The sequence below is a fragment of the Neobacillus sp. NPDC097160 genome, from assembly GCF_044762155.1.
In the GTDB taxonomy this organism is placed as follows: domain Bacteria; phylum Bacillota; class Bacilli; order Bacillales; family Cytobacillaceae; genus Neobacillus.
Genome location: NZ_JBIWDU010000006.1, coordinates 115344 through 230686, shown reverse-complemented (window position 1 = coordinate 230686; position 115343 = coordinate 115344). Strand labels below are relative to the sequence as shown.

The following is a 115343-nucleotide window of genomic DNA, read 5'->3' as shown; positions in this document are numbered from 1 at the left end:
AGAAGTAAACTGTATATAGTCAACTTAGTTAACAATATGATTTAAAAGGAGTTTTTACTATGTATAAGATTGGTGATTTAATTGTCTATTCAGGACATGGTATATGCCGTGTAGATGAAATCTGTGATAAGACATATGCCGGGATTACTAAGGCTTACTACGTATTGCATCCCATAGAAAATAATCATGAATTGACAATCAGTACTCCGGTAGATAATAACAAAACTCTAATCCTGAAATTAATGAATAAAGAGGAAGCAGAAATAATACTAGATTCGTTTCATTCGGCAGGAATTAATTGGATTGAAAAGCCGCAATTGCGAGGCCAAGTATATACAGAGATTATGAAATCCGGTAATCGTATCGAAATTGCTAAAGTAGCCAACACCCTTCTGCGGAAAAAGGATGAAATTGAAATGGCTGGGAAGAAGTTTTTTGAACACGATAGCAAAATTTTAACTACTATTCTAAATATCTTGTTCAAAGAATTAGCTATTGCACTCAATACGAGCTATGAAGAAATATTCGAAAAAGTTCATCGTCTGGTAGTGGGAGAGAAATGCTATAAATTAGAATAGATATGATCAAAATGGTAGTGGGAGATGTTTTTAATGGAAAGTATGAAAAAAAAACATATGGATTTTCTGGGATCAAAAGGAACAACGAATATTAATCATAACCTTACTATGACTAACTTCGAGGTTGGGGAAAAGGTGAAGATAAAAAGAGTAAACAAAGAATCTATGGAACTAGAAGATTATTTTTACCTAAAAGAATTTGAAAATAGAATAGGGACAATTTGTGAGCGAAATGCGTGTATATCAGAGACATATGCTTATAAAGTGAAATTCGATGAAAATGAATTCGGATATTTTTATAACGAAGATATCATTTTAATGAATGTTTAAGGTCACTTACATAAAAAATATAGCAGATTACTTATATATATTAGTAATGGGAAAGATGGCTAGACCCCCAACGAGCTAATGCTTTAGCACAACGGGGATCTGACCTTCAGTTGAAAAAAACTGTTATTAACAACATTATTTACGAAAACAGCCTTCTTGAAGAAGATATATAGTATCGGAAAGGTTTAAAACTCTTCATATGTAGCAGGATCTTGATTGTTAATTCTGCCATCAGGGCGTGTTAACCCTGAAATCATGCTCATTTCTGTATCATCTAGGGAAAAGTCAAAAATAGATAGATTTTCATGTTGTCGTTCAGGAGAAGCAGATTTAGGAATCGCAATAGCCCCCAGTTGATAATGCCACCGTAAAATAACTTGTGAAATAGTCTTGTTGTGATGTTCGGCGATTGTTTGAATCGTGTCGATATTTATGTCTTTCATTCCTCGTGTAAATGGACTCCACGATTCTGTCGCAATATTATTCTCATCATGCCATCTTCTTTGTTCAGCTTGATTGAAAAAAGGATGTAATTCGATTTGGTTAATACTTGGCTTAACACCAGTTTCTTTTTCTAAACGTTCAATATGTTCAGGTAAGAAATTACAAACACCAATCGAACGAATCAGACCCGATTTTTTGGCGTCAATTAATGCTTGCCACGCTTCCACATATGTGTCCTGTTTAGGATTAGGCCAATGAATCAGATATAAATCATAATAATCCAAATTTGCACGATACAACGATTCTTGAATCGTCGTAACCGCTTTGTCATACGACTGATAGCGACCTGGTAACTTAGATGTAATTCTTAATTCTTCTCTTGGAACAGAACTGCGTCTAACGGCTTCCCCTACCGTTCCCTCGTTTTCATAATTATAAGCAGAATCGATGAGTCGGTAGCCGATATCAATGGCACTTTGGATGGAATTGGCCCCTTCATTCCCTTTCAGTTTATATGTACCCAAACCGATTACTGGCAATGTTATCCCATCATTTAGTGTGATTTCCGGAATTGATTTGCCCATCACGAATCACTCCTTTCAGTAATATCACAAGATTAGCATAATTTTGAATCAATTTCAGCGATGGTGATTTTGGGAAATCAAAATATGCTTTCATTTTTATAAAAGGCTCTGTTAAAATTCATTGTTGATTTTATGGTAAAAATAAATTGGAACTCAATTTTCAGAGTTCCAATTTATTTATTCTTTTAAAATCTTTATTCAGAGAGGATTTCTTCAATTTTCTACTTTTTAACAAATTTTTAATGTCAGAGACATTATCGTATGAGAGTTGAATGTAAAAGTAGTTAATAAACTCTAAAATTGCAAAGATAAAAATGAAGAATGCAATTGATAATCCACCCAATGGAAAAGATGGATACCATTTAATGAAATCAAAAGCAAATGCAACAATTGCGGTAATAATCATAACTATATTAAGCGATTTTGAACAATGTAACAGTCGAACAATCTTAATCGGAGTTATAGCCGACTTCTCATTTCTTAGTCTTTTAAGTTTTGCATACCAATAAATCGTTCCTTGTAATAAAAGAAACTCTAAAAGGATAAAGGATACCCAAAATGAATATAGAGAATATAATTGTAGATTAGGGAATGCATAATTTAATAGATAACTAACAGGGACAAAAACGATTATAGAAGATAATTCCCCAGAATATAAATAAGCTAATCTTTTTTCTAACATTTCCTTCAAATTTACTACTCACCTCCTGATATACATTATGTGGGTTAAACTGGTTGTAAAACTACATATTGAATTTTGACAGTCTCAAACTGTCATATGTATCAGTCACTTCAAATACAAATGACGTTAATAGAAATTCTTTTATATGCTGTTTAGTGCTTTCGTTACTACGACTATCGACAAATAAGAACCAAGCAAGGTAATTATCAAGATATTTCGTAGCCACACCTTTAAAAGCGGTCTATCCATTGTTTCATACGGGAATGAAGACCGTTTACATTTTGGATGTGGAATAAGCCTTTTATAACGTGTTTGCCATCATTTGATTTAATCCTATAATGTTCTAATCCTTTTTCTCTTGCATAGGTTTTATAGGCTCTCCAAGCATCTGTAACGAGTATATTATTAGATGTCAGTTTAGAACCAATCAAGTTGTCAACCTTAGTTTTCACAACACGACCCATACAAGCAACTTTGGATACAGTAGATTTTGTGCGGTCTCTAGCGACAAGAACACAGACCTGTTCGTGGCTAATGCCTCTGTATTTAGACTTCCCTCCACGTTTTCGAGGTTTACGGTCAGTAATGCCAAGTTGTCCCTTTTGAGAGTACAGGAAATAGGTCTCGTCAATTTCAACGATACCATCAAAATGTTCAAAATCCATTTGTTTCAAAGCACTCAACAATTTGTGTCTCCAATAAAAAAGCTTAACCCAAGTAACCCCTACGATTTCAGCCGATTTTCGCAGTGAATATCCTTTGAACATACAATCAACAAATGTAATCCACTCGTTGCCTTTTCGGGTACGGTACAAAACGGTATTAGTAGTGTCAGTAAAGGTTTTGCTACAACATTTACACCGATACCGTTGCCTACCATTATATTTTCCGAATCGAACAACGAGTTCTGATGAACAATGAGGACACACGAATCCTTCCTTGAATCTTGTTTCTCTCATTTCATCAATTAAACGACCACCAGCAGAGGAAGAAGGCTCAACATAGCGTTTAACCCATTGGTAAACTTGTTCTTTTTTTGTATGTGGTAATTTGTCGATATACTTTAACAAGTTGCTAAACGCTTTGCTCACCTTGATAACCCCCGAACTCTTGTTCTTATGCTAATTATATCAAGATTTCGGACAAGTATCAAATATCAACATTTACCTTTAACAGAGCCTTACAAAAAACCAACCTCCCAACATTGGTAAACAATTAAATATTTTACTTTTTTCAGTAACTGTATTATGATATAAATGTGATATCACTTTTATATCACTTTTTATTATAAGGAGGGGTCCTGATGAAAGAAAAATCAATTTTTAAAATGAATGGTTTTGCCGCACTAATAATTGCGCTTTTGTGTATTGGTTTTGGAATCTATTTCATCGTAACCGGAGAAATCCCGGTCAAAATAACCGGAATCGTCGTCATACTCATTGGATTAATTGTTGCTACAAGTTTAACGATTGTTCAGCCTAACGAAGCAAAAGTATTAACGTTCTTTGGAACCTATCTCGGTGTCATCCGGGATCAAGGATTATGGGCTACCATTCCCTTTACTTTCAAACGTAGCGTTTCCTTACGCGTGACAAACTTTAACAGCGAGAGATTAAAAGTAAATGATTTAGAAGGAAATCCGATTGAAATTGCAGCTGTTGTTGTGTATAAAGTAAGGGATGCAGCAAAAGCTTTATATGATGTGGAAAACTATGAAAAATTTATTCAAATACAAAGTGAAACCGGTATTCGTCATATTGCCAGCAGATATGCTTATGATTCGTTTGGCAATACGGAAAACACCTTAACACTTCGCCAAAATAGCGATGAAGTCGCAGATGTATTAATGTCAGATTTACAAAAGAGATTAGATGTTGCTGGTGTGGATGTCATCGAAGCCCGAATTATGCATCTCGCCTATTCTTCCGAGATTGCTTCTGCAATGCTGCAAAGACAACAAGCACAGGCTGTTTTATCTGCTCGCAAAGTGATTGTCGACGGTGCCGTTGGGCTTGTAAAAGCTGCGATTGATCAGCTTGCGGAACAGGAAATTGTCGAGCTTGATGAAGAGAAAAAGGCGCAGATGGTCAATAACCTCATGGTCGCCATTGTTTCCGAGAAAGGAACGCAGCCCATCATAAATACAGGAAGCATTTATTAAGGTTGTGTCATAAATGACAAAAAGAAAATCATTTCCGCTGCGCATTGATCCCAAATTATATGAAGTACTGGAAAAATGGGCGGAAGATGAAATTAGAAGTGTTAACGCCCAAATCGAAGTCATCTTAAAAGAAGCGGCCAAGAAGGCCGGAAGATTAAAAAAATAACCATTCGTACCAAAAGAGAAAGCCTGTATCTTAAGTAAACCAAGATACAGGCTTTCTCTTTATTGTCTTAAGAATCTATTTTTAACTCCCCCATTTCATCTCGAAGGTGTTATTTGGATTAAGCTACCTTTTATCATTCCTTAAGTCGAGGTTTAGTAGGGTCACAGTTTGGTGAATCAAGATTCGCAGATTCTGCTAACTTCATAAGATAATAACATTCCTCACGTGACATATGGTCCGCCATTAATGGTGCAAATGTTCCTAATGCTTGATTACTTAACCCTAGTTCTTCAATTTCATGTAAAAAATTTTGAAATAGCTTTATTTCTAACTGAGTGTCGGAATTCATTTTTGCCAATGCGGGGAATGTTGTCAAATTGGTTCTTAGATAGCCAGCTAGTTCTACTGCTTTTAGGTAAAAATCTTCAAACTCCTTCTTAAAGGCATTACTTTTCTCCCTTAATTTCTTTTCAACACCATCTAGATTACTGGTAATTGCCTCTGAATGGCCTGCAGCATCGGATAGCCATAATAGATGATGGTGTAGTTCATGGTAAACTGGTGGTACCTGCCCTGCTTTAAGGTGCTTCAAAATCCTTACATATTCCTCTAATTCATTTACCATGTGATTAAGAAACGTAGGTGAAAGATGAATTTTGATTTTTCCGATAAGGTGTTTTTTTATCAATTCTAATTTAAATTCTCGTAATTTTATTACTTCTGATTCTGATTCGTTTGTTAATGACACCAATTCAGAAGATTTTGTCCGTTCTAAAAGTGTGTCAAATACTTGGATAAACGTTGCGGCCTTTTCAATTTCCTCTACCTGAACGGGTGCAAGCGCTTCATAAATAAACCTTGAATGATCACCTAATATTTGGAGCCAAAAACGATGTTCAAATCTCGCTGTCTTCTCAAAGACATCATTCATGTTTTTTCCTCCCAGTAAAAATTAGCCACACTATTTTGATGTTTATTCTCCTTATTTACCTCTTATGTTCAAAAGAATAAAATTTCACTTGAGCTTGTCTAAGTCTTTTTATGCATTAAGGATGATTCTGTCATCTTATTTGTATAAGTACATAGATGAAATTTGTCTCCTTTTGATATCCTTTGTCAAATCTATTGTTTCTTTATAAAGAATCTATTATTCTTGTTAAAAATATACTAATGAGGAGTCGAGGCAATGAAGAAGAAAATAACGATATCGTTTATTGCTATGATGTTTAGCCTTTTGACAATTGTTGGGGGTGCAACTGCTCAAACCGTTTCTTACCATCCATCTCTTGTACATAAAAACGGGGCCATGGCCTATGAACATATGAAATATTTAGCCTATGAAATAGGACCACGGGTGGCTGGATCGGTCAATGAGCGAAAAGCAGAGGAATATATTGAAAGCCAATTTAAACGAATCGGATTTGAGACGGCCGTACAGGATTTTACCTATTCAAGACGAGGAACAACTACCCAATCTTCAAACGTGATTGCCTATAAACCTGGGAAATCTAGTAAGCAGATCATCGTTGGCGCCCATTATGATTCGGTTTCCGTAGGACGCGGTTTCGATGATAATGCATCGGGTGTGGGAATCCTATTGGAAGTTGCCGAGGTGTTAAAAAATATCCCTACTCCCTACTCCATTGTGTTTATTGCTTTTGGAGCTGAAGAAACTGGTCTAAGGGGATCAAACCACTATGCTGCCAATATGACGCAAAAAGAAATAGAAAATACTATTGGCATGATTAATATGGATAGTCTTGCCGTCGGAGACAAAATGTATGTTTATGGCAGTGCCAGGGAAGCTGGCTTCATTCGTGACCAAGCTTTGGAAATCGTGAAAAAGAAAAAGTTAAATGTCGGAACCAATCCGGGCTTGAATCCGGAATATCCAGCAGGTACTACAGGTGACTGGAGCGATCATGCACCATTTAAAGATCTTGGAATCCCTTACGGATACCTAGAGGCAACCAACTGGGAAATAGGCGAACTTGATGGGTATGACCAAACTGTTAAATATGGTGGAGTTTGGCATACTAAAAATGATACCCTTGAGTTTATCGAGTCTGAATATCCGGGTCGAGTCCAAGAACATCTATCCACTTTTAGTACATTGCTTACCGATTTATTGAAGTTTATGAACAAGACCAGTACATCCAAATAAAAGCTGCTTTTCTTAACAAATAATTAGCTAAAATAACAGGGGTGACGACTGAAAATAAGCTTTCGGTTGGATCAGATTAAACGTGTCAGACCCCCAGTGCGATAAAGCGTTAACGCACCGGGGGTCTGACATTTTTTTTATGTTTGAATTTCTATTATTCTATAATTTTCCCCCTTACGCCAAATAGGCCTCCCGAACTTCATCATTTGTTATCAGATCATGGCCGTACCCTTTAAGCTTAATTTCGCCTGTTTGGATGACGTAACCGCGATCGGCAACTTGTAAGGCCTGATAGGCGTTTTGTTCAACGAGCAGGATCGTAATGCCTTCTTCGTTCAACTCTTTTATGATTTCAAAGATTTGTTCGACAATAATGGGGGCAAGGCCCATGGAAGGCTCGTCTAACATGAGTAAATCCGGCGACATCATTAGGGCTCTTCCGATCGCTAGCATTTGCTGTTCCCCGCCGCTCATTGTGCCTCCCTTTTGCTCCAGTCGATCCTTTAGCTTAGGGAAATAGTGGAAGACCCGCTCCATTCTTTCCTCAATCAACTGCTTACTTTTTACTGAGAAAGCTCCCATTAATAAGTTTTCTTTGACTGAAAGTCTTGGAAAAATCCTCCTGCCTTCGGGAACATGGGCAATTCCTAATAGGGTTGTTTCATGAGCTGGTTTATTGGTAATATCCGTTCCATTATAAACAATGTTTCCTGTTTTTACTTTTGCAAGACCACTAATGGATTTTAATGTCGTTGATTTACCGGCACCATTACTGCCAATCAGTGTAACAATTTCTCCTTTTTCAACGGAAACGTCAATTCCTTTTAAAGCCTGTATACCGCCATAAAAGGTTTCTACGTTGTTTAATTGAAGCATCGATTTTCCTCCTATCCAGCATGAACAGCCCCTGATCCTAGATATGCCTCAATCACTTTTGGATTATTACGGATGGCCTCAGGCCTTCCTTCTGCAATTTTTTCACCATGATCGAGTACGAAGATTTGTTCAGAGATTTCCATGACAAGCTTCATATCATGTTCAATTAATATGACAGTTAAATTGAATTCATCTCTCATCCTTTTAATCAGCTTGGTAAGTTCTTTCGTCTCCTTTGGATTCATCCCTGCTGCCGGCTCATCTAATAATAATATCTTTGGACCTACTGCCAGCGCCCTCGCAATCTCTAATCTTCTTTGGGCCCCGTAGCTTAAATTGCACGCTTTTTCATTTACAAAGGAATCAAGCCCTACATATTCTAATAATTGATACGCCTTTATTTCTGAAGCTATCTCTTCATTCCGTATGGTGGGAAGATTGAATAAAATTCCAATAAGTCCTGCTTTTAACCGTGTATGCATTCCAACCATCACATTTTCAAGCACGGACATTTCATTAAATAAACGGATATTCTGAAAGGTTCTAGCGATTCCTTTTTGACTCACAACATGCGCCTTTAAACCATTTACTTTTTCATTTTCAAGTAAGATCGTCCCCGAAGTAGGCTGATAAACACCCGTAATCATATTAAAAAAGGTTGTTTTCCCAGCCCCGTTTGGCCCAATAACTGCGGTGATCGAATTTTTCTCCACTGTCATGGATATGTCCTGATTCGCTATTAGACCGCCAAATCTTTTCGATAGGTTTTTCACCTCTAAAATGGCCATTTGCTATACCTCCTGAGCTTTCTCGATTGGTGATTGGTCTGATATCGTTTCCCCGGCAGCCTCCTTGCTCCCCTTTTGTAATGCTTTTACATTATATTTCCGATTCTTGGCCGGCAGGAGACCTTGTGGCCGATAGAGTGCAAACAGGATTAAGAGCAATCCGAAGATCATCCTTTGCATTTTTGAAGGTGACAGTGCATCTGGAATTGATAAAGCTCCTGACGTACTTAGTTGATTCAACCAATTTGTTATCTCTGTTAATACTTGAAGATTTAGAATTGTCATAACCGCAGCTCCGAGGATCACACCTGGGACACTGCCCATTCCACCCAAGATAACCATGACAAGAATCGTAATGGATTCAAGCAATGTAAAACTAGTCGGATCCACAAAGGCTTGTTTTGCAGCAAAGACAACCCCCATCATTCCAGAGAAGGAAGCGCCAATCGCAAATGCCATTAATTTTGTTTTTACTAAAGGGACCCCCATTGCCTGGGCAGCTATTTCATTTTCCCTTACCGCTTTCCAAGAGCGGCCTATTTTTGAATGTTCAAAACGGCGGACAGTAAAAATGGTAAATACCAGTATAATCAGGACAACGTAATAGAATTGACTTGGATAGAGAAAGTCTATTCCAAACAGGCGGGGCGGCGTAACAGAAGCGAGTCCCATTGCTCCGTTCGTTATATTAAGTGGGCGGTCCAGGTTATTAAAGATAATTCGGATGATCTCACCAAAGCCCAGTGTAACGATGGCCAAATAATCTCCTTTTACCCGAAGGACCGGTATTCCAAGCAGCACCCCGAATAAGGCGGCAATAAAACACCCGACTAAAATAAAGATCCAAAAACTTTCTCCTGAAAGTGGAAAATGACCAAATGGCATAAAATTATTTGCTTGCGCTGTAGCAAAAATTCCATAGGTATAGGCACCGACGGCAAAAAATGCGATAAAACCTAAATCAAGAAGCCCGGCCATCCCTACGACAATATTCAACCCCAGTGCCATAGATATATAGATTCCAACAAGTGTCGCCACTTCCATATAGGATTGATAGCCATCACCATTACTTGCTGTGAAAGGGAGTAAAAATACGAGCACCACACCAGCAATGACCCATTTGGTAAGATTCTTGAAGTTGGTAAAATATAAAAGTAAAAGTGATGCTAATAGGAGAAGAAATGCAGTTACGGATTTTTGCGCTAAAAATAAACCAAGAGATGTGACTCCAATGTAAATAAGAAGAAAAACCCCTTGTGCTAATCTATTTTGTTTATAGTGATTCCAAAGTGCTTTCACTCTTCTCACCTACACTTTCTCGGTTACCGGTTTGCCAAATAAGCCCTCCGGTTTAAAAAGTAGTACAAGAATTAAGATGATAAACGCAAATACATCTTTATACTCGGCACCAAACACTCCGTGGGATAAAAGGGTTAAATTGGCCGAGGCAAACATTTCTAATAATCCAAGCAGTAACCCTCCGAACATCGCTCCACGAATATTTCCAATCCCTCCTAATACAGCAGCAGTAAACGCCTTCAATCCAAGAATAAAGCCAATATATGGGTCAATCGTTCCATATTGTACAGCAAAAAGCACCCCAGTTGCTCCACCTAGGGCTGAACCAATAAAGAAGGTCATCGAGATTACTTTATTTACATTTATCGTCATTAATGAAGCTGTTTCACGATCCTGCGCGACAGCTCTTAGCGCCATTCCCCACTTTGTACGATTAACAAAAAGGTCAAGACCAGTCATCATGATCACCGCAGCAACAAGAACAATCACAAACGAGGTTTTAATCGTTGCATCATTAAACATGGAACTCAGCGATGAGGCTTTAATGGAAATCTGGTTGGTAAATAAACTCGGGCCAGTCACAATGTAATTTCCTTTTTTTAATTCTGCAATGAATCGAACAATATCCTGTAATAAGAATGAAATACCAATTGCCGTAATCAGCGGGATTAACCGAGGCGCATTTCGCAATGGCCGATATGCCACCCTTTCGATTCCCATTCCCAACAAGCCTGTTAGAATAGCTGTAAATAAGAGTACCGCTATCAGCATCAAAATCGCCGGTACGGATGAAACCCACCCTACTCCTGTTAAAACGATTAAAATGGCTGTTCCTATAAATGCACCTGACATAAAAATTTCTCCATGTGCAAAGTTAATTAATTCCAAAATCCCGTATACCATGGTGTATCCTATGGCAATAACGGCGTACACCGCCCCCAAGGTAAGACCATCAATCAAAACCTGCGGGATTGTTTGGAGTATTTCGTTAAACAAAAGCTTTCACCCCTTGTCCCCATTTTTCATAGAAGAAAAGGGTATTCTCACTCAGAAAAAATGAGGTATACCCTTTTCAATCTTGTTTATTTACTAACTTCACCCACTAATTCAGCTGGGTATTTCGCTTCTTTAAAACTATAAATAAACACTTTTGCATAATTATTGTCGCCGATGTCATCAAAGCTGACTTTTGTTAAAACACCTTGATAGTCCTTCACACCTCGAACGGCATCCCGTACTTGTTCACGAGTAGGCATTTTGTTGTTATTTGCTTTAATGGCATCTTCAATGCCCTTTAAAACAACGCCCATCGTATCATAGCCGTAAACTGAATATGATTCAGTATTTTTGTTGAATTTTGCTTTATAGCTCTCTGTAAACTTCTTCCCTTCTTCTGATTTCGTTGAATCCCCGGCCAACGAGGTAATATACGTATCTTTGATCGCACCGCCAGCTATTTCAACCAATGTAGAAGCATCTAAACCATCCCCGCCAAGGAATGGAGCATTAATGCCCTTTTCACGGGCTTGTTTAATAATGAGACCGCCCTCAGCGTAGATTCCTCCAAAATAGACTAAATCAGGCTTTTTCGAAACGACCTGGTTGAGAACTCCATTAAAATCTTTTTCTCCAACGGTAATCCCTTCAAAGCCGAGAATTTCAGCTCCTTTTTCCTCTGCTGCTTTCTTGAAAGCTTCCGCAAGACCTGTCCCGTAGGCAGTTTTGTCCTGGATGATAAAGATTTTCTTTGCTTTTAATGTATTCACGGCAAATTCAGCACCTGCAGGGCCTTGGAAGTCATCACGAGCGACAATACGGTTGACGGTTTTTAATCCCCTTGATGTTACTTCTACCGCAGAGTTAGCAGGTGAAACCATTGGGATCGCATATTTTTCATAAACCTCGGATGACGGGATGGCGACTCCTGAATTAAAGTGGCCGACCACTGCCATAATGGATTTATCGGCCCCGATTAATTGAGCATTGGCCACCCCTTTCTTTGGATCCCCCTGATCATCATAAGGAACCAGCTGCAGATCAAATCCTAAATCTTTAAACTTTTTCTTTTCATCATCTAATTTCATTTGTGCGCCTAGCTTAATGGCTTCCCCAATCGTCGCACTTCCACCTGAAAGCGGAGTCTGTGTAGCAATCTTAATTATGTTTGAACCACTTTTCCCATTATCCCCGCTCTTAGAGCCGCAGCCAGCTAAAAAAATACTCGCAGCCAAGCCCCCTGATAACAATAATGCGAATGATTTTTTCAACTTCATATTGCCCCCCCTTTTTTCTTTGTAAGAAAACACTCGTCCTTTTATATGTATATTTAGCCAAAGAATGAAATAGGACAATTTATTCATTCCAATATTAGACAATTGGCGACTAACGCGTTAGCATATATAGCCTATGAAATTAAAAAATCAGTAAAAATAAAAAAAAACTATCTTTCTATGTATGATTACAAAAAGATAGTTTTTCTTTTAAATCTTATTGCTTTTTAATAGGGGTGACGACTGAAAATAAGCTTTCTGTTGGATCAGATAGATTCATTTTAATAATCTTATATCCATTCTCTCCCTCTTTGACCTCGTTTTTGCTTAATATAATGATTTGATTGTTCTTCATTATTTTTTGTTCCTCCCTCATAACATTTCTCACACAGAAGTTACTATATGACGGATATTCAAAAATGTGCATTGTTTTTTTGAAATTTTTCATTTTATTGGATTTTAAAATTAAAATCTAAAAAACATAATACATATTTCCCGAATTCCCGAAAATAGTTTATACTTGATTATTCTACTATTGATAATTGGAGGGAATTTCTTTGACTGAAAGTAACCAAGCAGGAGAATCAAAAAAGAAAATCAGCCTGCAGGAGGCGATGAAGCAGCAGCTGGAAAACAAAAAGAACGCGGCCTCGGCTGGTAAAGGATTGACGAATGGCGACCTTTCCACCAAAAAGATGAAAAGCCAGCAATCCAAAAAGCCTAGCAATACACGCAGAAAAATGGGTGTTTAAATGAACGGTCAAAATCGGAAGGATGTATTACCAGGAATAACGGTTGATATTGTGTTAAAAGCAGATCAAAAAACCGGAAAACTCACCCGGGGTATTGTGAAAGATATTCTCACCAAATCGAGCGCCCATCCCCATGGGATCAAAGTCAGGCTAACGGATGGACAGATTGGACGCGTTCAAAAAATTCATGCTGAATAAGAGAAGTGCAAAGCATTCAAGAACAAATTCTTGAATGCTTTGCATTTTAAAAAAAGGAGAAAAGCAATCCACAGGGGTTATGACTCCAATAATCGTCTCAATATGGTAGTGATTCAAGAATGATTATACAGTTTGATCGGCTCTGTTTTTTCCATCGTTGCTTTGTATAGACTAATTTCACCAGTTGGCGGGATGGTAGCTGCAGAATGAACCTCAAAGTTCTCATTTAATGAAATCGTCCAAACAGCCTGATCATTGGCCGTTAGAACAACTGCAAGTGTACCGAATTGAACGACATGATCCCAATCGAATTTTTCGATCTTTCCATTGGAGATTATCGAAATTCCCTCTTTATTACTAATTACTTCTCCTTGATCACCCTTCCAATGGCCATAAATGGATGGTCCGACATAGTAATACCCGCTCCCGCCTCCTCTATCACCATAGGTTGAGATGTATTGGTGGATCGAATAATCTTTAGCTTTATATGTAACCGCTGCTATATCCTTTGCTAACCAATCTACTTTAAATTCTTGTGTGGTTGAATAAGGTAGTTTTTCCTTTGGAAGAGCCAGAATCCCAAAGTATGTGCGATAAACGATCGCCTCCCCCGTTTCCGTCGTTTCTTTGACGGACAAGACATGTTTCAAACCCGGTGAAAAGCTGACAATATTTTTTATTTGCTGATTGCTATATAATAATAAACCTACATTAAAAAATGTAAATAGAAGCAAAACTCCTGCTCCCATCAATTTCGGTTTTTTCGCTATGACAAGCAGAAAATGGATTGCCAGTCCTGCACAAAGTACACAAAGGATGTTGACAACATAAAATATCCGATTATCGATATATTCAACTTGAAATCTACTGTGCACGAACAGGTGCACCATTTGCAGACAGAAAAAGCCTATGGATAAAAGGAAAAGGACCCAGCCGCAAATTTTTCTACTCTTATTCTGTTTCATTTGGCTTTACCTCCATAGAAAACTCCCATGTCTTGCCATTATTATTCGATAGAAACTTCCCTTTTACTTTTCCGCCTTCATAATCGCCATTTGGCCCTTGATTAATAAGGACGGCTAAATGGTCTTCTTCTTTAAAAGGCATTTCCGCTGTAACGAAAATTTGACGATATTGATCGGGAATATTTATTGTTGCTTTTACCCAGGAATTTCCTCCATCTTCTGTTACATAAAGGTCAGGTTCTTCAGGATTAATATATCCATAGGATAAAAAACCTGTATTCTCATTAACAAAGCCGCCATCTTTTATTAACATTGTCACATTTGATGGATTCGTTTCCCTCCAAGACCGGCCGCCATCATGGGTGACATAGACATTGGACATTTCTTGTGACACGGTTCGATCACCAGAAAGAATCACATAGCCAAAATTTTCATTTAAAAAGTTTATTTTTCGAAACCTTAGTGCTGGATATTGCTCTGTCACAACGGCATCCTGCCAATACTTACCTTGGTCAAGGGAATACTTCAAGATAATTTTTTTGCTGGACAAGTCAGGGCCATCTGAATATAAAAATGCAGCACGATTTTTTGAAAGGATAAAACTATTTTCAATTAACTCTCCTTTATTGCCGCTATACTCGCCTTCAAATAATTGCTCTCTTACAATTGGAACGGTCGTCCAGGTGTTACCTTTATCGAAGGTAATCTTGAGTTCGTCGTTTTGAAAAGAGTAATCAATGGTGTTATTAGCCTTCAGGACTTGTTGGCTTTGATCAGGAGGATTGTCTTGCCCTTTGCTAATTTGATCGATCTTTAGTTGGGCCGTTTTAGATGAAGTTTGGTAATAGGTTAATGCGATGATTAAGCACATCAACATGGCGCCTGATATTCCAAGAATGGTCTTTTTCATTTTTCAATACTCCCTACTTATTTCATCATATATGATTATAGCAGAAAAATGTAAATATTTGTCGATAGGTTTTATTTTACTATTACTTTCTTGCTTCAGAGTGATACATATCACCACTTCATACTATCAGATTAGAAATCTACTTCCCTTAACTTCGAGGGAAAATGAAATTCAAAAAACCCCGTATCTTAAATAACAGTAGGATCGGGGAATTTAATATATTGAAATAGGTACAGTAGAGGAGTCTTCTTGGAGAGTTTTAGTTATTTTTTAACTTGTAAATTTCCCTGGAGTGTTCGGAAATCATCTGATCATAATATTCAAGATCATGTTTAGTCGCCATTGAATTTTTGATTTCTTTAACATCTTCTATGACAGTGTCTACCTTCGTTTCAATAGCATCCATTCTTTCGTTTGTTTCGGAAATCTTTACATTTGTGACTGCAACTGTATTAATTAATTGCTGTAATAAATCCCCTTGTCTTTTTTGTTCAGAAGTTAATCTTTCATCCATGCCAGTTATTCTTTGGTCCATGCCAGCTAATCTTTCATCCATGCCAGTTAATCTTTGGTCCATGCCAGCTAATCTTTCATCCATGCCAGTTAATCTTTGGTCCATGCCAGCTATTTTTTGGTCCAAAGTGTTTACCTTTTGGTCTAAGGCATCAATTTTGTCCAATATCAACTTTAGTATTTTTTCCATCTTTTCTCACCTCCTACATATATTGCTTTTATTATATCAGGTTTATGTAGATTTTTGTCGATGGAATTTAAATATAGAAATCGATGCCTGCCCCCCGCACTGCTACTTTTAAGCAACCTGGGATTCAGGCACCAAATTCCCTAATCTTTGATGACCAATCCCATTAGTGCTGCAAATTGAACCGCCTGAAAGGATGAAACCTTGCATCCTTTTAATTCATCCATTGATACTGTAAGTGTATCAAAGGTAGAGGTACTAATATCTATTCCTTTTAGTGATGTTTGTTCGAAGTTTGCCCCATTGAGATTGCAAACCTGAAATTCAACACTTTTCAGTTTACATTCAAAAAAATCGGTGCTTTTTAATGCAGTTTCCTGAAATTTTACTTTTTCAAGCTTAGAATTTCCGAATGCCGTCAAGTTTAAAACGGAATTGTCAAACTGAACATTGCCAAACCGTGATTCGGTAAAATCCACTCCTAATAATTTACTATTTTTAAATACGACCCTGTGGATGGAAGACTTGCTCAAATTGGCATTAGATAAATCGCAGTTTTCAAACCATACATCTGTTATATCAATATTTTTAAAATCTGTATGGTTAAACCGACAATTCTTAATCACCATATTTGATAAGCGCCCTCTGCTAACAACTTCATTTTCAAAAACGGAGTCAATGATCTGACACATTTCTAATTCTGGATCTTCTTCATAAAAAATATCTTGGAAATTCTTTATAGGTAATTCAGCTGAAATTTTTGGTAAATCAATTTTCATACACATGCCTCTTTCATAAAAAATTTAGTAGAATAACGGTATTGTACAGATTATCATAGAAAAAACGGAGAATAGTATAGTAAGCAATATAAAAGGTACCCTATTGTAGAAATTAAAACAAGAAAAACAATCAAATTAAAACTTCGAAATGAACCCAGGTAAAACATACTTAACTGAAGAAGAATATATCGAAATCATTGGGGAAATTAAAAAGCAGCTGAATATCAACTAAACTAATTTCTTAAAAGGCGAACAGTAACGTCACTGTTCGCCTAACAAAAAATCGAATTTTTTAAAAGAAATACACGATTAACATTGTTATGATTAATGATTGAGCAGATGTAATCATAAAATCATTTTTCCAGAATGTTTTTGAAAAAGGGCTTATTAGCCTAGCAATCAAAAAACTACAGATCCATACACTGAAAAATGAAAGAATAAACCCCATTTTACTTCCTCCGTTATTTTTTTATTTCTTCAATAAAAGCCACTACCGCTTCCTCTTTCGTTGCCCAAGACGTGACCAAGCGAATGGCAGAGTGATCGTCATCGACCTTTTCCCAAATATGAAAAGAATACTTACTTTGTAATTCAGTAATGAGCGCATTTGAAAGAATCGGGAAAATTTGATTGGATGGAGATTCTGTCAAAAACCTTATGTTTGCTTTGCTTAGTTCAGTTCTTAGCAATGTAGCCAGCTTATTCGCATGCATAGCTAGGTCAAAGAACAAATTGTCCCGGAATAGTTCAAGAAACTGAATGCCCAAGAGTCTTCCTTTTGCAAGCATGGCCCCTTTTTGCTTCATATGGAAGCGAAAATCCTCTTTAAGAGAGTTGCGGCAAATGACCAATGCTTCACCTATGAGCGCTCCATTCTTGGTTCCGCCAATATAAAAGGCATCAACAAGGTCTGGGAGATCAGTAAACTGTAGGTCATTTTCTTCAGAACACAACGCTGACCCTAATCTCGCCCCATCCATAAACAAAATAAGATGGTTTTCATGACAGAAATCACGTAACTGCTGCAGTTCCCGCTTATTATAAATGGAACCAATTTCAGTAGAATTCGATATGTAAACGAGCTTCGGCTTGACCATATGCTCATCAGTGTGTGCGTCGAGCGCTGATTTCACGTGTGTCGGGGTAAGTTTCCCGTCTTCCGTTTCAATTGATAGTATTTTATGTCCTGTCGCTTCAATTGCACCTGTTTCATGGGTTAAAATATGACCAGTATTAGCGGCAATTGCGGCTTCATGGGGCCGTAAAAAAGCTGAAATAGCAGTAAGATTCGTTTGCGTTCCCCCTGTTAATAGATGAATATCAATGTCAGTTCGTCCAATTCTCTGTTTTAACAGTTCAATAGCTTTTAGGCTAAAGCGATCTTCGCCATAACCCTCTTCTTGCTCATAATTGGATTCCATTAATGCATTCAAAATTCTAGGATGTGCACCTTCGCTGTAATCATTTTTAAAGCTGTACATGTGATTGCCTCCGTCTAATTTTATTCCACAGTATCTTCCTTTTTATCGTATCATATCTTTCGTTCAAACTGGTGATATGTTTTCCCATCTGCATTGAGCGAAAGTAACTGAAAACATTGTTGAAAAATGGAAAACAAAGTTACCAATTAAAAAATAAAGGCAGATGATATGAATTATCTCTTATCGTCTGCCTCCCCTTTTCAATTGATAAATATTTCGCTTTAGTAAAACATTGTTAGACCAAGAAAGCGCCTAACGCTACCATTGCCTTTTTTAATGCTTGCTCATATGCTTTGTCCTTGCCAATTACGGTACGGAAGTCAGCAACATCTCTTACAGTCGAACGACCCTCTATTTCATAACCATTATTAAATATTAGAAGACAGATAGTAGATTTATCACTCATCCGGTGAAACTTTTTCTCGACAATCATTTCTTCTAATTTTATGCGTCTCTCATCCTTAATCATTTGTGTTCGAGAATATGGGATAACGATATGATCATACATGTGGTGATTCTTACATGTTACAAACAGAATTTTTTCCCCTTTATGCTCTACTTGATTAATCTCTCCACATTTTGGACAAATACTATCTATGAACATCATTTTCGCACTCCCTTTAATTGATTTGTTTACAGAAAAAAATGAAGGTTTTGTACTTTTATATAATTCAATTTCGAAAAAAAAATACCTTCTCCTAAACGATGGTACTTAAAATTTAATCAAATTTTCATTTTTCTAAATTTTTGATGGTTGATTGAGTTTTTTGCTATACTCATATTAAAAATAGAGTTTCTAAGAATAGCAAGGTGAGTGAATGATGAAGAGATATGCTAATTTAGATAATGTAACAAGCAACAAATCATTTAAGGACATGAGGAAGTGGCAGAAGGAAAGAAGAACGAAAGTAAAGGATTTATCGGTAAATATTGAACAGTGTCAGGCTAAAAAAGTGACCGAAATAAATGAAAACAGAAGCCGGACTTCTTATACCTGGATTGGGCATTCTACCTTTTTGTTTCAGTTAAATGGCGTGAATATTTTAACGGACCCAGTATGGGCGAAACGGATGGGATTTCAATCGAGGTTGACGGAACCAGGTATTTCTTTGGCAGATCTGCCGGAGATCGACCTGGTTGTGATCTCTCATGGCCATTACGACCATTTGGACTTCCCCACCCTGAAAAAATTAAAAGGAAATCCTCACTTCTTGGTTCCGGTAGGTTTGAAGTCCCTTTTTATCCGAAAAGGCTATCAGAAAGTGACCGAAATGACCTGGTGGGAAAGTACTGAACACAAAGGAATGACCGTTCATTTCGTCCCTGCCCAGCATTGGACGAGGCGATCGCTAACGGATATGAATACGTCCCATTGGGGAGGCTGGATTTTTCAAACACCCAAGGAAACCTTTTATTTTGTCGGTGATACCGGCTATTTCAGTGGCTTTAAACAGATTGCTGAGCGATTAACAATTGATACGGTATTTATGCCGATTGGCGCCTATGAACCGGAATGGTTTATGGCGGATGCGCATATTTCTCCTGAAGACAGTGTGAAAGCCTTTATTGATTTGGGCGCAAAGTTCTTCGTGCCAATGCATTATGGTGCCTATCGTTTGGCAGACGACACAGGACCGGAGGCATTAGACCGCTTGTATCGGGAATGGGAAAAACGGCAGCTTCCTCGGGAACAATTAAAGGTGCTTTTAATCGGGGAAACAGTTATGGGGGATGTTTAGGCCTCACTTTTTCATTAACCCCCTCCACATCCCACTTATTTAAAATAATTTTGGGATGTGGAGGTATTTTCCAACGGTGGAAAAACTCTTATACTATTTTTTGTTTAAAAAGCAGGTTTATTAACTTAAATATTTACTACCTCTTCCTTCGCACTTGCTAGCTTTGCTAAATACTCGATGGTGGTCAAATACACCATCCCATTCCCTTCTAACTTTGGAGAATTTCCTAGCGGTATGGTCCTTCTTATAAGCTGAGAATACAGCTCTGGCTCTGTTAAATTTCTCTCAAACGTTTGATTTGAGATCGCTTTAATTAATGCAAGTGCCCCCGATACATGTGGGGTTGCCATTGACGTTCCACTAAGCTTTGCATATTTTCCGTTTAGAAATGTTGATACGATATTTTCACCGGGAGCGACAACGTCTACTTCCTTATTCGAATTGCTAAAATCCGATATTCGACGATTCAGATCGATTGCACCGACACTGATTACCTCATTATAGGCCGCAGGATAGGACAGCTCTTCTGTTGAATCTCGTCCGTCCCCTTCATTTCCGGCTGCACAAACGACGAGGATTCCATTGGCTACAGCCTTTTTAATGGCCTCATGTAATTCTGGCACATCCTCAGAACCGCCTAGGCTCATGGAGATAATATCCACCTTTTGTTCAATTGCATAATAGATTCCATTGATAATCCATTCATATTGTCCGGATCCATGTTTATCAAGAACCTTGATTATGAATAGATTTGCTTCCGGAGCAACACCGACCACTCCCGTTTCATTGGCGGTTGCTGCCATGGTACCGGCAACATGCGTGCCATGACCGTTGTAATCTCTAAAGATCGTTTGGTCACCGCGATCATCTTTCGTGAAGTTTCGTCCGCCAATTATTCGATCCTTTAAGTCGATATGGGATACTTCACAGCCAGTATCTAAAATGGCGATGGTAATCCCCTTTCCTCTTGCCCTTCCCCACACTTCAGGGGCCTGAATCATTTCCACCCCTCTTGGCACCTCGGCTACTTCTTCAAACTCTGCAATCACTTGGTACGGAATCAAGCGTACTTTTCGTTCCAACGCATTCCCTCCTAACAGATTTAGTTGAAGTCACCCCATGATGTTAGTAATAGTTTAACAATTCTGAATCTATAAAAAAAAGATTCTTTTGGAGTGTTTTTGTTCTTTTTTACGCCTATTTTAGAAAATTGAACTTGAAGAATATCCAAGTTCATTTTCTTGTTAATTTAAAAATTCTCTAAATTCCTCTGTCACTTGTTCCACTAATTCAAGCGTCTCTTTATAATACAAATTCCCTATTCTTTTGTTTCAGCCGGCCCATTTTTTAATTTTGCTTAAGCAAATCGAATTAGAGAGAAGAAGACGAATTGAAATTGAAATCGAGATTGAAAGAAGAATACGGTTTGAATTCGAACGCAGTCGCAGATTCTTTTAAGCGTTTGAAATAAAGTGTGTTTTTAGGGCCTCCGGGCTCTTTTTTTTTGAACTAATGGCCCCGACATCAAATCCGGGGCCACTAAATTAAATTCTAATTGATATTATTTAAAAGAATCTCGTGTTTAAGGCGTCTTCTTTTAAGTCTATTCGTTTTTTCTTTCTCGTAAAGATAATGAACAATAAAGTAAGAAGTAACGCTAAGAACAATCCCAAAAATCGTCATTCCAATTAAGGCGTGGACCCCACCATGAAGAAGGCCGACTAAACTATGGAAATCACCGTGCAATAAATTTTGAACAGAAAAATGTGTATGATGACCTATTCTGACCTTCATTGGAAGGATGGTTCTCCCCAGCTGTCTAGCAAATGGTAAAAGAATGACAGGGAGAAGCGTAAGTTTACCAATAATATTTCCTATGATTGATGCGGGTAATGAGCCTTTAGCCAATCGGACAATTGGTATAAACAATATATAAATGAGAGAAGCAGTTGAAATAACTAGCATCTCCAGGCCAAAGCCAAGGGAAAATCCCAATGCAACCTTTTTGGCTCCCCCAGGAGAACGCAGGAGTTTCGTGAAATTCAACTTAAAAGCACGTCCAAGCCGTTGAAAAAAATTATATTTTTTTTGTTTTATGCTCATAAGATGCAACCCCCTAGCAGAAACGGATAAGATTATTATATTCTATTTTTGCTTACATTTTCTAACTTTAAAAAAGGTAATTCACATTGCCCTACTCAATATCTATTTTACACGTTAATCCTTAAAAATGAATAAATATTCTATTAATTATTCATGATTGTTATTGGAAAAAAATCTATATATTAAGAGTATAAAACTTCATAGGTAGAACCGATCGGTTAATAGTAAAAAAACTCGCCAATTGGCGAGCTGAAAAATGTGCCTTTCGTTTTCATTAATCCTCTAAACCGATGATTGAAGGCAGCGGCCCTATCCCTTGGATTCGTTCCTGATGGGTGTAAACATTAAATCCATTTCCCCGAATAAAGCCGACAGTTGTAATTCCAAGTTCTTCCGCTATGCTTAAGGCAAGATTGGTTGGAGCTGATTTCGATAGGATTATTCCAACCCCAATCTTGGCTGCTTTCAGCAAAACCTCTGATGATATTCGGCCGCTAAAAACAATTATTTTATCCTTTAGTGGAATTCGATGTATGATGCAGTAGCCAAAAAGTTTATCTAAGGCATTGTGTCGGCCGATATCTGTTCTTGACACCACTATTCCATCCTTCGTGCATAAAGCGGCATTATGAACACCGCCTGTTTGTTGAAAATGCGAAGAACTTTCCTGCATTTTCTTCATTAACCTGCGGCATTGTTCTGGAGTGATGATCAACTTTGTCGTCACCGTTTTAGCTGTTTTCACATCATTATGAAAGTAAAACTGCCGCCCTTTTCCACAGCAAGAACCAATAAAACGCTTCGAATGAAACTCTTTTTGAATAGAGTGTTTGTTTATAAGATCCACATAAGCGAATCCCCTGTCTTCATCGATTTGAAGGGATTTGATATCGTGATAGGCCCGAATGACACCTTCTGAAGCTAAAAATCCAACCACCAATTCTTGCATTTCAGAAGGAGTACAGACCATGGTGGCAAACTCGGTTCCATCCACTATAATCGTTAACGCTGATTCAACAGCAATATCATCTTCTTCCTCGACAAAGTCATGGCCGTTATACCTGACAATATTTTGTGAAGTAATGATGTCATTTAACACCTGCTTCACCCCTTTCTTAACCTACTTCTGTTTCGAGATCAGGAATTGGTTTTTCAAGATAGTCGGTATCTTTCCTTGCGTTATATCGTTCAGCTTTTTCTACATGAACGGTAATGTTGTAATCAGGGATACCGGCAAATTTCTCATAACGGCCGCGCGGCAACAAAAAATTCCCCTCTGGGAAGTGAACTTCGATATTCCCTGGTGCTATCTCAACAAATTTTGCTGTGCCTTGGAATACGCCGAAACCATTATATACGACGATCCCTTCCCCCTCGGCAATACTTAGTTTTTGCCCATCGACAGCACTCATTAGCACGTCATAACGACCTGCACCGTTTAACGGATCCACCTCATTGTAAACCATCGAATTAAACTGCTTTCCTCGTCGGGAGGTGACAATAAATTGTTCAGGCTTTTTATTCAAATCAGGAATATCAACAGGTATGACGTTTCCTTTCCCATCTGGAGTTGGACAAATTCCATCTTCACATAACCAAGCGCCGCCCCACTGAAAGACGTCTCCCTGTTTTTTCAAGTGTTGAATACCTTCATAATCGGGATTTGCTTTTGCAATTTCCTCACGTATGGCAAAACCGTCAGCAAAATCAACCAACTGTGCTGTTTCCGGTTTCACACGCTTAGCAAGATCGATAAAAATCTTCCATTCTGTTCGTGCTTCTTTTAGTCTATTTTTGTTACCAGGAATCTCAGGTGAGAAATAAACCATCCGTTCTGTTGATGTACTTGTTCCGCCATCCTCCTGCTCATAACGTGTTTTCGCCGGTAATACAATAACTGCTTCTTTTGCATCGACTAATGTTGAGGTGTTTAAAATAATGTCTTGGTGAACACGAATCTCCAATTCAGATAAAGCCTTCTTAATAAAATCAGGGTCCGGCATTGTTTCTAGGAAGTTTCCTCCAGATAAATAATAGAGCTTGACTTTACGCTCGTGTTTCTCGGGCAGAACGATGTTTTCCAGTGTAACCCCAACAATATCTCCCTGCCACTTTGGAAGTTCAAATCCCCAAAGCTGTTCCATTCTCTCGACAGTGTGTACATCCCAGCCGCCGCCAGGTAATACGAAGGGATCTGCTCCCATTTCACCGCTTCCTTGAACACTTGAATGTCCCCGGAACGGCATAAGCCCTGCATGCTTTCGTCCCAGATGTCCCCGAAGAAGTGCTAGGTTAGCCACTTGCGAGATATTATCAGTGGCAAATGAATGCATCGTTAGACCCAGCGCCCACGCATAAACGGCATTTTTGGCGTTAGCTAACAATTCAGCTAGTTCAATGATGCGTTCTTTGGTAACACCGGAAGATTCAATGATCGCTTCCCACGATTGTTCTTGTACTTTTTTCATTAGTTCTTCATAGCCATTTACATGTGTCTCTACAAACTCGTGATTTATTGCTGATCCGTATAGATTCTCCTCCATATCAAACCAATGCTTCATAATCCCATGCATAAAGGCGATATCGCCGCCAATGTTGACCTGATAGAAATCGTCGGCGATTTTTGTTCCGAATAAGGCGGATTCAGGGTTTGAAGGAATCCAATATTGATCCATCGCTGGTTCCCGGTACGGGTTCACAACAATAATTTTTGTTCCCTTTTTCTTAGCCTCAAGCATATATTTGGACGATACAGGTGACGAGTTGGATGCTACACTGCCCCAAAACAATAAAACATCTGTTCCAATCCAGTCTAAATAGTTTGATGTAGAAGCCCCGACACCAATTGAACGCTTTAATGCTGTTTTACTTGGTGCATGACAAATACGCGAGGCATTATCAATGTGATTAGTGCCAAGAAAACGAGCTACTTTACCTGCCACGTAATAGCTTTCATTTGTGATACCGCGCGCAGTCAGATAAAAAGCATATTGTTTCGGATCCAGCTTTCTCATTTTTAGTGCAATCATATCTAAGGCATGATCCCATGTGATCCGAGAAAATTTCCGCTCCCCTTTTCGGCGAATTATAGGATAAGGGATACGCCCGAGCTTACGAAGCTCAGTGCTGTCATATTTCCTTAATTCCTCAATATCAGCATGCAGAATTTCAGGCTTAACCGCAGGCATGGTATTGAGCCTTAGGACATTTAATCGGGTTGTACAGACATGTGGGCCTGTTAACGTCTGGTCATATAAACCGGATACACCAAGTGCACAGCCATCACAAACCCCTTTTGTTAAAATATTGGCTGCATAGCCTAGATTATCTTTATTTTCCCAAGCGACCTTCATCGTATCGCGAATATGCTTTGGTTTAATTTTTCCCAGTCCAAAAGGAATTGGACTTACCCAGTGTTCGGGTGCAGGTACTATTGATTTTTTCTGTGGTCCTGGATGTACTGTTTTTCCCATTTTTCGTTCCTCCCCAAAATTCCAAATTCTAAAAACCAAATAAAAAACCACCTAGGAAAGCATTCATCTTTAAAAAAGGATGAATACCCCAAGGTGGTTAGTCTTCAACAGGTTCGCTGCCAAGTACCAACTATTGGCTATTCGGTAGTAGTCATTTATTTTTAAACTTCTCTTCGATATCTCGATCAAAAACAAAGATGGACATCCCTTTGTCCTCTTCAATATTGATATCCACAAATACCTTAACGAATTCTACTCCCAATAGTTCCTCCATTTCAGCAGGGTGATTTTTCTTATAAATCTCCTTTACCATTTCGGTCCGAGCAGCTCGCAGCATTTGTTTTCCATCTTCAGCAGTGGCAATAAATTTTTCTATCGGAGATAAATTCCCCTCCAACTCACATATTGCCCAGTTCTTACAAAAGGTTGTTCGCACTTGACTAGGGCCTTTACCCATATGACGTTTTCGATATGCACGAACAATATTACTAAATTCCGCTTCATATTTATTCAACAAACTCATCTCACTTGCTATTACTTCAGTTTAATACACTGTTAATGTTGTTAATATTGTATAAGTTTACTAGAAGATTTGCAACTTTCTTAACTTACTTGATTTTCCAATGGTGTATTTTTTCCCATATTGCTTCGTTTTAGCTTATTAATATCAACGCGAATGAGTAATGAAATGAAAAACGCAATGACAAACAATCCCGAGAAGAACGTTAAGCTGCCTGAATAGCTGCCTGTTGTATCTTTAATCCAGGCCGCAAATAATGGACCTGCAAGGCCTGCTGCTGCCCAAGCGGTTAGGATATACCCATGAATCGCTCCAAGCTGCTTTGTTCCAAATAAGTCACCGATATAGGCCGGAATCGAAGAAAAGCCGCCGCCATAGCAAGTATAGACAATAATTAACATACCCATGAACAACCATTTAATGGATACCTCTGGTAAGAAAAAGAAAATCACAATTTGCAGGACAAAGAATGATGTATAGGTAGCTGGTCGTCCGATTATATCAGAAAAACTAGCCCAGCCAATTCTTCCTAAGCCGTTAAAGATTCCAATCGCACCCACAAGTGCTGCAGCTGCAGTCATATCAATTCCGATACTTTCCATCGCAAGTGGCTTTGCAACCGCTAAAATCGCTATTCCACATGTTACATTAATAAATAGCATCAGCCATAGGTACCAGAAACGTTTTGTTTTTACCGCCTCATTTGCCATCAATTGTGATAAATCCATATTCGGTTTCGCTTTTCCACTAGTGATTTTTTGTTTATATCCGTCAGGGAGCCATCCTTCTTCAGGCTTTTCAAGATAAAGTGAAGAAAGCATCATAATGAGAAAGTATGAAATACCAAGTATGTAAAACGTATTTGCTACACCAACAGATTCAATGAGCATATTCATAATGGGACTAGCAATGGCGGCCGCGAATCCAAACCCCATGATGGCAAGTCCGGTTGCCAGCCCTCTTCTGTCAGGAAACCATTTTACAAGTGTTGAAACAGGCGCAATATAACCCACCCCTAATCCAATTCCGCCAAGTGCTCCATAGAAAAAATATAATAAGTATTTTGAACCTAAATGTACAGCCAGACCTGATCCCATAATTCCCACGCCAAAAAAGATTGCAGCTAGTAACCCTGCTTTTCTAGGACCATATTTTTCAACAAAGTGACCAAGAAAGGCGGCTGACAATCCTAGAAATAATATTGCAATACTAAATGTCAAGGCCACTTCTGAATCAGTCCAACCGAATAAGTCCTTTAACGGGGTCGTAAAATTACTCCATGCATACACAGAACCAATTGAAATGTGAATCCCAACTGCTGATAAAGCAATCAGCCATCGATTTTTTGTCTTTTTCATACCTTACCTATCCTCTCCAATTTAATATCCGTTTGTTTTAAAGCTTGTGAACAAATAAAAAACCGTTGAAAAAATTCGCGGCAGATTCCTAAACGAAGGAATCTCCATGAATTTTTTCAACGGTTTGCCTTAAACAGGGACGCTGTTAAGTACCAACAGTTATAGATTAATAGAGTCAAATGCACTTTTAAACGTTCAACAGGAGCGCTATTTCGTATTAAAAGTGACGCATCATTTTTTAAAGTTCACAATTTGTTCACAATTGATGTTTTTAATAATAACATGGAAGCGAATTCAATTCAAGAGACAAAATGGGAATTCGAGTGTACCAAAAGGTTTTTGAATTTATTTTTACCAATATAGGGAAACTAGGGAAAAACGGAGATTATGCTATGGAGAAGAAAATCGCGATTCTATCTGATATTCACGGAAATTATTCCGCGCTAAAAGCTGTTTTGAATGAAATCGATCAAGAGGATACGATCGATCATCTCTATTGTTTAGGGGATTTAGTAGGAATTGGGTACGAAACAAATGAAGTGCTTGATTTGCTATTTACTCGTGAAAATATTACTTATGTGATGGGTAATCATGATGAAGCGATACTAGACATTATTTCAGGAAGAGAACCTTATAGTAAGAAGAGAGAAAGGAAGCATCATGAGTGGATTGCTTCCAAGTTAGATCGTAAATTTCTCCCATTCTTATTAAAGCTTCCAACAACAGCAGTGGCAGAATATAATGGAAAAAGACTATTTTTTGTCCACTACCACTTAGACGAACATGGCAATTTTTTACCGGTGGATTATGATCCCACCGTTGAAAAATTGGATTTCCTCTATCGTGCATCGGATGCAGATATCGTCTGTTTCGGCCATCATCATGTTATCCATCACTTTAAAACGATGAAAAGGCTCTATCTTAATCCTTGTTCATTAGGATGTTTCCATAAACCCCTTGCCGCATATGCTATTTTAACAATCGGTGAACAAGGTGAAATACATGTCACTTTTCGAGAAGTGCCCTATGATAATAAAACGTTTTTACTAGGATATAGCAAGCTGAACGTCCCTGATGCAGATTATATCTTAAAAATGTTTCATGGGAATCAGCATTTAAACTATCAATAATCCTTATGGACGTAAAGAACATGTTCCAGTAGAGGTAATCTTAGTTCCTCTATCCCTTCAATCACCAATTCGGCAATCACTTCAGCACCATTTTCCTGAAAATGAGTGCTGTCCATCGCTCCATTTGGATAATGAGGATATTCTCCTTCATTTAGCCACATGAACAGCTTTTTTGTACTGTCATGCCCAATCTGCTGGTACAATTCTTTACTTTTTGCCGATAAATCAATGACTGGTACATTTTCCTCCCGACCAAGCTCCTTCATGGCTTTAGGATATAGACCATGTGTTTCTAGCGCAATACCCTCAGCTGTGAAACGCATTCTTTCAACGGGTGTAACAAGGATAGGGATCGCCCCTTTTTCTCGTGCACCCTCAATATACTGTTTTAAAAATCTTTTATATGTAGTGGCAGGATTTGTGTACCTCGTTGGATCTTCTATTTTTCCATCATTGTGGCCGAATTGTATGAAAAGATAGTCCCCCTTTTTGATGTCGGTCAGAATTCTATCTAATCTGCCTTCATTAATAAAGCTTTTCGAACTTCTTCCCCGCTTTGCTAAATTGATGACCATGATTTTTTCATCAAACCTTTTGGCCAACTCTTGTCCCCAACCTGATCGTGGTGACAGTGTTGTTGGGTAATTCGAAACGGTTGAATCCCCCGCAAGATATATCATTATTCGCTGACTCTTCATATCCTTGGATGAAGCTTTCAATGGATAAAACCCATTATATATAACCAAACCAGCTGTTATGATTGACATTCCCAACAATAGAATCTTTTGACTTACCTTTTTTCCCAATCTTTTTCCCCCTATGTCATCACATCGATCGCCTTCTTAGTATTTATCTATCATAATACATTCATTACTGTTGATGAAGATCATTCTGAAAAGTATTTTTAATATAAATTACATCATTCGGTAAAACAAAAGTGGTTTTACGTATGTTACATTGAATTTAGTCTTTGATTACTAACGAAGGTTTTTTCACAAAAAGGAATTGTGAAGTAACTGCTTAAGGAAGAATGAGTTGATTACATGTTGAATCTTAAAGAAGTCACAGAACAACTAAGAGACGAAGGAATAACAGGTAGTGAACAAGTTGTCATACGGTGGATTTTAGACGGAAAACTGAAAGCAAAACGGACGAAGGATTTGAAGATTGACTATTTAATTACACCACGTGATTTAGCAGCATTCATATTGGAAAAGCAGGTTGAGAAAAAAAGCAGCCAATTTGGAATTGATTATCAGCATTGGGAGAAAACATTTTATGATAACCAGAAATTAAAAGAGGAAAACGAAGAATTAAAAAGTATGGTCCGCATCGAACAGACCAAAGTTCGCGGCTTAAAAAAAATGTTGCAAGCAGAATATGCCCTTACAGATTACCCACCTCTTACATACGCGGCATTATTGGGATTAGAGCCGGATGCTGACAACGAATTAATGAAGAAAGAGTTTAAAAAATTACTGAAAGCACTCCACCCTGATCGAGGAGGGGATGAAAGATTATTTAGAGTGTTTTATGAGCATTACAGCAAAGCAAAGTAGAAAAGAGACAGGCAGCCTGTCTCTTTTGTATGTTGATTAATCGTGAAAATTTGTCCCATCTGTTGTTGCTTTAACAATTCCGGAGCGAATGACAAAGTCACCGAAGTGCTCATCTTCCTTTCGTTCCTTTGCGTATTGGGAAAGAATGATCTTCAACTCTTTCAAAATTTCTTCTTCACCAATATTCTCTCGGTACATTTTATTTAGTCGGCTGCCGTCGTGGGCACCGCCTAAATACAGATTATATTTGCCGACTGCTTTTCCAATAAGTGCAATTTCTGCGAGCGCTGGCCGGGCACAGCCGTTTGGACATCCGGTCATACGAATGGTAATTTCTTTTTCGCGGAGGCCATTTTCATCGACAATTTCCTCGATTTTATCCATTAGTACTGGTAGGTAGCGTTCTGATTCCGCCATCGCCAAACCGCACGTTGGAAGTGCAACGCAAGCCATCGAGCTGCGGCGGAGTGCGGAATGATGTTTGCCGTCTGACAAACCGTACTGTTCCATCAGTTCATTGATCTTTTTCTTTTTTTGACTCGATACATTGGCAATAACCAAATTTTGATTGGCAGTCAAACGAAAATCGCCAGTATGGATGTTTGCTATTTCTTTCAAACCCGTTTTAAGCTTATATTCAGCAAAATCAGCTACGCGTCCATTTTGGATAAACAACGTATAATGCCATTTTCCTTGCGTGCCTTTTATCCAGCCGTAGCGATCTCCGTTGTGGTCGAAATAATAAGGCTTTTCCTCTTCCAAGCTCCAGCCTAATCGAGTTTCCAGCTCCGCTTTCACTGTTTCAAGCCCAAGTCGGTCCACCGTATACTTGAAGCGGGCATTTTTTCGAACAGAACGGTTGCCGTAGTCGCGCTGAATCGTAATGGCTTTTTCCGCAACATCAACGACTTGTTCAGGTGTACAGAAGCCCATGACTCTAGCAACTTGCGGATAGGTCGCTTTGTCACCGTGTGACATCCCCATGCCGCCGCCAATTGCCACGTTAAAACCAATCAATTTTTCATTCTCGACAATCGCAATTAGACCAAGATCCTGTGAAAAAACATCAATATCATTCGATGGAGGCACCGCAATGCCAATTTTAAACTTCCGCGGCAGATAAAGCGGACCATACATTGGTTCTTCCTCAATATCCGGTGTGCCAGCAACTTTTTCTTCGTCCAGCCAAATTTCATGGTACGCTCTCGTGCGTGGAAGTAAGTAATCACTCAAATGCTTCGCCCATTCATATACTTCGGCATGGATCCCTGATTGATCCGGATTCGGATTACACATCACGTTCCGGTTTACATCACCGCACGCCGCAAGTGTCGTCAATAAAGACTTGTGGATTTCCTGAATCGTATTTTTCATGTTCCATTTTAAGATACCATGCATTTGAAATGACTGTCTTGTGGTCAGCTTGATCGTGCCATTGGCATTTTTATCGGCGAGCTCGTCTAAGACAAGCCATTGTTCCGGTGTCACTACACCACCAGGTGCCCGGACACGGAGCATAAATTGGTACGCCGGTTCGAGTTTTTGCTTTTGCCGTTCATTTCGGAGATCACGGTCATCCTGCAAATAGCTGCCGTGATGTTTCATTAAGCGGTTGTCATCATCAGGAATGCCAGCGCTAATTCGGTCTTGCATGACTTCCTTCAACGAGCCACGCAGATAATTACTATCATCTTTAATTCGCTCGACATCACTCGGTTCTCCGTCTGGTGCTGTTAAAATTTGTTTCAGCATGTTGAAAAAAACTCCCTTCTATCACAGTTCAATATACATCTCGCTGGTAGCGTTTTTGCTGCTGCATGTCAGCTAGATATGCTGCAGCTTGTTCCCTGCTCAATGCGCCTTCTTTTTCGATAATTTCGAGTATGGTGTTGTGGACATCATGTGCCATGTGTTTCTCGTCACCGCAAATGTACAGCGCTGCACCTTCTTGCAGCCATTCGAATAATTCCTTACTGTGTTCAAGCAGACGATGCTGAACATATACTTTCTCGGCTGTGTCACGCGAAAAGGCAACATCCAATTTTGTCAGCGTGCCTTTTTGCAGCCACTTTTGCCATTCGATCTGATAAAGAAAATCTGTCACAAAATGCTGATCACCGAAGAATAGCCATGATTTCCCATTTGCATTCGTTTCTTCACGCTCTTGCATAAACGAGCGGAAGGGTGCAACACCTGTACCAGGTCCAATCATAATAATCGGTGTCTCCGGGTTTTGCGGAAGTTTAAAGTTTTCGTTATGTTGGACGTAAACCTTAAGATTGTCACCTGGGTTTAGTCGTTCTGCTGTTTGGATCGAGCAGACTCCCTTTCGGCTGCGGCCATTTGCCTCATAGCGGACGGCACCGATGGTTAAATGGACCTCGTCCGGATTCGCAGATAAGCTGCTTGCAATCGAATAAAGCCGACCAGGTATTTTTCGAAGAATGCTGACAAATTCCTGTGCCGAACCAATCCATGGAGAAAAATCTCGAACTAAATCTATCAAATCACGTCCCTCAAGGTAGGCTTTAACCTTATCTTCATTGCCGGGTGCTGTTAGTTCCTGTAAATCCTTGCTTGCTGTTAGTGGCGCCGCCTTTTGGAGAAGTGGTTTTGTTAGAACAGTAATCTCATAATATGAGAGCAGTGCCTCTTTTAAAGGGCGAACATCTCCCTGTTTCACTGTCACCAGTTCTTCTGAGTTCCAGCTCATTTCCTCTAGAAGCAAGTCGACAAGTTCCGGGTCATTCTCCGGATAGATTCCTAGGCTGTCGCCCGGTTCAAAAGTTAAGCCGGACCCTTCAAGCGAAATTTCCAGGTGACGCGTTTCTTTATTGGAGCCGCGGCCGTTTAAATTAATATTTTCAAGGACCTCTGCCTGGAATGGGTTGGTTCTAGAGTATTCCGATTCCACCGCTAGCGCTGCTGCTGCCTGAGACTGTTTTTTAGTTACACCAAGGGCCTCGCTTAGGCCGCCATGGACGCCTTCTAGCCATTCCGCCGCTGGCTCATCGTAATCAACATCGCAGTCAAAGCGTGGATAAAGCCTTGTTCCACCAAGTTCTTCCAGGCGAGAGTCAAATTCTTTTCCCGTCTGACAGAAAAACTCATACGAGCTGTCACCAAGAGCTAAAACGGAAAAATGGAAATCTTCAAGCTTTGGTGCCCGTTTGCTATGAAGAAATTCATGGAATGTTAGTGCGTTATCCGGCGGATCGCCTTCTCCGTGTGTACTTGCAATAATAAGAAGGTTTTGAATCTTTTTTAGATTATTTGGTTTAAAATCATTCATCGATGTGACGGTTACTTGGAAGTCGTTACCCTCAAGTGTTTTGGCAGCTTTTTTTGCCAGCCCTTGGGCATTGCCTGTTTGTGATCCGTATAAAATGGTCACTTCTTTTGTTTTTGAGTGTACAGCGTTTTGCTGGACAAGTGTGGCTGGCGTCCCTAAGGCAGAAGTGACTTGAGATGCAGCTAAAAAGCCGCTCAGCCAGAATTTCTGCGATTCTGTTAATGTCGGCAGGATACGATTAAGGAGCTCTGCCTGCTCCTGATTAAAGGGGCTGTTCAATACTTGTAATTGCAAAAATACCACCTCATAAAGGATTACATTTTTTGTATGTTAAGAATTTCATTTTTTTGTAGAAACCAGAAGTACGCTTTTTTCACGATGACAGGCACTATGAAACTAGACTAACTTCCATTTTAGTTGCCTTTTCAATTACGATATCTTCAATCACCGGGTGGCTGCTCAGGGGACCAGTATAAAGAATCCGCTGGCCTAATTTTTGCCGTTTGCGCACCTCTTGGTTAACCTCGGAAAGGAGAAGACCGGAAAATAATAAATAGGGAACAACGATTACCCTGCCATCAGCGCCTGCGGTAATGGTTTCCAGTCCCTCCCACAGCTTTGGTTCAGCTGCTGCCAAAAAACAAACGGAGACATGTTCCAATCCAAGACGGTCTCTGATACCACCCACAATCTCAGAAAAGTTCACTTGAATTCCACGGTCACTGCTACCCCTGCCTACAATCAAGAGCCGGTCCTCTGGCACCAACTTCCCTGCCGTTTCCCTAACCAAATCTGCAATCGCATCGAGTATACCCTCCTGTACACCAAAAGGGTCCTCCACAGATACCTGAATTTCAGGATACCTCGCTTCCAATACGGACAGGGCCAAAGGAATATCTTGTTTAATGTGACCTGCCGCCAGCAAAAACAAGGGAACAACTGTGATTTCAGCAGCGCCTCTTTCTACACACCGCTTGAAGCCTTCCTCAATCAACGGCTCCGACAACTCGAGGAAACTGATTTCTTGTAATGGAACATCAATTCGTTGCATGACTCGATCGATAAAAGCTTTCACTTCCTCAGCCCCTTTTTTCGATCGGGTTCCATGACCAATGTATAAAATAGCTTTCATCTCCAAAATACTCCCCTCTGGCCCTATCCGTGCACAACCGGTAGATTGGGAACAATTTCTTCTTGAAACCAGTTTAATTTATTATGAAGGCGGACGACCTCGCCAATCACAATCATGCTTGGATTGGAAACTCCCGATTCTTTCACTCGTGCTTCAATCGTCTCAAGCGTACCGATTACCGTCTGCTGATCGCTTAACGTCCCCCATTGGACAAGGGCGATTGGCGTTTCCGGTGATTTGCCGTTTTGAATTAATTGTTTCGCTATGGTGGTAAGATGGGATACCCCCATATAGATACAAATCGTGTCAACAGCATTTGCCAAATGGAACCACTTATGCTCTGCGGCAACATCACCTGCCTGGTGTCCGGTAATGAAAGCAAAACTTTTGCTCAAGCTTCGATGGGTCACAGGAATCCCGGCATAAGCGGAGGCAGCAATCCCAGCCGTGATGCCCGGGACAATTTCAAATGGCACATCGTTTCGGACGCATTCCTCCGCCTCTTCTCCGCCGCGTCCGAATACAAAAGGATCTCCTCCTTTTAAACGAACGACCTGATACCCCTTTTTAGCGTATTTTACCAAAAAGTGATTTATGGTCTCTTGCTTCATCGTATGGTAATGCGGGAGCTTGCCGCAATACACCAGCTGTGCCCCTTCTTTTGCATAATGCAGCAGTTCAGGATTAACCAGCCGATCATATAGGATGACATCGGCTTGCTGCAGGCAGCGCAATCCTTTTACTGTAATTAAATCTGGATCACCGGGACCCGCACCCACTAAAAAAACCTTGCCAACCATGGCCACTCATCCTTTCACAGCTAGATAATGTTTTTTTCTTGCATATATTGAAAAATTTGTTCTACTGCTTCTTCTACTGTCAAAAGGTCAGAACGGATTGTGATTTCCGGATGCTCAGGTTCCTCATATGGGGAATCAATTCCTGTAAAATCCTTAATTTCACCGCGCCGCGCCTTAACATAAAGCTGTTTTGGATCACGGCGTTCGCATTCATCCAACGGACACTTTACGTAAACCTCAATAAACTCATCTTTTTCAAAAAGGACACGAACCTGGTCCCTGTCCGAGCGGAATGGGGAAATAAAAGCGGTTGTTACAACTGTACCGCTATCGACAAACAGTTTCGCTACTTCGCCAATCCTCCTAATATTTTCAGTCCGGTCATGATCCGAAAACCCGAGGTCACGGTTAAGACCGTGACGGATATTATCACCATCGAGGACATATTCATTGATGCCATGGCGGTACAATTCACTGGAAACAGCGTTGGCAATCGTCGATTTTCCGGAGCCTGACAGCCCGGTAAACCACAGGACACAGCTGCCATGACCATTTTGAACACGCCGGTTGGACTTCGTAACAGCTGCTTCGTGCCAGGTAATATTCGTTGCTTTAGACATGTTCGTTTCCCCCTTAAACTGTTGCGCTTTCTTTTAATCCCTCAATCAGCACTTCTACTACCTCTTTCCGGCTGAATGTAGACGGAGGAAGTGTGCCGGAGCGAAGCAATTCCCTTACTTTTGTTCCCGATAGGATCACCCTGTCTTCGTTGCTATGCGGGCATGTTTTATCGGAAGCCATTCCTTCACATTTATTGCAGTAAAAGCTGTGTTCAAAGAATAGTGGCTTAATGCCAAGCTCCCCTTCAGGAAATTCACTAAAAATGAGCTGTGCATCATAGGTTCCATAATAATTGCCGACACCTGCATGGTCGCGTCCAACGATGAAATGGGTGCAGCCAAAGTTTTTCCGGGCGATGGCATGAAAAATAGCTTCTCTTGGACCAGCGTACCGCATTGCTGCAGGATAGACACCAAGCTGTACTCGATTGCTAGGATAGTAGTTTTCTAGCAAAACCCTGTAGCTTTTCAAGCGGACATCGGCAGGTATGTCATCAGACTTTGTTTCTCCAACAAGCGGATTGACAAATAATCCATCAACCGTTTCTAATGCAGCTTTTTGAATGTATTCATGGGCCCGGTGGATCGGATTCCGCGTTTGGAAGCCAACGACCGTTTTCCAGCCCTTTTCTTCAAATAGTGCTCGAGTTTCCTTCGGCTCTAGCCATACATCGCTGAATACTCCTTTTTTCGGTTTTTTAACTAATGTTACTTCACCAGCAACATAGACCGGACCTCTTTCATAAAGTCGCTTAACTCCCGGATGGGCAAGCTCTGGTGTTCTGTAAACCTCAATTGCTTCCTTATCTATATTCGGTTCGTACCATTCAGATACCTTAATAACACCATAAACCTCTTTTTGAAAAACTAACTTGATTTCTTGGCCCTCAGTTAGGGTTGCTGCGGTTTGATAGGAGACAGGAAGTGTCACAGGAATCGACCAGATCGTGTTGTCAGCTAAGCGCATGTTAGTGACGACGGATTCGTAATCAGCTTTTCCGAGGAACCCTGTTAGCGGACTGAACAGTCCTACTCCTATGAGTTCAAGGTCACTCAAGGCGATTGCATCAATTTCAAGTTCTTTTTCAATTAGGGAAAGGTCATAGTTTGGGTTATAAGCTTGAATTAATTTTCCTCCATGAGGTTTAGGTAAAAATGACATATTTTCTTCAAATCCTTTCAATAATTAATGTTTTAAAATGCTGTTATTGGCGGATAATACACTCCAATCAGCGCATAACACGTTCTAATCAGCGATATCCACTCCAATCAGCGCATAATCCACTCCAATCGGCGGATAACACGTTTCAATCAGCGGATAACACGCTTCAATCAGCGCATAATCCACTCCAATCAGCGCATCCACGCGGCCCATTCTCCCCTTAATCCTTCACAACCTCCTGATGCACTGTTATCGCGGGCTTTTGCCGCTTCATCAATGACAACACACCGATGACGGAAATCAGCACACCAACCATAGCGATGATCGGGTAAAAATTATGCTCGATGATCAATTGAATGAGGGTGTATGACAGCACCATCGACAGGACAGGTGATACGATCCAAACGGTAAGCAGCTGGACGACGATGTCTTTTTTCAAAACGGATCTGCCGTGCTTCGCGAAGCCCATTCCAATAATGGATGAGGTCGTGATTTGAGTCAGCGGGACAGGGATCCCGAATACAGATGCCACTGTCACGATGGTAGCGCCTGTTCCTGAGATCACGCAGCCCTCTTCCAGCTTCAGCGCCGTTATTTTTTTTCCGTTTGTTTCAAGGACGCGCTGCCCAAGCAGTAATGCCCCGCCTGCGACGAATAAGCCACCCCAGAAAATGCCGGTTCCGGTAGAGAGGATTTTGGCGCCGACTAGCGGTCCGACAGCATTCGCTACATTGTTCATCCCGGCCGAAAAGGCTTCAAACAGCCCCATAAAAACGACCAGCAAAGATAGAACAGGAACAGCTTTTGGAGCCTCCATCCATTTTTTAAGCCTTTTATTTTTCAAAATATAGGAAGCACCGATGGCGATAACGAATGCGGCAAACGGTGTAAGCAGCCAAAAAAACATGATCCAGACAAGCTTGCTGACAAATACCGACTGGTACACAATCCCGGCGCCGACGACAGAACCAACTGCCACTTCACTTGTGGAGAGCGGGATGCCAAAGATATTGGCCAAAAATAAGGATAATGCAGCTGACGACAAAACGATTAGGGCAATTGGAACGGTAAAGGTGTGATTCGGGACAATCCCGCTGCCAATTGTTTTGACAACTTCACCGCCGCCGAGCCAAGCTCCAAAGAATACAGCGATACTACACAACAGGAGGGCCAGCCGCTTTTTCACAACTCCAGATCCGTAGGCTATACCCATCGAAGCCGCCGCGCCACTGGCACCAATATTTATGGCGAAAAATAATCCAATTGTTAATGCAATAATTGTGAGCAAAAGAAAAGCCTCCTTTATCCCGCATCAGTGGGGAACTGACTGTTTGATTCAACTTTCATCAGCAAAGCCCCACTAGTTAAGATTCACCTCAGCGGGTATGCAAACCACATTCCGTCTTCCCACTTCCCGCCCAGCGGCCGGCACGTGAGTCACCATCCGACCCGGCAGGTTGTGTACATGGAAAGCAGCCGATACTTGGGTATTGATGGTCGTGCAGGGTGTTGTACGGGAGGTCTTTTTCCCTGATGTAGTCCCAAACATCATCCCAAGTCCAATGAATCAAAGGACAAATTTTGATATTCTCGAATTTTTCATCCTTATTTATGAATTCAGTTTCTGCCCTTGTTGGTGACTGTTCCCTGCGAAGCCCCGAGATCCACGCTTGTTTTGCTGTCAATGTCTCCTTCAAGGGAATGACCTTGCGGATTTGGCAGCATTGGTTCGGATCTCTTTTCCATAAGGCTGACCCGTACTCCGCCGCCTGTTCATCTAAACTTACCTTTGGCTGTTTGCGCTCAATCCTCAGAGTCGGAAAGCGGGCTTCAATCTTATCAATCACCTCATACGTTTCCGGGAAGTGTAAGCCAGTATCTAAAAAAACAATCTGGGCATCTGGCTTCACTTGCTGGATTAGGTCAATTAACACAATTGCTTCGGCCCCGAAACTTGATGCATAAACAATTTCCTCATCAGGATAAGAATGGTATACCCACTCTAAAACGGAACGAGCACCCTTTGTTTCATCTTCAATTTGAAAATCACCTGAAATTTGTCTCCAATTATTAAACGTAATAGCAGTTGTCATGGCTCCAAGCCTCCTTTTTTCCAAGAAAAAAAGGCAGTCTTCCACTTAATAAAGTGAAGACCGCCTCTAGTTTGTCTAGTCAGCGATTTTTATTTTGTTGAAGACGAACCTTTTCATTTTTCTCAAGTTGCACAATTTTTCCATCCTGGACCACAAGCGTGATCGATCCAAATTTTAACGTTTCCAGCATCTTCTCTAAATGCGCAATGAGTTCTTCTCTTTCATCAGCTTTCAGTTGATTCGTCCCCCTTTCATGAAAAAGACGTCCTTCCAATCGGGAAAGGCGTCACATTTCTGTATACACCTTATCGCTCAAAATGAAAGTCATTTTGCTGGAGTTAGCACCTTACAATGCAGGTTGCCATGCTTCATCGGGCCAGTCCCTTAGCCACTCTTGATAAGAATTTATAATATTTATTGAAATTAATCCTACCATACCAATAGGTTTTAAGTAAATAAGAAAATGAAAAATTTAAAAAATTATCATTTGCACCTTTTTTAAGCTTGTCCTAGTATCGAATAATGCCGGACATTCTAGGTAAATTCGCATAGAAAAAAGCAGCATAATAACTGCTTTTTACACTTGCATCTTCATATTTTTAAGTATCTTTTACTCTCATTTACTAAGTATTCAAAAAGGAATCCCACTCACTATCCATGGAAATCGGAGCAAGATCCTTACCTTCCACTTGTTTTTCAATATCTTTATATTCTTCCTCTAAATCGCTTAAAGTCCATTCATAAAGGTGCTTGTTATTTATTTTATAAATGCCGGATTTAATGAGCTCATCAATTAGAAGATGTCTTTTTTGTTGAACCTCATTCTGTTGTAAATGATTCATCATCTGAACCCTCCAATCGTTAGACTTAAGGGCATTATAAATTGTATTTACCCCAAATATTGTCGAATAATCATTTAATTACATTCATTTAATGGAATTGTATGAACGTCAATAACTAGCCTGTTCATTTTATGCGGTTTGTAATAATTTAATACGAGTGAAATATTATCTACCTTCTTAGCTTAGTTATTTTTGAAAAATTTTTTAAAAACTTGATGCCATTTTGCCTAATCTGCATTTACTGTAATGTGAAGGAGATGATGACAATGACGGAATTAAATTTTCATCAAATTGCCCATGAGTTATTAAAGAAAGAAGTGGAGCTTGTTACTCTTCAAGGTAATTTTACTGGAAGGCTTCTTGAGGTTGGTAATGATGTTCTTGTATTGGAAAGCAGGGGCCGAATTCGTCCAAGACTTGTAGCCATACGAATTGAGGTTATTGTGGCAATTTTTCGCGTAGAGCAAATGCCAAGAGGACCATTTGGTTTTAATCCTCCAGAGGAATTGAATGCTGAGCAGGACCAGCATGAAAGCAGCGATGATTAAGAGCAGGCCGGACGCCTAAATACCAAGAATTAATCATGAGCAGTCGATGCGGATGCTCTTTTGTTATTTATAGATAAAATTAATTTCAGAGAAAGCAAAAGTTTTAATCTTGCTTTCTCTTTTTTACGATTGAAAATCTTATGGGTAAACCTAGTTTACGTGCTGATGTGTGATAAATCCATTTGTCTTTGATGCATAGGGCAGCACAGTGACAGAATCTCTCTTAGTATTTTGTCTTGTAAATAATTCCTTATAATAACCGTTTATGTTTAGTAAGTTTTCGTGGTTTCCACTTTCCATGATTTCTCCGTTTTTCACAACAAATATCGTATCAGCATGTAAAATGGTTGAAAGCCGATGAGCAATCATAATGATGGTCTTTTCCTTGTCAAAGTGTTGAATTGACTCTTGAACAAGCTGTTCACTTTCATTATCAAGTGCACTTGTGGCTTCATCCAGTATAATAATAGAGGGATTTTTTAAAAATACACGTGCAAGTGAAATCCGTTGTTTTTGGCCACCAGAAAGTTTAATCCCTCGTTCTCCTATTTCTGTGTCATATCCTTTCGGCAACATGGAAATAAATCCATGCGCAAAGGCTTTTCGAGCGGCAGAAATGATCTCATCATCTGTGGCATCAAGCTTTGCCATTTTAATATTGTCTTTAATTGACGAGCTATATAAAAAATTATCCTGTGTAACGATTCCCATATGATCCCTTAAACTAGATAAAGAAAAGTCTTGAATATTCATACCATCGATTAAAACTATACCGTCATTTACATCATACATTCTAGTCAACAGCTGTAAAATAGTGCTCTTACCGCCCCCGCTCTCTCCAACAAAGGCGTATGTCTTCCCTTTTTCTAGCGTCATTGAAAGGTTGTTAATAATGTTGTTTTTTCCATCATAAGAAAACGATACTTTATTGAACTGAATCGAATGATCAAACCGGGTTAAGTCAACCGGGTTCGTTTTTTCAATAATTGTAGCAGGTGTAGAGAGGAACTCAAATATCCTTTTTAGGGCCACATTTCCTTCCATGATCGCAGGGTAAGCATTGACTAAAGCAGCTACAGGACTCCGCATTTTATCCACATAGGCAAAGAACGCGATTAAACTGCCGACTGTTATACTGCCATCGATGACAAATAGACTTGCAACGATTGCAACAATAAATGGTGTCATATCAGAAAGAACGTTAACTAACGCTAGCATCACTGCATTTATTTTAGCGTGCTGATCTGTTAATGTGTCGAAATGCGTTAAGTGCTGATCCAATTCTTGTTTGTCGCGCTTTTCAGCAGCAAATAATTTCGATAAAAATGCACCTTGTATTTTTTCAAAAATAAACCCGCTCATTACGGAACGATACCGCATCATGTTACGGGTTGATTTTTTAAACCGCTTTGAAAGAATATGAGCCAGCATAAATTGAAATCCAACTAGCACTACAGAAAGGATGGTCAATTTAACATTCAGCGTCATCATAACCGCAACGACAAACAAAAGCACAATCATTTCAATCCAGATGTTTCCGAAAACAGCTGTCAAGAAACCTTTTATCTTTTCAATATCATCGAAAAAGCGTGTGCCAATTTCCCCGCTTTTGTTATCGACAAAATACTTAGCATCCAATGAGTGAACTTTTTTAAAAGCATCTTTTCGAAGCCTTTTGATGATCTGGTTATTGGCTTTGTGAATACAAAATTGCCTCACATACTCCATCGGTGTTCGAATAAAGATAAAGACTGCGAGCATACATACAGCAATATAGAATAGTTGTTCAAGCATTTCGGAACGAGACAATGACTCATTTTGAAGAAGATGATCAAAAATGTATTTTAAGATCAGCGGAACAAAAAGTGGAATTAGGAACCGAAATAGGCTGCCAACAAATCCAATCAGATACAATCTGCTTACTTGTTTCACATATGGTAAAAATAACTTAAAATCATTCATTCTACTAAACTCCTTTCCCAATATAACTTTGTGGATTCGCATGAAAAGTGGGCTGTTCGCCAGTAAACAGTGGTTACCCGACAGTAAATACTTTTCAGAGTGCGATTTCTAAGATGATTTCATTTTACGGTGTTTAGCATCCTGACAATCCGCATACTTTGTGTATCAACCCCGCATAGATTTCGGGTCATTCCGAAAGCTTTTTGCAGGGTTCCGAATGTTCCACTCAACTCAGAACTATTGATCCGCTTTTGTGCTGCTCCGGCCCTTTTCCATAAAAAAAATCCGCCAATTAGCGGATTTTTCAATTTCTATTTCAATTCTTCCTCGGGAATCAATCCCAGTTGTTTTGCCTTTTGAATGGTATCGACCCTCGTTCTCACACCAAACTTTTGATATAGCGAAGTTAAATTGTATTCCAGCGACCGCTGGCTCATCGATAAGGTTAAAGCAATTTCTCTAGTGCTTTTACCTTTCGCTAGCTCTGAAAGAATATCCTCTTCCAATGCTGACAAAATCACTTTTTCTTGGGAATTATTACCGCCAGCAATAATGCCAGGTCTCCTCAATTCTCTTACCAACGACAGGGGCAAAACGACCTGCTGCCTTAGTGAACATCGTATCCCGGCAACCAGCTCATCTCTCGAAGACGTTTTCGACAAGAAGCCGGAGACGCCTGCTTCCACCAATAAATTAAAATGTGGTTTAATATCAAAACCTGTGTATATTAAAATAATTAAATCCGGGTTGTAGGCTAAAGCCTGTTTTGAAAGTTCAAGTCCGTTAAGATGCGGCATATACAAGTCAAAAAGCAATACATCATAGTGATTTAGCTTGATCTGATCCAAGGCTTTTAACGAACTATTTTCTACTGTTATTTTAAAATCCGGCTCTTGCTCTAAAAGCATTTTTGTTCCTTCAATAATGGATAAGTGGTCATCCACAATTAATATCTTAATCATCCTTAACACCTCTTCTTGTTTAAAAGCCCATAATCGGAAAATCAATCATAACCTTCAAGCCGCGATTCGGATGTGTATAAAACTCAATGCGGCCGTTAAGACTTTGGACTCTCTGTCTCATACTTGATAGGCCCATGTTGGTAAAGGAGGGACTCAACTTGAGAGCCTCGAAACCCACACCATCATCAGAGTATTCAAGTCGTAATGTATCCTGTTTCCTAATCTTAAAATGCAACATCGATGCCTTTGAATGTTTCGCTGCATTGTTCAATAATTCTTGGACAATCCGATAAATCCCGATTGTCAGTTCTTCATTTAATGAAAGGCTTGCTGTATTTTCTGTATGAAAAGCAATTTTAAAAGTGGATGAAACCTGGGTGTGTTCAAATAAATTTTCTAATGCCCGTTCAAGTCCCAGCTCTCTAAGCAGTGGAGGCCGCAGTTCATTGCACGTCATCCTAATTTGGTGAATCGTGTCCAGCAATCCTTGTTCAATCCCTTTGAGCTGGTTCTTAATACCCTGGTCGATTTCATTTCGATGAAGGAGTGCCTCGAGCCTTCTGTATAAATCGATTTGCTCCTGTAATACCGTGTCATGCAAATCGCTGGATAAATTCAGCCGCTGTTGTTCCTGCAAATTAAACAATAGCCTTAGAACCCACTGCGGTGTTTCATTGCTTTGCAAGGCCGCTTCCAATTGGTTCATTAGATTCTCAATGACATGTAAGTTCTCAAACACCATAACGGTATAACACACAAGCGTTTCTAGCCAGATCGAGTCCATCGTTTCATGAATCGAAGAACCATCAAGAGAAAGAATATAGGGACTACCTTTACGTTCACCGACCTTAATGAAAATCTTGTTACCCACTTGCTCCATTTTCCCCATTGGTAATGAGAGTTCGAGCTCAGGAAAACGACTTTTAGTTTCCTGATTCAAAATGATCATTTCAGGTTCTGACCCTGTTATGATGGTTCTTACCTCTTTAAGCAATCTCTCTTCAAGGTCAGCAAGCTTCATAACTACTTGAAGATCTTGAGAAAAACTTTTTAGGCTTTTTTGAAGTACTTCATAGCGATTTTTCCTCTGCTGTAGCTCATTCTCCATCTTCTTCCTTTCGGTTATATCTCTAATTGCCACGACAGTAAGATTGTCTTCGGTGTCAGGGATCGGGGTTGTTTTGCATTCCAAATGTCGGATTTCTCCATCCTTATCAATTACCCTATATTCGCTGGAGGATTTTTGCCCGGTTGCGATTACTCTCCTATGTCTACCCATTAGCCATTCCCGGTCATCAGGATGTACCCGATCGAATGGGTCCAATTTTGGCAAGTCTTCAGGACTAACACCAAACAATTCAAAAAATAATGGTGTCGTAAAACGCACCTTTCGATTTTGGTCAATAATTGCAATGATATCCAATGTATGGTTCGTTATCGTCTCAAAGATCCACTGTAAATTACTTGTCTTTTCCATCCTATCACCACATCATCATTATTTATGAAAAATTTCCCTTTGTATTGAGTTTACACGATAATGCAAAGGGCTGAACCGAAAAATTCTTGCGTGAATCATGCATTTTTATTGTGGAATCGAGTAAGGATTTTTCTTTTTGCGGGGATTCCTCTTAAACTTTGAGGCGTTTTCTCGTAATCTTTGCGGATTGTTGTTTCTTCCTCTGTCGTATGAGTTCCTGCCAATAAACTCAGAGGATGTTTCCCCGAATAATCCGCATGGATCCCCTGACAGCTGCCAGATTTTTAAATTGTGGAAAAAAACCGCTTAAAAGCGGTTTCTTAATGTAATATTACTGCTTTGTAAAGAGGTTTAGTGACTAAACCGATTTCAGATGCAGCTCACTATTATAGTATGGATATACCAATGTAGCAGCTGTCGTTTTAGCAGTTTCTTCTCCTAACAATTTAGCTACTAGATAGATCGACATATCAATACCCGCTGAAACGCCCCCAGTTGTTAGAACATTACGCTTTTTGATATACGTCCACTCCCTTTAAATTGTTTTTATTCTTTTATTTCAATAACGAATGGGAACGCCCTTACTGTGCCATTTTGTTTAAACTCAGCCCAAATTTTGTAGATCCCAGGCTTATCGAACGATGTTTCAAAAATTGGCTCATTTTCATTTGATGGATGAACATGTAGAAACTCTTTACCATATTCGTCAAGAATCACGACATGCCCCATTGCACCTAAATATGGGGTCAAATTCGTTTGATCTAAATCAAATGATAACGTTACGGGTTCGCCCGATTTAAATGAACTTACATTTAATGTTACCGTTTCTCCATCAACCATTTTGCTAAAATTAGTGTCTGGCACAAGCTCATGGCCGTGTATTGCAGCATTCGGATTGCCTACGATAAAGGGAACTGGTTCCACTTTGTAAGCGAAATTTTTTGGTTTAATATCAATAAACGCCTTATAAAATCCGTCAGGAAGGATATTTTCAATGGTAAATTCCCCTTTTCCTATTCGTGCCGGATGCACATGGTAATATTTCTGTAGTTGTTCTTCCACGATAATGAGATGTAGTTCCTTTTCATGGTTAACTTCCAGCTCATCAATCGGGTTTCCAGCCTTATCTTTTAAGTAAATCTTTATGTTACTTTTATCAATTTTTACAAAAGTATTGACCTCACTGCCATCGTGGTTTCCAGATGTGTTCTCATGTGCATGACCGCCTCCATTATCTTCCCCCTGATGACTACCAGTTTCTCCCTTTTGATGCCCCCCGCTCACTTCTTGGTTATTTTTGTTTCCACCCATTTCCATGTTATCACCGTGGCTGTCTGTCTGAGCAGCTGTACTTTTATCCTTAGCAATCCATGTATCATAAGCCTGAAATCCTAATATTACGACGGTAACATATAGGATTCCGGCAATTGCCCATTTTTTCATCATTATCACTCCTAAGATATATCAAGTTGAACATAACCCGAATTGTGACCGTCGATGCTCCTTCTTCCTCTCAACGGTCACGATAAACGTTTTTTGTTACCGTCGAGTTCCTTTTTTCATCATAACGGTCACAATAATCCTTTTTTTGTGACCGCCGAGCTTCTTTTTCCCATTGTCGGTCAAAAAGCAACCTACTCATACCTTAAGGCCTCACTTAACTGCGTCTTAGCCGCTCTTGAGGCAGGCGCAAAGCTAGAAACCAAGCTAACCATAATGCCAAACAAGCTCGTAAAGAGAAGAATCAGCCATGAAACGCCGAAATCAAAGGTTAACGAATTGACTTCCATAAAGGTAGAAGTAATGTAGATTAACAGAATGCCAAACAATGTACCGATGACCGTCGCAGCAAGCCCAATGCCGAACCCTTCTAGTAAAATCATCCCGACGATTTGCCGGCGGGTGACACCAACTGCCCGCATCATCGCTATCTCGCGAATCCGTTCCATAATACTGATTAGTAGAGTATTGGTAATCCCTATACCAGAAACAATGATGGATAGAATGATTAACCCGTTAATAATCGAGAAAGACCCTGTATACGTTGCACCAATGACCGAGACCCAATCTTCCGGTCCAAACATGGACTCAATCCGTTCACCAAATTGTGCAAAAATATTTTCTCTTAGTTGCAGCGGACTCACATTCTCACTTTTGAGCACAAGGGCATTGCGTTCATATTTAATTCCAAAATACTCCTTAAAATTCTCTTCCTTCATAAAAGCTCCATAACCGCTGTTTTTCATCGTATCTACAACTGCTGCTACTTTAAAAGGCTTAGCTCCTTCGAGTGTTTGGAGCGTAATGGTCTCACCAATCTTCCCTCCCCAAACCCCATAAGAAATTTTATCGAGAATGACTTCATCTTTGTTTAGGTTCTTGATTAATTCACTTGGTGCCTTACCTGTGGTAGTAAACAGCGGGAAGTGATCAATCCATTTCTCTCCAACCCCAAAAACAGGGAGCTGGCGTTTTTTATCCTGATGATCCCACACAACAGCTTGCAAGGAATAGGTTGTTGCATCTGCAACACCTTCCGTATTTTTCAGCTTGCTCAAATCCTCTTTTTCAATATGATGGAACATGATATCCAAATTTCCCCCGTAAGAGGAATAGATAATCCTTTCATATGTCTGCAAAAGAGCGGAATTCAGTGAGCTCATTAAAACGATCATGGCGATACCCAAACAGAGAATCACAGAGGTCATGGACGTTCGGCCAATATGTCGATTTAGATTCCGTGTCGCCATTTCGCCAGTAAATCCGAAAAGTATTTTATAAATAACTTTTAATATGAAATCAAATAGTTTAAACAAATAGGGAAACACGAGGGCAATCCCAATCATTAATGGAACGACCAAGAGTAAACTTTTGATAAAAAATCCGGATGCAATGAGTAGTACTCCGATTATTCCAAGCCACTTTTTTGATTTAAATGAGGCTGCCCTATTTTCCTTTAACACTTCAATGACACTGACCCTCCCTACTTGACGGATTGGGTGTAAAGAAGCGAAGACTGGAACGAACAAACCGGCAAGTAACGAGATGATCACTCCTTTTGCCAGCACCATACCGCTGTCGTCATGGATGCTGTAAATCATGAAAATGAGAGATTTTAACCCAAAACCAAGTCCATAACCTATCAATAGCCCTGTGGCCGTTCCGATGATAGATAATAAAATGACCTCAAACATCACCATCCCTTGAATTTGCGAAGGGGTGTAGCCAATTGTCTTGAGCACGGCAAATTCGTTCTTGCGCTCTTTCATACTGACGTACATAGAATTAAAAATAATAAACGCACTAAGAGCAATTCCTAGAAACCCAGCAATATAAAGTGCTAGAAAGAAAGAATCCAATGTTTTGAATTGCGCATCGAAATCGATGACGACTGGTTGCATATAGACTCCGTCAACCTGTTTCACAAATTGGTCTAATTCTTTTTCTACCTGATTAATACTTGCCCCATTGATCGCTTTCACCTGTATGTTTTGGATTTTTCCAGTTAATCCGTACCAATCCTGGACAACCCTTAACGGCACCGCAACTGACCATGGGTGATAGTTCGCCATACTCCAGCTGCTAGGTCCCATGAGTTCGACGGTATATTTGACGATTGCCGTTATTTTGATCCGTTGCATGCCATTGTCAGTATCGAAGGAAATGGTATCACCGACATCCTTTTTCCATACCTTTGCCGTCCGGTCCGTAATCACGGCACCGCCAGCGGTTAGATTCCCTTTTACCACCTTGAAATCAGTAACCGGTGTATCAAGGTCGCTGTATCCGCTAAGGTCGACTCTTTTTTGAATGGAGGTTATCCCATCAACTTCCATCTTCAGCTTTGTATTTTTCTTCAAAATTGCGATTGACTCTGACTGATCCAATTTTTCTACTTTCTTATAAACGTCTTCTGAAAAATATGCCTCGGTGCCATTCAAATTAAAATCTGCTTTTCCAAATGCCGATTTTAAATAGACCGGAAAGGCTTTCTCGGCAGAATCGACTGCGGCAATTACGGCAAATGTCGATGCTACTCCGATAACAATCGACATGATCGTCAGAAAGCTGCGAATCTTTCTGCGCATAAGGTTACGCCAGGCTACTAGCCAAAGATTCATTTCCGTTCACTCCTTTTTTTAGGTCATTTACAATTTCTCCGTCTCGGATCACGATAATCCGATTAGCAGCTGCTGCCGCCTGCTGATCATGCGTGACCATTACAACGGTGATTTGCTCTTCTTTATTTAATTTTGAGAGAAGTGCCAAAATATCTTCCCCATTTTTCTGATCCAAATTCCCTGTCGGCTCGTCAGCTAAAATCAACTGCGGCTTCATCGCAAGTGCCCTGGCAATGGCGACCCGCTGCTGCTGCCCACCGCTTAGCTGTGAAGGGAATTGTGTTTCTTTCCCACCAAGGTTCACATCCTCCAACAATTGGTGAACGCGTGAGTTTATGTCTGACTTAGAAGCTTTATTTGCAGATAGCGAGAGTGCGATATTCTCTGTAACAGTCATCATCGGAAGGAGTTGATAGTTTTGAAATACAAACCCTACTTTCCTCCGGCGGAATAACGTTCTTTCCTTTTCATTAAGATGGTTCAATTGAGTACCATCCACGTTCAATTGGCCGGAGGTCGGCAAGTCAAGTCCTCCGATTAACTGCAGAAGGGTACTTTTTCCGGAACCGCTCGGACCCATGATGGCAACGAATTCCCCTTTATTAATGTGAATGTTGTTATTTTTTAAAGCAAAAAAATCTCCTGATTCTAACGAATAAACCTTTGAAACATCTTGAATTGTAATCATATTAATAACCTCCATATTTTTCAAAATGAACTGAGTACTTTTTCCGGCTAAGGCCTCTCTTTTGTATTGCATGATTTCATTCTACGGCGGTTCCATTCCCCGCAATCCGCAGACTTTTAGTGAACTCCCGCAGAATTTTGGGGTGCTGCCGAATCAGTTTGCAGCCGCTTGATTTCAAAAAATAAACCTTAACACCAGGTGTTAAGGTTTTTTTTCAATAAATTCCAATCATAAAGAAGAATAATCCCCACTGTAATAGTTGAACATTCATTTTTCTTCATCCATCCCTTCATTAGTATGAAACCATCATATTTCAGATTAAGACTTCGTTACGCGCAAAAAATGAAGTTATTCCCGCAAAAAATTGCGGAGCATACGCAATTTGCCCATCAAAAAAGGCCGGTTTACTCCGACCTTTTTATTACTAATATAAATCTTCCGTTGGCAAAATCCCCAGGCCTTTCGCTTTTTTGATGGCTTCAACCCGAGAATTAACATTTAGTTTTTTTGTTCCTTCTACGACTGATCTATGATCATCCACCAATAATATTTCCATCGTAATCACCTTTTTGTACTGGAGTTATTGGGATATAAATATCCACATGAAATCCTTTTTGTAGAGCAGATTTTAGTTCTACTCTCCCTTCCAAACTAATAACCCTATTTTCTATACCTGCAAGCCCCATATGTTTGAATGAGCCTCCAAAAGCAGATAAATCCACCCCGATGCCATTATCAAAATAAGAAAAATGAATATTTTCATGATGACCTCCATCCTTTTTGTAAATATTATAAAGGCATTTAAATACAATAATCACGCAAAAAAATGGATACTGTCCGCAATTTATTTTTCGTCCAAAAAAATGACCTCACTAAGGCACAAGACTGTAAGCTAGGACTTGTCATATGATAAAATAATGGAATGAATGTAAATAACCATTTTTAAATATGTTGGGGATAGTTGATGGAAAAGTTTGTTGATTTAATTAAAAATTCTATAGACAGAAGGGTTTCCCTTGATTGATTTTTCAAAAAAACATGAAAACAAAGCACTTCGTTTTTCAGTAACTGTGTTAACGGCCTTCATTGGCGGCCTTGTGTTCTCCGCACTTCATACACCGATTCCGTGGTTACTTGGGCCAATGGCAGCTGTTTTAATTGGCAGTAGATTTGGAAAAATTCACTATTATTGGCCTGCATACATTCGTGATACAGGATTAATCATCGTTGGATATTCCATTGGCTTATCATTCACGAAAGAAGCTCTCCAGCAAATAACAGTGAAATTGCCATCCATGCTGTTAATGACTGTTTTACTTGTTTGTTTTTGTGCCGGAATTGCCTGGGTTGTTTCCAAGCTTACCGGAGTAGATTATCCAACAGTCCTTACAGGCAGTATTCCTGGAGGACTTTCACAAATGATTATTTTTGCTGAAGAAATGAAAGGAATCGACATTACCACAGTAACGTTCCTGCAAGTAGCCAGATTAATGATGATTATTTTCTTCGTCCCATTTCTCATTTTGGGACCGCTTTTTAATCATTCATCTGCTCCTTCGACTTCGGATTTAGTAGAAAAGACGGTACAATCCACTGTCCCACTTTTTCCCAATCTCATTTTGTTTGCCTTAATCTGTGTGATCTGCGCTTTTCTTGCAAAAAAATTGAAATTTCCTACTCCGTTTATGTTAGGTCCTATCGCGGGGACTGCGTTAGCCTCTATTTTAGGGCTGCATGGACCTGCACTTACAGCCCCGATTTTGGACGTATCTCAATTTATGATTGGTGGATACATTGGTTTATTATTGAAGCCTGAAAAGCTTGAGCATAAAGCAAAAATGATTACCCTCGCACTGCTTAGTGGATTACTCATGATTGTAGGATCAGTGGGTCTGGGTTTGTTACTTGTTCATTTTTATGATATTTCTCCTTCCACAAGTTTATTAAGCCTTGCACCGGGTGGAATGGATCAGATGGCGATTCTTGCCCATGAAGTCCACGCTGATTTATCGATGGTGACCGGGTACCAAATATTTAGGCTCTTTTTTATCTACTTTGCAGTTCCACCGCTGTTACGATTGTTTTTTAAAGTGGGAAATCGAAAAACGAGGAAGGCAGCTTGAGACCGCCTTCCTCGTTTTTGATTTAGATTTTTGGATATAGTATTTCATCGATAATCCCGTACTCTTTTGCTTCTTCCGCACTCATAAAGAAGTCGCGCTCCGTATCGTTTGCTACCTTTTCTACCGGCTGGCCAGTGCGTTTTGAAATAATTTGATTAATATGTTCTTTTAACTTTAGGATACGCCGCGCAGATATTTCGATTTCTGTTGCCTGGCCTCGTGCACCGCCCAATGGCTGATGGATCATGATTTCACTATTTGGCAGTGCGTACCGTTTTCCCTTCGTCCCGGCAAGAAGTAACATGGCTCCAAATGATGCTGCCATACCGGTGCAAATCGTTCGAATGTCCGGCTTAATGTATTGCATCGTATCGAAAATAGCGAACCCTGCTGAAGTGGAACCGCCTGGGCTATTAATATAGAGCGAAATTTCCTTATCGGGGGCATCTGCTGCTAAAAATAATAATTGGGCCACAACACTATTGGCCGTGTGGTCATTTATTTCATCGCCGATGATAATAATTCTGTCCTTTAACAGTCGTGAATAAATATCATAGGAACGTTCCCCACGGTTAGATTGTTCGATTACATATGGAATGGTACTCATTAATGAATCCTCCTTGAAGCGTATTTTTGGCTATGCCGCCATACAGAGAGTGCTTGAAGGAGTGGAAATATGAATGGATTGTAAATTCCTTGAAATGGGCTTAGGGACTTCATTTATGCTCGTAATAGAAGGAATGGATTGAATCAGCTCGGTTGGGTCTTGATTTTTCAAGGCTTCATAAAAAATGCTCGTAAGTCGCTCCTTTTCTTCCTCATCCCAAAATGATTCGACTGAAAAGGATGGATCATCTTTTTCCAGACGCTTTTTCGCTCGATGAAGACTGGCTTTTACCGCCATTTCTGTTGAGAGTAACAAATCTGCTATTTCCTTCAACTGATATTGAAAGGCCTCTTTTAGCATAAAAATGACAGCTTGCTTTGGGGTAAATTGCTTTAGCAGCAGTTCAACTGCATGGGTCATCTCATCCAGCTGTTTCGTCATTTCATGAATTGGCTGATCAAAATCAGCTTCAATTTTCTCATTTTTTCTTTTTCGCAGCTGATCAACCCAATGATGATAGGCAATTTTATTTAACAAGGCAGAGCTCAATTGATGCGGGTGATATTTTAAGGCTTTAAGATAGGTCTCATTGGCGATATCGTCTCCATCCCAGGAGTTTTGCGCTAGAAACCGGCAATATCGCTGCAATTTTGGATAATATTCGTTCCACAGCCGATCATTTTGTTGTGAAATGTCAGCGCTGTTGGGGCTTAGCTTGTGTGTCATCGTTCCCACTCCTTTTTGCACTCTCTACCCTTTAAACGTTTCATGAGGATAAAAAGATACGGGGTCACAATTTTTTACTGATATTATATGCTTCTAAAAAAATTATTCACATTAAACGATGGATTGAAATTTGCTTTTCTTTATTATTATCATAAAGTTTTTCAATCATTTCTTCCTGAACAGCTTCCTCAAGACTTATCTTCCGTTTTTTAATTGAAATTGTAAAGAATAAGAGATTAATCGTCATTTTCTTCCCCTCCTTCATATTAAAGGTGACCAGTCAGTTTATATAGATCAATTTTTTGAGTATATTTTTCGGTATTTTTTACTTCTACTCGTTAAACGGTTTACGCATGCTCTTAAGATACGGGTATTCTTTTTTTATTAAAACGACTAGTCAGTTTATTTTATTATATTTTTCAACCCTAAAAATTGTCAATTCATTTTATCTATGTTGGCTAATAAAAATACAAAAAGGCAAGCCTGTGTGCCTGCCTTTTGTCCGCTATGCTTTCACTTTTTCCAAAAATAGTTGCTTCAGCTCATTCAGTACTTCTTTGTAAGGGTAGTTGTTATAGATGGATTGGATGGTGACTCCATCAATCATCGACCAGAAAAGATTTGCTGTCATTTCCGGGTTAAGCTGTTGTTTGAATTCCCCTGATTCTTGTCCTTCTTTGATGATCCCCACAAAAAGTTGGATAAGATAATGATGTCTTCGAGCTGTTAATTTGTCCATTATTTCCATATTTCGTGCAGCATAGAGTTTAAATTCATTATGAACGATGATTTTGCTATTGGTTTCTTCCTCCAACACATCCAAAGAAAGGTATACATCAAATAAATATTGAATTTTTTCCATTGCACATTTGTAGGTTGACAGGTCTTTCGTTAATAGCTCAAATGAATCTTCTGTATCCGTGGCCATTAATTCTAAATATATTTCATCTTTACTTTTAAAATAATTATAAATGGCTCCTTTACTAATCCCAGAATGCTCGACAATATCATCAATAGTCGCTACTTGGAATCCTTTCTTGGCAAAACATGCTAGGGCACTTGAGAGAATCTCCCTTTTTTTCTTTTCTTTATAGGAATCTGAAACGATTGGCGGCATTTTTAACCTCCGTTCATTGATAATTTTGGATGCTTGAAAAGTCTCAGATTAATTAAAACATAAATCTATTATTTAAAACAAAGAAAAATCTCACGTAAAGGAATATGTCTGTTTGTCCAGTTTACATAATATTATTATTTTCTCAACTTATGTATGAACCAGGTAAACCCGTTCGGGGCGTCCTACTGTTCCATATGCCAGGTCGGCTTCTATTTTTTCTTCTGAGACGAGATGTTCTAAATAACGTCTTGCTGTTGTTCTACTCACGCCAATTTCTTTGGCAACTATTTCTGCCGTCAGGCCTCGTACCTCTCTACTGAGAACCTCCAATACCTTTTCAAGTGTAAGTGGATCAATACCTTTAGGAAGGTAGGTTTTTTCATTAGGCAATCCAACGATTTCTTTTCGCAATAGTTTGTCGACCTGCTGCTGGGTGACATGTAGACTGTCTTTCCCTAATTGAGCTAGATTTGTATGATAATCCTTATATCGTAGCAATGATTGTTTGAATCGTTCAAAAACAACGGGTTTGATAATATAATCAAAAACACCGATACTAATCGCTTCTTGTACTTTATGAATCTCTTTTGTTGCTGTAATCATAATCACATCCATTTGTTTCGTTTGCTGCTTGGTTTCTTTCAATAAGTCTAGTCCGTTCATATCCGGGAAATATACATCAAGCAACAGCAAGTCGGGCTGCATAATTTCAATTAACGTTTTCGCCTCTAGGTTACTCGCGGCAATCCCTACGGTTTGAAAGCCTTCGATCTGTTCAAGAAACCGCTTTTGTATTTCCGCAACCCGTAAGTCATCCTCCACAATTAATACTTCAATTTCTCGGTTTCCCTTCATTCAAATCCCCCCTGCTTTTTGGTATGGCCACCGTGAAAATCGTCCCTACTCCTCTATCCGAAGAAAACGTGATCGATCCCCCTAATTCATGAATCGCTTTTTGCACTAAACTTAAACCAATTCCGGCATTACTTCTTGTGTTCTTTGTTGTAAAGCCGTCCTTAAATATCAGGCTGTTTGTATTTTCATCTATACCTGTTCCGTTATCTTCTACTTCAATAATCAACTCTTTCCCAAGGTCTGTTAAAAAAAGCGAAACCCTTTTTTCTTCCTTCTCATTCTCTCTTACTGCTTCAAATGCATTATTAACAAGGTTGCCGATGATGGTTATTAACGAATCCCTGTTAATTTCATGTGGTAGATCTCTAAAGCTGCTCTCTCGATCAATCGTAAATTGAATTTTCAATTCGCTTGCTAAACTGACTTTTCCTAAAATAAATGCGGCAATAATTGGGTCAGGGACTTCCTTCATTAAAAATTGAATGAACCCTTGGGTTACATCTACTTCCTTGGAGATAAAATCAATCGCTTCTTTATAAGAACCGAGCTGTATCAGGCCTAGCAGGGTATAAAGCCGGTTGGAATATTCATGGGTTTGAGCACGCAAGCCTTCCGCATATGTTTTAATATGGGATAATTCTTTTAGCAGATTGGCAAGCTCAGACTTATTCCGAAAGCTCGCCACAGCTCCTATAACCTCTTCCTTATTATTAAAAATAGGAATGCGATTGGCTAAATACACTTCCCCAAATATGATAATTTCCTTGTCGTATTCAGCTTGTCCTGTATGAACGACCTCAAGGAGATGCGTATTTTCCAGCACCTCTTCAATTCTTTTTCCGCGAAGCAGGGTGCTTATAGGTACCTTTAAAATCGTATGAGCAGTTTCATTCACAACCGTGATCCTGCCATTTGTATCAATCGCGATGATAGATTCATGAATGGACTCAAGAATCGCATGTTTTTCTTGATACATCCAAGCAATTTCCTTTGGTTCCAGTCCAAAAATAGCCCTTTTAATATTTAATGAGATTAAAAGGGCGACAAGCAGCCCACCGATTAAAATAATGAATGTAGCGACAAAAATCTTTTTCTGTATTTTTGATACTTCTTTTTCAATATCTGTTTGCAGGTATCCGACAGAAACGACACCTATTACCTTTTCCCCGCTGAAAATCGGTGCCTTTCCCCTTAGCGATGGCCCCAGCGTCCCTGTAGACTCAGAGATTACTGATTCCCCTTTAAACACTTGTTCATTATCTCCCCCAACCATTCTCTGCCCTATGCGTGTAGGATTAGGATGTGAGTACCTTATTTCATTACGATTTCCTATGACAATAAATTCCGCCTCAACGTCCTTGCGAATTTTTTCAGCAATGGGTTGAATAATGGCGGCGGGGTTTTCAGTGCTAAAAGCAGATTGGATTTCCGGCATATTAGAAAGCGTCTCTGCAACAGACAATGCTTTGTAACCAATTTCATTTTTCAAGTTGGTTTCCATGATATTTTTAAAAGTAAATTCAATAATGGTCCCGAGGACGATGATGAGTATGGAAATTCCAAGCATCAGTTTCGTATGTAATCGCATGTTTACACCTCTACCTCTATCATAATAAAAAAAACTCCTTTTAAAAAGGAGTTTTTCATAATCTTCTGAATCTTACCCTTCTACATTAATGATGACTTCTTTCCCTCTTCTTTTCAGCATGAATGGTACAACCAGCCATAAGAACGTGATAAGCAGAAATACTAAGGAAAGCGGGCGAGTGAAAAATACACTATAATCACCATTTGAAATGGTCAATGCCCTTCTTAGGTTATTCTCAATCATTGGTCCCAGTACGAGTCCAAGAACGAGCGGGGCAATCGGATAATCATGTTTACTAAAAAAGTAGCCGAGGACACCGCAAGCAAGTAAAAGCAATAGGTCATTCGTTGACACCTGTACCGCATAGACACCAAAGATAGAGATCGCGATAATCATCGGGATCAAATATTTCTTTGGCGTTTGAATAATTTTTGCAAACACCTTTACAAGTGGCAGATTCAAAATTAATAGCATAATATTTCCGATAAACATACTAGCAATCAGACCCCAGGCAACCTGCGGATGATCTTCAAATAATAAGGGGCCAGGCTGGACATTGTACATCATCAGGGCTCCCATTAGGATCGCAGTCGTACCTGACCCCGGTATACCCAATGTTAATAATGGAATCATTGCACCGCCTGACGCCGCATTATTAGCTGATTCCGGTGCCGCTACCCCTGCAATGGCACCTGTTCCAAATTTCTCAGGATTTTTTGATACCTTTTTTTCAAGGATATAAGAGAAAAAGGAAGCGAGCGTCGCCCCGGCACCCGGCAAAATTCCAACAAAGAACCCCAAGATAGAACCACGGGCAATCGGTCCCACTGAATCTTTAAACTCTTCCTTGGAAGGAAGCATATTATTAATTCTCGCAATTTCAGTTTCTTCCTCTTCTTTTTCTAAAATGGTCTTGAAGACCTCGCCAAGCGCAAACAGCCCAACGGCGATTGTTAAAAACTCAATTCCCTGGAAAAGCCATGGAGCATCGAAGGTAAATCTGGCAATACCCGAAACGCTGTCGATGCCAATCGTACCAAGTAATAAGCCGCAAACTGTCATAATTAACGCCTTTGTAACCGATTTTCCTGCCAATCCACTGACAGCGCCAAGCCCCAAAAGCATTAAGGAAAAATATTCGGCTGGGCCAAATTTAAGTGCCACCTCTGATAATGGTTTTGCTAGGGCAATCAAGGCAATGAGTGTCACAATCCCCGCAACAAATGAGCCAATCGCTGCAATGGACAAGGCGCTGCCGGCCCTTCCCTTCTTCGCCATCTGGTAACCGTCCAATGTTGTTACAACAGAGGAGGATTCCCCAGGTGTATTTAATAGAATCGAAGTGGTCGATCCGCCATACATCGCTCCGTAATATACCCCGGCAAGAAGAATAATTGCACTCGTTGCCGCTTGTTCCGGCGGAAGACCGCCTGTGATCGAAGCCGTTACGGGAATAAGCAGCGCTACCCCGCTCATTGGACCGATCCCCGGCAAAACACCGACGGCCGTGCCAATTAACACGCCAACAAAGGCAAAAATGAGATTATACCAAATAAGTGCAGTACCAAATCCGTGAACTAAATAATCAAGTGTACTCATGTTTTTCCTCCTTCCTCCAGTTGGTTGCTAAAACCAAATCGGCCATCCTGGAAGTGTGCCTTTCAATACCTCTACGAATAAAAAATAAACCATTCCAGAAAAACATGCAGAAATAATGAGAGATGAAATCCACTTCGACCGTTCCATTGTTTGGAAACATACAAATAAAAATAAAAAGGTGGTAATCACATATCCAACCGTTTCTAACGTTAAAATATAGACCAAAGTCGCAACTGCGATAATTAAGAAGGGTTTATACTGCAATGTTTCTTTCGTCCCCTGCTCACCACTGCCCATGAATGTTTCATAAAACAAACGGATACTTAATAAAACAAGTAAAATTCCAAGAATAAATGGAAAGATATCGGGTCCAACAACACTTCCATAAGATGAGCTCGCTAAATGCTTGCTCCCAATAATAAATAGCACCCCTACCGCTAAAAACGCTACAGATGCAATACGATCGAATTTTAAACTCATTCGTATTCCCCCTTAAGAAAAGATAAGGGAAGGAAAAAGTAAACTCCTTCCCGCGCTTTTTACTTTTGCATACCCAATGCTTTTAATAATTGCTGGACTTGTTGATCTTGTTCACCTAAAAACGTTTTGAAATCGGCACTGTTTTTATATTCCAGTTCCCAGCCTTGCGTCTCTACTTCCTTCTTCCACTCAGGGGACTTCACAAGCTTGTCGATAGCTTTTTCCCAATAGGATTTTGCTTCTTTTGACATCTTTTCAGGACCAAAGACTCCGCGCCAAATCGTGAATTCTGCATCGACACCTTGTTCTTTTGCAGTTGGAACATCTTTATAATCTCCGGATAGGCGCTCTGCTGCGGTCACAGCCAACACCCGAACCTTTCCAGCCTTTAAAAATTCCTTCACACTGGAGGCATCGGTTCCAATGACATCGGCATTGCCGCCAAGCAATGAGGTAATGGCTTCCCCACCGCCATCATAGGAAACGTATTTAATTTTTGTTGGGTCAACTCCATATTTATACGCCGGAAGAATTGAAATTAAGTGGTCCATTGAACCTGGTGCCGAACCGCCTGCAAATGTAAGTTTACTAGGATCTTTCTTTACTTCCTCCAATACTGATTGAAGATCCTTAAATGGGGAATCTGCTTTGACGACAATAGCACCAAAATCTTTTGTTAGCTGTGCGAGCGGTGTTGTATTTTTGTACCCGTATGGACTGTTTCCTTCTTTTTTCAGATTGTTAATAATGATTGGTGGTGAATTAACGAAAAGCATATCGTTATTTTCTGCTTGCTGGGTCGCGTATTCTGCCATAAACACGGCACCGCCGCCGCCCGGCTTATTCTCAACCGTTAATGGCTGCGAGACAATCTTTGTTTCACTCAACACTTTTGCAAAGGAACGTGCGGTTAAATCCCAGCCGCCCCCTGCACCCGATGGCGCGACAACTGAAATCGCTTTCTTGGGATAGCCTGTACCTTCCTCCTTCTTAGCTGGGCTAGCCGTTTCTTTACTGCTACAAGCCCCTAAGCTTAACGCCAATGCCCCTGCACACATTACTGCTGAAATTCTTTTGATCGAAAACATTTTATTTCCCCCTTGTAACCGTTTTCTCAATTTTATAAAAATTTTTAGAAATTCATAGTTTGTACATTTAAACAGCATTAAAAACGTATTAACCATTTTGTTCATTTTGTTCACAGGGAGAGAAAAAGCCTTGGCAGATGTTATTTTTTTTGAAGTAAAAGGTGGAAACGCTTACTATTCCTCGCCTTTATCGGATAAAAAAATTTGGATAATTTTGATGAAAAATAATGATGGACTATTTTTAGAAGACTGATATAATCCATATAGAATACAATTATTTATTTAAAGGTGGGCACTATGGGGAACACTTGTAGGTATGTTGTCAACGCACTTGGAAAAGGTGGGGAAACATATTATACGCGATTTAATGATAAACAGGAATTGAAGAATTGGATTTCTACCAATCGTGAAAAATTAATCATGGATGAACTTATAATCACGGATAAAAACCAAAGCTTATTTACAAAATGGTTCGGCATAAAAAAATTATATTAACATCGAGACGCCATTCCACAAGGAATGGCGTCATTATTTTACTATTTTGCTAGATGGTGCCTGACACCCTTTCCACCCTAAGTAACTTCTATAACTCATTTATGGTGCCTGACACCATTGCTAACCTACACAACTTCTTTAACTTGGATGTTGATGAATTTCCGTTTTTGGATGTAGATGAGTCTTAGGGATAGGGCTATTCCTGCTGCTAGTAGTCCGATGGTTAGTCCGACCCAGTAGCCTCTTGCTCCGAGGCCGGTAAAATGGGCGAGCAGGTAACCTGCCGGTAAACAAATCAGCCAATACGCGATTAGGGTCATGATAAAGGCAAGGTTGACATCTTTATACCCTCTTAATGCCGCCTGCGCCGTTGCTTGGATGGCATCCGAAATTTGAAAGAACAACGCAAAAATTAAGAAATTGGCTGTTAAGTTAATCACGGCTGTTTCATTCGAGTAAAAACCGGCAACCTGGTAACGGAACGCAACGACTAACATCCCCGTGCCGGTGGCGATCAAGATGGCGAGCACTACTCCTAACCAGCTATATTGTGTTGCATCTTTATAGCGCTTTGCCCCTACTTCATAACCGACTAGAACGGTTAATGCGGTAGAAATACTGATTGGAATCATGTATAAAAATGAAACAATATTTAAGGCTGCTTGATAGGCTGCAATCGTGGTGACATTAAACTTACTTAACAGAATCGTTACCACGGCAAACATACTTGTCTCGAAGAAGATAGAGAGTCCCATCGGTACGCCGATTTTTAAAATTTCCTTACACTTTTCCCAAGAAAATTCCCTTATATTAGAAAACACAGGATAAGAAGAAAATGGATCCTGTGTTTTCACGATAAACAGAGTCATCCCCATGATGATCCAGTACGTAATGGAAGTGGCATACCCTGCTCCGGCACCGCCAAGCTCTGGAAATCCAAAATGACCAAAGATGAACGCATAGTTCAAAAAGAAATTGACCGGTAACGACAGGAGCATAATGACCATGACGACACGTGTTTTCCCTAATGCATAAATAAAGGATCTTAGCACGTTAAAAACAAATAATGGCAAAAGTCCAAAACTAAGACCCACCAAATAATTAAAGGCTGTTTTCTCGACACCAACCGGCAGCCCCATTTTATCTAGGATGGGACCTAATAAGAAAAATCCCAGGATGATAACAGCTAATGTAATCATAACGGAGAGGTAAATTCCATGCCTCACAACGGCGGAAACTTCGTTGCTCTTCTTTTCACCAAATCGTTGGGCCGCTATCGGTGAAACAGCGAGAAGTATTCCGCTGATTCCGTTAAAAATCGGACTCCAAATCGATGATCCAATCGCCACTCCCGCTAAATCGGAGGAATTATATTTACCTGACATGATTGTATTGAAAAAAACCATTGAAAACATACCAAGCTGCGTGATTAAAATGGGAATTAACAAAATAAAAATTTGCTTTGTTTTTTCCTTGATCGTAAATGTTTGATTCATAATTAAATACTCCTCGAGAAATAAAAGTCCGAAACTTCATTATACGCTATCTTCGATTATTATTCCTCTGCTAAATATCTTGGTTCCGTTTGATTTATTTTGAAAAATAAATAGGACCCTTTCGAGGGAGGTCCTATTTTTTAACGATTTTGGACGGGTTATTAATCTTATACAACACGGCTGTGTCGACCGTAAATTCTTCGGGTGCGTCTTTTCCTTTAGCCAATTTCTTGGCAGCTGCCTTACCGTCAAATTCAAGCATGTCTCCAGCGGCTAATTCGAATTTTTTCAGTGTTTTACTGTGGCTGCACCAAGCTAACCCAAGATCTAGTGGATTTTCCTGGACAATTTGGACATTTTCTAGGACGACCACTTCATCATTTTCTTCATTAAAAGGATTGTATACAAGTGCAAACTGCTTAACCTTTGCGGTAAAATGAACTTTTTCCGCAGGAAGTTCAAGCTTGGGGGCCTTCTCTTTCTTAGGTTTCGCTTCCTTAGGAGGTTTAGCCGCCTTATCCTTTTTTGGAGTTTCTGCTTCATGGACAGATTCAGGTTCAGATGTCACGATTTCCTTTTCTATTGCTTGCGCTGTTTCAGATGTACTCTCTTTGTCCTCAAGCGTCAATAGGCTTTCTTTTCCGAAACTTGACTGCTGCATTTCTTTTAAGTACGCAGGGTGAATACAGCTTACATTGCCGTCTTGGAATTCAATCACCAGGGTGTTTAGTTCCCCAGCACCCCCGTACACCTCATATCCTTTGATCGTCACTTGACGCTGGTAGCTTCGATCCTTATACCAAAATTCCCGTTTTGCTTCCTTTGCGGACGATAGTCCCCATTCCTTAAGCTTCTCTTTATAATGGTCGTCATCACGAAAGACTTCAATGTCCCCTTTTGGCAGGATATATTGAGTCAACTCGGATTGTTCTAATTGAGGCCTTAGGATCACCATTCCAACACTTCCTTCTACTTGTATGTTTATTTGATTATATCATTTCATGTAAAAAATGATAATTATCCTCACTAAACAATAGGAGGCTAGGAAAAAAGGTGCGATTGTTTTCGTTCTATGGTATACTGATTCTACCATTTGCTTTATTGATTCATGTAACCTGCTCAATTATTGAGCAGGTTTTTTTTCCTGGATGAAGGGCGAATCTTTGTAAAGTGAAACAGAATATCTAATTTTAAGGAATAAAAAAAGACCCTACAAGAGGGCCTTTTTTATTTATGTGGTTAAGATTATGCTTTACGAACGTTAGAAGCTTGTGGTCCACGTTGACCTTGCTCAACGTCAAAAGTTACTGCTTGACCTTCGTCTAAAGATTTGAAGCCTTCGCCTTGGATTGCTGAGAAGTGTACGAATACGTCGTCTCCAGCTTCGCGCTCGATGAATCCAAAACCTTTTTCTGCATTAAACCATTTTACTTTACCTTGTTCCATGTGTGTTTCCTCCTGCTGTGTGCTATTTGCACACAATGTGTTACTATCCTTGCTCAAATCTTCAAGACAAAAAGCAGATTCACTTTAACGTTCTTTCCGACTCACAAAAATAATTCTTCTTTACTATAACAGAAATAATAAATTAATGCAAACGAATAAAAATCAAAGATACGTTAAGTTTTTCTCTGTTTGAAAATATGGAAGCTACCAAATGGAATATTATGGATTGACGTTTTGAGTAAACCTGGTTTAATAATCCTTAGAAAACTCATTTTTCCCTGCAAACATATATAATCCAAATGTTTTTCTTATTGATAATATGATTCCCATTAATATCATATTGGAAAACAACGAACTGCCGCCATAGGTTAAAAAGGGTAATGAAATCCCCTTAACAGGCATTAACCCAACAACCATTCCAATATTTTGAAAAATTTGCACAGACAGACTTAATGTAATGCCCGCACAAATATACATACCAAAGGGTGTTTGTGATTTATGACCGGTTCTAATAATTCTAAAAATCAGGAACATGAATAATAGGACGATGAAGGAAGCAAATAAAAAACCACCTTCCTCTGCTACAGTTGCAAAAATAAAATCAGTGTGTTTCTCAGGTATATATACCTTTCCTTTCATGATGCCCTTACCTACTAATTCACCGCTCCCTACGGCTAAAATCGATTTTTTGCTTTGATATGCCTGATTACTGTTTCCTGCAGGATCTAACCAGCCAATTATTCGTTCCTGCTGATGGGGCTTTAAAAGTGGGATTAATTGATTATAAATAATATCTGGCTGATGCAAATAAAAATAAACGAGCAGCCCTGCTACTAAAAGAGGAACCAGGACAAAAACAGCCACAAGCTTTCTGTTTAAACCAGATAAGTACAGCATACTCCCGATTGCAATCAAATATAGAAACACCATACCCGTGTCCGGCTGCTGGTAGACAAACAGGGAGGGCGGAATCGTTATTAGAAGAATTTTTCCTACTAGTAATAAATCTGTTTTCAATGTTCTTTTAAAATAAATCGTATTATGTTTTGAATTGACTCTAGCTACCAAAATAATCAATGCAATTTTAAAAAACTCTGATGGTTGGATCGAGCCTAATACAGGTATACTAAACCATCTTTTAGCACCAAGTATCATCGGAGCTATCGAATTTGGTGAAAATCGCAACAGGATTATGAGAATAAATAAGGAAATATACGTGGGCCAAGCTAATCTTTCAAGTTGCTCCACATCGAGCTTAGCAACAAGGAGTAAAAGGATAAAACCGATGAAATAATTGATTCCCTGTTTCAACGCAAAATTTTGTGCACCATACTGGCCTGTCTGCTGGCTGCTATAAATAAATACGATACTTGTGATAAAAAATACCATCAAGATGAGCATGATGGATCCATCTAATCTTTTATAAATATTTATTTCTTTGTTCATTTAATTCACCAATTGTATTTCATTTATTTTACTTTCCGTCTTGTTTCTGACCTACTTACTGGCAGTAGCCAGCAGTTCAGTCTTAGAAACTTGTAGCATTTTCAGTTTCATTTGATGCTAGGAAGTCCTTTAAGGCTTCCTGGTTTTTCTCAAAATCTAATTTAAGCACTGCTCCCACGTTAACAGTTTCATCGACATATGAATTGTCAACTGGTATCCGAATACTCTCCACTTTGGTTGATTTCCCAGCAAGTAACCCTTTAGCGATTGATAGAATCGTTGGCGAATCAACATTTGTATCTATATAAGTAGTAGCAACCCCTAGGATCTTTGGAAGATTAACTAAATTATGAAGACTGACTGCTTGTTCCTTTATCTTTGAAACGGCTTCCTGCTGTCTTGCCACCCGGCCAAAATCACTCAAGCGGTCATGGCGAAAACGAACATAGCCTAATAATTTATCACCATGTAATAATTGTTTCCCGGGTTGTAGTGTCATCCCAATTCCATACGACATTTCATAAGGAACTTCGACCTCAATTCCTTTGGGAGCGGCAATGTCAACAATCTTTGAAAAACCTTCAAAATCGACAATGGCATAGTAATTTATTTCGACATCGAAATTTTCTTTAATCGTTTTTCTTACTAATTCAGGCCCACCAAATGCAAAAGCCGCATTTATTTTTTGCTTGCCAAATCCGGGAATATCCACGTAAGAATCTCTCATAATCGAAGCTATCTTCATTTTCTTTGTGTTTTGATTATAATGCGCAATCATCAATGTATCAGATCGCGCATGCTCTTCACCACGTGAATCACTTCCAAGTAATAAAATATTTATCTCTCCAAATTGCGGTTCGGCACCTTGGAAATCATCAAAATTTTTCTGTTCATCCTTAAATTGGCTATTACTCGCTTCAGATAAACCGCTTTTATATTGATATACAGAATAAAAAACAACCGTTATACATAAAGTCAGAACCACTAAAACGCCATACCTAAGCCATTTCCGTTTCTTGTGTATATTTTCTCGTTTTTCCATTTGAACAATCACCTGTCAGAAATAATTTTATGCTTTTGTTGATAATAAATCTAAAACAAGTTTTACGGCGATAGCATCGTCTACATATCCGATTGGAAAAATATAATCCGGAATCACATCTACCGAAATAATAAAGTAAATGAGTGCACCACCTACGATGGCAAGTTCAATAGGACTGCCTTCTCTTGAACGAAACCGCTCAAACATTTCTTTCAGTTGACTGATAAATGGACCGATGCTACCAACTTTCTCGAGTTTTTTCTTAAAGCCGGAAAGAATCGTGTCTTTTCCCTCTTCAGTATGTGAATATTGTTGATATTTTTCCAATTGTTGTTCTACACTTTTAATTGAAAATGCATTTTTATATAATTCAGAGGTTTCTAGAATACTTTGAATGCTGTCTATCGAAATATGAATATCTGAATTCAGCTCTTCCTGGCTTTGGTCAACCGTGTACCCGGCAGCTGTAAATAAATCAGCGATCGGAACACCAAGACAAGCAGCCATTTTTTGCAAGTGGTCTGGAGTCGCCTTTCTTTTTCCACTAATAATCCGCGAAATGGTCGCTTTATCAATATTAGTTAACTCGCTAAGTTTTCTCATTGATAAAGACCGTTCCTTAAGTAATTCTTTTAAAAATAAACCAAGTTTACTCGTTTTTTGTTGATCTAACATACGCTTCCCTTCCCTTTGGACAGAAAAAATATTTTGAATAAAAATGAAAATTCGCATCTACACAAATGTTATTTTCAGAGTAATAATGTACGTGTCTCATAGAAATATAACCACACGTTGACGTTTTGTCAACTAATTACGATTAATACAGCTTAAAAGAACGCGGAAAATGCAATGATGATTATAATGATCCCGCTAATAATTGTTCCGAATTCTCCCAGTGTAAATGAACCAATCCGAATGTTTGCTAATTTATGGCCTAAACGAACTCCGGCCCATACACTGATAATACTGCCAATCGCGGCTGTTAGAGAAATACCAAGTGGTGAAAACCCAAGTAATCCTGCCCCTAAGCCATTCGTAAGGGCATTCGCAGACAATGCTACCCCCAACATAATGGCCTCCCCTAAACCAATTTCGCCGGAATGATCCACATCAGCTGCCTCAGGATTCCTTAAAACTCCTTTTATGCTAGGGGAGTTGACTGAATCACCCTCATTGCTTACAGCTACCGTTCTTTTTTTTCGCGGGGCACCTAACAGAATGATCCTAACACCGATGATAATGAGAAAAAATGCTCCGATAATTACAGGGAATATGCCGGGGAGAATTTTTGAAAGCCACATTCCGAATGTAATCCCCGCCATACTCATAAGAAAACAAATCACACCAATTAGTAGATTGGCACGCAAACCAATTCTTATCTTTCGAATCCCATAGGAAATTCCTACCCCTAGATTATCAACACTAGATGAAACAGCAAAAGCCAAGATGAACAACCAAGACAATGTAAATCCCTCCCTATTTTTTCACATTGTATTGTTCATTTGACGAAAAGTGCTTATTTTTTTAAAAATCGTTGATAAAAAGTCAACATCACTTCTCGGATAGCTAGTAATCTATGGAATACGTACGCTCACGAAGGGTCATTAAAGATGCAAAATGATCTTTGCAACCGTGAAGTAAAGAATCAATCCTGTTCCATCGACTAGAGTGGTAATAAATGGGCCGGAAACGATGGCGGGGTCGACTTTTAACTTATTTAAAATCATTGGTAAAACGGACGCTACCATGGATGCCCAAATGACAATAAACATCGCAGATATGGCGACAACCGCCCCAACATTTACGTTAACACCGAGGAAAAAGGCACGGATAAACGCGACCGTTCCCATCGACAGCCCCAAAAATAATCCAGTTGTTGCCTCTTTTCGAAAAACTCTGAAAATATCTTTAAAATCTACTTCCCCTACCGCCATAGCCCGAACTAATGTTGTTACCGTTTGTGACCCCGTATTCCCCCCTGTTCCAATAAGGAGCGGAACAAAAAAGGCTAAGGCAATTTGTTCGGAAAGTGTTTCCTCATAATGCCGCAGCACGGTTCCTGTATAAGCTTCTGCAACAAACAAAATTAACAGCCATCCGATTCTTTTTCGATAGATACTCCAGATTGAATTTTTAAAGTATGGATCCATTAACGGTTGACTTCCGCCAAGCTTTTGAAAATCTTCGGTTGCTTCTTCGAGAATAACATCTATTAGGTCATCTACAGTAAGGATTCCAATCATTCGCTGGTCATGGGTGACGACAGGAAGCGCAATAAGGTCGTATTTGGACAATACATCCGCCGCTTCCTCTCTGTGGACATCTACCGAAACAGAAACTGGTTCCCCTTGTACAATTTCCACTAATATTGTTCCTGCATCGGCTAGGATGATATCCTTTAAAGAAACAACACCAACAAGGTCACCGTTCCTACCTATTACATAAATATATGAAACAATTTCTGCTTCCTGGCCGACTTTCCGAATGTGTCTGATTGTTTGTTCGACGGTCCAGTGAATTCGGGCAGCAACATAATCGATTGTTGCTAATCTACCAGCTGTATCGGGATCATAGTTCATTAGATGATGTATCTTCTCCCGATAATTTTCAGGCAGATAGGCCAATAATTTTTTCCCCTGATTCGCATGAACCGATAAGAACAAATTTACAATTGTATCACTAGACATTTCATTTATAAGGTCTGATTTTCTTTGTTCATTGATACGAAGCAATATTTTATATTGCAGTTCTGGATCTAAATATTCAAGAATTTCTGCTCCAAATGATGCAGTTACAAGGTAGAAAAAGGTAATTTGTTCTTCCGAATCCAACGCACTAACCATTTCCGCAATATCAAATGGTTGAAGATCTCCAATGAACTCATTTAAACAGAGATGATTTTGCTCCTGCAAAATCGTTTGTAATTCCATGTTGTGTTCCATATTCTTTACCTCCATTTCTTTCATTGGGTTGAAAAGTTTTAGCTGTATAAGAATGTCTGCTCCAAGATATATTCACTAAAATTCCTATGGAGATTAACATAAATACTAGTGAGGAACCCCCGTAACTAACAAAAGGAAGCGGGACACCAGTGATTGGAAGAAGGCCGGATACAGCACTCAGGTTAAATATGACCTGTACCATAATTTGAAAAGTCAGACCAATAGCCAATAATTTTGCAAATGAATTCTTGGCTTTTAGGGCAATACGGACACCGCGATACATGATGAATAAATAGGAAAATATAATAAACAGCAGACCGAATACGCCCAGTTCTTCCACTATAACTGCCATAATAAAATCTGTATGCGCTTCGGGGAGATATCCCAATTTTTCAACACTGTGACCAAAACCCTTCCCCGATATCCCCCCAGATGCGATGGCATGATACGCGCTTACTAATTGGTAACCATCGCCAAATGGGTCAGCAAAGGGATCTCGAAACGATAAAATCCGATTCAAGCGGTAGGGAGCGGATAGTGCTAAAAAACCTACTCCACCCAAGGCTATGCTGCCTAATAGAAGTAAGTGAATAGCTCGTTCACCTGAACAAAGCAGAATAAACCCGCAAGGTATTAATATCGCAGTCGCTGTCCCTAAATCCGGTTGTTTCAATATTAGTAAAAAAACAGTACCTAGTATAAAAAGCGGCGGCATAACTCCCTTCCAAAAATGATTAATATAGGTTTGCTTTTTTGCGTATACGCTTGCAAAATAAATGATCATGACAAGTTTAACGGCTTCTGTTGGCTGGATGAGCAATGGCCCTAGTTGGAGCCATCGCTGTGAATTATTCCTCACCACTCCGAACCATGGAACTAACACCATGATCAATAAAAAGATAGAGATTAACACCAAAATTGGACTAAACTTTCCATAAACACGGTAAGGAATTACGGCAGTGATGGCCATTAGAACAAATCCGATTATTATGGAGTTCAATTGTTTAATGTAAAAGTACCGCGAATTCCCGAAATCAACCGATGCGATTGGAAAACTTGCACTATAAACCATGACCAATCCAAACAAACATAAAAGTACGGTAGTAATGACTAATAAATAGTCCAGCTTTTTCAAATGCTTAATACCCATTCAATCACCTTCTTGTTGACGATTACTGATTGTTTTGAACCCATTGCCCATCTGCTTGGGTTAAAAACGAAAAAAGGCCTTTATTTCTCAAATTGAGGAAATAAAGGCCAATGTATGTACATTAATAAACTATTTTTCGCTTGAAAATTCTAACAGTTTAATAGGTTTTTTACCTAATATTCCCTCGTTCAAGTTTTAGCACTAAATAGCATAGGTACAAGTACCAGCTTCGTTAAAAAAGACCTTCTTCCGATCTTTCCTGTTGACCCATTGGCGTCTCTCGACATTTTTGGGCAGAAGCGTGTCTCTATTTAGGAGCCTCACCTAACAGAATACTTTCAGTATTTATTAAATTAGTTATAATATATGTGTTTGTTGTCAAAATGTCAACGTACTAATCAATATTTGCTAAGTGTTTTTTATAAAGTTATCTTAAAATATATTTATTTTTAAATATTTTGTAGAAATATCATGTTTCGATTGTATAATAAACAGTAGAATTTTAAGTGAAAATGGTGATGATACATGCGCTCATATAACGAAAAGGTAAGTATCTATCATGGAATGGTGTCGACCATTGCTGTGAATCTGGCAAGTAACTTTTTTCCAATATTCGCTATATCTATCTTAGGGGCAACCAATTATCAAGTTGGGTTAATCAGTTCCCTGCCGCCGCTTGTTGCCCTGCTGATGACGATTCCAGCTGCAATAATGTTAAATCGGTTAGATCAGCAAAAGAAAACAGTCGCGATGTCGGTTTTAGGTGCACGAGCATTATTCTTATTATTAATTGGTGTTATTCTGATCCCTGCTGCCTACCAAGGATGTGCTTTTTTAATCATTGTTGCTTTAATGAATGTTCCTGGTACGATTTCGAATATTGGTTGGCAAACACTGATAAGCGGAATGATTAAGGAGGAACGAAGAGGTGCTTTTTTTAGTGACCGAAATCGACTATTAACAATTGTTGGGATGGTTACAACCTTGATAATCGGAATTGCCATGAAAAAACAGACGGATCATGCTGCTGCATATCAATTTTTATTTGTGATTGCCTTTCTTTTTGGCTTATTAGAAGTATTCTTTTTAATGAAGCATAAAGAAAAAGCGGAACCAAAGTCGAGCAAAGACCAAAAGAAATCGTCAATGGATTGGTCCATTTTTAAGGATAAGGGATACAAATGGTTTCTCATTACCTCCCTTTGCTTTAACTTCTCTTGGCAAATGGCCTGGGGGCTATTCAATATTTATAATGTAAAATATGCCCATGCGACGATTTTGTGGATTAGTATTTTTTCAGTAGCCAATCAATTGGTGCAAATTTTCTCGTTCCCATTATGGAAACGATGGGCGGAGCAAAAGTCAAACACTTTAATGCTCATTTGGGTGGCTGCCGGAATGGCAACCGCACCATTTTTAACCGTTTTGTCTACAAATCTAGTCTATTTAACCTTTGTGCAAATGACTTCCGGCTTTTTTGTTTCCGGCACCATGCTTCTCTTGTTCAACCTATTATTAGAGAAATCTCCAAAGGAAAAGAGAACCTATTGCATCACAACTTATAATGTCCTTTTATCGTTTGTCGCTTTTATTGCGCCGCAAATCGGAATATGGCTCTTAGAAGTAACCGGTATTCAAATATCCATGGGAATCAACTCTATCTTAAGATTCATGAGCGCCCTTGTCTTCCTGCTCATGTACCTTAAATTCAGGAAAACCAAAAAATCAACCAAATTTTTTTCAAGAAAAAAAGCGTCTTATTAGTTGTATTATATAGAAAGTTTCATATTTTTATAAAAGGAGTTGATTTTTTCGAAACCAGGAGGCCGGAATGATAAAAATAAATCATCAGGTTGTGGAACCAGAGGATCTCATTCAAGGAATATCCAACAATGAAGAGAAATCGATTGTTAAACAAATGGCGGCAAATCATGCATCTTATGAATACCAGACCATAAGCCAATTAAAATTCGAGCTCTTATTTCGAACAAACACGATGAAAGCTGCACAGGAATTAAACAAAAGCGGTGCAAAATTTACAACGTTCAGCTATGCCTTTTGCAATAAGAAATATTGGGATCGATTAAGGAATGGCGGCTTCCTCATAAAGCCTGAGGTTCGTCCTTCGGTTGCCATTCTGGACATCCTAAAGAATGGAAAGCTATACGCTTTTGAATGCTCCACCGCCATCGCCATCGTCTTATATATTGCCACTCTTTATTCGATTGGAAGCGAAAGGTTTGATATCCTTTTTGGAAGGCTTTACTTGATGGATTGGCAATTTGATGAAGATCTGCCGATTCAACAAAAATATGGGGACGATTATTTACCAGGAGACGTCCTGCATTTCAACAATCCGGATTTTGATCCGAAACAGCCGTGGTGGCGGGCTGAAAATGTGATATATTTTGGCGACGACCAATACTACGGCCATGGCATCGGCATTCGCAATGCCAGCACCATCATTAACTTCCTAAACGGCAAAAGAAAACAGGACCCCAAAAATTCAGCCTACCTCATGCGAATGATCACCAGACCGCAGTATCAATCAATCTAATGTAGTTTTTGGTGTCAGGCACCATAGCTCTGCTATGGTGCCTGACACCCTTTTTACCCTATTTACAGTTGCAACATCAAAAATTTATAAATGCGTCCCCCGCTTTCACTCCACTTTTTATCATTTTGGTGGTTTTTAACCATTGGGCGACTTTTTCCCATGTTTCTGGGTCTTGGTAGCCGAATGGTTTTTCTTTTGCATCCATCAGCGGGAGCAGGATTTCCAGACTTTTCGACTCAATATCCCCTTCGAGTGGTGAGGTTTTGTCTTCATGTTTCATTAATAGTGACAAGCCTTCCTCTGGGTGATCTGCAACGTATTTTTGCCCCTTTGTAATCGCTTCGATAAACTTTTTATACACATCTTTTTTTCTTTTTAATCCTTTTTCACTAGCAACCAACACTAATTCATAATAATCGGGAACACCATAATCTGCAGGATTTAATGTGCGGATTGGATGGCCCTCTTTTTCTAGCAATAATTTCTCATGGTTAATAAATCCGCCCATCAGTGCATCGGTTCTCTTTGATGCCATCGCCGGGATTAAGTCCCAGTCGACATCGACCATTTTAACCTTCTTCGCATCCCCGCCATCACTATCCACCATCGTTTGGATAATCGCTTCATCTAATGGAATCGTAGGATAACCAATCGTTTTTCCCGCTAAATCCTTGGGTGATTGAATCGCGCTATCTGCCTCCACCATTAATTGATTCAGTGGATGGCGAACAATCGCAGCAATTGATTGAACCGGAATATTCTCGCTGCGTGCCACAAGGACTTCCGGCTGATAGCTGATCGCCATATCGATTTTATCAGCTGCCACCAGTCTAAGCGGATCATTTGTATCTGCAGGCATTTGGATATCCACATCCAGACCTTGTTCTTTGAAATAGCCCTTTTCTTTTGCGGTAAAAAGAAAGGAGTGGACAGCATTTGGATACCAGTCCAGCATTAAGCTCACTTTCTGTAACTTTGCGGCTCTACTGGAAGTTTGTTCGGCATCCTCTTTCCCGCAAGCACTTACTAGTAGTAATAAAAGACTTACCATGACAAAAAATCGCTTTATCATTGTTCTTTTCTATCCTCTCTTGTTGCGAATTATATTTTTCAAAACCTGTTTTTCTAGTATACTAATGAATAAAAATAGCACGACACCAAGTAATGAAAGCAGGAAGATTGCCGCAAACACGGCGTCTGCTTGTAAGTTTCCTGACATCCGCCTACTGAAGTAGCCTAACCCGACACTTGCGCCGAGCCACTCGCCGATGGTTGCCCCGACCACACAATACACAACAGACATTTTCAAGCCAGACAGGATCGAAGGCAATGCCAACGGTACCTGGATTTTTTTAAAAATAGTCCAGCGGTTAGCGCCCATTGTCAGCAGTAATTCCCGGTATTCCCCACCTCCCGCCTTCAGCCCATCATAGGTACTTACAACGATTGGAAAAATGGCGATTAAAATCGTTACAGCGATTTTGCTCCAAATCGAATAGCCGAACCACATGATAAAGATGGGAGAGATCGCGATCATTGGGATGGTTTGTGAAATAACAAGAAACGGGTACAATACCTTTTCTAAAGAACGGGAAAAGTGCATCCCAACGCCTACTAACAATCCACCTGCAAGTGATATCCCAAAACCAATTAAAACCTCATTAAGGGTTGCCGGCAAATGTTCTTCCAATAAAAGCTGACGGTTTTCTATAAATGCCGCACCGATTTGCGTAGGTGACGGCAGTATGAAGGACGGAATCATTCCGTTTCTGACAATCCACTCCCACCCGCTTACTAACAAAATGGAAACAATCAAGAATAGACCATAATCCCCCAGCCATTTCCTCCAATTATTGTTCATGTTGAATCAAACGCTCCAATTCTTTCCTCATCACAAAAAACTCTGATTGATAGATTAATTCTGCGTTTCTTGGTCGTGGAAGGTTGACATTTATTTCTTGAATAGTCTCTCTTCCAAGCAAATAAATCCGGTCGCTTAACAGAATGGCTTCCTCCAAATCATGGGTGATGAATAGGACCGTTTTTTGTAAATCCCCCCACAGTCCCAACAGCCAGCTGTGCATATTCCGTTTCGTGAGCGAATCGAGTGCTCCGAACGGTTCATCTAACAATAACAGGTCTTTGCCTGTCATAATGGTTCGCAAAAAGGCAACACGCTGCCTCATCCCGCCGGAAAGCTCATCTGGATAGGCTTTTTCCACTTCTGCTAATCCAAAACGGGCCAACCATTCTCGAATCTCTGGGATTCTTTGTTGGCTGTTTTCCTTCATGACCTCTAACGGCAGCAAGACGTTGTCTAAAACCGTACGCCACGGTAAAAGCAAATCCTTTTGCGGCATATATCCTACTTTGCCTAACCTGTTTCCTACGTTTACACCATCCATCTTGATCTCTCCCTGTACAGGCTCAAGAAGTCCGGCAATCAATTTAAAAAGGGTACTTTTTCCTGAACCACTTGCACCGATAACAGAAACAAATTCTCCCGCTTTCACATTCAGAGAGATTTTTTGAAAAATGGGTCTTGCGTTTTCAAAACCATATGTAAGGTTTTCAATTGTTAACATGGAAGAGTTAAACAGGCCAATCCGCTCCTTCATAAACCATATCCCAGAACATGTACTCAAAGCGGGAGGTCGTTAGGAAATGTTCTTCTAACATACCTAATTTCCGTTCCGATTTTCCTTCTGCCAATTGATCTAATAACCCAATCAGCCAGATGGCCAACGAACCAAATTCGTCTGATGTGTACATTTTTATCCAATCACCATACAAAGGATGATCGCTAGCTTCTGGATATTTATCTGCTAGCATTTTGCTAATCTCCCAGTAGCTCCACATACACGGCAGCAGTGCTGAGATTAATTCCTCGAGCGATCCGTTCTGCGCGACATTTAGCATATACCGTGTGTAGGCCAAATTGATGGGAGTCGGTTTTGTTTCTTCGAGCTGTTGATGGGTAATGCCAAACCTAGCAGCATACCCACGGTGCAATTCCATTTCACCATGCAAGGTCTCATGCAGCAGTTTTGCAAAAGCGGCCATCGTGTCGAGCTCCCTTGCTTTAACTGCGCCCAATGCAAAAAGCTTGGAATAATCAATTAAAAATACGTAATCCTGCTTCATGTAACGAATAAATGATTCGACAGGAAGGTCCCCCTTGCCTAACCCGTCAACAAATGGATGCTGATGGGTTTTCTCCCAAATTTCATTAACTTTTTCATGAAGGCGTTGCGAAAAATTCATGATTACTCCCCCAGTTCGTTTTTAAAAGAATGGCCAGCCATAGTTAGAACTTTCTTTCTTAAGAATACAGTTAAGATTACAAACCCCAGTAGCGCTCCGACAAACGAGCTAAAGATAAATAATGGAATAAATCCAAATAAGGTTGCTTCTTTCCCAAGTAGTAGAGTGGCAACTGGATAACAAAGAATCGCACCAATAATCCCCGTTCCAATGACTTCCCCGATAAATGCCAGATAGATTTTTCTAGTTTTTAAAAATAATAGGGATGCCAGCAGCGCTCCCACCATACTGCCGGGAAAAGCAAACACAGAACCCGTTCCCATAAGATTTCTTAACAAGGAGACACAAAAGGCCTGGGCGACAGCGTAATACGGTCCCAACAGCACGGCGGATAAAACATTCAAAAAATGCTGAACCGGAAACACCTTTGTAAATCCAATCGGAATCGATACCAGGCTGCTAGAGATTGTGCCAATCGCAATCATCATAGCCGTCAGCGTCAATTTATATGTTTTGTTCATGTCCTTTCCTCTCCCCTATGTTTTTTCTTAATGCCCTTGCTGCTTCCATTGGTGTCTCTGCATGGCTAATCGCTGTGATCACAGAAACACCATCGGCCCCTGCTTTAATTACGGAAGCGGCATTTTCACTGGTAATCCCGCCAATTCCCACAATTGGAATGGTGTAGCCATTTTTTCGCAGTGATTCAATCAAGCTGGTACCTTTCGAAGGCTTCGCATCCTCCTTTGTTTTTGTAGGAAAAACAGGCCCAATCCCAAAATAATCTGCTCCGTCCCTAAGTGCCGTCATCGCCTCTTCATTCGTATGTACGGATACACCGAGAATCATCTCGCCAATCCTTTCCCTCACCGTCCCTACCGGCTCATCCTCTTGTCCGATATGAACCCCGTCTGCTCCAATTACAAGCGCCAACTCGATATCATCATTGACAATAAAAGGAATCTGGTGCTCTTTGCAGATTGCTTGAAGTTCTTTTGCCAGGCTCAATTTTTCGGAACCTGTTAATGCCCCTTTTCCCTTTTCACGGAATTGAAAAAGGGTGATACCACCAGCAATGGCTTCTTTTAATACTTCCTCTGGTTCTTTCAAGCAATTCGGACTGCCCATGATAAAATAAACACGTAATGCGGCTTGCAAATCATTCATGACCTTGCCAACTCCTTAATGTATTTTCTTTTTCCATATGCCCAATGGTTTGTCGGACCATGTCCATGGCCGATGGCAATACCATCTTCAATGGCTGCTTGAATGAAATCCTTCGCTGTTAAAACAGCATCATATACGCTTGTGCCCTTCGCCAATTCGGCGGTAATGACGGCTGAGAAGGTACATCCCGTTCCGTGTGTGTTTTTTGTTTGGATCCGCTTGCTGGTAAAGTTGTGGAATTCATTCCCGTCAAAAAATAAATCAGTGGATTCAATTTCGTTTTCATCATGACCGCCTTTAATCACGACATTTCTGACTCCAAGCTCGTATAGCCTTACTGCAGCCTCTCTTTTATCTTCAAGGGTTTGGATTTTCATTCCCGTTAAAACTTCCGCCTCCGGAATATTCGGTGTAATGACTTCGGCAAGCGGCAATAAATAGGTTTTCATAGCGAAAATGGCTTCCTGTTGTAATAAAGAAGCGCCGCCTTTGGCAATCATCACAGGGTCAACAACCACATTTTCCCATTTGTATTTTTTGAGATTAGCAGAAACAGCTTCGATAATTTCTGTGCTAAAAAGCATGCCTGTTTTCACGGCATCCGCACCCATATCCTCTCCGAGTGCTTGCATCTGTTTGGCAACGGCCTCTGACGTCATGGGGTACACAGCATGGACTCCTACTGTATTTTGCGCCGTAACAGCCGTCAATGCTGACATCCCAAAAACCCCTAATTCCTGAAACGTCTTCAAATCTGCTTGAATTCCTGCGCCGCCGCCGCTGTCGGAACCTGCTATCGTTAATGCTTTTTTCATCTTACATTCCTCCACTAGATTTTTTTAAAAGAAGCATAACCATTTAAGTCTTCACTCGAAACCAACGATAATTGATTTAAAAATTCAATTTGAAAGCTGCCCGGTCCAAGCTCGGCTGTTTTCTTCGCCGCCTTTTCTGCGGCAACGCCATAGTAGGTTAAGGCAGCGACCGAGGCTTGGATTAAATCCCTTTCCACCCCCGCAAAAGCGCCAATTACCGAAGTTAATAGGCATCCCGTTCCGGTTACTTTGGTCAAAATTGGATGTCCATTGGCAACTACATAAGTATTTTCACCGTCTGATACAATATCCTCTTTTCCAGTTATTACGACAACACAATGTAATTTTCGAGCAGCTGTGATCGCAAGGTCTTTAATGTTCCCTTTTGCATTTCCTCCATCCACACCCTTAATTTCCCACTTTTCACCAATAACATTGGCAATCTCGGCCGCATTTCCTCTAATCACGGCGACCTTGACTTCATTCATCACTCGTTGGGCTGTTTCCGTTCGATACGGTGTAGCCCCCGCACCTACCGGGTCAAATATGACCGGAACATCGTGCTCATTGGCAGACTTACCAGCCAGGAGCATGGCTTCCACTGTTTGCGGGTTTAATGTGCCAATATTCAAAACTAGTGAACTTGCAATCGTAGCCATATCCGCTGCTTCCTCTTTTGCATTTGCCATTACCGGTGAAGCTCCTAGTGCAAGGAGCCCATTGGCCGTGAAATTGGTAACGACTACATTGGTGATATTATGTATTAGCGGGTTTACCTTCCTTACTTTTTCCAACGTTTCACACAAGCTTCTTTTTTCCAAACCAATCTCCCCTTTTCTTTTTCAACATAAAAAAACCAGATCCATAAATTGGACCTGGTTAGGTAGAAAGCGAAAAATTACCATTTCACTCGACTACTTTCCTACGCTGGTATTACCCAGATCAGGTCCAAAGGGTTAAAAACATTACCGTTTTCTCTCAGCCTGATTACAGGGCACCCCTAGTAGATACATCACATATTAAATTAAGTACATATTAACGCTGATTACCATTGAAGTAAAGAAAATTGTTCCAACTTTTTTAGTTTAGAACATAATTCCGGTAAATGCTTCATCACATGGAGGAACATCATTCGCCCCTCCAATTCCCGACACAAAAACTCGAGAATTGTCTGTTCATGCGCTTTCCCAAGGAATATTTCCTATGATATTGTCATAAATATGCTCGTTTTTCATCTCTTTTAAAAAATGGGACAGCCCTTTTCTTCTCTGTTCGTTATATTCGTTTATGCTTGTCCAAGAGTTTTACATATTATATTTCTTAAAAGAGTCTCTAAATGTTAAAAAATTTTAAAGGTGGGCATAAAAATGAGTAAAAATAATTACAAGAATCATGAACAAACAACCATTTTATCGATCGATAGCGATGCACTAATCGAGAATAACACACAGGTTGTTAATGAGCTGCCAGAGATTCAACAAGAACAAGTCGATGTTTTTTCAGAGTTAAAAAAACAACTTGCAAATAGCCTCTTCGAGAGTAGCACACAACTTGTTAGCAGCCTTTCAGAGATTCAATCACATATAGCTAGTGAACTTTCAGCAATTAGACTAGAACTGCTAACCATAAAAGAAGAAAATACCAAACTATTAGATCAAATTACCTATATTGAACAAAATTATAAGGTGAAGAAAAAGAAGAAGTGACCGATTCGATAACTGTCCTTGATTACTTTTCAAGCTAGACAGCAATTGAAGAATAACTTCTGACTGATTTCTCCGTTTTATAGCGAAATAGCCAAGGCAATTCTTTGCCTTGGCTCTTCTAGTGGTTAATAGGAGAAGGATGTTGAAGTAGCCAAAATTGGCTTCTTTTTCCTTTATCCTTTGAAGATTTCACCCAAAAAGGCGAGGATCTCTTCTCGTGTGTCGTCTCTTTTTAGGGCAAGGTCGATCGTTGCTTTGAGGTACCCTATTTTGTCGCCGATGTCATAGCGGATTCCTTCGAAGTTATATGCCAAGACAGCCTGCTGTTTATTTAATTCGTTAATGGCGTCGGTTAGTTGTAATTCGTTACCTTGCCCAATTGGAAGCCGTTCTAATATGGAAAAAATCTCTGGCTTTAATATATAACGCCCCATAACGGCAAGTGTAGACGGAGCCTCTTCTACCTTTGGCTTTTCCACTAATGATTCGATTGAATATAAAGTCTCCTCAATCATCGCACCTTTTGGCTTAATTATTCCATATTTACTTACGTCCTGTTCTTGAACATTCTGAATGGCAACGACAGAACTATTATAATACTCGAATACATTCATGAGTTGTTTTAAACAAGGAACCTCTGACACGACAATATCGTCGCCCAACATAACCGCAAATGGTTCATCACCAACAATATTTTTGGCACAAAGAATAGCATCGCCGAGTCCGTCCGGTGCTTTTTGGCGAACATAATATATATTCACTAAACTAGATATTCTCTGAACTTCCTCTAAAACGGCTAAATTATCTTTTCGCTGCAGCAACTCTTCAAGCTCATAGGATTTATCGAAATGATCCTCTATAGACCGCTTCCCCCTGCCGGTTATGATAATTATTTCCTCAATCCCCGACGCCACAGCCTCTTCTATAATATATTGAATAGTTGGTTTATCAACAAGCGGAATCATTTCCTTTGGGATTGCTTTCGTTGCAGGTAAAAAACGTGTCCCGAGGCCGGCTGCTGGAATAATGGCCTTACGGATTTTCATAAACTCCCTCCCTTCTAAAAAGATTTTCTTACTTTTCGTCTTTCACATGCAATGGCCGATAGACCTTTTTCAAAAATTTATGCATCAGTTCAGGCAGGATTTTTTTTCTTCTTGTTACCAACGTACTGACAATCGCCTTTTTTTCCTCCTTCGAAACCATCCAGTCATCAGGAATGAGTGAGACTATTTCTTCCATTAAGTGAATGGGCATGGTTTGAATCAATTCAAGGTGTTCAGTAAAACTTTGTTCGCTTTCAATAAATTGCGCCATTAATTGATGTGTCGCACTTTTCAATACTTCTACTGGCAGATTTTCTAAATCAGCATCAAGCCAGTTGGATGTTCCGAAAATCTCAGCTTGGTCTATCATCCATAATTGGAAATTACTGTACTCTGCTTCTCGTAAAAGAATGTTTTTCCTGGTTCGATCACGATTACATAGCCAATAATCCAGTAAAATGATCCCTGCAAGAGATTGATGGTTCATTATATTAGAGACATGGGAAACCTGATGTCCATTTAAGCAATCCGGCAAGTACAACGAGGCGAATTGGAACTGGGTCTGATGCACTTCAGTAAGTTTCGCAACTTGTTTCGAAAATTCTTGGGGAATATCCACTAATCGGGCAAATGGAACAGGCAAACCAAGATATCGTGCCAAGCAATATCCTACCCACTCATTAGGCAGAGTTTTTTCAAAACCAGGTTGAAAAAATTTAACCACGTAGTCCTGTCCATCATTAAAAGTGATTAAATGTGCATTCGATTTCCCTTCCAATTTCTTTTGATAGGCAACAGGTTTCATCACGCAGTATCCACCTCACCGTCAGCACCTTTATTCTTTTGAATGATTTTTGTTAACAAATGAATATAGTCATCTGCTACAGCTTGGATCGAAAATTGTTGTTGAACATGGTCCATTGCTGCTTGCGACATCTGTTGCTGGCGTACCGGGTCATCTAGGATGCTATATAACTGATTGACCGCATCTTCGACATTTTGTCCACGAAAAAGCAATCCCGTCTCCCCTTCTGCCACTAATTCCGTAACAGGCATCATTCTAGAAGCAACAACGGGAACACCGCAAATCATCGATTCAATAAACGTATTGCCAAACGATTCTGATTTGGTTGTCGCGAGGGTGCAGCCGCCTGATTGCCGAATTTTTGCATAAACATGTGGCATTTGCTGATAGGGAATGACTGGAAACCATTTGATGATCTCGGTGAGCCCTTCCTCTTCCCACGCTGCCTTAAATTCTTCGCGCTGCACACTTTGTGCGCCTCCTATAATCCAAATTTCAATATCGCTGCGTTCATTTTTCATCATTTTTGCCGCCTCAAGCAACATTGGCCAGTTCTTACGTTTGTCCAATCTGCCAATCCAGCCGATAATTTTTTTATCGGCAATGAGCGTGGGGGCACTGTTGATATCGATTTCCTCGGTGGATAATGCCCGGAAAAAAGTTGTATCCACGCCGTTGTAAATCACATGAATAGGGACGTCATTTGTCAGAATAGAGACTAACCGTTTTTGATAGTGTGAAGGAACAACGATACATTCTGGCTGAATTCCTTTGAATGATTTAAGGTGAGGTATGAGCTTTATGAGCTCGGGGGTTCGAGCCTCCACAATGACAGGGCCGTGATATTTAGCTTTTCTAATCCATTTATAGGCTGCACTTGTGTCGACAACAATGATGGCGTCATAGGCGTTGTTTTTAATAATGTTTATAATCTCCTGTTCATCCTTTGTTAAATAAACCTGAGCAATATCCTGCATGATATGGAGCCCGCCGTGGTCTGTCGTATATAAAAATTCAGTATTAATTCCATGCTGTTTAAAATAAATCGATCGGTTTCTCCATCCGGCATTTACCCCGCCAACGGTGAGGAGCCGCCAGATTACAAGTACTTTCATTCAGCTTTCTCCTTATTTTTATTTGGGACCTCCTCTGTTAAAAAGTAAAATAATAGGGCCCCCATTTTTATATAAGTCTGCTATTTGTATCATCTATGAAGGAGTTTCCTGTTTTTATGACCGCTTCTGCGATCCCGATAATGGTATCTTTCTCCTTCAAAGCGCTTCCGATTGTGGTGTTTATCATTTTCACGGCGGGATTCCCCTGCGAAACGTTTTCCTTCATTGCGATTTCGGTCCCTTTCGGAATTTCGATCCTTCTCTCCCTTTCGATCACCATCAGGGAATAGCTCCTGCTCTCGGGCATCCCAATACTCATCAATTTTTTCCATCACAGTATCCGGGTTCTTACCCCGTGCAAGCATTGTCTTGATCCATTCTTCTTTGAATACTTTATGGACCAAGCCTTGCAGCTGTGCAACATATTTTTCCTCCTCCTCCGTCGTTAGGAGCTGGGTGCTTAAATTTTTCAAAGTATCTTTGTCAGGTGTTTCTGGAAGTAAAATTTGATATATTTGATGAGAAATCTCTTCCATTCGGATATAGTGCAGCCATTCCGCATAAACTTCCGGAGCCATTTCTTGAACATGTGCTAAAAAGATTGCTTTATTTTCTTCCCCTAGTGAGGTCAATAATTTCCGTGGATACGGATAAACGCGGTCACGCCAAACTGTTCTTGCGACGTCAATTACCTTCAAGTTGCCATCTGGCTGCAGGTAGATTTGCCTTTTATGATGGTCGATCCGCTCATAGCCAATTTTTTTAAACGTGATTAACATCTCAAGTAGCTTGGCGGATAATGCTTCGGAAAGGGGCTGAGATTGTAAGTACTCTCGAATATCGACACCTTTGATAATATCCATCGCAATATAGAGTGGTCCTTTCGCATGGATGGTCGGAAATAGATTTGTTCCTTTTCCAAGGGATAGGGCATAGTGTTCTCGTTCACAATCCTCTTCGTTCCCGAATACTTTCACACAAACATCGTCAGAAACTTGGAAGACCGCACCTTGACGCCCTTTCCCTAGCATGATTAACGTGGAATTGTTCACTACTTCCACGTCCGAATTTACTACATTAGTAACTTTTATATCTTTTAACCTGTTTTCTAATTGTTTACTATTCACATTTTTCCTCCTTACATAGAATCATCTTTATTCGGCAGCGATTCAGATGATTTGCTGGTCACAAACCACTTTCTAATCCCTTACTTCCTGCTGGATTTTGCAGCTTGTTTAATAAAACCATTCTTAAAAACTGCAATAAAAACGACTCCCCTTTGTTGCCTACTATAGTAAATTCAACTAAGGGGAAAAATGTTAAGGCAAGCGTCTAAAAAACAAAAAAAGGACAACTCTACGTTGTCCATTCCATATATGGTGCCTGACACCTATCTCAGCATTACCCCAGTGAGAAAGGTTAAAAATACGTGGGTGCCGAGTTTTACGGTTGGCTGCACGTTGGTGTCTTTTAGTGGGTCGAGGCAGACAATGTCCATTGCGTTGACTTTTGGATGTTTTGCAGCTGCCAGTACCCCTTCTAGCAGTTCCGCTGTTGTCATCCCCCCCGGCGTTGATGCCGGTACCCCTGGAGCATAGGCGATATCTAGGACATCCATGTCAACCGTAAAATAAATGGTGTCGACCCTCTCAGCCAGTTCTGCCAAACACTGGCGGACCGTTTCTTCAACGCCTTTTTTCCTGGCATTTCGAAGTGTTATATAGGTGACGCCCTTCTCATCAGCGTACCGCTTCAAATCCTTCGTATTGAAAAAACCATGCAATCCAATGTTGTACATATTGGATCCCTTTACAACACCGCTTTCAATCAAGTTCCGCATCGGTGTCCCGTTGGAGGGTCCATTATCAGACAGATCCCGTAAATCAAAATGGGTATCAAACTGGAGAATTCCAATTTTCTCGTCCGGCCGTGCCTGATGCAATCCTTTTACCATCATCGCAGTAATCGAATGGTCACCGCCAATCGCACACACCTTTGACGTTTTAAAATGTTCATGGATCACCGCGGATGCTTGGATAATATTGTCATGACAGCGGTGAATATCGGTGACGTGCATCGGAATATCACCAACATCGACCGCCATTCTTGACGATAGATCTACATCCTCATCCAAATTATAGGTGGTAAACCCCTTCCAAGCGCGGCGGAAAGCATCCGGAAATTCAGAAGCGCCCGAAGCACTAATCGATGAACGGGAAAGCGGAACACCGACAACGACAAAATCGGCATCCTTGCTTTTTTCAGAATCAGCATCGGCGGTGAGCGGCTGAATCCACTCGTGGACCTTGGCAATCTCCGCACCGCTTTCCGGCCTTACCCATGTAAAACTTGGCGGATTCAGTTTAGGATAGAGGAAGCTCTTCAACTAATTGACCTCCTCTAACAACCACCCGGCCATTTTTCACCACGGTATCCGTATGATTCACTCCATACGAGTATTGAAGCTTCATATAATTCTCGATGTTAAAAATCGTCACATCGCCTTTTTTCCCAACTTCTAAACTGCCAATATCAAGTCCGCGATTAATCGCATGTGCCGCATTAATCGTTGTCGCGGTGATCACCTCAGCAGGAGTCATCCCCATTTTTAAACATCCAAGATTCATAATAAATGGCAATGAAACAGTCGGTGACGAGCCAGGATTACAATCTGTCGATAACGCTACAGGCACTCCCAGGTCAATCATTTTTCGGCCATTTGCGGATTCAGCCATTAAAAAGTAGGCTGTCCCCGGCAGTAGCACGCCGACTACACCTTTTTCGGCCATTGCCTTCATCCCTTTTTCCGATGCCTTAAGTAAATGGTCCGCTGAAATCGCCCCTACTTCTGCTGCAAGCTCTGCACCCTCATATGGTTCAATTTCGTCCGCATGAATCTTTGGAATCAATCCGTGACGCTTCCCCGCTTCTAGAATTACCCGCGATTGTTCCGGTGTAAAAACACCGTGCTCACAGAACACATCGTTAAAATCCGCAAGTCCAAGCTCCGCCACCTTTGGAATCATTTCTTCCACTAGCACACGAACAAACTCATCGGGATTTTCCTTATATTCCTTTGGCACCGCATGTGCACCCATAAAGGTTGAAACGACATCCATGACATGCTTTTCATTTAACTGCTTCGCTACTTCCAGCTGCTTGAGCTCGGTTTCCCATTCCATCCCGTAGCCGCTTTTTGCCTCAACCGTTGTGACTCCGTGACGCAAAAATTGATTCAACCGTCCATAGCTTTGTAGAAAAAGCTCTTCATGTGTCGCTGCCTGTGTCGCCCTTGTTGTCGCATGGATGCCGCCGCCCGAATTCATGATTTCCATATACGTTGCACCTTGAAGGCGCATATTAAATTCATTTTCCCTGCTTCCGGCAAAAACTACATGTGTATGCGGGTCAACGAGACCTGGCGTGACGAGCTTGCCACGTGCATCCACCACTTCAGCTTCACCGAGACGACTGGAAAATTTTTCAACTAACTCTTCATCCTTACCGACTGCTTGAATGACTCCGTCCTCAATCCATACACTGCCATTCTCAATAATACCAAGCTCAGACATCGCTTCTTTTACAAGGGGGGCATGAGAGCTCCCCTGTAAAGTAACGAGCTGAGCAGCATTTCTGATAAAAAGTGCTTTACTCAATTCCAACATCCTCTCCGTCTATTAATCTTGCTGAAGCATTGGCATTTTAATGCCTTTTTCTTTCGCTGTCTTAATCGCAAGCTCATAGCCGGCATCCGCATGACGAACAACCCCCATACCAGGGTCTGTTGTTAAGACACGGCCAAGGCGCACTTCAGCATCCTTCGTTCCATCGGCAACAATAACCATTCCTGAATGCTGGGAATATCCCATACCAACACCGCCGCCATGGTGTAACGATACCCAACTGGCACCGCCAACAGCATTGATCATGGCATTCAAAATCGGCCAATCGGATACGGCATCACTGCCATCCTTCATCGATTCTGTTTCACGGTTCGGCGATGCCACGGATCCGGCATCCAAATGGTCGCGGCCGATCACGATTGGGGCTGAAACTTCGCCGGAAGCAACCATATCGTTGATCACTTTACCAAAGCGGGCACGGTCTCCATATCCTAACCAGCAAATTCGAGCAGGAAGACCTTGGAAGCTGATTTTTTCCTGCGCCATTTTTACCCATTTGCACAGATGCTCATCATCTTTGAACTCGCTTAATAGGGCTTCATCAATTTTGTGAATATCTTCAGGGTCACCAGACAATGCTGCCCAGCGGAACGGCCCTTTTCCTTCACAGAATAGCGGACGAATATATGCTGGAACGAAGCCTGGGAAATCAAAGGCATTTTCCACACCCTCATCTTTTGCTACTTGACGGATATTGTTGCCGTAATCGAACGTAACGGCGCCTTTTTCCTGCATTTTCAGCATTGCCTTCACATGGATGGCCATGCTTTGCTTCGAGAGTTCAACGTACTTGGCTGGATCTGCTTTCCGCAGTGCGGCTGCTTTTTCTAATGTATAACCTACTGGAACATAGCCATTTAATGGATCGTGTGCAGAAGTTTGATCGGTTAACACATCCGGGTTGAAGCCTTTTTCAATCATTAGCGGCAAAATTTCCGCGGCATTCCCTAATAAACCAATCGACAACGCCTTACCTGCCATTTTCGCTTCATGGGCCATTTTTAACGCTTCATCAAGGTCATTAGTTTTCACATCAAGGTAAGCGGTTTCAATGCGGCGGTCGATTCTGGTCTCATCCACATCAATCGCTAAACAAACGCCATCGTTCATCGTTACTGCCAGTGGCTGCGCACCACCCATGCCGCCAAGACCTGCAGTTAATGTGATCGTGTGTTTTAATGTTCCGCCATATTCCTGACGTGCTAATTCAGCAAACGTTTCATAGGTTCCTTGAACAATTCCTTGGCTGCCAATATAAATCCAGCTTCCGGCCGTCATTTGTCCGTACATCATCAAGCCTTTTTTATCAAGCTCATGGAAATGCTCCCAATTCGCCCATGCAGGCACAAGGTTAGAGTTTGCAAGTAATACCCTTGGGGCATCCTTGTGTGATTTCCAAACAGCTACTGGTTTACCAGATTGAATTAACAATGTTTCATCATTTTCTAATTCAAGCAGTGTTTTCACAATGGCATCGTATGATTCCCAATTTCGAGCAGCCTTGCCAATACCGCCATATACCACTAAATCCTCTGGTCTCTCGGCAACCTCTTGATCAAGATTGTTCATCAACATGCGAAGTGCGGCCTCTTGAATCCAGCCCTTTGCATGTAATTCTGTCCCTTTATAGTTTTTAATCACTCTTGGTTTCGCCGTATTCGTTTCCATTCTTTTCACTCCCTATTTATTATTCTATTTTTATTATAAAAATAAAATCTTCTGAAAAATACGGAGGAAACAATAGAAAATGGATAAAATCGATGGTTAATACTGCATTTTTTTTAGGATAACCCCTTCTTAAATTATAATATTTTTAGAAAATGATAATTTATATGGAAAAAGAGAACAATTTCATTAAATTGTCCTCTTTTCGTCCCGCTTATTTTTTTGTATTCTAAATTCTCGTGGCGACATGCCGATTATTTCTCTAAACATTCTGCTAAAATAATTGGCATTTTGATAACCCGCCAGAATCGATATCTCTTTAATCGGCTTTCTTGTCTCGATTAATAATCGCTTTGCTTCATTCATTCGTATACCCGCTAACAACTCTGTAAAACTGGAGCCGGTTTTCGTTATCAGCAAATGACTGAAGTAGGAGGGGTTCCGGTCCACATACTGCGCGACATCTTCCAGCCTGAGGTTGCAATTGGAAAAATTAGCCTTCATAAACATAATACCCAGTTCAATTGGATCTTGTTTCAAGTGGTGCATGCATGTTTCGGCACCAACAAATATTTTTTGACTAAATAAAATTAGGTTTTGAACGGTCCGATAAAGTACTGTATCATATAAAATCGAATTAAATATAGTTCGGTATTCTTGTTCATGGCTTGGATTGTCATTTAGATGATAAGTCTTCATAAATCTCCTGACTTGCGCCAAAATACTGGTTAACCTAATTCTTACTAAGCCTGGATCAGGATAGGGGTCCTGTAAGTGAAGAAATTCATCATAGAGCCACTTTTTTATTTTTCCCAAATCCAAATTTGTCAGCATGTCGACCCATTCTCTTTGTTCCGGGGGTGTTAAAAATGGATCGATATGCCCCCAATCCGGTGAAAACTCAAACTCGACTACTTGCTGGTATCCTTTATAGTAGGTAAACTCCAGCATTTTCCTTGTTTGCAGGTATTTCTGATTAAGGGTCATTGCCGAAGAATTCCCTTTATGTACAACGATCGCCAGTGGGTCAGAGTATTCTTCTTCCCACCTTCGCATCGCCTTTTGACATTGTTCAGTGATGGTGGGGCAAGTTTCCTTGAATAAAAGCACGACCATATCACTTAACGTGAAAACACCGCGGCTATCAATGAATGGATATTCCATGAGAAAGGAATAAAGGATCGGAACCGTATTTACATTGTCTGTCTGAAAAGCCGCTATTTTAACATTTTCCGCTGTTGCTTCCTGTGATAAGAATAATTCTTCATAAGAAATGTCTTTATGTAAATGAGGATGGTGAATGCTGGCAGTATGAAAATTTGTGTTCAGTCTTCGTGAAGCTTTTTGGAAAGCTGCCTTTACCTTTGTTGTCGAAAAAGGCTTGATCATTAAGTCCAATGCCTGCATATCAATGGCAAGTCGTGCCTTTTCAAATGTTGCTTCTGCACTGGTTAAAAGTAAGATAGGATCATAAATTTGCATCAGTTCACGGAAGGCAGACCATTCCTCCTTACTGATCATATCCAGCTCCATTAAGACAATATCAGGGGTTTCTTTTTCAAACAAAACAATGAATTCCTGATAGTTTGATGCTAGTAAAATGTTCGACACGGGAATTGATGAGGTCTTTAATAACCATTTCAATCCCTCCCGCTCATTCAAATCCCGATCTGCAATCAGCCACTTACCTTCCATAAACACTCACCCCTTCCCTCCAATTATACCTAAAAACCGGCACGAGCATGATACGAATGATTTCCAGGTCATATGTAAACGATAATAAAAAATCCCGAGGAGTGAATCGATGCGAAAAATCATTATGTTAGCATTTGTGATTGTCCTATTTTTCCCTTGCCAAACAATGGCTCACCAATGGAACGAGCCAATCAATGGCATTTATGTGAAGGCTACGAACACAAAAGGCCCTCAATTTGAAAAGTTACGGAACCTCGTAAAAGAAACCGATTTGAATGCAATGGTGATTGATATAAAGGATGACCTTGGCAACCTTACTTTCACTCCAGCGAAAAATTCACCTTATTTTGCGGCCAGCCGTCCCTATATCACAGACCCGAAAAGTGTTATTCAAGCATTAAAGAAGGATCATATTTACCCGATTGCGAGAATTGTGGTTTTTAAAGATAATGTGTTAGCAGATTCAAAGCCAAACTTATCGTTTATGAACTCTCAAGGGATTTGGCGGAATTCCCACGGCGATTCGTTTACAAACCCCTTTCAGAAAGAAGTTTGGGATTATAATATTGGGATGGCCATCGAGGCAGTCAACGTCGGATTCAAAGAAATTCAATTCGACTATGTGAGATTTCCTGAAAAATTCGAATCTATTGAGGGTCCGCTCAGCTATATAGGTAAAAGCGAAGGTAATCGCACTGCTGCGGTCACTGGATTTGTCAAATATGCAAGCGAAAAATTAAGACCATATGGTGTTAAGGTGTCAGTGGATGTATTCGGAAATGCGACAGTCATTCCAGTAGCGAGTGGGATTGGGCAGAATTTTTCTGAAATCGCACAGCATGTCGATGTGATCTCAGCGATGATTTATCCAAGTCATTGGACAACTATTTTCGGGATCACAAAACCCGATTTAGAGCCATACCGATTAGTAGCAGAATATGCAAAGGTTGAGAATAATCGATTGAAAAAATTACCTGCACCGCCTACTTCAAGGCCGTGGCTTCAGGATTTTACCGCAGCCTGGCTTGGCAGGGGAAATTATAAAGTATATGGCAAGCAGGAAATTGAAGATCAAATTCGCGCCTTACATGCGCAAGGAATCAATGAATTTTTATTATGGAATGCCGGTAACAACTATACTGCTAACGTTGACTATACCCCGTATTAGATAAAAAAGGACAATAACCCGGCTTGACCGAGGAATTTGTCCTTTTTTACTTCCTAACTATTATGCCTTCAACTGTGGTCTAGAGAACATGATTCCAAAGCCTAAACCGCAAATTATCGCAAGGAGATGTGTCGCCCCTGTAGACAGTGCGAGGAATTTGAGAACCATTCCATAACTCTCATTCGGAATGCTTAATAGGATCCTCTGAAAAACGGGTTTGTAAAGAAAAAAATAAGGAATCAGCACCAATGGGACAGCAAGCCATTTTCGTCCGATTAAATATTTGGATAATAGAAAATAAATAACGGCCATTAAAATAGCAAATCCGTAAACAAATGAATTAATGTGTTGGGCGGCCCGGCCCGGCTGATCTAAAAAAGCCAAAACACTTAAATATATAATCCAAAAAAGAGCAAATAAAATAGCAACCACCTGCGTTTTAATCAATAACCTTATCAAACCAATCACCTCAAAACCCAATAGCTTAACCAACTAACCATAACACAAAATACAATCTAATTACCAATGTCAACGACTTACAAATGGTGCCTGTCACCATTAAATAGTATTCCACTATGAAAACAGAAAAAAGAACCAGCTGGATGTACGCATCCTGCTGGTCCTTTTTCTTTGGTTTAGCCAACATTTAGGCCGAAGTCTGTTGCGATACGGCCAAGTCCGCCTTGGTAGCCGGAGCCGACGGCTGAAAATTTCCATTCGCCGTTGTGGCGGTATAGTTCCCCAACGATAATCGCTGTTTCGATGGAGAAATCCTCTCCTAAATCATAACGAATGATTTCTTGATTGGTCTCTTCGTTAACAATTCGGCAGAATGCATTCGACACTTGTCCGAAATTTTGACCGCGCGCTTCGGCATCATGAATCGTAATGACAAACGAGATTCTTTCTACTTGAGCAGGCACGGCTGATAAATTAACTTTTACTTGCTCATCATCGCCGTCCCCTTCTCCAGTACGGTTATCACCTGTATGTACAACGGAACCATTACCGCCCTCAAGCTGATTATAGAAAACAAAATCCTGTTCAGATGCACACTTACCATTCGCATTTAATAAAAATATACTTGCATCTAAATCGAAATCGTTCCCGCCATCATAACGATTGGTGTCCCAGCCAAGACCAACAACCACCTTGGATAAACCCGGATTTGTTTTCGTTAAATCTACCTTTTGACCTTTTGATAATGAAATTGCCATACTAACACCCTTTCCTATCTTATTTTTATTGTGCCTTCCTAAGAAAAATAGAAAGCTACTACCATTCTACACCGATACCTACAATTATTCACGTAAGATGGTGTTTGAAATCCCAAAAATTCCAATACCTTCCTTAAGTGTACGAAAATAATCCCTGTTTTTCTACCATAAAAAATAACTTTCCCTCTATTAAACCAGGATTGGAAACTGCAAAAAATGGGTAAGTTAAGAAAGTCAAACCTAAATTGGCAGGTTGTGCTATAATGAACTGTTGGCAAAATGGGTTTTGCCGTTTATTTTAAGCAGGGAGCGATTCTTTTTATGATAAAAATTGAAATACCTAATCCAGATATCGTTATTACGAAAAAGAGACAAGTAGGAGAAAAAGTAGAAGCCGCACTAAGCAGTGAATATGGTTTTACTGATTACAATAAAATTCCCCGGGATAAAGGCGGGATCATTCTTTTTTTTAACGCTAATGACGAATTGCTTTATGTCGGTAAAGCTAGAAAATTAAGACCCCGAGTAAAGCGCCACTTTGAAGACACTGTCTCTCCAATCAAAGCGCATCGTGATGAAGTGTATAAAATTGCAGTATTAGTAGTAGATGAGCCGATGGAAAGAGAAATCTATGAAACCTACATCATTAATACACTTCAAGCAAAATACAATACCGACAAAGTATTCTATAAATAAGCAATTATAGTGAAAAGAGCAGGTATCTAGCGTCAAGCGAAAACCTGCTCTTTTCTTATATTATTAACTGATGTCTCCATATTTCAAAATCATTTCTTTTTCAATATGACTGGCCCGTATTCCAAACTGTGGCTTCAACCGCTCTACTTTTTCACCTAATAAAATCTTGACCGCCAAATATGGAAGGTTTACGCCGGAAAGACAGCTGACATGCATCCCTCCACTCATGCGTGGATTAATTTCGAGCAGTTTCGGCACACCCTTGTTGTATTTGACTTGGATATTGAATACATATGGCAATTTATATTCTTGATGAAACTTATGGGCTAATTGAATTAGCTCGAGACTTTCCACTAGCTCTCTGACTCGTCCATCCCCTTTCATCCGGGGAATTGCAGCGTACAATTCATCCTGTGAAGAAACGCAGTCAATACTATATTCCCTTCCTTCTAAAAACTCCAGCACCATTAAATCGGGAAAGGTTTCCTGCTGACTTAAAATCTCGCAGGCATAATTATAAGGAATTCGATAGCCGATTCCCTGTTGGAAAAGCTGGCTGACGGACTCAATTTTGTCCTTGATCACGCGAAAGCCATTAGCTCCTTCACCAATGACAGGTTTGAAGCAAACCTCATGACCTTTTTCCTTGAGCTGTCCATACGCCTTTTTAAAATCAGCTATGTTATTGACGACGTAATAGTCCGGTATGGAAAAAATGGGCGCTCCGTTCGAAAACGTTAGATATGCTGCTGCTTTATTATCCATCGTTTCCATTAAGGATGCATCGGGACAAACTAGAACTTTCACACCCAATGCATCGAAATCTGCCAGCCGTTTAGAAATAAGAACATTTTCTTTCCGGGGAATGAAGATATCGATCCGGTGCCTCTCGCAAAACTCAAGACAAAACTCAATGTATTCATCACCATAAATATCCGGTTCGACAAAGGCGAAATCACAATTTTGTAAATAAAGCGCGTCTTTATTCGGGTGTGTGCCATAAATGATAAATTTCCGGTGATCTTCGTTGTTCCGAATCATATCAATATAATGCGAAACCGTCGTAAACCATCGATTAAACCAAATCTTCATTCGAATCCTCTTTCATGTTGTAGTTAAGACCTTTTCCATTATGCGCTAACTGGATGTATTTTATAATCAAAAACTCATAATGTTCAGATGAGATTCAGATTTATCGTGATTTACTTACCAATTTCAGACCAAGCTCTTCAGATTATTAAATCTTGAAGCAAACTCCATGATTGATTTAATATCTAATTTTGATTGATCGGATGTGATGCCATCGACTTTTTTTACCACTTGTCTTTCAAAAAAATTCATTTTAGACACTAGGAATTCTCCGCCAAACAATCCCATAGCAACGGAGTTCTTTCGCAACTCTTGTGGAAAGGCATTGTTAAATTGCTCGATGGCCATTTCGCCCTCTCGCATACAAACTAGAAAAAGACCTAATTCCTTGTCCAAGAGTTCATCGTAGTGATTTTGGATAAACTTTTTAATTTTCCTTTGAATCTGTCCGGCGTGAATCGAACCTCCAATAATGACTGTGTCAAAATCTTTGAGATCAAAAATAGTCTTCTCCCTTTTTAAATCTACCGATAAAACATCACCTACAAGGTTCTCACTCAATAATCCAACCGCTTTTTCTGTAGTCCCATGGGATGAGCAATAAACAATTAAATTTTTCATGTCCTATTCCCCTTCCTTTCATTTACAAAAAAACCTGCCGTCATGACTAATTAATAGGCCGGGATTCAACTATACATACCACTATTATAAATCCATATCCAGCAAACGGCAGTGATAATATTGGCAATATTATTACAACTTCTTGTGGTGCCTCTTCTTGGTGCCTGACACCATTTGCAAGCTCCGTGACTTATTAACGGTGTCAGGCACCATTTACAAACTCTGTGACTTATTAATGGTGTCAGGCACCATTTTTTATTTGAGGGTTTGTCTTATAAATGCCCCAATCTCCCTAATTGCCCATCTTGCCTCAGGTAGTGTGTCTCCGCTTATTTGCCATACATGCCACATTCCGTTCCAAACTTTCATCTTCACAGCTACGCCTGCATTACGCGCCTGGGCCGCCAGAAATTCTGCGTCACTTTGCAAAATCTCGTGATTGCCGGCCTGGATAAACAAGGGCGGCAATCCTGTAAGGTCAGCAAATACCGGTGAAATGAGCGGGTGGTCTAGGGATTCACTTCCTGCATACATTCGTGCAGCTTCTCTCACTGCCTTCACACTTAAATACGGATCAACCCTTTCATTCTTCCGATAACTTTCCCCGCTGCTTGTTAAATCTACCCACGGTGATAGACAAACAATTGCAGCCGGAAGCGGCTCGTTCTGATCACGTAACACAAGTGCGGCCGCGATACTCAAGCCACCTCCCGCAGAATCACCTGCAAAAATAATGTTAGAAGGATGGTATCCCTGACGCAGAAGCCAACGGTATACATTCACAGCGTCTTCAATTGCGGCAGGAAATGGATGTTCCGGGGCAAGGCGATACTCAGGAAACAGCACTTTCACGCCTGATGCCTTCCCAATACTGGCTGCCAGCGGCCGATGGGTGTTAGCGGAGCAAAGCGCATACCCCCCGCCATGTAAATAAAGAATCACCTTGTCCGCCAAAGTATTGCCGGAAGAAATCCACTCTGCGTATAATCCTTCAATTTCATGCGGCACAACTTGACAGTTTTTTGGCAGCTTTACCAGTCTCCTTGCGGCCGAATCAAGCATCTGCCGCTTCTCATCCATCCCTTTTCCGTTTACCCCTTTCCTTACAGTTCTTTTAACCGATGCCTTAATTGCTTTTTCAAAAAAATAACTTCGGAAACTTGCCATGATTCCTAACCACCTTAATACCCAATAATTGTTAATTTCATTATACTAGAAAAACCTTATACTTGAATTCAGAATTCGGCATTTTCACCCAAACCTCCAAAAATTCTGTAAATATTCTGTAACAATTCTTCCATTTCAAGTTTCATATAGTACAATTATCTTAACCAGAACTTTGTACCACTGGAGGTTGTCTATGAATCGACTTACAGATCATTTAATTATCATTTCCTTTGATTGTCTTTCAGCATTAGACTTTCCTATGCTAAAAGACTTACCACACTTTCAGGCCATCTTGAATAAGGGTACATATGTGGAAAATGTCGAAACCATCTACCCATCGGTGACCTATCCTTGCCATGCGACTATTGTCACTGGAAATTACCCGAACCGGCATGGGGTGATTAATAATACCCTGCTCCAGCCCGGCAGACTATCGCCGGATTGGAATTGGTACCGCAATTGTATCCATGGAACGACATTGTATGATGAAGTAAAAAGGGCAAATTTGACCACCGCGTCGCTATTATGGCCGGTTACCGGCAAAGCAAATATTGACTATAATATGCCTGAAATTTTCGCAAACCGCCCATGGCAAAATCAAATTCTTGTTTCGCTTAAGAATGGGACACCCAGCTTTCAATTGGATCTCAACAAACGCTTCGGGCATATCCGCAAGGGTCTGAATCAGCCGGAATTGGATGACTTCGTTTTAGAATCAACCGTCCATACGATTAAAACTAAGAAGCCGAACCTATTAATGGTGCACTTTACCGATTTAGATACCCAGCGCCATTATCATGGTTTTTCATCTGAAGAAGCAATCGCGGCCATTCACCGTCATAACCGGCGTCTCGGCAGGATTCTAGAAGCACTGCATGAACGCGGCATCTATGAAAACTCCACAGTAGTGGCATTAGGCGACCATAGTGCACTAGATGAAAATAAAGCGGTCAACCTTAATGTTATTTTACATAAGAAAAATCTCATCACAACAAACGTAAAAGGGAAGATAATAAATTGGCAGGCCTATTGTAAAAGTTGTGATGGCTCTGCATATATTTACATTAAAGACCAACAGGATGCCTCCCTTCTTTATGAAGTAAAAAATTTATTAGATTCATTGCTTGATGATCCTAACTCCGGGATTGAACAGGTATTTACCGGTGAACAAGCAGCAGAAAAAGGGGCAGATGGGAGGTGCGCCTTTATGATTGAAGCGAGCCGCGGCTATTATTTTTTAGAAGACTTTGAGGGGGAATATATCAAAACAATCACCCGGGAAGATGCCGCTGCAGATAAAAAGTATACCTTAGCCTGTCACGGCTATTCACCTGATAAGGGAAATTACGGAACGATTTTTATGGCAGCCGGAAAAGGAATCAAACCCATCACCCTGCCTTCTATCCGTCTCATTGATGAAGGCCCAACATTCGCAAGGCTTCTTGGTGTCAGCTTAGGAAATACTGATGGAAGGATTGTAGAAGAAATGTTGGCAATCTAAAGACTTAAAAGGGGGAAAATGAATGAGTCGGATGTCAAAGCAAGAAAAGAGCTGGGTGTTCTATGATTGGGCAAACTCTGCCTATTCGATCCTGATTACCACAGCCGTATTTCCATTGTATTTTAAAGCAGCGGCAAAAGAGGCGGGGCTTGCCGCCTCTACTTCCACAGCCTACTGGGGTTATGCCAATTCGTTTGCAACATTGCTAATTTCACTTTGTGCCCCTATATTAGGAAGCATTGCGGATTTTAAAGGCTTCAAAAAACGATTTTTTACTTTTTTCTTTGCTCTCGGAATTATTTTTACCTTTTTGCTCGCGGTTGTGCCGAGTAATCAATGGCTGATTCTATTAATCTGTTATATGGTTACCGTCATCGGTTTTGGCGGAACGAACATTTTCTACGATGCCTTTCTTGTCGATGTGACCACGGAAGAGCGGATGAATCAGATTTCATCAAAGGGCTATGCGATGGGCTACATCGGAAGTACCATCCCATTTATCCTTGGGATTGCCCTAATTATTTTATCACAGCAAAGCATCATTCCTTTATCCGTTACCGTCTCGAGTCAGGCCGCATTCGCGATTACAGCCTTATGGTGGGGTTTGTTTACGATTCCGATGTTGAAAAATGTCAACCAGATTTATTATAAAGAACGCGTTCCTAACCCTATTTCAAATGGTTTTAAGCAGCTTTTTATAACATTTAAAAAAATTAAGCTTTACCGCCCATTATTTCTATTTTTAATAGCCTATTTCTTTTACATTGATGGGGTTAACACAATTATCACGATGTCAACCGCATACGGATCTGATTTAGGCATCACTTCTACTAACCTTTTGATTATTTTATTTGCGACTCAAGTCGTGGCTGCACCTTTTGCGATTATTTATGGAAAGCTCGCTGATAAATTTAAGGGTAAGACGATGCTGCTCGTTGGAATCTTTATTTATATCGTTATTTGTACGTATGCCTATTTTTTAAAAACGACTCTAGATTTCTGGATATTAGCGATGCTTGTGGCCTCTTCTCAAGGCGGCATCCAGGCACTTAGCCGGTCCTACTTTGCAAAACTTGTTCCAAAAGAGAGTGCGAATGAATTTTTTGGGTTCTATAGCATTTTTTATAAATTTGCGGCCATTTTGGGACCATTTTTAGTCGGGTTAACCGCCCAGTTAACAGGCAGCACCAATAGCGGCGTATTCAGCCTTATTGTTTTGTTCATCATCGGTGGCTTAATCTTGCTGCGTGTACCGGAAACAACGAATAATGTTTCAAAAGAAAATTCTATATCGCAATAAACGAAGAGAGAGCTTACCAGCGGTGAGCTCTCTCCTTTTTATTCTACATCGTATCCTTGGTCATCAATCGCTTCTTTAATTTTACTTAGTGAAACGACATTGGCATCAAATTCGACATCCACAAGACCCTGATCAAGCTTGACAGTAACCTTTTTTACACCTTGAAGTTCGCCAACGCCTCCTTCAACAGCTTTTACACAATGACCACAAGACATCCCGCTAACATGTAAAGTAACCTGTTCCATGCTTCATTCCTCCGCTATTTTTTCATTAATTTTTGAATTGTGACAAGTACCTCATCCAAGACCTCGTAATCGCCTTCTTGGATTCTCTCGACCACGCAGCTCTTCATATGGCCCTCTAGGAGGATTTTGGCTACGCTATTTAACGCTGATTGGGTAGCAGATATCTGATTTATGACATCATCACAGTACGTATCTTTTTCGATCAAGCCCTTAATTCCGCGTATTTGGCCCTCAATCCGGTTAAGTCTTGTGACAAGATTATTTTTCACCTTATCTGAATGGTGGCTCTTCCTGTGGCCGCCATCTGGTGTACAACAGGACTCTTCATTAGATACATTCCCTTGATCAATGGACATGGTACCGCCTCCCTTTTTGACCCTATTATATCATACCCCCGTATCGTAATACGACGGACATATTTCAACAAATTCTTCGTTCCTGTACCAATCGCCATGCCGATCTGTTTTAAAAAACCCATCACGTACCTTTTAAAGTGATGGGCTTTTCTATTCTATCATTATAATTTGTTTACAATGGTTTGTTGGATATTACGAATCACATCACCACGGCTGATGACACCGACAACATGGTTCTTATCATCCACGACAGGAAGTTTCTTAAAGTGATGTTTTGATAAAAGATCCACGACGGTTTTCATGTCATCTTCTGGCTTTACTGTCACAATCCCATTTGTTCTGGCAATATGAATGATCTCCCTATTTGCCACTTCACTGAGATGCAAATCCAAATCTGCTTCAGCAATATACGTGATAAAGCTAAAATAATCTAGAATCCGACGATCCATTGGCTTAATCGCCCGCAAAATATCACCATCTGTTACAATCCCGCATAACGCCCCATCATTATTCATAATGGGCACGCCGCCAATTTTCTTTTCCACAAACGTTGCCATAACATCTTTAATGATGCTGTCTGGGCTTACTGAAATAACATCCTTCACCATAAAATCTTTTACCTTCATGACTTTCACCACTTTCTTTTCATTAAATAATGAAACTTTTTACTACTTTTTCAAAAAGTTATCCAAAAAGGAATGATTAGTGACTAAACGTTCTTCCTGTTCGTGATCAGCTTGTTTTATCAAAGATATTTCTTTATGAAGGCGTTCCATTTTCCTATCCAGCTGTGCGGCTATGGTCGCAGCATCTTTTAGTTCGTCAATCATCTTGTTTGGAACTTCTTTGTTGTATTTGTAATAAATCTTGTGTTCTAAGCTTGCCCAAAAATCCATGGCAATCGTCCGAATTTGAACTTCTACGTACGTTAATTCTTCGCGGTCGGACATGAAAATCGGTATTTCTAAAATTAAATGCAGACTTTGATAGCCATTCGGCTTTGGATTTTTTATATAATCCTTAATATCGACCACCCGAACATCCTTTTGTTTACTAATCATCTTAGCAATCTCGTAAATATCTGAAATAAATGAACATGTAATTCGAATCCCTGCAATGTCCCTAACATTTTCTTTAATTGCCGGTAATGTAAAATCATAGCCTTTCCGATATACCTTCTTCAAAATACTTTCCGGTGATTTTAACCGAGATTTTACATGTTCTATTGGATTATAGTCATGAATATAATTAAACTCATCTTTTAAGATATTAATTTTTGTATTCATTTCGTCTAACGCAAACTTATAGGCCATCATAAACCTTGTTAGTTCTACTTTAAGTGATTTCAGTTCTTTCATATCAATAACTGATCCGATATCCAAGCCTAAACTTCCTTCCTTGTTGTTACTATTTCGTTATTCCGTTGTATCATTTTCACTATTCCGTAAATGTTCTAATGCTGCAGGAGGAAAGACCATTCGGCAAATCACCTTTGCGATCTCGCGAAAATCTACCTTTTTTCCGCTTTGACGCTCTTTTTCCTGTCCGTTCTCCACTAAAACCATGATTGCCCATGAGACCGTATCTAAATCCAAATCTGTCCAGGTCAATCCTTTTTCACTCGCTTGGGTTAATCCATAATGAATTCTGGCATGTATTTTCTTACGTGCTGTCCCCAACACCTCAGCAAGCTCTGAGTCTTTCGATAGCAACTCAGGCAGGACGCGATGAAGTCCTAACTCATTAAGACGGTTATAATGTGCTTCCAAAAGCGAAGCCAGCAACAATTCTGGATCGCTTGAAACCCAACTTGGTTCAGGTGGAAGATAATTTTCTAATTTATCCTCTATAAGTGACATTAAGAGCTGCCGTTTATCTGAAAAATACCGATAAAAGGTCCCAGTCGCTACCCCTGCATGTGCGGCAATTTCCTTTGCCGTTGTCTGTTCGTACCCTTTAGAATTAAATAAAGCATTTCCGCTTTCAATCAGGGCATTTCTTTTTTGTTGCGCACGTTCCTGTTTCGGGACAAAAGGAAATTCACCAACAAGTTTATCTTCATGATCTGGCATATGATCACCTCACTGCTATCATAACACGTTTTTAAAATTTGAACCATAGTTCACCTTTTCGTTGACACCCCACCCAAAACATGGGATACTTGAACTACGGTTCATGTTATCATCAATTTTTTGTTTAACACCCCTTGCAAAATAAATGAGAATAACATGACCAATTTTTTCTTCATTTTTTCCATAAAAGATGATCTACAAAGCAGGAATTTAAAACTTTTTTGCGAATAATTTAGAGTATCTTTATTCAGATCTTTTTTTTATTTTAAACAGGGTTTATCCATAATTGAAAGGTGTTGATTAATTTGGCCAATCAAACTGAATCGAAGAAAATCTCTGTTAATTCAACAATCTCGTTAAAGGGAATTGTAAAAGCCATTTTCAACGATACCGTTCACGTCCAAATAGGAGGGAAAATTATTCCCATTCCTGCATCAGATTTCTTGATTGAAAAACCTTCAAAGTAATTATTTATATGTTCATTTAGCAGAAGAGCCCATCGCTTATGTGATGGGCTCTTCCGTTTTAATGCGCTGAAGTTTTCTCTTTTTGATAACAATCACAACTAACAATATGGTCATTTACCATTCCTGTTGCCTGCATGAACGCATAACAAATTGTCGAGCCGACAAATTTAAAGCCACGTTTCTTTAAATCCTTGCTTAATTTATCACTTATTTCAGTTGTCGCCGGAACATCTTTCATTTCTTTGAAATGGTTTTGAATCGGTTTCCCGCCAACAAATGACCAAATATAGGTGTGAAAGGATCCGAATTCTTCGACCACCTTCAAATATGCCTTGGCATTCGTAATGACAGCATTAATTTTCAACTTATTTCTGACAATGCCTTCATTATGTATAAGTTCGGCGATTTTTTCCTCATCATAGTGGACAATTTTTTCAACGTCAAATTGATCAAAGGCTTTGCGGTAATTCTCGCGCTTTTTTAAAATGGTATACCAGCTAAGGCCGGCCTGGGCCCCTTCGAGATTTAAATACTCAAATAGCAGCCTGTCATCATAAACGGGCACCCCCCATTCATGATCATGATAATCGATATATAGTGGATCCTGATTTACCCAACCGCATCTATTCATTTTTAACTCCTTAAATGTTGTATTAACCCAAGTATGACACATTTTTTCAAAAAAAGAACCTTCCAAAAATGAAAGGAAGGAGTTCGGCCAACTTTTCCGCGGCACCCCTTGCTTCCCTTGGAACTGTTTCGACGATAAAAAACCAGGCTCCCAAGATTATTGGGCCTGGCTTTGAACCTGCTTCATTATGAAACACCAGTTCATTTTATTATGTTGAAGCTTTTAGCTCATTCGTTAGAGTATGGCAGCTTAATTTACCGCCATACTCCACAAACATTTTATTGACCATTACTTTCCGACTGGTTCCCCTGCTTTGCCCCAATGAGTCTTTGGCAGCTCTGTCACTAGCACTCTAATATTATCTTTCGGAGCATCTAATGTTTCCGCAACCGTATTTGTTACGTTGCGAATTAATTCGGCAACCTTTTCTTTCGGTCTTCCTTCCATCATTTGCACATTAATTATTGGCATGACAACCATCCTTAATCAAAAATTTTCATTTTTCCCTTTTTAATCCGTTACGGTAAAAGTGACTTCTCCTAAACCATCGAATTTACCACTTACGACATCGCCATTTTTCAACATGATCGCACTGGTAATACCACCCGTTAGAATGACGTCACCTTTTCTTACTTTCTCGCCTTTTCTAGCGAGCATATTTGCCAGCATCGCTATGGAGTGCGCCGGGTGCCCAAGAACAGCAGCGCCTGCACCTAATTCCTTTATTTCCCCATTAATGGAAAGAGTAGCACCAACTAAATCTAGTTCAAATTGTTCTGGTTTCTTGAGCGTAGTGCCAAAAACAACTCTTGACGTTGACGCATTATCTGCAATAACATCAGGGAGTGTAAAATTAAAGTTTTCATATCGACTATCGATCACTTCTAAAGCTGGAAGCACATATTCCGTTTTCGCCAAAACTTGGGCACCAGTAACACCTGGACCCTCAATGTCTTCTCCAATAATGAAGGCAATTTCCGCTTCCACTTTAGGATGAATCATTTCATGTAAACGAACCCGGCTGCCATTTTCAATCAGCATATAATCAAACACATATCCATAGATAGGTTCTTCGATCCCCATCTGTTTCATTTTCGCATGACTCGTTAAGCCCATCTTCGGACCAACAATTCTTCTTCCCTCATTTAATTTCATATTGACAATTTCCTGCTGAACAAGATAGCCCTCTTCCACGGTTAAATCAGGTTTTAGGTTGGCCGTGACTTTAACCACTTCCCGTTTTTCCACTTCTGCCGCAACTAAATAATTGGCAATATCCTTATATTGATTCATATACTTTCCCTCCTTTTCTTCTTTTTTAAAAGTGGACACTTACCTGCCCGATATGGGCAAATCTTGCCGTAAACGAATCACCGGCACGTGCCGGTTCGGCTGCAGACAACGCACCTGATAGAATCACTTCTCCTGCACGAAGGGGAATATCAAACTCGGACAATTTATTTGCTAACCAGGCAACACATGTTGCTGGGTTTCCTAAAGCAGCAGCCCCTACGCCGGTATTAACAAGTTCTCCATTTTTTGTTAATACCATGCCGATTAATTCAAGATCAATATCCTCTAGCTTTGTTGGTTTTCCGCCAAGGACATAAAAACCTGATGAGGCATTATCAGCAACAGTATCAACTAACTTTATCTTCCAATCTTTCACTCTACTATCAACAATTTCAAGTGCCGGAACGACATACTCGGTTGCTTGAATCACATCAAGTGTGGTTACATGCGGTCCTCGTAATTCTTTTTTTAAAATAAAGGCAATTTCCGCCTCTACCTTCGGCTGCAGCACTTGCTCCATTGAAATTTGCCCGCCGTTTTCCACTACCATACTGTCTAACAAGTGACCATAATCCGGTTCATCGACACCGAGCAGGTTTTGCATGGCTAATGAGGTTAAGCCAATTTTTTTGCCGACAACCTTTTGGCCCTGCTCTAATTTCTTATTAATGTTTTCAAGCTGAATATAATAAGCTTCTTTTACTGTCAGTTCAGAATCAACTGTCGTAAGTGGTGCCGTTCCAATTCTACTTGATTCTGCTTCTGCCAATTGGTCTGCATACTGTTTTACTTTATTAGTCAAAACGGTTACTTCCCTTCTTATAGTTTAATGGTAATATTGGATAGCTCTGAGTAAAAGCCAATACTGGACATACCGCCGGTTCTGCCAATCCCGCTATTTTTCATTCCGCCGAATGGTGTACGCAAATCCCGAAAAACCAAGTGTTTCGGGAACCCCTGCATCTTTACAAATTCCCATTAATACTGTTGCGGTCATTGGGGTCCATTCCGCTGGTTTAATACCGGCTGTGTTCCCCATTGCTAAAGATGGTGCTAGTTTCCAAGTTAGCAATAGTAATGGCAGGTTCCAAAGTAGTATTTTTCCACTTCCCGTTTAATGCTTTACGCGCTGCCGCCACCGCATAGTCAACCTCAGCTTTTCCATCCTCAGCAACGTATCCTAGCACTTCTTCTGTAGCAGGATTGATATTTTTAAATGATTTTTTGTTTTGTGAGTCGACAAATTGGCCGTTAGTAAAATGTAAACAATTTATCGCCCTTACTCTAGTTTCTACTTTCATGCTTGAATTCCTCCTAAAGTATAATAATTTTCGGTAAATTCTTAATTGTATGGTGACGATTTCGGATTTCATATACAACACCTTCGTTTCTCTATACTCAACAAATAAAATTATTTTAATTTATCTAAATGTAACCAAATGGGTTTCTGTGCAAACAACAAACAGACAGTTTCCTTTTTAATAGGAAGATACAAGATGGACAACAAGTCGCCTTTTTTTATGGCCATTCTTTCCTGTTTTTTTACAATCCAGTTGGACCAGCCCATTCATGTCCGTTCTTTTAAGCATAAAATAACACATCTAAAAACATAAAAGGCGGAGAGTGGTATGGGATTATATATAAATAAAAAGAACCATCCGGATGTCTATAAAAATAGACAAAAACTTCAAGAGCCAAATCAACTGGTTTCACGACAAGATTTCTTGGCGGAATTACTAAGTGACCAGCAAAAGGCCAATGAGGCACTTAAACAAGCACTTGCCGAACTTGGAATGCGCTATTCCCAACAAGAGGAATCAAAGGTTAATCAATGGAATCAAATAGACTCACAGCTGAAGGATTTAAGTAATCGATTAGAGAAAAATGAGGAAGCCAATCAGCACCTTGCCATGCAAATGAACGAACAACTGGAATTGCAAAAGTCAGCAGCGGAGAAAATGGAGAAACAAGAAGATTTACAAGGTAGTGTGTTGAAGCGATTGGACAATCAAGACGCAATATTAGACAAATTAGCGCGCCAAGTAAACCATATTCGCTCAATTCTTTTTGAACGGACGAATTATTTGGCAACGAAAATCGAGGATGGCTATAAAGTCACGTCCTCTTATGTCTACAAACTAATGACAGGTTCAGAACAGCCGTTGACATTTTTCCTGATGAATCACAAAAAGGAAGAAAGCCAGAAGAAAGCCGATTCACTTTAGTAAATAGAAAAACCGTTCAAACTACGAACGGTTTTTTTCTTATTTTGTAAAAATATTTGTTAAAACGGGCACAATTTGCTTCTTACGGGAAACGACACCCTGCAATGTTGCCGTATTATTGACGAGGCTTACGTTATATGCCTTTTCCACTGCTTCGGCCTTGCTGCCTAGGGCTAATCCAACCGAATCATTTGTTAAGATATCCGTTACAACAAATAAGAATAAATCCAGGTTCTTTTCTTCGATGATCGCAGTAATGGCACTTTCCAATTCCGCTTGACGTTCAAGAACATCGGCAGTGTCCACTACATTCACTTGGGCAATTTCTACTTTACTAGTTCCCATTTCAAATCCTTTTGCATCAAGGCTTAACAATTCAGAAATTGATTTATCGCGCACATCGGCACCGGCTTTTAGCATTTCCAAGCCGTACGTGTCCGCATCTACACCTGCAATTTCAGCTAATTCACGCGCTGCAGCCACATCTTCTGGGGTACAGGTTGGCGATTTAAACAATAAAGAGTCGGAAATAATCGCTGATAACATGAGTCCCGCAATTTCCGGTTTAATCTCTTTGCCGTTTTCTTTATACATTTTATTTAAAATAGTTGCCGTACAGCCAACAGGCTCGCAGCGGTAATATAATGGATCGCTTGTCTCAAAATTGGCAATGCGGTGATGGTCGATTACTTCTAGTACGCGGACATCCGTGATATCATTAGCACTTTGCTGGCGTTCATTGTGATCAACTAAAATAACAGAGTTGACTTCAGCCGCCACTGCTTCAACCAAACGAGGAACCTCTGCATTAAATTGCGTAAGGGCAAATTGTGTTTCGCCATTAATTTGTCCAAGGCGGACCGGTTCAACGTCCATTCCTAATTGCTTTTTTAAATCTGCGTAGGCAATCGCAGAACAAATCGTATCCGTGTCAGGATTTTTATGACCAAAAATAAGTACTTTTTCCATGTTACTACTCCCAATCTTATGAAATTATGTTGGACAAGCCCTGCCCCACTTGAAAATTATATATGATTTCTCGAACAGATTCAAAATATCTTTTGCATCTTAACTTTTTCACTTTACTATATATTAATTTCTCACCCTTGTTTATACATTTCATTATAAAAGAAATTAAATTTCACAGAGTATTCGCGAAAATTTTGATTCAGTATTTTTTTCCTAATTATTTTCCCATAAATCACGATGTCTTTATTATTTAAAGTTATATTTAGTTTATATATTTCAATAAAGTTTACCTTAAATTCAGATTTACTAACAAATTTCAGGCCGCCGGCGCTCATATCTAGAATCCATATTGGGCAATTAAATTGTTCATCGCACGTTGTTAAGGATTCAATTCTTGCCTGAAAAGGTAGTTTAAATATGGTTCTATTAAATTCTCGCCGATTGGATAAATACCCCAAATCCGAACACCTCATATATCAAAAAATATAACAGTCACCTGACTGTTTTATTAGAAATATTAATTAACACTTCCACCAATGAAACTATACCTTATCATCTAATGAACTTTAAGGTAAATTAGATAAAAATTCTTTCATGTCGTCTTCAGCGAGGGGTTTACTAAATAAAAAACCTTGTGCTTCATTGCAACGATGCTGGCGAAGAACCCCCAACTGTTCACGTGTCTCCACACCTTCAGCTATCACACTTAAACCAAGGTTATCTGCCATTAGTAGAATCATAGTGGCAATATTTTCATCATCTTTACTCTTGGCAATATCACTTATAAAAGATCGATCTATTTTCAAATTATCAATTGGGAACTTTTTCAAATAACTAAGTGAACTATATCCAGTTCCAAAGTCATCAATGGAAATATTAACGCCAATATTTTTTAAATCATTTAAAATGATTGAAGCCTTTTCCACGTCCATTGTCATGCTTTCCGTAATTTCAATAGTGAGGCAGTTAGGCTCAATGCTTGTCTCGTTGATAATTTGCTCAATCATAGACACTAGGTTCGGTTGATAAAACTGACGAATAGAAATATTAACCGAAATTGTGGGCAGCAATAATTCACTCTCCCGCCATTTTTTCAATTGGTAACATGCTTTTCTTAAGACCATTTCGCCAATGGGGATGATCATACCTGTTTCTTCAGCAATCGGGATAAATTTGTCAGGAAGTACTATTCCCTGCTCAGGATGTTCCCACCTAATTAATGCCTCTACACCATTAATCTTATTTGTTGCAAGATCGATAATAGGCTGATAATGAAGAATAAATTCATTCTTTTCAATTGCTTTTCTTAGTTCATTTTCAAGTATTATGCGATTGGAGTTGTTTTTTTCTAGGTTTGCATGATAAAACTGTATATTATTTCGGCCTTCTTTTTTTGCATGATACATTGCCATATCAGCTTTTCTAATAAGATCATTCGCGTTTTTCCCATCAGCCGGATATAGACTTATCCCAATACTTGGAGTAAGGAAAACCTCTTGACCTTTAATCATAATAGGTTCTGCAATTTGGTCTGCAAATCTTTGTGCAAGGATATCTACCTCATGTTTAGTCACATTATCTAATAAAATTGTAAACTCATCATTGCCCTGCCTAGCGGCTATGTCATTCCTTCTGACACTGCTTTGGATTCTTTGTGCAATTATTTTTAATATTTGATCACCGATATTATGTCCAAGGTAATCATTAATGAGTTTAAAACGGTCTAAATCAAAATACAGGACCCCTAGCATTTTCCCGTGTGTATTTTTATATAGTTTAATCGCGATATCCACTTTTTCATCAAATAATGTTTTGTTAGCTAGCCCAGTTAGTTCATCATGAAAGCTCAAAAAATCGATTCTCTCATTGGCAGCTGTTAATAACAGATTTAAGTTATTTATTTCAGTCGTATCTTCTGCCGTACATCCTACACCAATAATCTGTTTCTTTAGGTAAAGTGGCAAAACGGACAAAGATACTTCCACTTTTTTTCCCTGCTTATTTTGTATTATAGTTTTGAAAATTTCTTGATTACCTTGTAAAACATTGTCAAAATACCGAAAAACATCTTCCTTACAATCATCCAGTAATAATGGTATAAATGACATTTGAAGTGCTTCTTCTTTTGAATACCCTGTTAACTTCACAGTAGCATCATTAAACAATATAAAGTTACCTTCTAAATCTAGAGCGAAACAGGCATATCATGATGATAATCAAAAAGTGACTTATAAATTTTGAAAAGAGAATTCGCTTCAAATGTAGTTTTCACATGCAACACCATTTCTTCCTAAGAATTTTGCCATACCCCCTTTTATTATCGGAAAAAGAAAAAAATTGTTTAATTCCTTTCTTTATCAAAAACAAAAACACACCCCTTTAACAGTTAGAGTGTGTCAAAACAGTCATTCTCTTTATCGTCACATAAACGAATCTAATGAAAACCCTTTTGCTTCGAAGGTCCGACGCAGTCGAAGGATCGCTTGAGAATGAATTTGCGAGATTCTTCCCTTGGTTAGATTTAGCACTTCAGCAATTTCTACTTGTGTCAATCCTTCATAATATAACAATGAGATAACTAGCCTTTCTTTCTCAGGCATCTTGTCAATACCATCAGCAATTAGTTTACGAAATTCGCCCATTTGCAATTGCTGTACTTGTGATACGGAATTATTATCACTAATTTGTTCCAATCTGCTCTGCTCTTTCCCTTCGTCTTCATGAGCATTTATCGGTTCATTAAGAGATAATAGGCTAGATAATGATAACGTCGCAATCGCCTGATCAACTTCGTCTAGTGACATATTTAAATATTGACTTAATTCCTCTTCGGAAGGTGATCTCAATAAATTCTGCTCTAATTGGCGATAAGCGGTATTGAGTTTCTTGGCTTTCTCTCTTAATCCGCGCGGGACCCAGTCCATCTGGCGAATCCCATCGAGCATAGCGCCTTTTATCCGCCAAAGACCATACGTTTCGAATTGATAACCTTTTTGATAGTCAAATTTTTTAATTGCTTCAATTAAACCGATATAGCCTAAACCTATTAGATCCTCCCTGGGGATCATACGTGGTGGGATGCTTACGCTCAAACGATTGGCCATTTTATCTACCAAATGCATATATTGTTTTACCAGACTTTCTTGTGATTTAGAATCATGGTTCTCACGATAGGTCCTCCATAAAAAATCATGTGGTGTGATTTCTTTGATAGCTGGTCTCAACGGTTATCCCTCCTTGTTTAGCTTTGTCTGTGTAAACAGATGGTGTGTATGATTTTTTAGGATCTTATGTGTCCTCCCCCTTATGTAATGCTTGGAGAGGAATAGATTGGAACGATGATTCGCCAATTGGCTCTTCAACAATTTCGTTTTTTTGGTCTAGTTCAGGATTGATTCCCTCATCTAGAGCCTGCTTTTGAATGTAAGCTCCATTTTTCTTTGAACCAACTTGCTGCAAAACAAAGCGGAAAATATAGCCCAAAACATAGAAAACTAGAAGGCCTATCCCCGCTCTAAACAGGGACGTTTGCCATGTGTTGTTCGAATAAGAAAACAAATAGGTGCAAATGAACGCGGTTAATCCTAGGATTGCATTAACTCCCCAATTTCCTGCCATATGGTCCTCCCTTTAAGACGATTTACCAAACGACAACATTTTTTCGAAAAAACCTCGGATCCCTTTTGTTTTAACTGTCGTATTCTCATCCCTATTAGGTAAATAAGCATATACAATTTGTTTGATACTTCTTGATGCTTCACAATTTGGAAAGGAAATAAAAAATGGCGTTTGTGATCGTACAGCTTTCCCAACGTGCATATCCTCCATTAGAAAGCCAAGTGTTTTTAATTTTATCTTAAGAAAATTACTACAAGCATTTTTCAATGCTCTTGATGTTTCTACAGCCTCTCGATAGGTATGGGCACGATTAACCACTAGAAGGAAATTTGGAAATTGTTTATTGAACTGGTGAACAGTTTTCATTACGGCATAGGAATCAGCAATGGACGTTGGCTCTGGTGTTGTCACCAAAATGGTTTCGTCCGATGCTATAATGAAATCTACGAGTTCTCTTGATATACCAGCACCGGTGTCCAGTAAGATAAAATCTGCATAGGTTTGAAGTTCTTGAATTTGACTCCAAAAAAAGGTTAGTGTCTGTTGATCTAATTTCATAAGATCTTGGATTTCAAAGCCGCCCGCTATATATTCGATTCCTTCGATGCCCTTTTCCAACACATCCCAAATGTATTTCTGGTGATAAAGGACATCTACCAGGCTGTATCTCGGCGTGATTCCCATTAGAATATTTATATTTGCGGTTGATAAATCTAAATCCAAGATGACAACCTTTTTTCCAGCTGCTTGCAAGCCTAAGGCAAAGTTAAGCGTGAAATTGGATTTGCCGACCCCACCCTTTCCACTCGTAATTGTAATCACACGAGAGGCATGAGTTTTTTCCTCCTGAATATTAAAACGGTGCATATATTCTCTAAGACTTTGCGCTTGATCCATATTATTTTTCCTTTCCTAATAAGTATCTCGCAAGCAGTGTCGCATCGATTGCTGTAATATCTTCTGGGACACTTTGGCCGTTAGTGATATAGGCTAATTGAAAAGGAAATTTATACGCGACATTAAGAATCGAACCGTAGCTTGTCGTTTCGTCAAATTTTGTAAAAATTAATTTTTGGACGGGGCTTTCCCTAAATTCATTCAACAATATTTGCATATCCTCAAATTTGGTGGTCAAGCTTAAAACCAAATAATTATCACTCTCAAGAGGATGATTTAAAAATTCATTGATGGATTCGCGGTATTTCACTTCTTTGTAATTGCGTCCGGTGGTATCCATATAGATAAGATCGTAATGCGTAAGTTTCGTTAGAGCCTTCTCTAATTCATCCTTTGTACGAACCACCTCAAGCGGTACATTCAAGATGCCTGCATATGTTTTTAGTTGTTCTACTGCGGCAATACGGTAAACGTCGGTGGTAATCATCGCTACTCTGCGCTTTTGTTTTAACACTTGTTCAGTGGCTAGTTTGGCGATTGTAGTGGTTTTTCCAACACCGGTTGGGCCAATAACATTAATCATGCGCGTACTCTCGTTGACCATGTTTGATCGCGGGACGCGCTTTTCAATGATTTCTTTAACAATCGTAATGATTTCTTTTTCAATCACATCTTCAGCCATCTCGATCATTGACTCGTGCCTTTTTAGCATACAGCTCACTATATATTCAATAATTTCCTCGTCCACGCCCTGTTTTTTCAAGCTGTTCACACACTTAGCTAATCCTGGTGGCAAGGTATTACCCTGATGATCATTCATCATGAAGGTCATCATCATTTTTCGCATTGATGTCAGTTCATCGAGAAAAGGGTTTTCCTTTTCCAAAGATTGTGGCGTTGGCGTAGCTGGTTTTTCCGTTACAACAGTCGGTTGTGAATAATAATTATAGAGCTCTTGGGGTTTCTTATGGAAGACAGAGTTACTAGACTCACTGCTCATCTGATTGTTATTCTCCGATCTCGCTTTAAGTTCTACTGAAAATTTGGGTTCCTCACGAGCTCCTTCTTTTTCCATAGAATATGCCGTAACTTCAAATTTTTGTTTAGCAAAGAAACCAAACACTCCACCAGTTTTAATGGCTTTAGTGTTCACGATAATGGCGTTATCACCCAATTGTTGCCGCACCATTTTTAAAGCAAGAGGCATAGAATCGGCTACAATTTTTTTTGTTTTCATATATTCACCACTCCTATACTTTGGATCTCAATATCGGGCTCCAGCTCGGTATATGCAAGAACGGGCACAGTCGGCATGATTTTATCAACAAACTGTTTCAAATACATGCGAATGGAAGGAGAAGTCAGGAAAATCGGCTGCCCCCCCGCTTTTATGACTCGTTCAATATGTTGTTGTAATTCTTCAGTAATTTTTCTAGACATTTGCGGATCCATCGAAAGGTAATGAACCCCTGCTTCCGTTTGTTGAATATAATCGGAAATGCCTTTCTCTAATGTCGCTCCAGCCGTTAACACATGAATGACACCTTCATCAGCATATTGCTCCGTGATTTGCCGTGTTAAGGACTGACGCACATATTCCGTTAACACCCTAGGTTCCTTTGTAAAAACCGCGAAATCTGCTAAGGTTTCAAAAATCGTTGCTAAATCACGAATCGAGATCTGTTCACGCAGAAGATTCTGTAACACCTTCTGGATATCTCCGACTGACTGTAGGTTCGGAACGATCTCCTCGACCAGATTTGGATGGGTTTCTTTCAAGTTTTCGATTAATTCCTTTGTTTCCTCTCTTCGTAACAATTGGTATGCGTACTTTTTTAATACCTCTGTTATATGAGTAGCAATAACGGAAGACGGATCAATGATAATATACCCCATCAGCTCGGCTTTTTGCTTCGCCTCAATACTCACCCAAGTGGCAGGCAGCCCAAATGCTGGCTCCGTCACATGAATGCCCTCGATTTCCCCATTTTCTCCACCTTGATTCATGGCAAGAAAATGATCAAGGTATACCTCACCGGACGCAATTTTGCTCCCGCGGAATTTTAATACATATTGATTGGGGGTTAATTGTAAGTTATCTCGGATGCGAATGGTTGGAATAATTAAACCCAATTCAATGGCAAACTGCCTCCTAATCATCACAATCCTATCAAGAATATCTCCACCTTGATTTTGATCGGCTAATGGAATCAATCCATATCCTATCTCCAATTCTAACGTATCGAGTTGAAGCAGATTAATTACTTTTTCAGGACTGCTGATGGCTTCTTCTTGCTCCTCCATTTCAACCAAATCATTTTGCTTTTGCTCTCTTTGCACAGCCTTTTGCATGGAATAGGCACCGAAGACCAATAATCCCGCGACAGGCAAAGTCAAGAAAAGGCCAATCGGGGTGAAAATACCGAGGACTAATATAGTCCCGGCAACAATATAAAGCAGCTTTGGATAATTAAACAGCTGTTTCATGATGTCCGCACCTAACGTACCGTCCGAAGCTGCGCGGGTAACTGTTATCCCCGTCGCTGTGGAAATAAGCAAGGCCGGCACTTGGCTAACCAACCCATCCCCAACGGATAAGAGCGTAAATGTACTGGCAGATTCAGCAAAGCCCATGCCATGAATGGCCATCCCAATGATGAATCCGCCAACAACATTAATTATTAAGATGATGATTCCTGCAATTGCATCCCCTTTAACAAATTTACTGGCCCCGTCCATGGCCCCGTAAAAATCCGACTCCTGTTCGACTTTTTTGCGGCGCACACGGGCTTCTTGGTCACTGATTAAGCCGGCGTTCATATCCGCATCAATACTCATTTGCTTTCCGGGCATTGCATCTAAGGTAAACCGAGCAGCTACTTCCGCTACCCGTTCGGAACCCTTCGTAATAACAATGAATTGGATGACAACGAGGATTAAGAAGACGACAAAACCGACAACAGGGCTGCCGCCAACAACGAACGATCCAAACGTCTCAATCACTTTTCCTCCGTCCGCATTTGAAAGAATCGAACGCGTAGTCGACACATTAAGTGCTAAACGGAAAAGCGTCGCTATTAATAAAGCTGTTGGAAAAATAGAAAAATCTAACGGTTCCTTTGTATTCATAGCCACCATCAAGATTAGCAATGACACACTTATATTAATAATTAATAGAAAATCCAATAATAATGTTGGCAGAGGAATGATCATCATTGCAACAATCATTATGACAACAATCAACACGGATACATCTTTTGTTTTCAAGTCATCATCCCCTTATAGCGATTTTCTTGATAGTAAACATAAGCCAATATCTCTCCTACTGCATTAAACATCTCTTCCGGGATCGGCTCGCCAATATCTACCGCAGCAAATAAAGCACGGGCGAGCGGTTTATTTTCTACTGTCATAATTTTATTTTGTTTTGCAATTTCTTTGATTTTTAAAGCGATATAATCTTTTCCTTTCACAATCACTTCGGGCGCATCCATCGTTTCAATATCGTAGCGGATGGCCACGGCAAAGTGCGTAGGATTGGTGATGACAACATCGGCCTTAGGTACCTCTTGCATCATTCGATTCATGGATAACTCTCGCTGTTTTGCTCTACGCTTTCCTTTAATGAACGGGTCGCCTTCCATCTTCTTATATTCGTCTTTGATATCCTGTTTCGACATTCGGATTTTTTTTTCATATTCAAACTTTTGATAAAAATAATCCGCTGCCGCCAGAATCAACAAGATGACGGCTACTACGATCCCGATTTGAATTGTTAGAGAACCTATGAATCTAGAGGAATCCCAAAGGCTTTTATGACCAATTGAAAACAGCTCGTCTTTCTGTTTCCAAATCATCATTCCAGCAATACTGGAGGTAAGCACTATTTTCAATATCGACTTAATTAATTCTATAATAGATTTAAGGGAAAAAATCCTTTTGAATCCTTGAAGCGGATTCAGTTTTCCTAAATTCATTTTCAAAGATTCCGGATTGAACATAAATCCAACCTGCAAATAGTTAGCAACTACACCGGCTACTAGCACTACGCCAAAAATGGGTGCAACCAATTTGACAACATCCCACAATAACTGGGTAAATAATAGCTGTGTGCTAGCGAGAGAAAAATCCCAAAGTAAATATTCCTGAAAACTATGACGAAAGATATTAAGACACCCCGCAATTAAGCTCTTTCCAGCAACCATGAAAAAAGCAAAGCAGAGAAGCAAGGTAAGAGCTGATGCGACTTCCGGACTCTTCGCAACCTCTCCTTTTTTCCTTGTCTCTCGACGTTTATTCGGGGTAGCCTTTTCCGTTTTTTCACCAGAAAATAATTGTAAATCTAAACGAAGCAGCATGGTTACGCCCCCATTACTTTCAATAAC

Annotated in this window: 120 protein-coding genes, 3 pseudogenes and 3 riboswitches (1 of these 126 only partly in view); of the genes and pseudogenes, 22 read left to right on the top strand and 101 right to left on the bottom strand. The window is 39.9% G+C overall.

The window, feature by feature from the left end:
* Window positions 1-59 precede the first annotated feature (59 nt).
* Entirely contained in the window at window positions 60-578 is a 519-nt protein-coding gene (locus ACIQXV_RS10975; protein ID WP_402958714.1) for a CarD family transcriptional regulator, read from the top strand.
* A 33-nt stretch (window positions 579-611) separates the two neighbouring features.
* Window positions 612-908 (top strand): hypothetical protein, encoded by a 297-nt coding sequence (locus ACIQXV_RS10970; protein WP_402958712.1) that lies wholly within the window; start codon window positions 612-614, stop codon window positions 906-908.
* 185 nt (window positions 909-1093) lie between these two features.
* On the opposite strand, the gene ACIQXV_RS10965 is transcribed toward ACIQXV_RS10970, so the two are convergent.
* From ACIQXV_RS10965 to ACIQXV_RS10955, 3 genes and pseudogenes are all read right to left on the bottom strand, one after another.
* Window positions 1094-1936 (bottom strand): aldo/keto reductase, encoded by an 843-nt coding sequence (locus ACIQXV_RS10965; protein ID WP_402958710.1) that lies wholly within the window; start codon window positions 1934-1936, stop codon window positions 1094-1096.
* A gap of 160 nt (window positions 1937-2096) precedes the next feature.
* Window positions 2097-2627, bottom strand: a complete 531-nt coding sequence (locus tag ACIQXV_RS10960; RefSeq protein WP_402958708.1) for a general stress protein — start codon at window positions 2625-2627, stop codon at window positions 2097-2099.
* Between the two features lie 52 nt (window positions 2628-2679).
* Window positions 2680-3709, bottom strand: a pseudogene (locus ACIQXV_RS10955) (IS1595 family transposase).
* A 212-nt stretch (window positions 3710-3921) separates the two neighbouring features.
* On the opposite strand from ACIQXV_RS10955, the gene ACIQXV_RS10950 reads away from it, so the two are divergent.
* Together ACIQXV_RS10950 and ACIQXV_RS10945 are read left to right on the top strand one after the other, a co-directional pair.
* Entirely contained in the window at window positions 3922-4779 is an 858-nt protein-coding gene (locus ACIQXV_RS10950) for an SPFH domain-containing protein (protein ID WP_402958706.1), read from the top strand.
* 13 nt (window positions 4780-4792) lie between these two features.
* Window positions 4793-4945, top strand: coding sequence for a type II toxin-antitoxin system antitoxin (locus tag ACIQXV_RS10945; RefSeq protein WP_402958704.1), 153 nt, complete (start codon window positions 4793-4795; stop codon window positions 4943-4945).
* Between the two features lie 133 nt (window positions 4946-5078).
* Here the strand turns inward: ACIQXV_RS10945 and ACIQXV_RS10940 are convergent, their stop codons facing one another.
* Complete coding sequence (locus tag ACIQXV_RS10940) at window positions 5079-5876, bottom strand: DUF2935 domain-containing protein (RefSeq protein WP_402958702.1); 798 nt, start codon at window positions 5874-5876, stop codon at window positions 5079-5081.
* Window positions 5877-6131: 255 nt separating this feature from the next.
* Here ACIQXV_RS10940 and ACIQXV_RS10935 point away from each other — a divergent pair, with 255 nt between their 5' ends.
* Window positions 6132-7109 carry a M20/M25/M40 family metallo-hydrolase gene (locus tag ACIQXV_RS10935; RefSeq protein WP_402958700.1) on the top strand — a complete coding sequence of 326 codons (978 nt, stop codon included), beginning with the start codon at window positions 6132-6134 and terminating at the stop codon, window positions 7107-7109.
* Between the two features lie 174 nt (window positions 7110-7283).
* Here ACIQXV_RS10935 and ACIQXV_RS10930 read toward each other — a convergent pair whose 3' ends face one another.
* From ACIQXV_RS10930 to ACIQXV_RS10905, 6 genes are all read right to left on the bottom strand, one after another.
* On the bottom strand, window positions 7284-7985 hold the full coding sequence (locus ACIQXV_RS10930; RefSeq protein WP_402958698.1) for an ABC transporter ATP-binding protein: 702 nt from the start codon (window positions 7983-7985) through the stop codon (window positions 7284-7286).
* Between the two features lie 11 nt (window positions 7986-7996).
* Complete coding sequence (locus ACIQXV_RS10925) at window positions 7997-8773, bottom strand: ABC transporter ATP-binding protein (protein ID WP_402958696.1); 777 nt, start codon at window positions 8771-8773, stop codon at window positions 7997-7999.
* Between the two features lie 3 nt (window positions 8774-8776).
* Entirely contained in the window at window positions 8777-10072 is a 1296-nt protein-coding gene (locus tag ACIQXV_RS10920; RefSeq protein ID WP_402958694.1) for a branched-chain amino acid ABC transporter permease, read from the bottom strand.
* A gap of 9 nt (window positions 10073-10081) precedes the next feature.
* The gene (locus tag ACIQXV_RS10915) at window positions 10082-11068 is read right to left on the bottom strand and encodes a branched-chain amino acid ABC transporter permease (RefSeq protein WP_402958692.1); all 987 of its coding nucleotides are present in this window, start codon (window positions 11066-11068) and stop codon (window positions 10082-10084) included.
* An 86-nt stretch (window positions 11069-11154) separates the two neighbouring features.
* Window positions 11155-12345 carry a branched-chain amino acid ABC transporter substrate-binding protein gene (locus tag ACIQXV_RS10910; protein ID WP_402958690.1) on the bottom strand — a complete coding sequence of 397 codons (1191 nt, stop codon included), beginning with the start codon at window positions 12343-12345 and terminating at the stop codon, window positions 11155-11157.
* 214 nt (window positions 12346-12559) lie between these two features.
* Entirely contained in the window at window positions 12560-12697 is a 138-nt protein-coding gene (locus ACIQXV_RS10905) for a hypothetical protein (RefSeq protein ID WP_402958688.1), read from the bottom strand.
* A gap of 202 nt (window positions 12698-12899) precedes the next feature.
* Between ACIQXV_RS10905 and ACIQXV_RS10900 the strand changes: the two genes are divergently transcribed.
* Together ACIQXV_RS10900 and ACIQXV_RS10895 are read left to right on the top strand one after the other, a co-directional pair.
* Complete coding sequence (locus ACIQXV_RS10900) at window positions 12900-13094, top strand: hypothetical protein (protein ID WP_402958687.1); 195 nt, start codon at window positions 12900-12902, stop codon at window positions 13092-13094.
* Window positions 13095-13292 carry a YwbE family protein gene (locus ACIQXV_RS10895; RefSeq protein WP_402958686.1) on the top strand — a complete coding sequence of 66 codons (198 nt, stop codon included), beginning with the start codon at window positions 13095-13097 and terminating at the stop codon, window positions 13290-13292.
* A 113-nt stretch (window positions 13293-13405) separates the two neighbouring features.
* Here ACIQXV_RS10895 and ACIQXV_RS10890 read toward each other — a convergent pair whose 3' ends face one another.
* The 6 genes from ACIQXV_RS10890 to ACIQXV_RS10865 form a co-directional block, all read right to left on the bottom strand.
* Entirely contained in the window at window positions 13406-14257 is an 852-nt protein-coding gene (locus tag ACIQXV_RS10890) for a hypothetical protein (protein WP_402958684.1), read from the bottom strand.
* Complete coding sequence (locus ACIQXV_RS10885) at window positions 14244-15167, bottom strand: oxidoreductase (protein ID WP_402958682.1); 924 nt, start codon at window positions 15165-15167, stop codon at window positions 14244-14246. Before ACIQXV_RS10885 ends, ACIQXV_RS10890 begins: the two co-directional genes overlap by 14 nt.
* Window positions 15168-15426: 259 nt before the next feature.
* Window positions 15427-15870, bottom strand: coding sequence for an SH3 domain-containing protein (locus ACIQXV_RS10880; RefSeq protein ID WP_402958680.1), 444 nt, complete (start codon window positions 15868-15870; stop codon window positions 15427-15429).
* 140 nt (window positions 15871-16010) lie between these two features.
* Window positions 16011-16646, bottom strand: coding sequence for a pentapeptide repeat-containing protein (locus tag ACIQXV_RS10875; protein WP_402958678.1), 636 nt, complete (start codon window positions 16644-16646; stop codon window positions 16011-16013).
* A gap of 461 nt (window positions 16647-17107) precedes the next feature.
* Window positions 17108-18127: a threonine aldolase family protein gene (locus ACIQXV_RS10870; protein WP_402958676.1), complete on the bottom strand. Its 1020-nt coding sequence runs from the start codon at window positions 18125-18127 to the stop codon at window positions 17108-17110.
* 235 nt (window positions 18128-18362) lie between these two features.
* The gene (locus tag ACIQXV_RS10865) at window positions 18363-18734 is read right to left on the bottom strand and encodes a Gp49 family protein (RefSeq protein WP_402958674.1); all 372 of its coding nucleotides are present in this window, start codon (window positions 18732-18734) and stop codon (window positions 18363-18365) included.
* Between the two features lie 211 nt (window positions 18735-18945).
* On the opposite strand from ACIQXV_RS10865, the gene ACIQXV_RS10860 reads away from it, so the two are divergent.
* A complete protein-coding gene (locus ACIQXV_RS10860) occupies window positions 18946-19866 on the top strand; it encodes an MBL fold metallo-hydrolase (RefSeq protein ID WP_402958672.1) in 921 nt (306 codons plus the stop codon).
* A 125-nt stretch (window positions 19867-19991) separates the two neighbouring features.
* Here ACIQXV_RS10860 and ACIQXV_RS10855 read toward each other — a convergent pair whose 3' ends face one another.
* The 6 genes from ACIQXV_RS10855 to ACIQXV_RS10830 form a co-directional block, all read right to left on the bottom strand.
* Window positions 19992-20948 carry a S8 family peptidase gene (locus ACIQXV_RS10855; protein ID WP_402958670.1) on the bottom strand — a complete coding sequence of 319 codons (957 nt, stop codon included), beginning with the start codon at window positions 20946-20948 and terminating at the stop codon, window positions 19992-19994.
* A gap of 469 nt (window positions 20949-21417) precedes the next feature.
* Window positions 21418-21969: a DUF2062 domain-containing protein gene (locus ACIQXV_RS10850; RefSeq protein WP_402958668.1), complete on the bottom strand. Its 552-nt coding sequence runs from the start codon at window positions 21967-21969 to the stop codon at window positions 21418-21420.
* Window positions 21970-22243: 274 nt separating this feature from the next.
* Window positions 22244-23068 (bottom strand): formate dehydrogenase accessory sulfurtransferase FdhD, encoded by an 825-nt coding sequence (gene fdhD, locus ACIQXV_RS10845; RefSeq protein ID WP_402958666.1) that lies wholly within the window; start codon window positions 23066-23068, stop codon window positions 22244-22246.
* 16 nt (window positions 23069-23084) lie between these two features.
* On the bottom strand, window positions 23085-25442 hold the full coding sequence (locus ACIQXV_RS10840; protein ID WP_402958664.1) for an FdhF/YdeP family oxidoreductase: 2358 nt from the start codon (window positions 25440-25442) through the stop codon (window positions 23085-23087).
* 151 nt (window positions 25443-25593) lie between these two features.
* Complete coding sequence (locus ACIQXV_RS10835) at window positions 25594-25956, bottom strand: Na-translocating system protein MpsC family protein (RefSeq protein ID WP_402958662.1); 363 nt, start codon at window positions 25954-25956, stop codon at window positions 25594-25596.
* An 89-nt stretch (window positions 25957-26045) separates the two neighbouring features.
* The gene (locus tag ACIQXV_RS10830; protein WP_402958660.1) at window positions 26046-27320 is read right to left on the bottom strand and encodes an L-lactate MFS transporter; all 1275 of its coding nucleotides are present in this window, start codon (window positions 27318-27320) and stop codon (window positions 26046-26048) included.
* A gap of 392 nt (window positions 27321-27712) precedes the next feature.
* Between ACIQXV_RS10830 and ACIQXV_RS10825 the strand changes: the two genes are divergently transcribed.
* The gene (locus ACIQXV_RS10825; protein ID WP_402958658.1) at window positions 27713-28450 is read left to right on the top strand and encodes a metallophosphoesterase family protein; all 738 of its coding nucleotides are present in this window, start codon (window positions 27713-27715) and stop codon (window positions 28448-28450) included.
* Here ACIQXV_RS10825 and ACIQXV_RS10820 read toward each other — a convergent pair.
* Window positions 28444-29256, bottom strand: coding sequence for a rhamnogalacturonan acetylesterase (locus tag ACIQXV_RS10820; RefSeq protein ID WP_402958656.1), 813 nt, complete (start codon window positions 29254-29256; stop codon window positions 28444-28446). The genes ACIQXV_RS10825 and ACIQXV_RS10820 overlap by 7 nt on opposite strands.
* Window positions 29257-29493: 237 nt before the next feature.
* Here ACIQXV_RS10820 and ACIQXV_RS10815 point away from each other — a divergent pair, with 237 nt between their 5' ends.
* A complete protein-coding gene (locus ACIQXV_RS10815) occupies window positions 29494-30009 on the top strand; it encodes a J domain-containing protein (RefSeq protein ID WP_402958654.1) in 516 nt (171 codons plus the stop codon).
* A 36-nt stretch (window positions 30010-30045) separates the two neighbouring features.
* On the opposite strand, the gene cysI is transcribed toward ACIQXV_RS10815, so the two are convergent.
* The 10 genes from cysI to ACIQXV_RS10765 all read right to left on the bottom strand — a co-directional run bounded on the left by cysI (window position 30046) and on the right by ACIQXV_RS10765 (window position 39950).
* Window positions 30046-31761 carry an assimilatory sulfite reductase (NADPH) hemoprotein subunit gene (gene cysI / locus ACIQXV_RS10810; protein WP_402958652.1) on the bottom strand — a complete coding sequence of 572 codons (1716 nt, stop codon included), beginning with the start codon at window positions 31759-31761 and terminating at the stop codon, window positions 30046-30048.
* 28 nt (window positions 31762-31789) lie between these two features.
* Window positions 31790-33595: an assimilatory sulfite reductase (NADPH) flavoprotein subunit gene (locus ACIQXV_RS10805; RefSeq protein WP_402958650.1), complete on the bottom strand. Its 1806-nt coding sequence runs from the start codon at window positions 33593-33595 to the stop codon at window positions 31790-31792.
* Between the two features lie 94 nt (window positions 33596-33689).
* On the bottom strand, window positions 33690-34433 hold the full coding sequence (locus ACIQXV_RS10800) for a sirohydrochlorin chelatase (RefSeq protein ID WP_402958649.1): 744 nt from the start codon (window positions 34431-34433) through the stop codon (window positions 33690-33692).
* Between the two features lie 23 nt (window positions 34434-34456).
* Window positions 34457-35233: a uroporphyrinogen-III C-methyltransferase gene (gene cobA, locus ACIQXV_RS10795; protein ID WP_402958648.1), complete on the bottom strand. Its 777-nt coding sequence runs from the start codon at window positions 35231-35233 to the stop codon at window positions 34457-34459.
* A gap of 20 nt (window positions 35234-35253) precedes the next feature.
* Window positions 35254-35853 carry an adenylyl-sulfate kinase gene (gene cysC, locus ACIQXV_RS10790; RefSeq protein WP_402958647.1) on the bottom strand — a complete coding sequence of 200 codons (600 nt, stop codon included), beginning with the start codon at window positions 35851-35853 and terminating at the stop codon, window positions 35254-35256.
* A 13-nt stretch (window positions 35854-35866) separates the two neighbouring features.
* Entirely contained in the window at window positions 35867-37015 is a 1149-nt protein-coding gene (gene sat, locus ACIQXV_RS10785; RefSeq protein WP_402958645.1) for a sulfate adenylyltransferase, read from the bottom strand.
* 220 nt (window positions 37016-37235) lie between these two features.
* Window positions 37236-38303, bottom strand: a complete 1068-nt coding sequence (locus tag ACIQXV_RS10780; protein ID WP_402958643.1) for a sulfate permease — start codon at window positions 38301-38303, stop codon at window positions 37236-37238.
* Window positions 38304-38391: 88 nt separating this feature from the next.
* Entirely contained in the window at window positions 38392-39108 is a 717-nt protein-coding gene (locus ACIQXV_RS10775) for a phosphoadenylyl-sulfate reductase (RefSeq protein WP_402958641.1), read from the bottom strand.
* Between the two features lie 79 nt (window positions 39109-39187).
* Window positions 39188-39382, bottom strand: a complete 195-nt coding sequence (locus ACIQXV_RS10770; RefSeq protein ID WP_402958639.1) for a YezD family protein — start codon at window positions 39380-39382, stop codon at window positions 39188-39190.
* 28 nt (window positions 39383-39410) lie between these two features.
* A riboswitch (SAM riboswitch) is annotated at window positions 39411-39512 on the bottom strand.
* Between the two features lie 219 nt (window positions 39513-39731).
* Complete coding sequence (locus ACIQXV_RS10765; RefSeq protein ID WP_402958797.1) at window positions 39732-39950, bottom strand: Fur-regulated basic protein FbpA; 219 nt, start codon at window positions 39948-39950, stop codon at window positions 39732-39734.
* Window positions 39951-40216: 266 nt separating this feature from the next.
* On the opposite strand from ACIQXV_RS10765, the gene ACIQXV_RS10760 reads away from it, so the two are divergent.
* Complete coding sequence (locus ACIQXV_RS10760) at window positions 40217-40498, top strand: hypothetical protein (protein WP_402958637.1); 282 nt, start codon at window positions 40217-40219, stop codon at window positions 40496-40498.
* 150 nt (window positions 40499-40648) lie between these two features.
* Here the strand turns inward: ACIQXV_RS10760 and ACIQXV_RS10755 are convergent, their stop codons facing one another.
* From ACIQXV_RS10755 to ACIQXV_RS10725, 7 genes are all read right to left on the bottom strand, one after another.
* Window positions 40649-42460 carry an ABC transporter ATP-binding protein gene (locus ACIQXV_RS10755; protein ID WP_402958635.1) on the bottom strand — a complete coding sequence of 604 codons (1812 nt, stop codon included), beginning with the start codon at window positions 42458-42460 and terminating at the stop codon, window positions 40649-40651.
* Between the two features lie 311 nt (window positions 42461-42771).
* Window positions 42772-43422, bottom strand: coding sequence for a response regulator transcription factor (locus tag ACIQXV_RS10750; RefSeq protein ID WP_402958633.1), 651 nt, complete (start codon window positions 43420-43422; stop codon window positions 42772-42774).
* Window positions 43423-43441: 19 nt separating this feature from the next.
* Complete coding sequence (locus ACIQXV_RS10745; RefSeq protein WP_402958631.1) at window positions 43442-44899, bottom strand: PAS domain-containing sensor histidine kinase; 1458 nt, start codon at window positions 44897-44899, stop codon at window positions 43442-43444.
* A gap of 546 nt (window positions 44900-45445) precedes the next feature.
* Window positions 45446-46345 carry a hypothetical protein gene (locus tag ACIQXV_RS10740; protein WP_402958629.1) on the bottom strand — a complete coding sequence of 300 codons (900 nt, stop codon included), beginning with the start codon at window positions 46343-46345 and terminating at the stop codon, window positions 45446-45448.
* A 188-nt stretch (window positions 46346-46533) separates the two neighbouring features.
* Window positions 46534-49020 (bottom strand): FtsX-like permease family protein, encoded by a 2487-nt coding sequence (locus ACIQXV_RS10735; RefSeq protein ID WP_402958628.1) that lies wholly within the window; start codon window positions 49018-49020, stop codon window positions 46534-46536.
* Window positions 48992-49708 carry an ABC transporter ATP-binding protein gene (locus ACIQXV_RS10730; RefSeq protein WP_402958626.1) on the bottom strand — a complete coding sequence of 239 codons (717 nt, stop codon included), beginning with the start codon at window positions 49706-49708 and terminating at the stop codon, window positions 48992-48994. Before ACIQXV_RS10730 ends, ACIQXV_RS10735 begins: the two co-directional genes overlap by 29 nt.
* Window positions 49709-50241: 533 nt before the next feature.
* Window positions 50242-50526 (bottom strand): sensor histidine kinase, encoded by a 285-nt coding sequence (locus ACIQXV_RS10725; protein WP_402958625.1) that lies wholly within the window; start codon window positions 50524-50526, stop codon window positions 50242-50244.
* Between the two features lie 198 nt (window positions 50527-50724).
* Between ACIQXV_RS10725 and ACIQXV_RS10720 the strand changes: the two genes are divergently transcribed.
* Complete coding sequence (locus ACIQXV_RS10720; RefSeq protein WP_402958623.1) at window positions 50725-51831, top strand: AbrB family transcriptional regulator; 1107 nt, start codon at window positions 50725-50727, stop codon at window positions 51829-51831.
* A 22-nt stretch (window positions 51832-51853) separates the two neighbouring features.
* Here ACIQXV_RS10720 and clpP read toward each other — a convergent pair whose 3' ends face one another.
* The 9 genes from clpP to ACIQXV_RS10675 form a co-directional block, all read right to left on the bottom strand.
* The gene (gene clpP, locus ACIQXV_RS10715) at window positions 51854-52438 is read right to left on the bottom strand and encodes an ATP-dependent Clp endopeptidase proteolytic subunit ClpP (RefSeq protein WP_402958621.1); all 585 of its coding nucleotides are present in this window, start codon (window positions 52436-52438) and stop codon (window positions 51854-51856) included.
* A gap of 30 nt (window positions 52439-52468) precedes the next feature.
* Entirely contained in the window at window positions 52469-53164 is a 696-nt protein-coding gene (locus tag ACIQXV_RS10710; protein ID WP_402958619.1) for a sigma-70 family RNA polymerase sigma factor, read from the bottom strand.
* Between the two features lie 106 nt (window positions 53165-53270).
* A complete protein-coding gene (locus ACIQXV_RS10705; protein ID WP_402958618.1) occupies window positions 53271-53411 on the bottom strand; it encodes a YrzI family small protein in 141 nt (46 codons plus the stop codon).
* A gap of 258 nt (window positions 53412-53669) precedes the next feature.
* Window positions 53670-54281, bottom strand: a complete 612-nt coding sequence (locus ACIQXV_RS10700) for a TetR/AcrR family transcriptional regulator (RefSeq protein ID WP_402958617.1) — start codon at window positions 54279-54281, stop codon at window positions 53670-53672.
* 147 nt (window positions 54282-54428) lie between these two features.
* The gene (locus ACIQXV_RS10695) at window positions 54429-55136 is read right to left on the bottom strand and encodes a response regulator (protein ID WP_402958615.1); all 708 of its coding nucleotides are present in this window, start codon (window positions 55134-55136) and stop codon (window positions 54429-54431) included.
* Entirely contained in the window at window positions 55114-56724 is a 1611-nt protein-coding gene (locus ACIQXV_RS10690) for an ATP-binding protein (RefSeq protein WP_402958613.1), read from the bottom strand. The genes ACIQXV_RS10695 and ACIQXV_RS10690 overlap by 23 nt, the downstream gene beginning before the upstream one ends.
* A 72-nt stretch (window positions 56725-56796) precedes the next feature.
* A complete protein-coding gene (locus ACIQXV_RS10685) occupies window positions 56797-58323 on the bottom strand; it encodes a tripartite tricarboxylate transporter permease (RefSeq protein ID WP_402958611.1) in 1527 nt (508 codons plus the stop codon).
* Window positions 58324-58350: 27 nt separating this feature from the next.
* Window positions 58351-58803, bottom strand: coding sequence for a tripartite tricarboxylate transporter TctB family protein (locus tag ACIQXV_RS10680; RefSeq protein ID WP_402958609.1), 453 nt, complete (start codon window positions 58801-58803; stop codon window positions 58351-58353).
* A gap of 59 nt (window positions 58804-58862) precedes the next feature.
* Window positions 58863-59891 carry a Bug family tripartite tricarboxylate transporter substrate binding protein gene (locus ACIQXV_RS10675; protein ID WP_402958607.1) on the bottom strand — a complete coding sequence of 343 codons (1029 nt, stop codon included), beginning with the start codon at window positions 59889-59891 and terminating at the stop codon, window positions 58863-58865.
* A 130-nt stretch (window positions 59892-60021) separates the two neighbouring features.
* On the opposite strand from ACIQXV_RS10675, the gene ACIQXV_RS10670 reads away from it, so the two are divergent.
* On the top strand, window positions 60022-60144 hold the full coding sequence (locus ACIQXV_RS10670; RefSeq protein ID WP_402958605.1) for a hypothetical protein: 123 nt from the start codon (window positions 60022-60024) through the stop codon (window positions 60142-60144).
* A 367-nt stretch (window positions 60145-60511) separates the two neighbouring features.
* Here ACIQXV_RS10670 and ACIQXV_RS10665 read toward each other — a convergent pair whose 3' ends face one another.
* The 9 genes from ACIQXV_RS10665 to ftsW all read right to left on the bottom strand — a co-directional run bounded on the left by ACIQXV_RS10665 (window position 60512) and on the right by ftsW (window position 69908).
* Window positions 60512-61882 (bottom strand): MATE family efflux transporter, encoded by a 1371-nt coding sequence (locus ACIQXV_RS10665; RefSeq protein WP_402958603.1) that lies wholly within the window; start codon window positions 61880-61882, stop codon window positions 60512-60514.
* Between the two features lie 133 nt (window positions 61883-62015).
* Window positions 62016-62837 carry a hypothetical protein gene (locus ACIQXV_RS10660; protein WP_402958601.1) on the bottom strand — a complete coding sequence of 274 codons (822 nt, stop codon included), beginning with the start codon at window positions 62835-62837 and terminating at the stop codon, window positions 62016-62018.
* Between the two features lie 290 nt (window positions 62838-63127).
* The gene (locus ACIQXV_RS10655) at window positions 63128-63328 is read right to left on the bottom strand and encodes a cold-shock protein (RefSeq protein WP_024027764.1); all 201 of its coding nucleotides are present in this window, start codon (window positions 63326-63328) and stop codon (window positions 63128-63130) included.
* A gap of 249 nt (window positions 63329-63577) precedes the next feature.
* The gene (locus ACIQXV_RS10650; protein WP_402958599.1) at window positions 63578-64774 is read right to left on the bottom strand and encodes an FtsW/RodA/SpoVE family cell cycle protein; all 1197 of its coding nucleotides are present in this window, start codon (window positions 64772-64774) and stop codon (window positions 63578-63580) included.
* 82 nt (window positions 64775-64856) lie between these two features.
* Complete coding sequence (locus ACIQXV_RS10645; protein ID WP_402958597.1) at window positions 64857-65816, bottom strand: LCP family protein; 960 nt, start codon at window positions 65814-65816, stop codon at window positions 64857-64859.
* Window positions 65817-65843: 27 nt separating this feature from the next.
* Complete coding sequence (locus tag ACIQXV_RS10640; protein WP_402958595.1) at window positions 65844-66491, bottom strand: helix-turn-helix domain-containing protein; 648 nt, start codon at window positions 66489-66491, stop codon at window positions 65844-65846.
* 152 nt (window positions 66492-66643) lie between these two features.
* A complete protein-coding gene (gene ytaF, locus ACIQXV_RS10635; protein ID WP_402958593.1) occupies window positions 66644-67279 on the bottom strand; it encodes a sporulation membrane protein YtaF in 636 nt (211 codons plus the stop codon).
* A 141-nt stretch (window positions 67280-67420) separates the two neighbouring features.
* Window positions 67421-68758 carry a magnesium transporter gene (gene mgtE / locus ACIQXV_RS10630; protein ID WP_402958591.1) on the bottom strand — a complete coding sequence of 446 codons (1338 nt, stop codon included), beginning with the start codon at window positions 68756-68758 and terminating at the stop codon, window positions 67421-67423.
* Window positions 68697-69908, bottom strand: a complete 1212-nt coding sequence (gene ftsW / locus ACIQXV_RS10625; protein WP_402958589.1) for a putative lipid II flippase FtsW — start codon at window positions 69906-69908, stop codon at window positions 68697-68699. Before ftsW ends, mgtE begins: the two co-directional genes overlap by 62 nt.
* Before the next feature lie 173 nt (window positions 69909-70081).
* Window positions 70082-70247, bottom strand: a riboswitch (M-box (ykoK) riboswitch).
* A 186-nt stretch (window positions 70248-70433) separates the two neighbouring features.
* Between ftsW and ACIQXV_RS10620 the strand changes: the two genes are divergently transcribed.
* Together ACIQXV_RS10620 and ACIQXV_RS10615 are read left to right on the top strand one after the other, a co-directional pair.
* Complete coding sequence (locus ACIQXV_RS10620; RefSeq protein WP_402958587.1) at window positions 70434-71672, top strand: MFS transporter; 1239 nt, start codon at window positions 70434-70436, stop codon at window positions 71670-71672.
* 67 nt (window positions 71673-71739) lie between these two features.
* A complete protein-coding gene (locus ACIQXV_RS10615; protein WP_402958585.1) occupies window positions 71740-72465 on the top strand; it encodes a protein-glutamine gamma-glutamyltransferase in 726 nt (241 codons plus the stop codon).
* Window positions 72466-72541: 76 nt separating this feature from the next.
* Here ACIQXV_RS10615 and ACIQXV_RS10610 read toward each other — a convergent pair whose 3' ends face one another.
* The 8 genes from ACIQXV_RS10610 to thiM are packed head-to-tail and all read right to left on the bottom strand — an operon-like array spanning window position 72542 to window position 78532.
* Window positions 72542-73537 (bottom strand): ABC transporter substrate-binding protein, encoded by a 996-nt coding sequence (locus tag ACIQXV_RS10610; protein ID WP_402958583.1) that lies wholly within the window; start codon window positions 73535-73537, stop codon window positions 72542-72544.
* Between the two features lie 9 nt (window positions 73538-73546).
* Window positions 73547-74326, bottom strand: a complete 780-nt coding sequence (locus ACIQXV_RS10605) for an ABC transporter permease (protein ID WP_402958581.1) — start codon at window positions 74324-74326, stop codon at window positions 73547-73549.
* Window positions 74316-75083, bottom strand: coding sequence for an ABC transporter ATP-binding protein (locus tag ACIQXV_RS10600; RefSeq protein WP_402958579.1), 768 nt, complete (start codon window positions 75081-75083; stop codon window positions 74316-74318). Before ACIQXV_RS10600 ends, ACIQXV_RS10605 begins: the two co-directional genes overlap by 11 nt.
* On the bottom strand, window positions 75058-75729 hold the full coding sequence (tenA, locus tag ACIQXV_RS10595) for a thiaminase II (RefSeq protein WP_402958576.1): 672 nt from the start codon (window positions 75727-75729) through the stop codon (window positions 75058-75060). The genes ACIQXV_RS10600 and tenA overlap by 26 nt, the downstream gene beginning before the upstream one ends.
* Before the next feature lie 2 nt (window positions 75730-75731).
* Entirely contained in the window at window positions 75732-76250 is a 519-nt protein-coding gene (gene thiW / locus ACIQXV_RS10590; protein ID WP_402958574.1) for an energy coupling factor transporter S component ThiW, read from the bottom strand.
* On the bottom strand, window positions 76234-76896 hold the full coding sequence (gene thiE / locus ACIQXV_RS10585; protein WP_402958572.1) for a thiamine phosphate synthase: 663 nt from the start codon (window positions 76894-76896) through the stop codon (window positions 76234-76236). Before thiE ends, thiW begins: the two co-directional genes overlap by 17 nt.
* Window positions 76893-77711: a bifunctional hydroxymethylpyrimidine kinase/phosphomethylpyrimidine kinase gene (gene thiD, locus ACIQXV_RS10580; RefSeq protein WP_402958570.1), complete on the bottom strand. Its 819-nt coding sequence runs from the start codon at window positions 77709-77711 to the stop codon at window positions 76893-76895. The genes thiE and thiD overlap by 4 nt, the downstream gene beginning before the upstream one ends.
* Window positions 77712-77725: 14 nt before the next feature.
* Window positions 77726-78532, bottom strand: coding sequence for a hydroxyethylthiazole kinase (gene thiM, locus ACIQXV_RS10575; protein ID WP_402958568.1), 807 nt, complete (start codon window positions 78530-78532; stop codon window positions 77726-77728).
* Window positions 78533-78613: 81 nt separating this feature from the next.
* A riboswitch (TPP riboswitch) is annotated at window positions 78614-78723 on the bottom strand.
* Window positions 78724-79078: 355 nt separating this feature from the next.
* On the opposite strand from thiM, the gene ACIQXV_RS10570 reads away from it, so the two are divergent.
* Complete coding sequence (locus ACIQXV_RS10570) at window positions 79079-79417, top strand: hypothetical protein (protein ID WP_402958566.1); 339 nt, start codon at window positions 79079-79081, stop codon at window positions 79415-79417.
* Between the two features lie 173 nt (window positions 79418-79590).
* Here ACIQXV_RS10570 and galU read toward each other — a convergent pair whose 3' ends face one another.
* The 8 genes from galU to ACIQXV_RS10530 all read right to left on the bottom strand — a co-directional run bounded on the left by galU (window position 79591) and on the right by ACIQXV_RS10530 (window position 89426).
* Window positions 79591-80463 carry a UTP--glucose-1-phosphate uridylyltransferase GalU gene (gene galU, locus ACIQXV_RS10565; RefSeq protein WP_402958564.1) on the bottom strand — a complete coding sequence of 291 codons (873 nt, stop codon included), beginning with the start codon at window positions 80461-80463 and terminating at the stop codon, window positions 79591-79593.
* Between the two features lie 28 nt (window positions 80464-80491).
* Window positions 80492-81268 carry a HipA family kinase gene (locus ACIQXV_RS10560; protein ID WP_402958796.1) on the bottom strand — a complete coding sequence of 259 codons (777 nt, stop codon included), beginning with the start codon at window positions 81266-81268 and terminating at the stop codon, window positions 80492-80494.
* A complete protein-coding gene (locus tag ACIQXV_RS10555; protein ID WP_402958562.1) occupies window positions 81268-82383 on the bottom strand; it encodes a glycosyltransferase family 4 protein in 1116 nt (371 codons plus the stop codon). The genes ACIQXV_RS10560 and ACIQXV_RS10555 overlap by 1 nt, the downstream gene beginning before the upstream one ends.
* An 89-nt stretch (window positions 82384-82472) precedes the next feature.
* Window positions 82473-83510 carry a serine/threonine-protein kinase gene (locus ACIQXV_RS10550; RefSeq protein ID WP_402958560.1) on the bottom strand — a complete coding sequence of 346 codons (1038 nt, stop codon included), beginning with the start codon at window positions 83508-83510 and terminating at the stop codon, window positions 82473-82475.
* A gap of 263 nt (window positions 83511-83773) precedes the next feature.
* Window positions 83774-84769 carry an agmatinase family protein gene (locus ACIQXV_RS10545; RefSeq protein ID WP_402958558.1) on the bottom strand — a complete coding sequence of 332 codons (996 nt, stop codon included), beginning with the start codon at window positions 84767-84769 and terminating at the stop codon, window positions 83774-83776.
* Complete coding sequence (gene hutI, locus ACIQXV_RS10540) at window positions 84747-86048, bottom strand: imidazolonepropionase (RefSeq protein ID WP_402958557.1); 1302 nt, start codon at window positions 86046-86048, stop codon at window positions 84747-84749. The genes ACIQXV_RS10545 and hutI overlap by 23 nt, the downstream gene beginning before the upstream one ends.
* 12 nt (window positions 86049-86060) lie before the next feature.
* Window positions 86061-87734 (bottom strand): urocanate hydratase, encoded by a 1674-nt coding sequence (gene hutU, locus ACIQXV_RS10535; RefSeq protein WP_402958555.1) that lies wholly within the window; start codon window positions 87732-87734, stop codon window positions 86061-86063.
* A gap of 186 nt (window positions 87735-87920) precedes the next feature.
* Entirely contained in the window at window positions 87921-89426 is a 1506-nt protein-coding gene (locus ACIQXV_RS10530; RefSeq protein WP_402958554.1) for a helix-turn-helix domain-containing protein, read from the bottom strand.
* Window positions 89427-89535: 109 nt separating this feature from the next.
* Here ACIQXV_RS10530 and ACIQXV_RS10525 point away from each other — a divergent pair, with 109 nt between their 5' ends.
* A complete protein-coding gene (locus ACIQXV_RS10525; protein ID WP_402958552.1) occupies window positions 89536-90594 on the top strand; it encodes a putative glycoside hydrolase in 1059 nt (352 codons plus the stop codon).
* A 60-nt stretch (window positions 90595-90654) separates the two neighbouring features.
* Here the strand turns inward: ACIQXV_RS10525 and ACIQXV_RS10520 are convergent, their stop codons facing one another.
* Together ACIQXV_RS10520 and ACIQXV_RS10515 are read right to left on the bottom strand one after the other, a co-directional pair.
* On the bottom strand, window positions 90655-91053 hold the full coding sequence (locus tag ACIQXV_RS10520) for a hypothetical protein (RefSeq protein WP_402958550.1): 399 nt from the start codon (window positions 91051-91053) through the stop codon (window positions 90655-90657).
* 176 nt (window positions 91054-91229) lie between these two features.
* Window positions 91230-91811, bottom strand: coding sequence for a TerD family protein (locus tag ACIQXV_RS10515; RefSeq protein WP_402958548.1), 582 nt, complete (start codon window positions 91809-91811; stop codon window positions 91230-91232).
* A gap of 321 nt (window positions 91812-92132) precedes the next feature.
* Between ACIQXV_RS10515 and ACIQXV_RS10510 the strand changes: the two genes are divergently transcribed.
* Entirely contained in the window at window positions 92133-92507 is a 375-nt protein-coding gene (locus tag ACIQXV_RS10510) for a nucleotide excision repair endonuclease (RefSeq protein ID WP_402958546.1), read from the top strand.
* A 63-nt stretch (window positions 92508-92570) separates the two neighbouring features.
* On the opposite strand, the gene ACIQXV_RS10505 is transcribed toward ACIQXV_RS10510, so the two are convergent.
* From ACIQXV_RS10505 to ACIQXV_RS10495, 3 genes are all read right to left on the bottom strand, one after another.
* Window positions 92571-93599 carry an ATP-grasp domain-containing protein gene (locus tag ACIQXV_RS10505; RefSeq protein ID WP_402958544.1) on the bottom strand — a complete coding sequence of 343 codons (1029 nt, stop codon included), beginning with the start codon at window positions 93597-93599 and terminating at the stop codon, window positions 92571-92573.
* Window positions 93600-93722: 123 nt separating this feature from the next.
* Entirely contained in the window at window positions 93723-94217 is a 495-nt protein-coding gene (locus ACIQXV_RS10500) for a flavodoxin domain-containing protein (RefSeq protein WP_402958542.1), read from the bottom strand.
* Between the two features lie 255 nt (window positions 94218-94472).
* Entirely contained in the window at window positions 94473-95384 is a 912-nt protein-coding gene (locus tag ACIQXV_RS10495) for an alpha/beta hydrolase (RefSeq protein WP_402958540.1), read from the bottom strand.
* A gap of 193 nt (window positions 95385-95577) precedes the next feature.
* Here ACIQXV_RS10495 and ACIQXV_RS10490 point away from each other — a divergent pair, with 193 nt between their 5' ends.
* Together ACIQXV_RS10490 and ACIQXV_RS10485 are read left to right on the top strand one after the other, a co-directional pair.
* The gene (locus ACIQXV_RS10490) at window positions 95578-96885 is read left to right on the top strand and encodes an alkaline phosphatase family protein (RefSeq protein ID WP_402958538.1); all 1308 of its coding nucleotides are present in this window, start codon (window positions 95578-95580) and stop codon (window positions 96883-96885) included.
* A 22-nt stretch (window positions 96886-96907) separates the two neighbouring features.
* Entirely contained in the window at window positions 96908-98185 is a 1278-nt protein-coding gene (locus tag ACIQXV_RS10485) for an MFS transporter (protein WP_402958536.1), read from the top strand.
* Between the two features lie 38 nt (window positions 98186-98223).
* Here the strand turns inward: ACIQXV_RS10485 and copZ are convergent, their stop codons facing one another.
* From copZ to ACIQXV_RS10460, 5 genes are all read right to left on the bottom strand, one after another.
* Window positions 98224-98430: a copper chaperone CopZ gene (gene copZ / locus ACIQXV_RS10480; protein ID WP_402958534.1), complete on the bottom strand. Its 207-nt coding sequence runs from the start codon at window positions 98428-98430 to the stop codon at window positions 98224-98226.
* Window positions 98431-98444: 14 nt separating this feature from the next.
* A complete protein-coding gene (locus ACIQXV_RS10475) occupies window positions 98445-98786 on the bottom strand; it encodes a metal-sensitive transcriptional regulator (protein WP_402958532.1) in 342 nt (113 codons plus the stop codon).
* Between the two features lie 161 nt (window positions 98787-98947).
* Window positions 98948-99412: a CBS domain-containing protein gene (locus ACIQXV_RS10470; RefSeq protein ID WP_402958530.1), complete on the bottom strand. Its 465-nt coding sequence runs from the start codon at window positions 99410-99412 to the stop codon at window positions 98948-98950.
* A gap of 42 nt (window positions 99413-99454) precedes the next feature.
* Entirely contained in the window at window positions 99455-100168 is a 714-nt protein-coding gene (locus ACIQXV_RS10465; RefSeq protein ID WP_402958528.1) for a GTP pyrophosphokinase, read from the bottom strand.
* A gap of 33 nt (window positions 100169-100201) precedes the next feature.
* Window positions 100202-100858, bottom strand: a complete 657-nt coding sequence (locus tag ACIQXV_RS10460) for a TetR/AcrR family transcriptional regulator (RefSeq protein ID WP_402958526.1) — start codon at window positions 100856-100858, stop codon at window positions 100202-100204.
* 305 nt (window positions 100859-101163) lie between these two features.
* Here ACIQXV_RS10460 and ACIQXV_RS10455 point away from each other — a divergent pair, with 305 nt between their 5' ends.
* A complete protein-coding gene (locus ACIQXV_RS10455) occupies window positions 101164-101325 on the top strand; it encodes a hypothetical protein (protein ID WP_402958524.1) in 162 nt (53 codons plus the stop codon).
* Window positions 101326-101383: 58 nt separating this feature from the next.
* On the opposite strand, the gene ACIQXV_RS10450 is transcribed toward ACIQXV_RS10455, so the two are convergent.
* From ACIQXV_RS10450 to ACIQXV_RS10425, 6 genes and pseudogenes are all read right to left on the bottom strand, one after another.
* Window positions 101384-101956, bottom strand: coding sequence for a DNA-3-methyladenine glycosylase I (locus ACIQXV_RS10450; RefSeq protein ID WP_402958522.1), 573 nt, complete (start codon window positions 101954-101956; stop codon window positions 101384-101386).
* A 288-nt stretch (window positions 101957-102244) separates the two neighbouring features.
* Window positions 102245-102427, bottom strand: a complete 183-nt coding sequence (locus tag ACIQXV_RS10445; protein WP_402958520.1) for a 4-oxalocrotonate tautomerase — start codon at window positions 102425-102427, stop codon at window positions 102245-102247.
* A gap of 39 nt (window positions 102428-102466) precedes the next feature.
* Window positions 102467-103249 (bottom strand): 2-keto-4-pentenoate hydratase, encoded by a 783-nt coding sequence (locus ACIQXV_RS10440; RefSeq protein WP_402958518.1) that lies wholly within the window; start codon window positions 103247-103249, stop codon window positions 102467-102469.
* 25 nt (window positions 103250-103274) lie between these two features.
* Window positions 103275-104051 carry a 2-keto-4-pentenoate hydratase gene (locus tag ACIQXV_RS10435; RefSeq protein ID WP_402958516.1) on the bottom strand — a complete coding sequence of 259 codons (777 nt, stop codon included), beginning with the start codon at window positions 104049-104051 and terminating at the stop codon, window positions 103275-103277.
* A gap of 17 nt (window positions 104052-104068) precedes the next feature.
* Window positions 104069-104191 carry a hypothetical protein gene (locus ACIQXV_RS10430; RefSeq protein WP_402958806.1) on the bottom strand — a complete coding sequence of 41 codons (123 nt, stop codon included), beginning with the start codon at window positions 104189-104191 and terminating at the stop codon, window positions 104069-104071.
* Window positions 104192-104195: 4 nt separating this feature from the next.
* Window positions 104196-104550 (bottom strand): annotated as a pseudogene (locus ACIQXV_RS10425) (aldehyde dehydrogenase family protein); the annotation flags it as partial.
* Window positions 104551-104877: 327 nt separating this feature from the next.
* Between ACIQXV_RS10425 and ACIQXV_RS10420 the strand changes: the two are divergent.
* Window positions 104878-105474, top strand: a complete 597-nt coding sequence (locus tag ACIQXV_RS10420) for a hypothetical protein (protein WP_402958514.1) — start codon at window positions 104878-104880, stop codon at window positions 105472-105474.
* A gap of 39 nt (window positions 105475-105513) precedes the next feature.
* Here the strand turns inward: ACIQXV_RS10420 and ACIQXV_RS10415 are convergent, their stop codons facing one another.
* The 11 genes and pseudogenes from ACIQXV_RS10415 to fliR form a co-directional block, all read right to left on the bottom strand.
* The gene (locus tag ACIQXV_RS10415; protein WP_402958512.1) at window positions 105514-106443 is read right to left on the bottom strand and encodes a manganese-dependent inorganic pyrophosphatase; all 930 of its coding nucleotides are present in this window, start codon (window positions 106441-106443) and stop codon (window positions 105514-105516) included.
* Between the two features lie 131 nt (window positions 106444-106574).
* Window positions 106575-106916: a PilZ domain-containing protein gene (locus ACIQXV_RS10410; protein WP_402958510.1), complete on the bottom strand. Its 342-nt coding sequence runs from the start codon at window positions 106914-106916 to the stop codon at window positions 106575-106577.
* A gap of 93 nt (window positions 106917-107009) precedes the next feature.
* Window positions 107010-108293, bottom strand: coding sequence for a putative bifunctional diguanylate cyclase/phosphodiesterase (locus ACIQXV_RS10405; RefSeq protein ID WP_402958795.1), 1284 nt, complete (start codon window positions 108291-108293; stop codon window positions 107010-107012).
* Between the two features lie 51 nt (window positions 108294-108344).
* Window positions 108345-108632, bottom strand: a pseudogene (locus ACIQXV_RS10400) (PAS domain S-box protein); the annotation flags it as partial.
* Between the two features lie 231 nt (window positions 108633-108863).
* Window positions 108864-109667, bottom strand: a complete 804-nt coding sequence (locus tag ACIQXV_RS10395) for a sigma-70 family RNA polymerase sigma factor (RefSeq protein WP_402958508.1) — start codon at window positions 109665-109667, stop codon at window positions 108864-108866.
* 64 nt (window positions 109668-109731) lie between these two features.
* Window positions 109732-110061 (bottom strand): hypothetical protein, encoded by a 330-nt coding sequence (locus tag ACIQXV_RS10390; RefSeq protein WP_402958506.1) that lies wholly within the window; start codon window positions 110059-110061, stop codon window positions 109732-109734.
* A 12-nt stretch (window positions 110062-110073) separates the two neighbouring features.
* On the bottom strand, window positions 110074-110958 hold the full coding sequence (locus ACIQXV_RS10385) for a MinD/ParA family protein (protein ID WP_402958504.1): 885 nt from the start codon (window positions 110956-110958) through the stop codon (window positions 110074-110076).
* A 1-nt stretch (window position 110959) separates the two neighbouring features.
* Entirely contained in the window at window positions 110960-112195 is a 1236-nt protein-coding gene (flhF, locus tag ACIQXV_RS10380) for a flagellar biosynthesis GTPase FlhF (RefSeq protein ID WP_402958502.1), read from the bottom strand.
* Window positions 112192-114225, bottom strand: coding sequence for a flagellar biosynthesis protein FlhA (flhA, locus tag ACIQXV_RS10375; RefSeq protein ID WP_402958500.1), 2034 nt, complete (start codon window positions 114223-114225; stop codon window positions 112192-112194). Before flhA ends, flhF begins: the two co-directional genes overlap by 4 nt.
* On the bottom strand, window positions 114222-115316 hold the full coding sequence (gene flhB, locus ACIQXV_RS10370) for a flagellar biosynthesis protein FlhB (RefSeq protein WP_402958499.1): 1095 nt from the start codon (window positions 115314-115316) through the stop codon (window positions 114222-114224). Before flhB ends, flhA begins: the two co-directional genes overlap by 4 nt.
* A gap of 2 nt (window positions 115317-115318) precedes the next feature.
* Window positions 115319-115343, bottom strand: partial view of a flagellar biosynthetic protein FliR gene (gene fliR / locus ACIQXV_RS10365; protein WP_402958497.1) — the end only. 752 nt of this gene lie beyond the right edge of the window; the window shows 25 of its 777 coding nt (coding positions 753-777); its start codon lies off the right edge, out of view; it ends in the stop codon at window positions 115319-115321.

Excerpts from the sequence above, each read along its gene's own strand:
- ACIQXV_RS10755 (WP_402958635.1), bottom strand. The coding sequence starts at position 42,460 with ATGAATGATTTTAAGTTATTTTTACCATATGTGAAACAAGTAAGCAGA.
- ACIQXV_RS10440 (WP_402958518.1), bottom strand. The coding sequence starts at position 103,249 with ATGAATCAATATAAGGATATTGCCAATTATTTAGTTGCGGCAGAAGTG.
- ACIQXV_RS10475 (WP_402958532.1), bottom strand. The coding sequence starts at position 98,786 with ATGTCCATTGATCAAGGGAATGTATCTAATGAAGAGTCCTGTTGTACA.
- ACIQXV_RS10740 (WP_402958629.1), bottom strand. The coding sequence starts at position 46,345 with ATGATGAAAAAATGGGCAATTGCCGGAATCCTATATGTTACCGTCGTA.
- thiE (WP_402958572.1), bottom strand. The coding sequence starts at position 76,896 with ATGAATGATTTGCAAGCCGCATTACGTGTTTATTTTATCATGGGCAGT.
- ACIQXV_RS10730 (WP_402958626.1), bottom strand. The coding sequence starts at position 49,708 with ATGATTACAATTCAAGATGTTTCAAAGGTTTATTCGTTAGAATCAGGA.
- ACIQXV_RS10870 (WP_402958676.1), bottom strand. The coding sequence starts at position 18,127 with ATGTACAGCTTTAAAAATGATTACAGCGAAGGTGCACATCCTAGAATT.
- cysC (WP_402958647.1), bottom strand. The coding sequence starts at position 35,853 with ATGTCTAAAGCAACGAATATTACCTGGCACGAAGCAGCTGTTACGAAG.
- ACIQXV_RS10815 (WP_402958654.1), top strand. The coding sequence starts at position 29,494 with ATGTTGAATCTTAAAGAAGTCACAGAACAACTAAGAGACGAAGGAATA.
- ACIQXV_RS10390 (WP_402958506.1), bottom strand. The coding sequence starts at position 110,061 with ATGGCAGGAAATTGGGGAGTTAATGCAATCCTAGGATTAACCGCGTTC.
- ACIQXV_RS10905 (WP_402958688.1), bottom strand. The coding sequence starts at position 12,697 with ATGAAGAACAATCAAATCATTATATTAAGCAAAAACGAGGTCAAAGAG.
- ACIQXV_RS10560 (WP_402958796.1), bottom strand. The coding sequence starts at position 81,268 with ATGAAACCTGTTGCCTATCAAAAGAAATTGGAAGGGAAATCGAATGCA.
- ACIQXV_RS10665 (WP_402958603.1), bottom strand. The coding sequence starts at position 61,882 with ATGAATCAAACATTTACGATCAAGGAAAAAACAAAGCAAATTTTTATT.
- cysI (WP_402958652.1), bottom strand. The coding sequence starts at position 31,761 with ATGCTGAAACAAATTTTAACAGCACCAGACGGAGAACCGAGTGATGTC.
- ACIQXV_RS10800 (WP_402958649.1), bottom strand. The coding sequence starts at position 34,433 with ATGAAAGCTATTTTATACATTGGTCATGGAACCCGATCGAAAAAAGGG.
- ACIQXV_RS10895 (WP_402958686.1), top strand. The coding sequence starts at position 13,095 with ATGAACGGTCAAAATCGGAAGGATGTATTACCAGGAATAACGGTTGAT.
- ACIQXV_RS10745 (WP_402958631.1), bottom strand. The coding sequence starts at position 44,899 with ATGGAAAAGACAAGTAATTTACAGTGGATCTTTGAGACGATAACGAAC.
- ACIQXV_RS10485 (WP_402958536.1), top strand. The coding sequence starts at position 96,908 with ATGAGTCGGATGTCAAAGCAAGAAAAGAGCTGGGTGTTCTATGATTGG.
- ACIQXV_RS10705 (WP_402958618.1), bottom strand. The coding sequence starts at position 53,411 with ATGACGATTAATCTCTTATTCTTTACAATTTCAATTAAAAAACGGAAG.
- ACIQXV_RS10660 (WP_402958601.1), bottom strand. The coding sequence starts at position 62,837 with ATGGTGATCCTAAGGCCTCAATTAGAACAATCCGAGTTGACTCAATAT.
- ACIQXV_RS10645 (WP_402958597.1), bottom strand. The coding sequence starts at position 65,816 with ATGGAAAAACGAGAAAATATACACAAGAAACGGAAATGGCTTAGGTAT.
- ACIQXV_RS10690 (WP_402958613.1), bottom strand. The coding sequence starts at position 56,724 with ATGCGATTACATACGAAACTGATGCTTGGAATTTCCATACTCATCATC.
- ACIQXV_RS10860 (WP_402958672.1), top strand. The coding sequence starts at position 18,946 with ATGATGAAGAGATATGCTAATTTAGATAATGTAACAAGCAACAAATCA.
- ACIQXV_RS10675 (WP_402958607.1), bottom strand. The coding sequence starts at position 59,891 with ATGTTTTCGATCAAAAGAATTTCAGCAGTAATGTGTGCAGGGGCATTG.
- ACIQXV_RS10515 (WP_402958548.1), bottom strand. The coding sequence starts at position 91,811 with ATGGCAATTTCATTATCAAAAGGTCAAAAGGTAGATTTAACGAAAACA.
- ACIQXV_RS10965 (WP_402958710.1), bottom strand. The coding sequence starts at position 1,936 with ATGGGCAAATCAATTCCGGAAATCACACTAAATGATGGGATAACATTG.
- ACIQXV_RS10850 (WP_402958668.1), bottom strand. The coding sequence starts at position 21,969 with ATGAGCATAAAACAAAAAAAATATAATTTTTTTCAACGGCTTGGACGT.
- ACIQXV_RS10760 (WP_402958637.1), top strand. The coding sequence starts at position 40,217 with ATGACGGAATTAAATTTTCATCAAATTGCCCATGAGTTATTAAAGAAA.
- mgtE (WP_402958591.1), bottom strand. The coding sequence starts at position 68,758 with ATGGAACACAACATGGAATTACAAACGATTTTGCAGGAGCAAAATCAT.
- ACIQXV_RS10505 (WP_402958544.1), bottom strand. The coding sequence starts at position 93,599 with ATGAAGATTTGGTTTAATCGATGGTTTACGACGGTTTCGCATTATATT.
- ACIQXV_RS10530 (WP_402958554.1), bottom strand. The coding sequence starts at position 89,426 with ATGGAAGGTAAGTGGCTGATTGCAGATCGGGATTTGAATGAGCGGGAG.
- ACIQXV_RS10975 (WP_402958714.1), top strand. The coding sequence starts at position 60 with ATGTATAAGATTGGTGATTTAATTGTCTATTCAGGACATGGTATATGC.
- ACIQXV_RS10450 (WP_402958522.1), bottom strand. The coding sequence starts at position 101,956 with ATGAATAGATGCGGTTGGGTAAATCAGGATCCACTATATATCGATTAT.
- ACIQXV_RS10420 (WP_402958514.1), top strand. The coding sequence starts at position 104,878 with ATGGGATTATATATAAATAAAAAGAACCATCCGGATGTCTATAAAAAT.
- ACIQXV_RS10600 (WP_402958579.1), bottom strand. The coding sequence starts at position 75,083 with ATGAAGGAGCGGATTGGCCTGTTTAACTCTTCCATGTTAACAATTGAA.
- clpP (WP_402958621.1), bottom strand. The coding sequence starts at position 52,438 with ATGAGTACCATTCCATATGTAATCGAACAATCTAACCGTGGGGAACGT.
- ACIQXV_RS10500 (WP_402958542.1), bottom strand. The coding sequence starts at position 94,217 with ATGAAAAATTTAATTGTTTATTGCTCATCCCATGGGACTACAGAAAAA.
- ACIQXV_RS10620 (WP_402958587.1), top strand. The coding sequence starts at position 70,434 with ATGCGCTCATATAACGAAAAGGTAAGTATCTATCATGGAATGGTGTCG.
- ACIQXV_RS10470 (WP_402958530.1), bottom strand. The coding sequence starts at position 99,412 with ATGAAGGTAAAAGATTTTATGGTGAAGGATGTTATTTCAGTAAGCCCA.
- ACIQXV_RS10750 (WP_402958633.1), bottom strand. The coding sequence starts at position 43,422 with ATGATTAAGATATTAATTGTGGATGACCACTTATCCATTATTGAAGGA.
- thiW (WP_402958574.1), bottom strand. The coding sequence starts at position 76,250 with ATGAACAAAACATATAAATTGACGCTGACGGCTATGATGATTGCGATT.
- ACIQXV_RS10925 (WP_402958696.1), bottom strand. The coding sequence starts at position 8,773 with ATGGCCATTTTAGAGGTGAAAAACCTATCGAAAAGATTTGGCGGTCTA.
- ACIQXV_RS10700 (WP_402958617.1), bottom strand. The coding sequence starts at position 54,281 with ATGCCGCCAATCGTTTCAGATTCCTATAAAGAAAAGAAAAAAAGGGAG.
- ACIQXV_RS10945 (WP_402958704.1), top strand. The coding sequence starts at position 4,793 with ATGACAAAAAGAAAATCATTTCCGCTGCGCATTGATCCCAAATTATAT.
- ACIQXV_RS10460 (WP_402958526.1), bottom strand. The coding sequence starts at position 100,858 with ATGCCAGATCATGAAGATAAACTTGTTGGTGAATTTCCTTTTGTCCCG.
- ACIQXV_RS10935 (WP_402958700.1), top strand. The coding sequence starts at position 6,132 with ATGAAGAAGAAAATAACGATATCGTTTATTGCTATGATGTTTAGCCTT.
- ACIQXV_RS10410 (WP_402958510.1), bottom strand. The coding sequence starts at position 106,916 with ATGAGGTGTTCGGATTTGGGGTATTTATCCAATCGGCGAGAATTTAAT.
- ACIQXV_RS10510 (WP_402958546.1), top strand. The coding sequence starts at position 92,133 with ATGATAAAAATTGAAATACCTAATCCAGATATCGTTATTACGAAAAAG.
- ACIQXV_RS10570 (WP_402958566.1), top strand. The coding sequence starts at position 79,079 with ATGAGTAAAAATAATTACAAGAATCATGAACAAACAACCATTTTATCG.
- ACIQXV_RS10680 (WP_402958609.1), bottom strand. The coding sequence starts at position 58,803 with ATGAGTTTAAAATTCGATCGTATTGCATCTGTAGCGTTTTTAGCGGTA.
- ACIQXV_RS10775 (WP_402958641.1), bottom strand. The coding sequence starts at position 39,108 with ATGACAACTGCTATTACGTTTAATAATTGGAGACAAATTTCAGGTGAT.
- flhF (WP_402958502.1), bottom strand. The coding sequence starts at position 112,195 with ATGAAAACAAAAAAAATTGTAGCCGATTCTATGCCTCTTGCTTTAAAA.
- ACIQXV_RS10885 (WP_402958682.1), bottom strand. The coding sequence starts at position 15,167 with ATGAAAAAGACCATTCTTGGAATATCAGGCGCCATGTTGATGTGCTTA.
- thiD (WP_402958570.1), bottom strand. The coding sequence starts at position 77,711 with ATGAAAAAAGCATTAACGATAGCAGGTTCCGACAGCGGCGGCGGCGCA.
- ACIQXV_RS10655 (WP_024027764.1), bottom strand. The coding sequence starts at position 63,328 with ATGGAACAAGGTAAAGTAAAATGGTTTAATGCAGAAAAAGGTTTTGGA.
- ACIQXV_RS10890 (WP_402958684.1), bottom strand. The coding sequence starts at position 14,257 with ATGAAACAGAATAAGAGTAGAAAAATTTGCGGCTGGGTCCTTTTCCTT.
- ACIQXV_RS10875 (WP_402958678.1), bottom strand. The coding sequence starts at position 16,646 with ATGAAAATTGATTTACCAAAAATTTCAGCTGAATTACCTATAAAGAAT.
- ACIQXV_RS10880 (WP_402958680.1), bottom strand. The coding sequence starts at position 15,870 with ATGGAAAAAATACTAAAGTTGATATTGGACAAAATTGATGCCTTAGAC.
- ACIQXV_RS10445 (WP_402958520.1), bottom strand. The coding sequence starts at position 102,427 with ATGCCAATAATTAATGTGCAAATGATGGAAGGAAGACCGAAAGAAAAG.
- copZ (WP_402958534.1), bottom strand. The coding sequence starts at position 98,430 with ATGGAACAGGTTACTTTACATGTTAGCGGGATGTCTTGTGGTCATTGT.
- ACIQXV_RS10685 (WP_402958611.1), bottom strand. The coding sequence starts at position 58,323 with ATGAGTACACTTGATTATTTAGTTCACGGATTTGGTACTGCACTTATT.
- ACIQXV_RS10940 (WP_402958702.1), bottom strand. The coding sequence starts at position 5,876 with ATGAATGATGTCTTTGAGAAGACAGCGAGATTTGAACATCGTTTTTGG.
- sat (WP_402958645.1), bottom strand. The coding sequence starts at position 37,015 with ATGTCATTTTTACCTAAACCTCATGGAGGAAAATTAATTCAAGCTTAT.
- ACIQXV_RS10525 (WP_402958552.1), top strand. The coding sequence starts at position 89,536 with ATGCGAAAAATCATTATGTTAGCATTTGTGATTGTCCTATTTTTCCCT.
- ftsW (WP_402958589.1), bottom strand. The coding sequence starts at position 69,908 with ATGGGTATTAAGCATTTGAAAAAGCTGGACTATTTATTAGTCATTACT.
- ACIQXV_RS10840 (WP_402958664.1), bottom strand. The coding sequence starts at position 25,442 with ATGGGAAAAACAGTACATCCAGGACCACAGAAAAAATCAATAGTACCT.
- ACIQXV_RS10830 (WP_402958660.1), bottom strand. The coding sequence starts at position 27,320 with ATGAAAAAGACAAAAAATCGATGGCTGATTGCTTTATCAGCAGTTGGG.
- ACIQXV_RS10710 (WP_402958619.1), bottom strand. The coding sequence starts at position 53,164 with ATGACACACAAGCTAAGCCCCAACAGCGCTGACATTTCACAACAAAAT.
- hutI (WP_402958557.1), bottom strand. The coding sequence starts at position 86,048 with ATGTTGGAATTGAGTAAAGCACTTTTTATCAGAAATGCTGCTCAGCTC.
- ACIQXV_RS10640 (WP_402958595.1), bottom strand. The coding sequence starts at position 66,491 with ATGTTAGATCAACAAAAAACGAGTAAACTTGGTTTATTTTTAAAAGAA.
- ACIQXV_RS10610 (WP_402958583.1), bottom strand. The coding sequence starts at position 73,537 with ATGATAAAGCGATTTTTTGTCATGGTAAGTCTTTTATTACTACTAGTA.
- ACIQXV_RS10555 (WP_402958562.1), bottom strand. The coding sequence starts at position 82,383 with ATGAAAGTACTTGTAATCTGGCGGCTCCTCACCGTTGGCGGGGTAAAT.
- flhB (WP_402958499.1), bottom strand. The coding sequence starts at position 115,316 with ATGCTGCTTCGTTTAGATTTACAATTATTTTCTGGTGAAAAAACGGAA.
- ACIQXV_RS10605 (WP_402958581.1), bottom strand. The coding sequence starts at position 74,326 with ATGAACAATAATTGGAGGAAATGGCTGGGGGATTATGGTCTATTCTTG.
- ACIQXV_RS10615 (WP_402958585.1), top strand. The coding sequence starts at position 71,740 with ATGATAAAAATAAATCATCAGGTTGTGGAACCAGAGGATCTCATTCAA.
- ACIQXV_RS10695 (WP_402958615.1), bottom strand. The coding sequence starts at position 55,136 with ATGAAGGGAAACCGAGAAATTGAAGTATTAATTGTGGAGGATGACTTA.
- ACIQXV_RS10735 (WP_402958628.1), bottom strand. The coding sequence starts at position 49,020 with ATGAATCTTTGGCTAGTAGCCTGGCGTAACCTTATGCGCAGAAAGATT.
- cobA (WP_402958648.1), bottom strand. The coding sequence starts at position 35,233 with ATGGTTGGCAAGGTTTTTTTAGTGGGTGCGGGTCCCGGTGATCCAGAT.
- tenA (WP_402958576.1), bottom strand. The coding sequence starts at position 75,729 with ATGAATTTTTCGCAACGCCTTCATGAAAAAGTTAATGAAATTTGGGAG.
- galU (WP_402958564.1), bottom strand. The coding sequence starts at position 80,463 with ATGAAAATCCGTAAGGCCATTATTCCAGCAGCCGGCCTCGGGACACGT.
- ACIQXV_RS10650 (WP_402958599.1), bottom strand. The coding sequence starts at position 64,774 with ATGAACAAAGAAATAAATATTTATAAAAGATTAGATGGATCCATCATG.
- ACIQXV_RS10765 (WP_402958797.1), bottom strand. The coding sequence starts at position 39,950 with ATGAATCATTTACAACAGAATGAGGTTCAACAAAAAAGACATCTTCTA.
- ACIQXV_RS10385 (WP_402958504.1), bottom strand. The coding sequence starts at position 110,958 with ATGGATCAAGCGCAAAGTCTTAGAGAATATATGCACCGTTTTAATATT.
- ACIQXV_RS10950 (WP_402958706.1), top strand. The coding sequence starts at position 3,922 with ATGAAAGAAAAATCAATTTTTAAAATGAATGGTTTTGCCGCACTAATA.
- ACIQXV_RS10865 (WP_402958674.1), bottom strand. The coding sequence starts at position 18,734 with ATGATGTTCATAGATAGTATTTGTCCAAAATGTGGAGAGATTAATCAA.
- ACIQXV_RS10825 (WP_402958658.1), top strand. The coding sequence starts at position 27,713 with ATGGAGAAGAAAATCGCGATTCTATCTGATATTCACGGAAATTATTCC.
- ACIQXV_RS10495 (WP_402958540.1), bottom strand. The coding sequence starts at position 95,384 with ATGGCAAGTTTCCGAAGTTATTTTTTTGAAAAAGCAATTAAGGCATCG.
- ACIQXV_RS10490 (WP_402958538.1), top strand. The coding sequence starts at position 95,578 with ATGAATCGACTTACAGATCATTTAATTATCATTTCCTTTGATTGTCTT.
- ACIQXV_RS10930 (WP_402958698.1), bottom strand. The coding sequence starts at position 7,985 with ATGCTTCAATTAAACAACGTAGAAACCTTTTATGGCGGTATACAGGCT.
- ACIQXV_RS10910 (WP_402958690.1), bottom strand. The coding sequence starts at position 12,345 with ATGAAGTTGAAAAAATCATTCGCATTATTGTTATCAGGGGGCTTGGCT.
- hutU (WP_402958555.1), bottom strand. The coding sequence starts at position 87,734 with ATGGAAACGAATACGGCGAAACCAAGAGTGATTAAAAACTATAAAGGG.
- ACIQXV_RS10415 (WP_402958512.1), bottom strand. The coding sequence starts at position 106,443 with ATGGAAAAAGTACTTATTTTTGGTCATAAAAATCCTGACACGGATACG.
- ACIQXV_RS10970 (WP_402958712.1), top strand. The coding sequence starts at position 612 with ATGGAAAGTATGAAAAAAAAACATATGGATTTTCTGGGATCAAAAGGA.